Annotated in this window: 113 protein-coding genes and 2 tRNA genes (2 of these 115 cut by a window edge); 55 read left to right on the top strand and 60 right to left on the bottom strand. The window is 52.1% G+C overall.

The features are described from left to right. The 3 genes in view from HRQ87_RS10650 to HRQ87_RS10640 are tightly spaced (at most 5 nt apart) and all read right to left on the bottom strand, a layout consistent with a single transcriptional unit that may run on beyond the window. Positions 1-320, bottom strand: the 5' portion of a protein-coding gene (locus tag HRQ87_RS10650) for a hypothetical protein (protein ID WP_174138113.1). It extends 133 nt beyond the left edge of the window; only the first 320 of its 453 coding nucleotides appear in the window; the start codon lies at positions 318-320; its stop codon lies off the left edge, out of view. A 5-nt stretch (positions 321-325) separates the two neighbouring features. Beyond that, a complete protein-coding gene (locus HRQ87_RS10645) occupies positions 326-2,110 on the bottom strand; it encodes a GH-E family nuclease (RefSeq protein ID WP_174138112.1) in 1,785 nt (594 codons plus the stop codon). Then, complete coding sequence (locus HRQ87_RS10640) at positions 2,110-3,273, bottom strand: DUF4123 domain-containing protein (protein WP_174138111.1); 1,164 nt, start codon at positions 3,271-3,273, stop codon at positions 2,110-2,112. Before HRQ87_RS10640 ends, HRQ87_RS10645 begins: the two co-directional genes overlap by 1 nt. Before the next feature lie 548 nt (positions 3,274-3,821). On the opposite strand from HRQ87_RS10640, the gene HRQ87_RS10635 reads away from it, so the two are divergent. Next, on the top strand, positions 3,822-4,175 hold the full coding sequence (locus HRQ87_RS10635) for a site-specific integrase (protein WP_174138110.1): 354 nt from the start codon (positions 3,822-3,824) through the stop codon (positions 4,173-4,175). A gap of 242 nt (positions 4,176-4,417) precedes the next feature. Here the strand turns inward: HRQ87_RS10635 and HRQ87_RS10630 are convergent. Further along, positions 4,418-4,491: transfer RNA gene (locus HRQ87_RS10630), tRNA-Gly, on the bottom strand. A gap of 108 nt (positions 4,492-4,599) precedes the next feature. On the opposite strand from HRQ87_RS10630, the gene HRQ87_RS10625 reads away from it, so the two are divergent. Continuing rightward, complete coding sequence (locus HRQ87_RS10625; RefSeq protein ID WP_174138109.1) at positions 4,600-5,025, top strand: protein tyrosine phosphatase family protein; 426 nt, start codon at positions 4,600-4,602, stop codon at positions 5,023-5,025. Between the two features lie 37 nt (positions 5,026-5,062). On the opposite strand, the gene HRQ87_RS10620 is transcribed toward HRQ87_RS10625, so the two are convergent. Further along, positions 5,063-6,133, bottom strand: a complete 1,071-nt coding sequence (locus HRQ87_RS10620) for a FliM/FliN family flagellar motor switch protein (RefSeq protein WP_174138108.1) — start codon at positions 6,131-6,133, stop codon at positions 5,063-5,065. 340 nt (positions 6,134-6,473) lie between these two features. Here HRQ87_RS10620 and accB point away from each other — a divergent pair, with 340 nt between their 5' ends. Genes accB through aat form a run of 3 tightly spaced genes read left to right on the top strand, consistent with a single transcriptional unit; the run spans position 6,474 to position 8,979 of the window. Then, a complete protein-coding gene (gene accB / locus HRQ87_RS10615; RefSeq protein WP_174138107.1) occupies positions 6,474-6,962 on the top strand; it encodes an acetyl-CoA carboxylase biotin carboxyl carrier protein in 489 nt (162 codons plus the stop codon). Between the two features lie 9 nt (positions 6,963-6,971). Then, complete coding sequence (gene accC, locus HRQ87_RS10610) at positions 6,972-8,318, top strand: acetyl-CoA carboxylase biotin carboxylase subunit (RefSeq protein ID WP_174138106.1); 1,347 nt, start codon at positions 6,972-6,974, stop codon at positions 8,316-8,318. 49 nt (positions 8,319-8,367) lie between these two features. Next, on the top strand, positions 8,368-8,979 hold the full coding sequence (aat, locus tag HRQ87_RS10605) for a leucyl/phenylalanyl-tRNA--protein transferase (protein ID WP_281356631.1): 612 nt from the start codon (positions 8,368-8,370) through the stop codon (positions 8,977-8,979). Here aat and HRQ87_RS10600 read toward each other — a convergent pair. The 6 genes from HRQ87_RS10600 to HRQ87_RS10575 form a co-directional block, all read right to left on the bottom strand. Then, a complete protein-coding gene (locus HRQ87_RS10600; RefSeq protein ID WP_343035233.1) occupies positions 8,943-9,296 on the bottom strand; it encodes a DUF2155 domain-containing protein in 354 nt (117 codons plus the stop codon). The two genes, aat and HRQ87_RS10600, sit on opposite strands and share 37 nt — an antisense overlap. Continuing rightward, complete coding sequence (mlaD, locus tag HRQ87_RS10595) at positions 9,293-9,742, bottom strand: outer membrane lipid asymmetry maintenance protein MlaD (protein WP_174138105.1); 450 nt, start codon at positions 9,740-9,742, stop codon at positions 9,293-9,295. The genes HRQ87_RS10600 and mlaD overlap by 4 nt, the downstream gene beginning before the upstream one ends. A 19-nt stretch (positions 9,743-9,761) precedes the next feature. Beyond that, positions 9,762-10,145 (bottom strand): NADH:ubiquinone oxidoreductase subunit NDUFA12, encoded by a 384-nt coding sequence (locus tag HRQ87_RS10590; RefSeq protein WP_174138104.1) that lies wholly within the window; start codon positions 10,143-10,145, stop codon positions 9,762-9,764. Positions 10,146-10,246: 101 nt separating this feature from the next. After that, the gene (gene mfd, locus HRQ87_RS10585; RefSeq protein WP_174138103.1) at positions 10,247-13,714 is read right to left on the bottom strand and encodes a transcription-repair coupling factor; all 3,468 of its coding nucleotides are present in this window, start codon (positions 13,712-13,714) and stop codon (positions 10,247-10,249) included. 49 nt (positions 13,715-13,763) lie between these two features. Next, a complete protein-coding gene (locus HRQ87_RS10580) occupies positions 13,764-14,180 on the bottom strand; it encodes a hypothetical protein (RefSeq protein WP_174138102.1) in 417 nt (138 codons plus the stop codon). 63 nt (positions 14,181-14,243) lie between these two features. Next, positions 14,244-14,693, bottom strand: coding sequence for a component of SufBCD complex (locus tag HRQ87_RS10575; RefSeq protein ID WP_174138101.1), 450 nt, complete (start codon positions 14,691-14,693; stop codon positions 14,244-14,246). A 196-nt stretch (positions 14,694-14,889) separates the two neighbouring features. On the opposite strand from HRQ87_RS10575, the gene hemB reads away from it, so the two are divergent. The 3 genes from hemB (at position 14,890) to HRQ87_RS10560 (ending at position 17,954) form a co-directional block, all read left to right on the top strand. After that, positions 14,890-15,897: a porphobilinogen synthase gene (hemB, locus tag HRQ87_RS10570; RefSeq protein WP_174138100.1), complete on the top strand. Its 1,008-nt coding sequence runs from the start codon at positions 14,890-14,892 to the stop codon at positions 15,895-15,897. A 141-nt stretch (positions 15,898-16,038) separates the two neighbouring features. After that, on the top strand, positions 16,039-16,599 hold the full coding sequence (locus HRQ87_RS10565) for a lipid-binding SYLF domain-containing protein (protein ID WP_174138099.1): 561 nt from the start codon (positions 16,039-16,041) through the stop codon (positions 16,597-16,599). A 98-nt stretch (positions 16,600-16,697) separates the two neighbouring features. Beyond that, positions 16,698-17,954: an Hsp70 family protein gene (locus HRQ87_RS10560; protein ID WP_246252073.1), complete on the top strand. Its 1,257-nt coding sequence runs from the start codon at positions 16,698-16,700 to the stop codon at positions 17,952-17,954. 72 nt (positions 17,955-18,026) lie between these two features. Here HRQ87_RS10560 and HRQ87_RS10555 read toward each other — a convergent pair whose 3' ends face one another. Both HRQ87_RS10555 and HRQ87_RS10550 read right to left on the bottom strand, forming a co-directional pair. Beyond that, a complete protein-coding gene (locus HRQ87_RS10555; protein WP_174138098.1) occupies positions 18,027-18,653 on the bottom strand; it encodes a TetR/AcrR family transcriptional regulator in 627 nt (208 codons plus the stop codon). 102 nt (positions 18,654-18,755) lie between these two features. Then, positions 18,756-19,625, bottom strand: a complete 870-nt coding sequence (locus tag HRQ87_RS10550) for an NAD(P)-dependent oxidoreductase (protein WP_174138096.1) — start codon at positions 19,623-19,625, stop codon at positions 18,756-18,758. Between the two features lie 82 nt (positions 19,626-19,707). On the opposite strand from HRQ87_RS10550, the gene HRQ87_RS10545 reads away from it, so the two are divergent. Next, positions 19,708-22,167: a penicillin acylase family protein gene (locus HRQ87_RS10545; RefSeq protein WP_174138094.1), complete on the top strand. Its 2,460-nt coding sequence runs from the start codon at positions 19,708-19,710 to the stop codon at positions 22,165-22,167. Between the two features lie 37 nt (positions 22,168-22,204). Here HRQ87_RS10545 and hflX read toward each other — a convergent pair whose 3' ends face one another. The 9 genes from hflX to dusB all read right to left on the bottom strand — a co-directional run bounded on the left by hflX (position 22,205) and on the right by dusB (position 33,964). Beyond that, entirely contained in the window at positions 22,205-23,482 is a 1,278-nt protein-coding gene (hflX, locus tag HRQ87_RS10540) for a GTPase HflX (protein ID WP_246252068.1), read from the bottom strand. A gap of 5 nt (positions 23,483-23,487) precedes the next feature. Next, positions 23,488-23,721, bottom strand: a complete 234-nt coding sequence (gene hfq / locus HRQ87_RS10535) for an RNA chaperone Hfq (protein ID WP_039003554.1) — start codon at positions 23,719-23,721, stop codon at positions 23,488-23,490. Positions 23,722-23,857: 136 nt separating this feature from the next. After that, positions 23,858-25,375 carry a TrkH family potassium uptake protein gene (locus HRQ87_RS10530; RefSeq protein WP_174138092.1) on the bottom strand — a complete coding sequence of 506 codons (1,518 nt, stop codon included), beginning with the start codon at positions 25,373-25,375 and terminating at the stop codon, positions 23,858-23,860. Further along, entirely contained in the window at positions 25,375-26,751 is a 1,377-nt protein-coding gene (trkA, locus tag HRQ87_RS10525) for a Trk system potassium transporter TrkA (RefSeq protein ID WP_174138090.1), read from the bottom strand. The genes HRQ87_RS10530 and trkA overlap by 1 nt, the downstream gene beginning before the upstream one ends. 53 nt (positions 26,752-26,804) lie before the next feature. Further along, entirely contained in the window at positions 26,805-28,208 is a 1,404-nt protein-coding gene (ntrX, locus tag HRQ87_RS10520; RefSeq protein WP_174138088.1) for a nitrogen assimilation response regulator NtrX, read from the bottom strand. An 8-nt stretch (positions 28,209-28,216) separates the two neighbouring features. Continuing rightward, complete coding sequence (locus tag HRQ87_RS10515; protein ID WP_343035229.1) at positions 28,217-30,469, bottom strand: sensor histidine kinase NtrY-like; 2,253 nt, start codon at positions 30,467-30,469, stop codon at positions 28,217-28,219. A gap of 97 nt (positions 30,470-30,566) precedes the next feature. Further along, positions 30,567-31,931 carry a response regulator gene (locus HRQ87_RS10510; protein WP_174138086.1) on the bottom strand — a complete coding sequence of 455 codons (1,365 nt, stop codon included), beginning with the start codon at positions 31,929-31,931 and terminating at the stop codon, positions 30,567-30,569. After that, a complete protein-coding gene (locus HRQ87_RS10505) occupies positions 31,932-33,020 on the bottom strand; it encodes a two-component system sensor histidine kinase NtrB (protein WP_174138084.1) in 1,089 nt (362 codons plus the stop codon). It lies immediately after the preceding gene. Continuing rightward, positions 33,017-33,964, bottom strand: a complete 948-nt coding sequence (gene dusB, locus HRQ87_RS10500; RefSeq protein WP_174138230.1) for a tRNA dihydrouridine synthase DusB — start codon at positions 33,962-33,964, stop codon at positions 33,017-33,019. The genes HRQ87_RS10505 and dusB overlap by 4 nt, the downstream gene beginning before the upstream one ends. Before the next feature lie 219 nt (positions 33,965-34,183). Between dusB and HRQ87_RS10495 the strand changes: the two genes are divergently transcribed. Genes HRQ87_RS10495 through HRQ87_RS10485 form a run of 3 tightly spaced genes read left to right on the top strand, consistent with a single transcriptional unit; the run spans position 34,184 to position 36,272 of the window. Beyond that, positions 34,184-35,305: a bifunctional 2-C-methyl-D-erythritol 4-phosphate cytidylyltransferase/2-C-methyl-D-erythritol 2,4-cyclodiphosphate synthase gene (locus HRQ87_RS10495; protein WP_174138082.1), complete on the top strand. Its 1,122-nt coding sequence runs from the start codon at positions 34,184-34,186 to the stop codon at positions 35,303-35,305. Continuing rightward, a complete protein-coding gene (locus HRQ87_RS10490) occupies positions 35,302-35,796 on the top strand; it encodes a phosphatidylglycerophosphatase A family protein (RefSeq protein WP_174138080.1) in 495 nt (164 codons plus the stop codon). The genes HRQ87_RS10495 and HRQ87_RS10490 overlap by 4 nt, the downstream gene beginning before the upstream one ends. Then, positions 35,793-36,272 (top strand): nicotinamide-nucleotide amidohydrolase family protein, encoded by a 480-nt coding sequence (locus HRQ87_RS10485; RefSeq protein WP_174138078.1) that lies wholly within the window; start codon positions 35,793-35,795, stop codon positions 36,270-36,272. The genes HRQ87_RS10490 and HRQ87_RS10485 overlap by 4 nt, the downstream gene beginning before the upstream one ends. On the opposite strand, the gene HRQ87_RS10480 is transcribed toward HRQ87_RS10485, so the two are convergent. Further along, complete coding sequence (locus tag HRQ87_RS10480; RefSeq protein ID WP_174138076.1) at positions 36,260-36,706, bottom strand: type II toxin-antitoxin system RatA family toxin; 447 nt, start codon at positions 36,704-36,706, stop codon at positions 36,260-36,262. The two genes, HRQ87_RS10485 and HRQ87_RS10480, sit on opposite strands and share 13 nt — an antisense overlap. Before the next feature lie 100 nt (positions 36,707-36,806). Between HRQ87_RS10480 and hpt the strand changes: the two genes are divergently transcribed. The 5 genes from hpt to HRQ87_RS10455 all read left to right on the top strand — a co-directional run bounded on the left by hpt (position 36,807) and on the right by HRQ87_RS10455 (position 38,934). Further along, positions 36,807-37,334: a hypoxanthine phosphoribosyltransferase gene (gene hpt / locus HRQ87_RS10475; RefSeq protein WP_246252098.1), complete on the top strand. Its 528-nt coding sequence runs from the start codon at positions 36,807-36,809 to the stop codon at positions 37,332-37,334. 69 nt (positions 37,335-37,403) lie between these two features. Next, entirely contained in the window at positions 37,404-37,643 is a 240-nt protein-coding gene (locus tag HRQ87_RS10470; protein ID WP_174138072.1) for a BolA/IbaG family iron-sulfur metabolism protein, read from the top strand. Next, a complete protein-coding gene (locus HRQ87_RS10465; protein ID WP_174138071.1) occupies positions 37,643-37,873 on the top strand; it encodes a hypothetical protein in 231 nt (76 codons plus the stop codon). The genes HRQ87_RS10470 and HRQ87_RS10465 overlap by 1 nt, the downstream gene beginning before the upstream one ends. Further along, positions 37,874-38,236 (top strand): Grx4 family monothiol glutaredoxin, encoded by a 363-nt coding sequence (grxD, locus tag HRQ87_RS10460; protein ID WP_174138069.1) that lies wholly within the window; start codon positions 37,874-37,876, stop codon positions 38,234-38,236. It abuts the gene before it with no gap. Positions 38,237-38,574: 338 nt separating this feature from the next. Continuing rightward, entirely contained in the window at positions 38,575-38,934 is a 360-nt protein-coding gene (locus HRQ87_RS10455; protein WP_174138067.1) for a DUF7684 family protein, read from the top strand. A 142-nt stretch (positions 38,935-39,076) separates the two neighbouring features. Here HRQ87_RS10455 and HRQ87_RS10450 read toward each other — a convergent pair whose 3' ends face one another. After that, a complete protein-coding gene (locus HRQ87_RS10450; RefSeq protein WP_174138065.1) occupies positions 39,077-42,574 on the bottom strand; it encodes an ExeM/NucH family extracellular endonuclease in 3,498 nt (1,165 codons plus the stop codon). 248 nt (positions 42,575-42,822) lie between these two features. Here HRQ87_RS10450 and HRQ87_RS10445 point away from each other — a divergent pair, with 248 nt between their 5' ends. The 7 genes from HRQ87_RS10445 (at position 42,823) to HRQ87_RS10415 (ending at position 49,306) form a co-directional block, all read left to right on the top strand. Continuing rightward, positions 42,823-43,434: a TetR/AcrR family transcriptional regulator gene (locus HRQ87_RS10445; protein WP_174138063.1), complete on the top strand. Its 612-nt coding sequence runs from the start codon at positions 42,823-42,825 to the stop codon at positions 43,432-43,434. Further along, positions 43,431-43,586 (top strand): hypothetical protein, encoded by a 156-nt coding sequence (locus HRQ87_RS10440; protein ID WP_174138061.1) that lies wholly within the window; start codon positions 43,431-43,433, stop codon positions 43,584-43,586. Before HRQ87_RS10445 ends, HRQ87_RS10440 begins: the two co-directional genes overlap by 4 nt. A gap of 406 nt (positions 43,587-43,992) precedes the next feature. Beyond that, positions 43,993-44,283 (top strand): SCP2 sterol-binding domain-containing protein, encoded by a 291-nt coding sequence (locus HRQ87_RS10435; RefSeq protein WP_174138059.1) that lies wholly within the window; start codon positions 43,993-43,995, stop codon positions 44,281-44,283. A gap of 67 nt (positions 44,284-44,350) precedes the next feature. Then, entirely contained in the window at positions 44,351-44,752 is a 402-nt protein-coding gene (locus HRQ87_RS10430) for a DUF2147 domain-containing protein (RefSeq protein WP_174138057.1), read from the top strand. 67 nt (positions 44,753-44,819) lie between these two features. Further along, positions 44,820-45,833, top strand: coding sequence for a ligase-associated DNA damage response exonuclease (locus HRQ87_RS10425; RefSeq protein WP_174138055.1), 1,014 nt, complete (start codon positions 44,820-44,822; stop codon positions 45,831-45,833). Next, positions 45,830-47,422, top strand: coding sequence for an ATP-dependent DNA ligase (locus HRQ87_RS10420; protein ID WP_174138053.1), 1,593 nt, complete (start codon positions 45,830-45,832; stop codon positions 47,420-47,422). The genes HRQ87_RS10425 and HRQ87_RS10420 overlap by 4 nt, the downstream gene beginning before the upstream one ends. A 66-nt stretch (positions 47,423-47,488) precedes the next feature. Beyond that, the gene (locus tag HRQ87_RS10415) at positions 47,489-49,306 is read left to right on the top strand and encodes a M3 family oligoendopeptidase (RefSeq protein WP_174138228.1); all 1,818 of its coding nucleotides are present in this window, start codon (positions 47,489-47,491) and stop codon (positions 49,304-49,306) included. 56 nt (positions 49,307-49,362) lie between these two features. Here HRQ87_RS10415 and HRQ87_RS10410 read toward each other — a convergent pair whose 3' ends face one another. The 3 genes from HRQ87_RS10410 to HRQ87_RS10400 all read right to left on the bottom strand — a co-directional run bounded on the left by HRQ87_RS10410 (position 49,363) and on the right by HRQ87_RS10400 (position 53,302). After that, entirely contained in the window at positions 49,363-51,039 is a 1,677-nt protein-coding gene (locus HRQ87_RS10410; RefSeq protein ID WP_174138051.1) for a DUF1963 domain-containing protein, read from the bottom strand. Between the two features lie 179 nt (positions 51,040-51,218). After that, positions 51,219-52,115, bottom strand: a complete 897-nt coding sequence (rpoH, locus tag HRQ87_RS10405) for an RNA polymerase sigma factor RpoH (RefSeq protein WP_174138049.1) — start codon at positions 52,113-52,115, stop codon at positions 51,219-51,221. 158 nt (positions 52,116-52,273) lie between these two features. After that, positions 52,274-53,302 (bottom strand): RluA family pseudouridine synthase, encoded by a 1,029-nt coding sequence (locus HRQ87_RS10400; RefSeq protein WP_174138047.1) that lies wholly within the window; start codon positions 53,300-53,302, stop codon positions 52,274-52,276. Between HRQ87_RS10400 and HRQ87_RS10395 the strand changes: the two genes are divergently transcribed. Beyond that, positions 53,301-53,597, top strand: coding sequence for a DUF6476 family protein (locus HRQ87_RS10395; RefSeq protein WP_246252046.1), 297 nt, complete (start codon positions 53,301-53,303; stop codon positions 53,595-53,597). The two genes, HRQ87_RS10400 and HRQ87_RS10395, sit on opposite strands and share 2 nt — an antisense overlap. Here the strand turns inward: HRQ87_RS10395 and HRQ87_RS10390 are convergent. The 3 genes from HRQ87_RS10390 to recA all read right to left on the bottom strand — a co-directional run bounded on the left by HRQ87_RS10390 (position 53,594) and on the right by recA (position 57,753). After that, complete coding sequence (locus HRQ87_RS10390; RefSeq protein WP_174138044.1) at positions 53,594-53,884, bottom strand: DUF1330 domain-containing protein; 291 nt, start codon at positions 53,882-53,884, stop codon at positions 53,594-53,596. The genes HRQ87_RS10395 and HRQ87_RS10390 overlap by 4 nt on opposite strands. After that, positions 53,881-56,553 (bottom strand): alanine--tRNA ligase, encoded by a 2,673-nt coding sequence (gene alaS, locus HRQ87_RS10385; RefSeq protein ID WP_174138042.1) that lies wholly within the window; start codon positions 56,551-56,553, stop codon positions 53,881-53,883. Before alaS ends, HRQ87_RS10390 begins: the two co-directional genes overlap by 4 nt. Positions 56,554-56,673: 120 nt before the next feature. Next, positions 56,674-57,753 (bottom strand): recombinase RecA, encoded by a 1,080-nt coding sequence (gene recA / locus HRQ87_RS10380; protein WP_174138039.1) that lies wholly within the window; start codon positions 57,751-57,753, stop codon positions 56,674-56,676. Positions 57,754-57,933: 180 nt separating this feature from the next. Here recA and HRQ87_RS10375 point away from each other — a divergent pair, with 180 nt between their 5' ends. Then, positions 57,934-58,530, top strand: coding sequence for a gamma-glutamyl kinase (locus HRQ87_RS10375; protein ID WP_174138036.1), 597 nt, complete (start codon positions 57,934-57,936; stop codon positions 58,528-58,530). 3 nt (positions 58,531-58,533) lie between these two features. Here HRQ87_RS10375 and gap (HRQ87_RS10370) read toward each other — a convergent pair whose 3' ends face one another. The 3 genes from gap (HRQ87_RS10370) to tkt form a co-directional block, all read right to left on the bottom strand. Then, positions 58,534-59,535, bottom strand: coding sequence for a type I glyceraldehyde-3-phosphate dehydrogenase (gene gap, locus HRQ87_RS10370; RefSeq protein WP_174138034.1), 1,002 nt, complete (start codon positions 59,533-59,535; stop codon positions 58,534-58,536). Positions 59,536-59,812: 277 nt separating this feature from the next. Continuing rightward, positions 59,813-60,817 carry a type I glyceraldehyde-3-phosphate dehydrogenase gene (gene gap / locus HRQ87_RS10365; RefSeq protein ID WP_174138032.1) on the bottom strand — a complete coding sequence of 335 codons (1,005 nt, stop codon included), beginning with the start codon at positions 60,815-60,817 and terminating at the stop codon, positions 59,813-59,815. A 229-nt stretch (positions 60,818-61,046) separates the two neighbouring features. Then, the gene (gene tkt / locus HRQ87_RS10360; protein ID WP_174138030.1) at positions 61,047-63,062 is read right to left on the bottom strand and encodes a transketolase; all 2,016 of its coding nucleotides are present in this window, start codon (positions 63,060-63,062) and stop codon (positions 61,047-61,049) included. A gap of 238 nt (positions 63,063-63,300) precedes the next feature. On the opposite strand from tkt, the gene HRQ87_RS10355 reads away from it, so the two are divergent. After that, positions 63,301-63,660, top strand: a complete 360-nt coding sequence (locus tag HRQ87_RS10355) for a hypothetical protein (protein ID WP_174138028.1) — start codon at positions 63,301-63,303, stop codon at positions 63,658-63,660. Beyond that, positions 63,660-64,064, top strand: coding sequence for a cell division protein ZapA (locus tag HRQ87_RS10350; RefSeq protein WP_174138026.1), 405 nt, complete (start codon positions 63,660-63,662; stop codon positions 64,062-64,064). The genes HRQ87_RS10355 and HRQ87_RS10350 overlap by 1 nt, the downstream gene beginning before the upstream one ends. On the opposite strand, the gene HRQ87_RS10345 is transcribed toward HRQ87_RS10350, so the two are convergent. Continuing rightward, positions 64,061-66,466: a putative bifunctional diguanylate cyclase/phosphodiesterase gene (locus tag HRQ87_RS10345; RefSeq protein ID WP_174138024.1), complete on the bottom strand. Its 2,406-nt coding sequence runs from the start codon at positions 66,464-66,466 to the stop codon at positions 64,061-64,063. The two genes, HRQ87_RS10350 and HRQ87_RS10345, sit on opposite strands and share 4 nt — an antisense overlap. A gap of 218 nt (positions 66,467-66,684) precedes the next feature. On the opposite strand from HRQ87_RS10345, the gene HRQ87_RS10340 reads away from it, so the two are divergent. From HRQ87_RS10340 to HRQ87_RS10320, 5 genes are all read left to right on the top strand, one after another. Further along, the gene (locus HRQ87_RS10340; RefSeq protein ID WP_174138022.1) at positions 66,685-67,545 is read left to right on the top strand and encodes an ABC transporter permease; all 861 of its coding nucleotides are present in this window, start codon (positions 66,685-66,687) and stop codon (positions 67,543-67,545) included. Beyond that, on the top strand, positions 67,542-68,342 hold the full coding sequence (locus tag HRQ87_RS10335) for an ABC transporter permease (protein ID WP_174138020.1): 801 nt from the start codon (positions 67,542-67,544) through the stop codon (positions 68,340-68,342). The genes HRQ87_RS10340 and HRQ87_RS10335 overlap by 4 nt, the downstream gene beginning before the upstream one ends. Before the next feature lie 2 nt (positions 68,343-68,344). After that, on the top strand, positions 68,345-69,427 hold the full coding sequence (locus HRQ87_RS10330) for an ABC transporter ATP-binding protein (protein WP_425501548.1): 1,083 nt from the start codon (positions 68,345-68,347) through the stop codon (positions 69,425-69,427). A 59-nt stretch (positions 69,428-69,486) separates the two neighbouring features. Next, on the top strand, positions 69,487-70,647 hold the full coding sequence (locus HRQ87_RS10325; RefSeq protein ID WP_174138016.1) for an RsmB/NOP family class I SAM-dependent RNA methyltransferase: 1,161 nt from the start codon (positions 69,487-69,489) through the stop codon (positions 70,645-70,647). Between the two features lie 97 nt (positions 70,648-70,744). Continuing rightward, the gene (locus HRQ87_RS10320) at positions 70,745-73,054 is read left to right on the top strand and encodes an ATP-binding protein (RefSeq protein WP_174138014.1); all 2,310 of its coding nucleotides are present in this window, start codon (positions 70,745-70,747) and stop codon (positions 73,052-73,054) included. Here HRQ87_RS10320 and HRQ87_RS10315 read toward each other — a convergent pair. From HRQ87_RS10315 to yajC, 10 genes are all read right to left on the bottom strand, one after another. Further along, positions 73,051-73,593 (bottom strand): DsbE family thiol:disulfide interchange protein, encoded by a 543-nt coding sequence (locus HRQ87_RS10315; RefSeq protein WP_174138226.1) that lies wholly within the window; start codon positions 73,591-73,593, stop codon positions 73,051-73,053. The two genes, HRQ87_RS10320 and HRQ87_RS10315, sit on opposite strands and share 4 nt — an antisense overlap. Continuing rightward, positions 73,583-73,738 (bottom strand): heme exporter protein CcmD, encoded by a 156-nt coding sequence (gene ccmD, locus HRQ87_RS10310; protein WP_343035226.1) that lies wholly within the window; start codon positions 73,736-73,738, stop codon positions 73,583-73,585. Before ccmD ends, HRQ87_RS10315 begins: the two co-directional genes overlap by 11 nt. Beyond that, positions 73,738-74,466 (bottom strand): heme ABC transporter permease CcmC, encoded by a 729-nt coding sequence (ccmC, locus tag HRQ87_RS10305; RefSeq protein WP_174138010.1) that lies wholly within the window; start codon positions 74,464-74,466, stop codon positions 73,738-73,740. The genes ccmD and ccmC overlap by 1 nt, the downstream gene beginning before the upstream one ends. Positions 74,467-74,510: 44 nt before the next feature. Then, positions 74,511-75,167: a heme exporter protein CcmB gene (gene ccmB, locus HRQ87_RS10300; RefSeq protein ID WP_174138000.1), complete on the bottom strand. Its 657-nt coding sequence runs from the start codon at positions 75,165-75,167 to the stop codon at positions 74,511-74,513. Then, positions 75,164-75,778 (bottom strand): heme ABC exporter ATP-binding protein CcmA, encoded by a 615-nt coding sequence (gene ccmA, locus HRQ87_RS10295; protein ID WP_174137998.1) that lies wholly within the window; start codon positions 75,776-75,778, stop codon positions 75,164-75,166. Before ccmA ends, ccmB begins: the two co-directional genes overlap by 4 nt. A gap of 90 nt (positions 75,779-75,868) precedes the next feature. Next, positions 75,869-76,222, bottom strand: a complete 354-nt coding sequence (locus tag HRQ87_RS10290; RefSeq protein WP_174137996.1) for an Mth938-like domain-containing protein — start codon at positions 76,220-76,222, stop codon at positions 75,869-75,871. Between the two features lie 9 nt (positions 76,223-76,231). After that, a complete protein-coding gene (locus tag HRQ87_RS10285) occupies positions 76,232-76,987 on the bottom strand; it encodes a sulfite exporter TauE/SafE family protein (protein ID WP_174137994.1) in 756 nt (251 codons plus the stop codon). After that, entirely contained in the window at positions 76,980-77,948 is a 969-nt protein-coding gene (gene secF, locus HRQ87_RS10280) for a protein translocase subunit SecF (RefSeq protein WP_174137992.1), read from the bottom strand. The genes HRQ87_RS10285 and secF overlap by 8 nt, the downstream gene beginning before the upstream one ends. Before the next feature lie 3 nt (positions 77,949-77,951). Beyond that, a complete protein-coding gene (gene secD, locus HRQ87_RS10275) occupies positions 77,952-79,616 on the bottom strand; it encodes a protein translocase subunit SecD (protein ID WP_174137990.1) in 1,665 nt (554 codons plus the stop codon). Between the two features lie 24 nt (positions 79,617-79,640). After that, positions 79,641-79,925 (bottom strand): preprotein translocase subunit YajC, encoded by a 285-nt coding sequence (yajC, locus tag HRQ87_RS10270; RefSeq protein ID WP_174137974.1) that lies wholly within the window; start codon positions 79,923-79,925, stop codon positions 79,641-79,643. A gap of 172 nt (positions 79,926-80,097) precedes the next feature. Between yajC and serS the strand changes: the two genes are divergently transcribed. Beyond that, positions 80,098-81,390, top strand: a complete 1,293-nt coding sequence (gene serS / locus HRQ87_RS10265) for a serine--tRNA ligase (RefSeq protein ID WP_174137971.1) — start codon at positions 80,098-80,100, stop codon at positions 81,388-81,390. Positions 81,391-81,493: 103 nt separating this feature from the next. Here serS and HRQ87_RS10260 read toward each other — a convergent pair whose 3' ends face one another. Together HRQ87_RS10260 and HRQ87_RS10255 are read right to left on the bottom strand one after the other, a co-directional pair. Further along, the gene (locus HRQ87_RS10260) at positions 81,494-82,186 is read right to left on the bottom strand and encodes a DUF4336 domain-containing protein (RefSeq protein WP_343035225.1); all 693 of its coding nucleotides are present in this window, start codon (positions 82,184-82,186) and stop codon (positions 81,494-81,496) included. Positions 82,187-82,314: 128 nt separating this feature from the next. After that, positions 82,315-83,235, bottom strand: coding sequence for a LysR family transcriptional regulator (locus HRQ87_RS10255; RefSeq protein ID WP_174137967.1), 921 nt, complete (start codon positions 83,233-83,235; stop codon positions 82,315-82,317). Between the two features lie 219 nt (positions 83,236-83,454). Between HRQ87_RS10255 and HRQ87_RS10250 the strand changes: the two genes are divergently transcribed. The 5 genes from HRQ87_RS10250 (at position 83,455) to HRQ87_RS10230 (ending at position 88,134) form a co-directional block, all read left to right on the top strand. Continuing rightward, entirely contained in the window at positions 83,455-83,733 is a 279-nt protein-coding gene (locus HRQ87_RS10250) for a PALP domain-containing protein (RefSeq protein WP_174137965.1), read from the top strand. Then, positions 83,730-84,518, top strand: a complete 789-nt coding sequence (locus HRQ87_RS10245) for an alpha/beta fold hydrolase (RefSeq protein ID WP_174137963.1) — start codon at positions 83,730-83,732, stop codon at positions 84,516-84,518. Before HRQ87_RS10250 ends, HRQ87_RS10245 begins: the two co-directional genes overlap by 4 nt. Positions 84,519-84,568: 50 nt before the next feature. Continuing rightward, a complete protein-coding gene (locus tag HRQ87_RS10240; RefSeq protein WP_217430432.1) occupies positions 84,569-85,519 on the top strand; it encodes an ABC transporter substrate-binding protein in 951 nt (316 codons plus the stop codon). Between the two features lie 65 nt (positions 85,520-85,584). Continuing rightward, positions 85,585-86,643 (top strand): betaine/proline/choline family ABC transporter ATP-binding protein, encoded by a 1,059-nt coding sequence (locus HRQ87_RS10235; protein ID WP_174137961.1) that lies wholly within the window; start codon positions 85,585-85,587, stop codon positions 86,641-86,643. A 3-nt stretch (positions 86,644-86,646) separates the two neighbouring features. Next, positions 86,647-88,134 carry an ABC transporter permease gene (locus HRQ87_RS10230; RefSeq protein ID WP_174137959.1) on the top strand — a complete coding sequence of 496 codons (1,488 nt, stop codon included), beginning with the start codon at positions 86,647-86,649 and terminating at the stop codon, positions 88,132-88,134. A gap of 125 nt (positions 88,135-88,259) precedes the next feature. On the opposite strand, the gene HRQ87_RS10225 is transcribed toward HRQ87_RS10230, so the two are convergent. Next, positions 88,260-89,159 (bottom strand): LysR family transcriptional regulator, encoded by a 900-nt coding sequence (locus HRQ87_RS10225; protein ID WP_174137956.1) that lies wholly within the window; start codon positions 89,157-89,159, stop codon positions 88,260-88,262. 131 nt (positions 89,160-89,290) lie between these two features. Between HRQ87_RS10225 and HRQ87_RS10220 the strand changes: the two genes are divergently transcribed. Both HRQ87_RS10220 and HRQ87_RS10215 read left to right on the top strand, forming a co-directional pair. Next, the gene (locus tag HRQ87_RS10220) at positions 89,291-89,905 is read left to right on the top strand and encodes an FMN-dependent NADH-azoreductase (RefSeq protein ID WP_174137954.1); all 615 of its coding nucleotides are present in this window, start codon (positions 89,291-89,293) and stop codon (positions 89,903-89,905) included. 34 nt (positions 89,906-89,939) lie between these two features. Further along, positions 89,940-90,596, top strand: a complete 657-nt coding sequence (locus HRQ87_RS10215) for a protein-methionine-sulfoxide reductase heme-binding subunit MsrQ (protein WP_246252042.1) — start codon at positions 89,940-89,942, stop codon at positions 90,594-90,596. A gap of 75 nt (positions 90,597-90,671) precedes the next feature. Here HRQ87_RS10215 and bamE read toward each other — a convergent pair whose 3' ends face one another. Beyond that, positions 90,672-91,139: an outer membrane protein assembly factor BamE domain-containing protein gene (bamE, locus tag HRQ87_RS10210; protein ID WP_174137950.1), complete on the bottom strand. Its 468-nt coding sequence runs from the start codon at positions 91,137-91,139 to the stop codon at positions 90,672-90,674. Between the two features lie 78 nt (positions 91,140-91,217). Here bamE and HRQ87_RS10205 point away from each other — a divergent pair, with 78 nt between their 5' ends. From HRQ87_RS10205 to HRQ87_RS10170, 8 genes are all read left to right on the top strand, one after another. After that, on the top strand, positions 91,218-91,772 hold the full coding sequence (locus HRQ87_RS10205) for a YceD family protein (protein ID WP_174137948.1): 555 nt from the start codon (positions 91,218-91,220) through the stop codon (positions 91,770-91,772). 147 nt (positions 91,773-91,919) lie between these two features. Continuing rightward, complete coding sequence (rpmF, locus tag HRQ87_RS10200; protein ID WP_174137946.1) at positions 91,920-92,129, top strand: 50S ribosomal protein L32; 210 nt, start codon at positions 91,920-91,922, stop codon at positions 92,127-92,129. Positions 92,130-92,144: 15 nt separating this feature from the next. Beyond that, positions 92,145-93,248: a phosphate acyltransferase PlsX gene (gene plsX / locus HRQ87_RS10195; protein WP_174137944.1), complete on the top strand. Its 1,104-nt coding sequence runs from the start codon at positions 92,145-92,147 to the stop codon at positions 93,246-93,248. Further along, positions 93,245-94,213 (top strand): beta-ketoacyl-ACP synthase III, encoded by a 969-nt coding sequence (locus HRQ87_RS10190; RefSeq protein WP_174137942.1) that lies wholly within the window; start codon positions 93,245-93,247, stop codon positions 94,211-94,213. Before plsX ends, HRQ87_RS10190 begins: the two co-directional genes overlap by 4 nt. An 83-nt stretch (positions 94,214-94,296) precedes the next feature. Continuing rightward, the gene (gene ihfA, locus HRQ87_RS10185) at positions 94,297-94,599 is read left to right on the top strand and encodes an integration host factor subunit alpha (RefSeq protein ID WP_174137940.1); all 303 of its coding nucleotides are present in this window, start codon (positions 94,297-94,299) and stop codon (positions 94,597-94,599) included. Positions 94,600-94,603: 4 nt separating this feature from the next. Beyond that, a complete protein-coding gene (locus HRQ87_RS10180) occupies positions 94,604-95,176 on the top strand; it encodes a MerR family transcriptional regulator (RefSeq protein ID WP_174137938.1) in 573 nt (190 codons plus the stop codon). Between the two features lie 64 nt (positions 95,177-95,240). Then, a tRNA-Pro gene (locus HRQ87_RS10175) sits at positions 95,241-95,317 on the top strand. A gap of 36 nt (positions 95,318-95,353) precedes the next feature. Next, positions 95,354-96,448 (top strand): 2'-deoxycytidine 5'-triphosphate deaminase, encoded by a 1,095-nt coding sequence (locus HRQ87_RS10170; protein ID WP_281356629.1) that lies wholly within the window; start codon positions 95,354-95,356, stop codon positions 96,446-96,448. 45 nt (positions 96,449-96,493) lie between these two features. Here the strand turns inward: HRQ87_RS10170 and HRQ87_RS10165 are convergent, their stop codons facing one another. Next, positions 96,494-97,018 (bottom strand): Lrp/AsnC family transcriptional regulator, encoded by a 525-nt coding sequence (locus HRQ87_RS10165; protein ID WP_174137935.1) that lies wholly within the window; start codon positions 97,016-97,018, stop codon positions 96,494-96,496. A 78-nt stretch (positions 97,019-97,096) separates the two neighbouring features. Between HRQ87_RS10165 and HRQ87_RS10160 the strand changes: the two genes are divergently transcribed. Then, positions 97,097-98,236 (top strand): MFS transporter, encoded by a 1,140-nt coding sequence (locus HRQ87_RS10160; protein ID WP_174137933.1) that lies wholly within the window; start codon positions 97,097-97,099, stop codon positions 98,234-98,236. Here the strand turns inward: HRQ87_RS10160 and scpB are convergent. The 5 genes from scpB to argS form a co-directional block, all read right to left on the bottom strand. Continuing rightward, a complete protein-coding gene (gene scpB / locus HRQ87_RS10155; protein ID WP_174137931.1) occupies positions 98,233-98,877 on the bottom strand; it encodes an SMC-Scp complex subunit ScpB in 645 nt (214 codons plus the stop codon). The two genes, HRQ87_RS10160 and scpB, sit on opposite strands and share 4 nt — an antisense overlap. Continuing rightward, entirely contained in the window at positions 98,864-99,649 is a 786-nt protein-coding gene (locus HRQ87_RS10150; protein ID WP_174137929.1) for a segregation and condensation protein A, read from the bottom strand. The genes scpB and HRQ87_RS10150 overlap by 14 nt, the downstream gene beginning before the upstream one ends. Then, positions 99,642-100,652 (bottom strand): beta-N-acetylhexosaminidase, encoded by a 1,011-nt coding sequence (gene nagZ, locus HRQ87_RS10145; protein WP_174137926.1) that lies wholly within the window; start codon positions 100,650-100,652, stop codon positions 99,642-99,644. The genes HRQ87_RS10150 and nagZ overlap by 8 nt, the downstream gene beginning before the upstream one ends. Further along, positions 100,653-101,498 carry an SPOR domain-containing protein gene (locus HRQ87_RS10140; protein ID WP_174137924.1) on the bottom strand — a complete coding sequence of 282 codons (846 nt, stop codon included), beginning with the start codon at positions 101,496-101,498 and terminating at the stop codon, positions 100,653-100,655. Positions 101,499-101,579: 81 nt separating this feature from the next. Beyond that, positions 101,580-103,322, bottom strand: a complete 1,743-nt coding sequence (gene argS / locus HRQ87_RS10135; protein ID WP_174137922.1) for an arginine--tRNA ligase — start codon at positions 103,320-103,322, stop codon at positions 101,580-101,582. Positions 103,323-103,454: 132 nt separating this feature from the next. On the opposite strand from argS, the gene HRQ87_RS10130 reads away from it, so the two are divergent. From HRQ87_RS10130 to HRQ87_RS10120, 3 genes are all read left to right on the top strand, one after another. Continuing rightward, a complete protein-coding gene (locus HRQ87_RS10130) occupies positions 103,455-104,477 on the top strand; it encodes a hypothetical protein (RefSeq protein WP_174137920.1) in 1,023 nt (340 codons plus the stop codon). A gap of 69 nt (positions 104,478-104,546) precedes the next feature. Then, positions 104,547-105,752, top strand: a complete 1,206-nt coding sequence (locus HRQ87_RS10125) for a hypothetical protein (RefSeq protein WP_174137918.1) — start codon at positions 104,547-104,549, stop codon at positions 105,750-105,752. Positions 105,753-105,863: 111 nt separating this feature from the next. Continuing rightward, positions 105,864-107,066: a hypothetical protein gene (locus tag HRQ87_RS10120; protein WP_174137916.1), complete on the top strand. Its 1,203-nt coding sequence runs from the start codon at positions 105,864-105,866 to the stop codon at positions 107,064-107,066. Here the strand turns inward: HRQ87_RS10120 and HRQ87_RS10115 are convergent. After that, positions 107,041-108,192, bottom strand: a complete 1,152-nt coding sequence (locus tag HRQ87_RS10115; protein ID WP_174137914.1) for a deoxyguanosinetriphosphate triphosphohydrolase — start codon at positions 108,190-108,192, stop codon at positions 107,041-107,043. The genes HRQ87_RS10120 and HRQ87_RS10115 overlap by 26 nt on opposite strands. Positions 108,193-108,267: 75 nt before the next feature. On the opposite strand from HRQ87_RS10115, the gene HRQ87_RS10110 reads away from it, so the two are divergent. Next, complete coding sequence (locus HRQ87_RS10110) at positions 108,268-108,594, top strand: HesB/IscA family protein (RefSeq protein ID WP_174137912.1); 327 nt, start codon at positions 108,268-108,270, stop codon at positions 108,592-108,594. A 48-nt stretch (positions 108,595-108,642) separates the two neighbouring features. Here HRQ87_RS10110 and glpK read toward each other — a convergent pair whose 3' ends face one another. Then, positions 108,643-110,124 (bottom strand): glycerol kinase GlpK, encoded by a 1,482-nt coding sequence (glpK, locus tag HRQ87_RS10105; protein WP_174137910.1) that lies wholly within the window; start codon positions 110,122-110,124, stop codon positions 108,643-108,645. A 57-nt stretch (positions 110,125-110,181) separates the two neighbouring features. Further along, positions 110,182-111,738: a glycerol-3-phosphate dehydrogenase gene (gene glpD, locus HRQ87_RS10100; RefSeq protein ID WP_174137908.1), complete on the bottom strand. Its 1,557-nt coding sequence runs from the start codon at positions 111,736-111,738 to the stop codon at positions 110,182-110,184. A gap of 168 nt (positions 111,739-111,906) precedes the next feature. Between glpD and HRQ87_RS10095 the strand changes: the two genes are divergently transcribed. Further along, the gene (locus tag HRQ87_RS10095) at positions 111,907-112,665 is read left to right on the top strand and encodes a DeoR/GlpR family DNA-binding transcription regulator (protein WP_174137906.1); all 759 of its coding nucleotides are present in this window, start codon (positions 111,907-111,909) and stop codon (positions 112,663-112,665) included. An 18-nt stretch (positions 112,666-112,683) separates the two neighbouring features. Here the strand turns inward: HRQ87_RS10095 and HRQ87_RS10090 are convergent, their stop codons facing one another. The 3 genes from HRQ87_RS10090 to HRQ87_RS10080 all read right to left on the bottom strand — a co-directional run. Beyond that, a complete protein-coding gene (locus HRQ87_RS10090) occupies positions 112,684-113,118 on the bottom strand; it encodes a GNAT family N-acetyltransferase (protein WP_174137904.1) in 435 nt (144 codons plus the stop codon). A gap of 116 nt (positions 113,119-113,234) precedes the next feature. Further along, entirely contained in the window at positions 113,235-113,945 is a 711-nt protein-coding gene (locus HRQ87_RS10085) for an RlmE family RNA methyltransferase (RefSeq protein ID WP_174137902.1), read from the bottom strand. Positions 113,946-113,948: 3 nt separating this feature from the next. Then, positions 113,949-114,701: the 3' portion of a Ppx/GppA phosphatase family protein gene (locus HRQ87_RS10080; protein ID WP_174137900.1), read on the bottom strand. It continues 360 nt past the right edge of the window; only the last 753 of its 1,113 coding nucleotides appear in the window; its start codon lies off the right edge, out of view — the gene reads right to left on this strand; it ends in the stop codon at positions 113,949-113,951.

The raw sequence follows: 114,701 nt of genomic DNA, 5'->3' as shown, positions 1-114,701 counted from the left end.
TTGTAAAGTGCGCTGCCTTCAATCATAAGCGTATAATGATCTTGACGATCTGGGTCACCATACATTTCGTAAACAGTATTTATCCATTTTTTTGTCTCGGAAACCTTGCCCAAACGAGAAAAGTCCTCAACGAAGCTAGTTGATAGGCTTTGAGGATAATAGTCCCAGTGCGATTTTGGATCAGGAATGATATTCCAAGCCTCAATACCAAGCTTCAGAGATAACTCAAGATTGTTTTCTTGATAAGCTTTGCCTGAACGTTGAAGAATAGAATCGATTTCTATTCTAAGCGGTCCTTCAATTTCTGGTTTACGTACCATAATTCTTACTCCGTAGCTGGTGGCAAGTATCTTGATGGTGTTGCACCACCACGAGATGTGTTGAGTGGCCCATACTCAAAGCGGTAGTTGCTTGAATCCAGCATCCAATCCCGGACCTGCGATGATTTTGCCCCATGATATCGTCCTGTATTATTCCAATAATCGACAGCATCAACTGGATGGTGTCCCATATGAGTATTTGGACTATCAACTAGCCGCCAAGTTCCATTTTCATCAAGAAATTCATCTTTCCCAGTACGAGGGTTTGTTCTAAGAGTTCCTTCTCGCCGCATTCGCTCACGAACTTCTCGTCCCGTTTTTGAGTACTTACTTGGCGTAGCTCCAAGATACTGTCGTCGCAAACTCTTCCGCACGATTCTAACGACAGCGAGCGGATTAGAATATAGTGTGCCTGGCTGATATCCGATATATTCAAGCTTATACTGGTTCAGCGGTCTCACAATCCGGGCAGTACCGTTCGCTGCGATCTCGACCATGTCGCCCATGGTTTTGTGCAACCCGCGTCCGATTTTGCCCAGGGCAGCGATCGACGCTCGGAAGGCATTGATGATGTCAACGATAACGCCCAAGCAGCGGGCCACCTGTATGCTGGCAAGGTCGACAGCCTCAGTCGCCAGTTTGCCCGCCTTAGCGGTCAGACGGGTTGTAAAGGCCGCGATCCGTGCCACAAGACCTGGCGCAAGAGTGCCGCCTGACAGCGCCGCGATGACCGCCAGAATTACGGTGATGATGATCTCGGGCAGGATGAACCCTTCTACCACACCGATCATCTCGGCCCAGAAGTTGGGCGTCATGTTCATGAAGACCGCGCCAAGCACATGGAAGACAGCTTCGAACGCATTGGTTTCGCTGGCGATCAGCACCATGCGTTCTTTCCATTCCTGCCCGGTTTCCCATGCATGTTTCAGCCCGGCGGCCAGATCACCGGGCAGGTCCATCAGCGCCTCGATCGCCTTTTGCATCACATCAACCGTGCCAGACGCCAGATCGCGCAAGGCGGTCATTATGGTATCGATATAATCTGCCAGGCTTTCATCATCCGAAAAGAAACTTGAAACACCATCGGCAATCGTGCCGTAGAACCACTTTGTGTAATCCGCGTACAAAACACCCACAGCCAACGGGCTATCAAGCATGGCTTGTTCCATTGGGCTTTTATTTTCGTAATACTCATTATACCAGTTTTGTGCGCGTTCTGCCTGTTGTATGGCAAATGTGCTGACGCCGCCCCAAAACTCAGTCTCGCCCTTCCACCAGGCGTTCAGTCCATTCATAACACCGCGTTTCTTGGCGTCATAGATCGACATGATACCGCGTTCTTCCCAGGCCGTGACCCATTCAGAGAGGTTTTCGATGGACCGGTCGCGAAAGGTTGTCAGGGCCGCCCCCAACTCATCCATGCCGGCGTCCGCTTCGGCATCCCCTGACGGATCGCCCACAAGACCGGCAAAGACCCGGCCATACATAACTTCTTCGTAGTCGAATGTGCCAAGGGTATTGATGGGTTCGACTTCACCATCACCGTCCGTCATGCCATGGGCATTCAGCCCTTCGGTCATATAATCTCCGTTGCAGACCACACGTTCACTATCTTCAATATAAATTGGTGCATTGGTGATCGAGGTCCGCCAATGATCCGCAAACGCAGCTTCTAGATCAACTGTACCGCGGCAGGGCTGGATGATCCGATCAATAGGTCCTGGGTTGATCCCGCCTTGCGTGGCGCGGGCCGCGGCATCGGCCGGGGAAGGCGTATCTGTACCACCCATCAGAGCAATTCCTTTTTGTGTAATTCGGTCAGGCGTAACTCAACTTGTTTTAATTTTCTACTTTCAGGGATATTAGACTGAAAGAGATTTTGCAACGTTCCCTCGGGGTCCTTATCCTCGAACAGGGGACCATAGAGCAGCTCCCATGTGGCCAGAATATTGAGATTTTGACGTTTTTTGAAACCATGTTCCTGCATTCGATTTACCAGGGCGGCAACTTGTCTTTGTAGGTCTTTGTCGCCGTAGTCTTTTGTCAAATCAGGAAAATTCTGGCGTTGCTCTGTAGCAATCACTCTGATTTGGCGCGCACGGGTGGCGCGGGCAAAGGCGTCAAGATCGGGTTGCGTCAGCGCGAAACCATCGCGCTTCTCGGGGTCCGGTTTGAAAGGCTTGGCGGTATAGATCATCGCGCGGCCCCAGGCTTCGCAGCACAGAATGCTGTGGGTTGTCTGGCCCGTGCTGGTTTCATAAAACACCCGAAAACGATCGGCCTCACGCGCGACGGTATCCAGATAGGCATTGGCCATCATCGGTTCCCAGAACCGAAAGAAGAACGCCTTGCCCGTATGGTCAGTAAACTTTGTAAACTTCCTGAAGTGCCTCCATAAATCATCTAGGCTGGCGGTGCTGCGAATATAGATTCCCGGTTCCTTGCTCCATAGATACCAGGGCACGCTGTCTTCGGGGTCTTGGGTGAACAGGTACCGGGTGAACGTGTTGCCGTCTTCCAACTTGACGATCCAAGGGGCGACGTCACCCAGATCGTCCTCAGCCTGTCCGTTGAACAAGCAGCGATGTTCCAACTCAGAGGTGGACAGTAGCTCGGGCAGGTTCGGAACCTTGGCAGCGTCCAGAATGGCATAGGTGTGGCATCGCGTGTCCGGATCGGTCTGACCGAACAAAGGCTCGTGAAGTGCATCCGGCACCGTCTTGGGCGGATAAAGCCCAAACTGGTCGTCCAGCGGCTCTAAGCCCTCGATCATTTGAATTATCAGCGGAGCGGCGGTACTCTCAGTCGTTTTGGCCGGGATAGACTGCTCGCCTTCGTTCCAGGGGTCTTGGTAGGTTCCGTCTTTCAAAGGGGTATTAGCGGTCATGCAAAACTCATGGGCAGCAAATATCGTTTCATTCTTAAAACAAACCTTCATCGTAATACGCGTCACGCTACAACACCCCGCACGGAATGCAACAAAAAGCTGAGGCGGATGCATCTCTCCGGTTGTTCAGTCCCAAAGCCCCTACGTCGCATAGCGCTTTGCCAACAGCTGCAGACGTTTTAAATAATACGTTGTGTTACATAGGCGGCCTTAGTCCGCCCCAAGACACAGCCCCACCATTCTTAAGTAACGTAACATTAAGGCCGCAATCGATACAGGCATAAAGGCACCGCCAGATGCATTTCGATATAGGGCATCGGATCTGTCTTGATCTCTTCAAGTTGACTAAGAAGAAAATCTGGCTCCAACGCGGCAGCCGCGCATATGTCTTTAGTTTAGGGCGTCTTCTGATGGGAAGATCCTTGGCTCTTCGACGTAGCAGAAGAGGGGCCCGGTTTCAGGCGGGTCAGTCAGAGGGGCGCAGCCAAAGGGCTGGAAGAACAGTACGGCGAGTATGCAATGAACATGCCCCAGACCGAAATTATACGCATTCGGGATACATATGCATCGCCCCCACCCCGCAGGGGCAGACAGCATGGTCGAGGCTGGGGACCGTGGACGATCTGAAAGTTTATTGTGAAGGAACGACCGAGCATCTTTGTTTGACTTTATTCATGTTCACCGCATGCCGGATCAGCGATACGGTTGTACTGGGTCGGGGCAACGAATTTGAACGAAGTGGCATTCGAGATACAGGCTGGCAACCAAAGAAAAAGGGCTCTGCAAAGGTGGAAATTCCGATTCTGCCACCGCTTTACAAAGCCACGCTGGCTGTGACTGTGCATGGATCAACCTATCTTTTAACGAAGCAAGGAAAGCCGTTTAACTCGCCGGACGCACTTGGGCAAATGTTTCGCCGATGGTCCAAAGAGGCTGGGCTGGAAGCACGTTCAAGTCATGGGATTTAGAAAGGTCGCCGGACATCTCTTGGCTCAGGCTGGATGTTCTCAATATCAAATCATGTCAATCCACCGGCACACCCAACCAAGGATCTCTGAGGTCTATATTAAGGGAGTCGAAAGGTGGAAAATGGCCGCTGATGCCATGCACACATTGGAAGCTATGGAGTGGTAAGTGTCCCACGGGCGAATCGGGCGTGGAACACAATCGACCTTAAGGCATTGAATTTAATCGAATATATTATTGAAAATGGAGCGGGCGGCGGGAATCGAACCCGCATCATCAGCTTGGAAGGCTGAGGTCTTACCATTACACAACGCCCGCTTCTGGGCTGTGATTAGTATACTGTCCGCACCGCGTCAAGAAAGCGTCACACATAAAACGCGCTTCTTTGGCTGGACGTCTTTTTAAACCCGCAGTATGACAAAACATATGGATATAAGAACGCTGACCGATACCTATTCGGTAACACCGCAAATTTCGCCAGACGACATGACGACCATCGCGCAGGCTGGTTTCAAGTCTGTCATTTGCAACCGCCCAGATGCAGAAAACCCGCCTGCCTATCAAATTTCTGAAATGGAAAAAGCGGCGTCTGATGCGGGCTTGGCTCTTTATCTAAATCCCTTCCCAAGCCCAATGATGTCAATGGAGCATGTCACCGAACAAGCGCGCCTTTTGACCAATGCAGATGGGCCTGTGTTGGCCTATTGCGCGTCAGGCACTCGGTCTTGTCGTGTGTGGGCGCTTTCGCAAGCGGGTCAGATGCCAGTGGATGATATCATAAACGCAGGTGCACGTGCAGGATACCAGTTAAACGATCTGCGCTCCCATATCATGGCGCTTGCCAACAGCTGATATCAGGCGAAAAGATGCGTAAGCAGTATCAGCTTATTCAGTCTGGTAATGGTGGAAAATCAGCCAGTTCTGGTAAATCATCTAGTGATGGAAAATCCGCTTCGGCCATTTGTGGCAGCTCATCCTTAAGTTCAATCGACATCGGCGGCAAATCAACGGCGGGCATCGAAGGCGATTCACTGATGGATATATCCGGACTTTGCGCTATTGCATTCGGAAGATGATCCATATCCATTGGGGGCGGTGTTTTATCTTGCAATCGTACCGCTCGCGCGCCGTTCAATTGCCCAAGACGCGCGTTTGACAACAACTGTCCTTGCATCGTTTCCAAACGGACACCGGCCACGGCAGATAGCGGAATGGATACTTCGTCGCCGGTTTTAAGTCCGACAACGGCAGACAAGGGTAATGAAACACGGCCAAGAACGGCGTTGACCTGTGCCTCGCCTTGTTCGACGCGCGCTTTCAGAGTTTCACCCCAGCTTTGCTTCATCACATCAGCTGGAACAGATTGCGTCGCCGACTGAGACGGCAGCGCGATCACGATCTGCCCCTCTTTCGCACCGTTTCCGAAATTGACAGTTAATCGAAACACACGGAAGGGCACGTCTTCTAGGACCAAACCTGCAATCCGCAGATTTTCCAGGACAAAGCCACAACGATATCCATTAACCCATGCTGCAGTCGGTTGATCAGCAAGTTCTTGCGAAAAACGATCCAGCGACGCGTTTAAGAACGGTTCAACCATGGCCGCATCGGTTCGGGTGGGTGTACGGGTGTCCGCCACAGTCGGTGTCACGCGCCCCATGGTTTGTATTTCAGTCACAGCAGCAATCGATTGAATATCCCAAGTGATAATGCCAAGCGCATCATCCGGACCGGACAGGGCCATCAACAAGTGATCTTCAGACAGGCTTTCACACAGCGGGGTCAGCGCCAAGCGTTGTTCTTTGATATCCAAAACCGTAAGCGGCAGATCATGTGTCACATCTGCTGCTTTCGACATCGCAAACCGCAACGCACGCGCAGGCGACATCATGCCTGCGTCAGCGGCGGCACGCCCTGCACTTGCCATGCGTCGAAGTATCGAGTCGGTTTGCGCGTCCATGTTAATTCTGCTGCTTTGCCCCACGCCCAACCCTAGCGACCAATTCCTTACCAATAGGTTGATACAGCCTTAAAAATCCAATGAATGTCACGCAATCACGTGATTTCCTGCATGGATACAGCCCCGTAATAGTAAACAAAACAATAATCATCCCCCCAACTCACGACCTTAGGGGCTGCCGTTAAAACACACCGGTAGCCCCATTTTCATAATTCAGCCGAAAAGTCGTGAAACCGCCCCCCCTATTGAAGTAGATTGCTTTTCAGCGCACAAGACACCGATTATATTGCGAACACAGCAGGGAACCTGCACCAGACAGGAAACGGGACACGAGGACGGTATGGCAAAAACGAACAATGATGGCGACGTGGCTTTCATCAAGGCACTGGCCAAGCTGCTGGATGAAAATGATCTGACCGAGTTGGAAGTGAAACGCGACTATGCCGAAGATGACAGTCTGCGTGTGCGCATCAGCAAAGGCGGGCCTGTAACAATGCAAATGGCGGCGGCTCCCGCCCCAATGTCAGCACCTGTGGCTCCAGCTGCCCCCGCTGCAGCATCGGCAGAGACTGCGTCAGAAGATCCGGCATCTTTGCCAGGGGCGGTGACATCCCCCATGGTTGGCACGGTTTACTTGCAAGCGGAACCTGACGCGCCGCCCTTTGTATCCATTGGGCAAACCGTCAACGAAGGTGATACGCTGCTGATCGTTGAAGCGATGAAAACCATGAACCACATTCCCGCGCCAAAGTCCGGAACAGTCAAACGCATTCTGGTCGAAGATAGCGCGCCTGTGGAATTCGGTGCCCCCCTGATGATTATCGAGTAAGGGGTAAAAATGTTTGATAAAATCCTGATTGCGAACCGTGGTGAAATCTCGCTTCGGGTGATCCGTGCTTGCCGCGAAATGGGCATCCATTCGGTCGCAGTGCATTCAACCGCTGATTCTGACGCAATGCACGTACGCATGGCAGACGAAGCGATCTGTATCGGCCCACCGTCCAGCACCGACAGTTACCTGTCGATCCCGGCGATTATTTCGGCCTGCGAGATCACTGGCGCGCAGGCCATTCACCCCGGTTATGGATTTCTGTCCGAGAATGCGAATTTCGTGCAGATTGTTGAAGATCACGATCTGACCTTCATTGGCCCCACTGCCGAACATATTCGCGTGATGGGCGATAAAATCACCGCCAAAGAAACCATGAAACAGTTGGGCGTGCCATGTGTGCCCGGTTCAGATGGCGGTGTTCCTGATCTTGAAACCGCCAAAACTGTTGCTGCCGAAGTTGGTTTTCCGGTCATTATCAAAGCAACAGCCGGCGGTGGGGGGCGCGGTATGAAGCTGGCTGAAACTGCCGAGGATCTGGAAAGCGCGTTCTTTACCGCGCGGGCCGAGGGCAAGGCCGCATTTGGCAACGACGAAGTTTATATCGAAAAATATCTAGGCCGTCCGCGCCATATCGAAATTCAGGTCTTTGGCGATGGTAAGGGCAACGCGATCCACCTGGGTGAACGCGACTGTTCGCTGCAACGTCGCCACCAGAAAGTCTTTGAAGAGGCCCCCGGCCCCGCCATCGACGCTGAAACGCGCGCCAAAATCGGCAAAGTCTGTGCCGATGCCGTGGCGCAGATCAATTATATCGGTGCGGGCACGATTGAGTTTCTGTATGAAGATGGCGAGTTCTATTTCATCGAAATGAACACCCGCCTGCAGGTCGAACACCCGGTGACTGAGGCGATCTTTGGCGTCGATCTGGTCCGCGAACAAATTCGCGTTGCTGCAGGTCTGCCGATGTCGTTCACACAGGATGAACTTCAGATCAACGGCCACTCGATAGAGGTGCGGATCAACGCGGAAAAACTGCCTAATTTTTCACCCTGCCCCGGTCGGATCACGCAATATCACGCGCCCGGTGGTTTGGGTGTGCGGATGGACTCAGCACTTTATGACGGCTATTCGATCCCGCCTTATTACGACAGTCTGATCGGTAAGCTGATCGTCCATGGACGCGACCGGCCCGAGGCATTGGCCCGTCTTAACCGCGCCCTTGGCGAGTTGATCGTCGATGGCGTCGACACGACAATTCCGCTGTTCAATGCATTGCTGCAGGAAGATGATATTCTGAAAGGCGATTATAACATCCACTGGCTGGAAAAATGGTTGGCCAGCCATTTGACCTAGACCTGTGTTAGGGGGAATAAGTCAACTCGCTCTGACGCCAGACGTCATATTGCGCGCTTATGCAGCGGGTATCTTTCCGATGTCCGAGGCGCGCGATGATGATGACATCTTTTGGGTCGATCCACGCCGTCGGGGCATTTTGCCGCTGGATGCTTTTCACATCTCGCGCTCGTTAAAACGTCGTATCCTGCGTGCGGATTATGGAATTAGCGTCAATGCAATGTTCAGCGATGTTGTGGCAGCCTGTGCAGATCGCAAGGACACATGGATCAGTGCCCGAATTTTCAATCTTTACGAGGAACTGCACGACGCAGGCTTTGCCCATTCACTTGAAGTGAAACGTGATAATCAACTGATCGGCGGCGTTTATGGTGTGACAATCGGAGGGGCATTTTTCGGCGAAAGCATGTTTTCGCGCCAGACCGATGGGTCAAAAATTGCACTGACCTATCTGGTGCATCGCCTACGCGTTGGCCGTTTTACATTGTTTGACACCCAATTCATCACACCCCATCTGGAAAGTCTGGGCGCAATTGAAATTGACCGAACCGTTTATCACGACATGTTGGACAAAGCTTTGGATGTTGATGCTGATTTCTTTGCCCAAGGGGCCGCACCTGCGCCTCAGGATGTGATACAGCGCAACGGCCAAACGTCATAGCGGGCATGATCCAAAGCATTGAGTGCCGGCGATGATGCCACCATCCAGCCCTGAAAAACCGGTGCTTCGGCATTCACCTCGCGAATTGTCATCAAGACATAGGCATTGCCGGATGGATCATCTGTCGGAAAGCGGCATTCCTGCATGGTGATTTCCAGCAATCCATAACGCCGCGTCTGGCCTTGTGACATTTCGATATCAATGACTGTACCGTTGACTTTATCCAATGCCCGTAACATCGCAGAAGACGCATTTGTCGTATCCTGCGCCCACAAAACCGCAGGTAGAAACGCCAAAAGAATGGCAAGCCTTTTCACTCTTCTTCTCCGCCTGACACGAATTTAAGCATCAATGAAATTAGGCTGACAGCTCCTTGGGTATCCAGAATTTCTGATCCCGGTTCATAATTGAAGGGCGACCCACCTGGTACGATTTCAACAAAATTACCACCCAAAAGACCTTCGGAAGATATCAGGATTGAACTGTCATCGGGCAGTTCAATGCCTTGAATAAGCGACACGGTTGCATCGGCCCGAAACGTTTGTGGATTCAGATCAAGATCGGACACAGTTCCAATTTTAACACCAGCCAAACGAACGTCTGTTCCAACGCTAATGCCTTCGGCAGACCGGAAACTGGCCGTCAAATCATAGTTGCCGGTATCACGGGAAAATCCAGTGGCTTGGGCTGCGTAAACAAGAAAGGCAATGGCTGCGACCAGCACAACGCCACCTGTGACGACTTCGGTTGTATTATGCGACATGCTCTGCCTCTTGCTTTTGTTATTCCGGTGTCCATGCTTCGTAATCGCTGCGATCTTTGGGGCGGTTCTGGCGAATAGATCCCGCAGGCGCATACGCCAAGGCTGTTCCGGTCAGGTTTTCCTGATGCGGCTTTTCCCAAGCCTTGTGCGGGATCGGGTTTTTCGTAGGTGGCTCGTCCCATGTGTAATGCAACCAACCGTGCCAATCAGGGCTGACACGACTTGCTTCGGGCTCACCAGAATAGATCACCCAACGGCGTTTGGCATCGCGGGTTTCATAGAAGATATTGCCATGATCATCTTCGCCAACTTTCACACCCTTGCGCCATGTAAACAGCTGGGTACCAAAAGTCTGGCCATGCCACCACGTAATTGCACGCAGAACTGATTTAAAAATGCCCATCAAAGCTCTCCTGTCTTACAGGCGATATGAACCATTCGCCGGGCAAGGTCCAGTGACAAGGCTGCAGGCTTGCGTAAAGTGAAGTGCGTTCGCAACGTTCATTATACCTGAGGTGCCGCGGCTTTCTTGCGTTTTTTCTCGGCCACTACCTTTTCGGCCAGATCGCGCGCGATTGCAAAAGCGCCCTTTATCTTGTCGCTGTCTTTCACCCAATCACGCCGCACAACGATCTTGTTGTCACGTACCTTGGCCAAGCCATTTTGCGCCTCGATGAATTCCACCAGTCCAAGGGGGGACGCAAATTTGTCGCGGTGAAACTGGATCGTCGCGCCCTTGGGACCGCCGTCCAGCTTGGCGATCCCTGCCTTTTTACACATCGCCTTGATGCGCACGATCAGCATCAATGTGTTGACCTCTTTCGGTAACGGACCAAAGCGATCGATCAGTTCGGCGGCAAAGCCTTCCAGTTCAACTTTGCTGGTTAACCCACTGAGACGGCGATATAATCCCAGACGCACATCCAGATCCGGCACGTAATCTTCGGGGATCAGAACCGGCACACCCAGATTGATCTGCGGGGCCCAGGTGCCGTCATCGTCGCTTAGCCCCTCCATCTGGCCGGATTTGATCTTGGCAATCGCCTCCTCCAGCATGGTCTGATACAGCTCATAGCCCACTTCGCGCATCTGGCCCGACTGTTCCTCGCCAATCAAGTTGCCCGCACCGCGAATGTCCAGATCCTGACTGGCCAGCGTGAACCCCGCGCCAAGCGTATCCAGACTGCCCAGAACCCGCAGCCGCTTTTCCGCCTGGGTTGTCAGTTTCACACGAGGCTTTGTTGTCAGATAGGCATAGGCCCGCGTTTTTGATCGCCCCACACGCCCACGGATCTGGTAAAGCTGCGCCAGGCCGAACATATCCGCGCGATGTATGATCATTGTATTAGCCGTGGGGATATCCAGGCCGGATTCCACAATCGTTGTGGCCAGCAGCACATCATACTTGCCGTCGTAAAAGGCATTCATGCGGTCGTCCAACTCGCCTGCCGCCATCTGGCCATGGGCGGTGATAAATGTGACCTCGGGCACCTGTTCGCGCAGGAATTCTTCAATTTCAGGTAGATCGCTGATGCGCGGGACCACATAGAACGACTGCCCACCGCGATAATGTTCGCGCAACAAGGCTTCGCGCACGGTAACGGTATCAAATTCACTGACATAGGTACGAATGGCCAGCCGGTCGACGGGCGGCGTGCCGATGATCGACAGATCGCGCACGCCCGACAGCGACAATTGCAGCGTGCGCGGAATGGGCGTGGCGGTCAGGGTCAGAACGTGGATATCTGTGCGCATCTGCTTCAGCCGTTCTTTATGCTGAACACCAAAATGCTGTTCTTCGTCAATCACCAGCAACCCAAGATTTTTGAACCGTATGGATTTCGCCAAAAGCGCATGAGTTCCGATTACAATATCCACTGTGCCCCGCGAAATGCCTTCGCGTGTTGCTGCAGCATCTTTTGCATTCACAAAACGTGATAACTGCCTGACTTCCAAGGGAAACCCACGAAACCGTTCGGCAAAACCGGCATAATGCTGGCGGGCCAGTAACGTAGTGGGTGCGATAATTGCGACCTGTACGCCAGACATTGCGGCCACAAAAGCTGCGCGCAACGCGACCTCGGTCTTGCCAAAGCCGACATCACCGCAAATCAACCGATCCATCGGTTGACCGCTGTTCATATCGCTTAGCACATCCTGAATAGCGTTCAGCTGATCGTCGGTTTCCTGATAGGGAAAGCGCGCCTGAAAGGCGTCCCACATGCCAGGCGGCGGATCCATCATCGGTGCCGTGCGCAACGCGCGTTCGGCAGCCACACGGATCAGACGATCTGCAATTTCGCGAATACGCTCTTTCAGCCGTGCCTTTTTGGCCTGCCATGCGCCGCCGCCAAGACGGTCCAGCAAACCTTCTTCGTGGCCAAACTTTGACAACAGCTCAATATTTTCAACAGGCAGATACAGTTTGGCGTTTTCGGCGTATTCCAGAAAAATACATTCGTGTGCGGCGCCGGCCGCTGTAATAACCTCCAAGCCTTTATAACGGCCCACACCATGATCGACATGCACAACCAGATCGCCTGGTGACAAACTTTGTGTTTCGCTAAGAAAATTTTCAGCACGTCGCTTTTTGCGCGGCGCACGGATCAGACGATCACCCAAGACATCCTGTTCGGAAATGACCGTTGCGTCTGGGGCTTCAAATCCGTGTTCCAGCGCCCAAACGGCCAAATGAATGCCAGATTTACCCACTTGCCCCATATGTGAGACAGGCGCGATATGACCCAAGCCTTCGTCTTCCATCAGCCCTGACAAGCGTTCGCGCGCGCCTTCCGAATAGCTGGCAACAATAACGGCCATGTCTTGTGTTTTATTGCGAATATGATCAGCCAAAGCGCTGAAAAGGCTTATATTTTTCTGCTGACGTTCGGGTGAAAAGTTGCGTCCGATCCGCCCGCCTGCATCAATAACGCCTGGACCTGTGGCTTGTGGCAATTGCACAAATTGCAGCACGCGGCGATCCGCCATTTGTGCCCCCCATGCCGCATCATCCAGATATAGCAGCTCTGGCGCACAGGGTTTGTATACGGTCCCTGCCCGCTTTTTCTGCTTTAGCGCTTCCTGACGGGCGTCATATTGATCGGCGATACTGTCCCATCGCGACAGTCGCGCAGGTGTCATCTGATCGTCCAGCGTGATGACTGCTCCCGGTAAATAATCAAAAATTGTCTCCAGCTTTTTGTGGAAAAATGGCAGCCAGTGTTCCACGCCAGAGGCTTTGCGCCCTGCGCTGACGGCTTCATAAAGCGGATCATCCGTGCCTGCTGCACCGAATTCTATGCGATAGTTCTGACGAAACCGTGTGATAGAGGGTTCATCCAGAATAATTTCGCTGACCGGGGCCAGTTCGACCATTGTCAGCTTTTCAGTCGTCCGTTGCGTCGCCGGATCAAACCGCCGCGCACCGTCCAGAACATCACCAAATAAATCCAACCGGACAGGACCGGATTCGCCTGGTGGGTAAACATCGATGATGCCACCACGAACCGCGTAATCCCCGGGTTCCATCACCGTTGGTGACTGAGTAAAACCCATCCGAACCAGAAATTCCTTTAGCGCCCTTTCATCGATCCGTTGACCCACCTGGGCTTTAAAACTGGCCTGTTTCAACACGTCGCGTGCGGGAACCCTTTGCGTTGCGGCATTAAGTGTCGTTAGCAAAATGAACCGATCCGGCATGCCATGAACAAGCCCCGCCAGCACGGCCATACGGGCGGCTGAAATATCTGCATTAGGCGACACACGATCATAGGGCAGACAATCCCATCCCGGCAGCGTGATAACCGGGACAGACGGATCAAAAAACCGCAAAGCGACACGCGTTTCTTCCATCCGCTTATCATCGCGGGCAACATGACAGACGGGTGCGCCGGATTTTTCCAGCTCTTTCAGGATGAGTTTGGCATCGAACCCTTCGGGCGCGCCACTGACGGTGATGTGCGACTTTGACATGGCCGTCACCTACCGCGATAAGGATTGAAGTCAACCGCATGTGTTAAAATTACCGTGACACATCCGACGCTTGGGGCAAATGTAGCAATTTTTGGATAATCCAAAGCTGGGTTGCCCAGCCCAAGATTAATAATAAAGGTGTCCATATGGGGTGAAAGAACAACTCTGTAAATGCCTCTGTCCCACGCCACGTATTCCCAAAATATATCTGGTAACTTTCCACAATCAAGGATGCTTCAACAAAGGAAAGACCCACATGCAGCAGCGTCACGAAAAGAAAAACCCACTTTGTTTTTCTTAAAACATAGACAGATGCCCCCAACAAAACGGCATAGTATACAGCACAGAAAAAGCTTTCAAAGAACATACTGTAGATATCAAAGTAATGTCCCGGCACTGCTGCTTGGACCGGATCCATCAGAAACCCATGGATTATTCCAAAAACAATCACGACATGAACAAACATGGCGACACCATGGATCAGCAAACCCGATAAACAGCTTATGAAAAAAAGGCGCATTCTATTCGTTTAATACCAAGCCGTGTTATGGTTCATATTGTACCACATACCCCAGGTTGAGGTGATAAAAAGTGCAATCACCCCAATCACTTGTATCCAAAAGCGCAGACCGACAATCTGTTTGCGCAGATCGTCACCTGTAAATGATCCAGCATGTAGTTTTTTGGCTTTTTTCACGGTCATAAGTAAAACAATTGACGTTGGCAGCGCCAACATGAAAACGGCTTGCGCAAACTCAAACCCATAAAAGAACCCAAGCAAGCCAAGACCGGTCAGAACAAAGCAGAAGAATCCGGTCGCAAGATAAGCAGACCAGCCGATCAAATGAAAGATGCGGTTTACGTTGACGCGCACCATATCTTCGAAGTCCTGCTGCGGTTGCCCCCCCTGGCGCCTGGCACGTGTGATCATATCATAAGGAACACCCATGACCCAATTGGTCAGCACAGACCATATCATCAGCACCCAAATCCAATACCAAAGGCTTGAAAATGATCTGAAATTCATAAGGCGAATGGTTATTTCGTATAGGTCGCTAAAATAGGGATCACTCGTCATTCTGAACGTCTCATATACACATTTGCCATTTCCCGGGCTTGAGTGACTTGCAAAACCATGCGAACCACTATGCTATATTTAGGTCTGGCAGGTAAACATGAAACCCACCCTTGCATCATTTCCACGTTCCAGGCCGCGCAGACTGCGCAGAACGCCTGCTTTGCGCAAATTAACTGCAGAATGCAAATTATCTGTTGATGATTTAATCTGGCCGGTTTTTGTTCAAGACAGCGATATCGCCGAAACACCCGTACCGTCATTGCCCGATGTGAACCGATTGTCCATCAAACAGCTGATCCGAACAGCCGAAGAGGCGCGCGCACTCGGAATTCCAGCGATTTGCCTGTTTCCCTATATAGATCCTGCTTTGAAAACAGCGGGATGTGAAAATGCCTGGGACCCGGATAATCTGGTTAATCGCGCCATTCGCGCGCTGAAATCAGCGGTTCCGGATATCGCTGTTATGACAGATGTGGCCTTGGACCCCTATAACACATACGGGCATGACGGTATCGTAAAGGGCGATGAAATCGTCAATGATGAAACGATTTCAGCGCTTGCCAAAATGGCTGTTGCACAGGCCGATGCGGGTGCCGATATTCTGGGGCCGTCGGATATGATGGATGGCCGGATCGGCGCCATGCGCGATGCGCTAGAAAGTGCAGGGCATCACAACACCCTTATTCTAAGCTATGCTGCGAAATATGCATCTGCTTTTTATGGTCCGTTTCGTGATGCTGTCGGGGCATCAGGCGCACTTGTCGGTGACAAGAAAACCTATCAGATGGATCCAGCAAACAGTGATGAGGCACTGCGACTGGTGGAACGTGATCTGATCGAAGGCGCTGATATGGTCATGGTGAAACCCGGACAGCCTTATCTGGATATCTGTCGACGGGTTAAAGATACCTTTGGCGTGCCGACGTACGCCTATCAGGTGTCGGGCGAATACGCGATGATCCGTGCTGCAGGCGAAAAAGGTTGGATTGACGAAGATAAAGTTATGATCGAAAGCCTGATTGCGTTCAAACGCGCTGGCTGCGACGGCATTTTGACGTATTTCGCACCGCGCATGGCCAAATATCTTCATAATATTGATCAATAACCCCAACATATCGGCAGTAAAGAGCTGTATTCCACAAGATCAAGACATGACAACGCTTGAAAACCAGCGTATAAGGCCCTTAATCGCATCGCACAAAAGCATGCGAACATATAAACAACGAGCAATAATCAGGCAGCTAAAATGACACATTTCACAAGACGCAGTTTCACTTTTGCGACACTCTCTGCCCTGCCCGTCCTTGCGGCATGTGGCAATGGCATCGGCAGCAATGGCGGTAATGTAATTGACGCACGGGTCGATCAGACACTTAGCAATATGTACAATCGTTTTCCCGGAACGCGCGATCTGGCAGGGAAATCCTCGGGCATGTTGGTGATGCCACTGGTGACAGAAGCTGGATTTGGTATTGGCGGATCATATGGTCGTGGCGCGTTGCGCGTAAACGAAGCAACCGTCGATTACTATTCCGCAGCAGCCGCTAATATTGGTCTGCAAATCGGCGCACAACAATATGCACATGTTTTGTTTTTCATGACCCAGGACGCCCTGACCGAATTCCGCCGCGCCAGTGGCTGGGCGGCAGGCGCAGATCTTGAATATGCGATTAATGATCAGGGCGAAACGCTTAAAGCCGGCACCACCACATCGCTGGCCCCAGTAATTGCAGTGGTATTCGGTCAAGCCGGCTTCCGGGTCGGGGCTACGTTGGAAGGCACAAAATACACGCGCATCATCCCGTAACGATCGCGCTTGATAAAAAGGGGCAACTCATAAAGTGGGTTGCCCCATCTTTAAAACGGCATTAATCACGGCCTCTTTTCCGCAATCAGAAGCCCGTCATGCCACATACCATGCACTCATCAAATATCCTGGGCATTGATTTTGGCACCTCAAATTCGGCTGCTGGATTTATGTGCGATGGTCAGCCCAAATTGATCCCGATTGAGGGCGACGCAAACACACTGCCCACATCTTTGTTTTTTGATTTCGATGCACGCCAAACTATGATTGGATCGGCAGCAAATACTGCTTTGGTAGATGGGCTTCATGGACGTTATATGCGCGCCTTAAAACGTGTGCTTGGTACATCGTTAATGCATGAAAAGCGCCAAATCATGAACGAACGTATTAGTTTCGTTGATATAATAGGCCGCTTTATCGCCGCACTGAAACATAGGGCCGAGGCACAGACAGGCCAGCGATTTGATCATGTTTTATCCGGGCGCCCTGTTCATTTTCATACCGCCGATCTGTCTAGGGATAAGCAGGCCGAACAGGATTTGATCGAATGCTATAGGCGCGCCGGTTTTGACGAGGTTCAGTTTATGTATGAACCCGAAGCGGCCGCATTCGCCAGCGGTGATCGAATCCCTGGTCTTGGGTTGATTGTGGATATTGGCGGTGGGACGTCGGATTTTTCACTTTTCGAAACCACAACGAAGCACCCGCAGATCATTGCCAGCCATGGTATCCGGACAGGCGGCACAGATTTTGACAAAAGCATCAGTCTGACACACGTGATGCCGTTGCTGGGCAAAGACAGCCAGCTGCGTCGTGAGATGGGCGATGGCCATACGGCAATGCCCAAAGCAATTTATAATGATCTAGCCACATGGGAGATGATCCCATTTTTGTATAATGGGAAAACGCAACGCGATGTCGCACAAATGCGCCGTCTTGCGATAGAGCCGGAAAAACTGAAACGCCTTGAAACCGTTCTGGAAATGGAACTGGGTCACGAAATGGCCTTTGCTGTGGAAAGCGGTAAAATTGAAGCCAACACTGCGGCAGAGGGTTTAAATCACATTGTATTGAACCTGATCCAAGATGACCTGACCGCACCCATCACTAAGGCCAGTCTGGATGGTGCGATCCGGCAACACGCTGCAGACATAAGTGAGGCCGCAAAAGAAACATTGCATATGGCACAATGCAGTCAAACGGATGTGAAGCAGATCATCTATGTCGGCGGATCCAGCCTGATGAGTTGCGTTCATAACAGTATGACAGATATTTTCCCAACAGCAGAACACCGTTATTCTGATGTTTTCACTGCAGTTGCTGATGGCCTTACCTTGGCCACTGAAATTTTTTGAACGACCGTTCCATAAAATCCAGATCAAATCTGACTGATCACTATTCTGTAAAAACTGGCTTATTTACAGCTTTTACGCCTGTTTCACCTGAACCAGAGCGTCATCCACAATAGTTTGCAAAGTGCTTTCATCCGCGCCCGATCTGGCCAGTACCACCATACCATTGACCAAAGCAGTCAAATAAACAGATAGACGATCTGCATCCTGAACAGATATTTCACCCCGTTCAGCTGCTCTGACAAGGGGCCGGCGAATAGTATCAACAAAATCCTGATTGGCCGTTTTAAGTGCCTTATCAATAAGCGGATCTGCCCCCGCCATTTCCAATGTGGAATTACACCTTAAACACCCATCTGGCATATCACCACCGGTCAGACGCGCGACAGATGCCCCAAGAATACGTTCAAGCACTAGCACTGTATCGGGCTCGTCCTGCATCGCTTGGGTAACCCAGTCCGCAAATTTCTGACTATAGTTTTCGATGGCCGCAATGAATAATCCGCGCTTATCACCGTAACTTTGATAAAGACTGGCGCGTGCGGCACCACTGGCTTTGACCAGATCATCCAGCGATGTCGCGCGATAACCGTTTTGCCAGAACGTCATCATGATCGCATCTTTGGCAGCCGCATCATCAAACCCTTTAGGGCGACCCCGGGGTCGTTTTTTATCTTGATCAATTACCTTTGGGCTGCTCATGTCGAAAGGCCTTTTATACTTTATAGACCACACAGTCTAGATGAAACCATCAACATACAAAGTAGGGCGCTGGAATTCAGCACATAGGGTTTAGTCAGATCCCTACATTGCGCGCAGACGTTTGATCAGGCTTGAGGTATCCCAACGACCCCCGCCCATATTCTGAATGTCCTTATAATATTGGTCAATCATGGCCGTTCCCGGCAGGCTGGCACCATTTTCGTCAGCTGTTGACAGACAAATACCCAAATCCTTGCGCATCCAGTCGACGGCAAATCCGTGGTTAAATTCATCATCCATCATGGTCGCGTGACGATTAACCATTTGCCAACTGCCAGCGGCACCGCCTTGAATCACATCAACAACGGCCTTGGCATCCAGCCCTGCTTTTTCGGCGAAATGCAGACCCTCGGACAGTCCTTGCAGCAGCCCTGCAATGCAAATCTGATTAACCATCTTGGTCAACTGCCCTGCCCCCGACGGCCCCATCAATTTGCAGATCTTGCCATAGGCTTCAATGACGGGTTCGATGCGGGCATAGGCACCGTCATCACCGCCGCACATGATCGATAACGCACCATTTTCGGCCCCCGCCTGCCCACCAGAAACTGGCGCGTCGACAAAACTGATCTGACGAGCGTCTGCGTGATCATACATCTCGCGCGTCACTTTGGCAGAAACGGTCGTGTGATCCACGAAAACCGTTCCGTCTGACATTGCGGCCAAGGCCCCGTTTTCGCCCAAACAGACCTGACGCAAGTCATCGTCATTGCCGACACATGACATCACGAAATCAGCGCCCTTAACTGCATCCGCCGGTATTTTTCCGAAATGACCGCCGAATTCCTCGACCCATTTTTCAGCCTTTGCCGTCGTCCGATTATAGACCGTCACGCTGTGACCTGCTTTCGCTAGATGGCCTGCCATCGGGTATCCCATCACGCCCAAACCTAGAAATGCGACATTCGCCATTTTTACTGCCCCTTGCATTGCATTCTGAATATATGTCAGTCCCTATCCAACAGCAGTGCGCACATCACCACAAGGGGCATCAATGGCATTTGTTTTTCGCTGGCTTCTCAGACTAACGACCGGGCTTTTGGTACTTGCGTTTTTGGCGTTTCTTTTGATCTATTATTTCGCCTCACGATCCTTGCCAGATTATAATGCCGATCATCAGGTCGCAGGGCTGTCCGCCCCACTTGAGATTGTGCGCGATAACGCAAATGTGCCACATATCTTTGGCGAAACAGATAGCGATGTGTTTTTCGGGCTTGGGTATGCACATGCGCAGGATCGGCTGTGGCAGATGATGATGTTGCGTCGCACAGCCCAGGGACGACTGTCAGAGCTGTTCGGCGAACGCACCTTAAATATCGATAAGCTGATCCGACGGCTGGATTTATACGGTGTCGCGCGCCAATCGGTTGAGGTTCAGGACGAACGCACAATGGCCGCCCTGAAAGCATATGCGGCCGGTGTGAATGCGCGGATGACGCAAGTGAATGAACAGGCCCTTGGTCGTGGCGCCCCGGAATTTTTTCTGTTTTCCAATCAGATTGCCCCGTGGCAACCCGCAGATTCTATTGCGATCATCAAACTGATGTCACTTCAACTGTCCGCGCACCTAGAAGAAGAGGTGCTGCGCGCCCGCACGTCCCTTATCTTGCCTCAGGAACGCCTGTTGGATATTTTGCCCGACGCACCCGGTGATGGGATTGCAGCAATGCCATCCTATTCCAGCATCATGCCGGGGCTGCCGCAGTACAGCGAAGCTGCCGACCAGCCCTTTGATCCTTTATCGCCATTTCTGGCGCGTCCCTTTGCGGGTGCGTCAAACGTATGGGCCGCTGATCCGTCGCGGGCAGCTGCCGGTGGTACGCTTTTGGCCAACGATCCGCATCTGGGCTTCACGGCCCCTGCGATCTGGTATCTGGCACGGGTTGAGCTGGAAGCAGGTGGCGTAATCGGTGGAACCATTCCTGGTGTGCCGGTCATTTTGGTGGGTCGAACGAAAAATCTGGGCTGGGGTCTGACCACCGCATATGCCGATGATCAGGATGTATATCTAGAAGAACTGAACCCGACCAGCCCGAATGAATATCGCACGCCTGATGGGTTCAAGCCCTTTCGCACGCGTCCGTCCATCATCAACGTCAAGGACGCAGACCAAGTCACAATCGATCTGCGCTGGACAGAAAACGGACCTGTTCTGCCGGGATCACATTACGGATTAGGCACTATCATTCGCCAAGGCTATGTGACCAGTCTGGCCTGGACAGCGCTTAGTCCCGCCGACACATCGCTAAGTGCGGGTATGGCCCTGATGCGGTCAAATTCGATCATAGAGGGGATGGAAGCCACCAAAGATTATATCGCCCCAGTCCAAAACCTTGTGCTGGCCGATCAAAATTCAATCGCGTTAAAAACCATCGGCGCCATCCCAAAACGCAATCCGCTGCACCAAACCCAAGGGCGTCTGCCCAGTCCCGGTTGGGTTGTGACAAACCGCTGGCAGGGGCGTCTGGATTACAGTCTAAATCCTGAAGTGATCGCCCCCGATGGTGGTATTTTAGGCAATACAAATAACAAGGTCACAGACCGCCCTTTTCCCGAACATGTCAGCTTTTTTTATCCCGACAGTCAACGCATTCTGCGCTGGCGCAAGCTGATGCAGGATCGCAAAGTTCACACGCGCGAAAGCTTTATCGAGGCGCAGTTGGATACGGTATCAAATACCGCCGTGACGCTTCTGTCACTTGTGGGCGCGGATCTGTGGTTCACCGGCGAAGCTGCCCCCGACGGCACCCCCGAACGTCGCCGTCAAGACGCATTGGCATTGCTTGGCAACTGGAATGGCGAGATGAATGAACACATGCCAGAACCGCTTTTATACGCTGCATGGTTGCGTGCGCTGCAAGATCGATTGATCCAGGATGAACTGGGGCCACTGACCCGTGAGTTTACGCATGTGGAACCCCTGTTCATCGAACGCGTCTATCGCGATGTCGATGGCGCAGCAGTATGGTGCGATGTGGTGCAATCCAGCCCAATCGAGACATGTGCAGAAATGGCGCAACTGGCGTTGGACGATGCGCTGGTCTGGATCGATGAAACTTATGGCACCACGCTGGAAAGCCTGAGATGGGGCAACGCGCATGAGGCAACGCATGATCACCCAGTTCTGGGCGACACACCAGGCCTGAGTTGGTTCGTGAATATTCGCCAATCGACCAGCGGTGGGGATAACACTTTGCTGCGCGGTCGCACCATTGGCACAGGGCCTGACCCGTTTCTAAACGTCCATGGTGCTGCGTTTCGCGGAGTTTATGACTTTGCCGATCCTGACAGTTCGGTCTTTATCATCTCAACAGGACAATCGGGCCATCCCTTAAGCCGTTATTATGATGATCTGGGGCAACTGTGGCGGCGGGGTGAATATATACCGATGTCCCTTGATCCGGACCTTGCGCGCGCTGCCGCCGTTGGCGTCACAGTTCTGACACCGCGATAAAAGAAATCCCGCAAGCACTGAAAAAACAGTAAAACTCTTACACAATCGCCTGATAAGCCTGACGATGGCGCTTTGACCATCGCACATCCAACTGCCACCCGTCATCAGTCTGCAGTTCATCTTCAACCAGGTTCTTTTCGTAAAGCCAGGCCCGCGCCCTACCCCGATCAAAAGGCACCAAGATCTGGTCATCATATTTTGGATCCTGCAGCGCACCGCTAACCGCTGACAAAAGTTGGTCCAGCCCATCCCCCGTCAAAGCAGAGACGGCAAATATCTCGTCGCTTCGATCTGCCTGGGTTTGCAATGCATCCCGGCGGTCTGCATCAAGCCTGTCGATCTTATTCCAAATCTCTAACCTTGGGGCAGTTTCATCAACACCAAGCTCGGCCAGAATATCGTCTACATCGGCTGCCTGTTCCTGCGATTCAGGATGCGAGATATCGCGCACATGCAAAATCAGATCGGCGTCCAGAACCTCTTCCAGTGTTGCGCGGAATGCAGCGACAAGTTGCGTCGGCAGGTCCGAGATAAATCCAACTGTGTCGGACAAGATAATCTCGTCCGCAGATGGCAGTGTCAGACTGCGCATCGTGGGGTCAAGTGTAGCGAACAGCATGTCTTTTACCATCACATCTGAGCCCGTCAACCTGTTGAAAAGCGTTGATTTTCCTGCATTGGTATAGCCCACGAGTGCCACCACAGGAAATGGAACCTTGGCCCGTGCCGCACGGTGAAGCGCACGAGTTTTAACCACTTTAGAAAGTTGTCGTTTGATCCGGTTGATCGCATCGTCAATCGCACGCCGGTCGGCCTCAATCTGGGTTTCACCAGGACCGCCCACAAAACCAAGTCCACCGCGCTGACGTTCAAGGTGCGTCCATGCACGGACAAGCCGTGTGCGTTGATAGCTAAGGGCAGCCATTTCGACCTGCAGTACCCCTTCACGTGTGCGCGCACGGTCCGAAAAAATCTCAAGGATCAACCCGGTGCGGTCCAACAGTTTGACACGCCATTCCCGTTCCAGGTTACGTTGTTGAACGGGGGTGACAGGACCATCGACCAAGACCAGCCCAATATCTTCATCTTTGAATATCTGGCCCAATTCTTCGATCTTACCCGACCCGAAAAGCAAACCCGGGTGCGCTTTGGGCAGTCGCACAACGTCTGATCCGGCAATATATAAATCGGGCAAGGCATGTGCCAAGGAAACGGCTTCGTCCAAAGCAAATTCAGGACTGCGGCGCCCGGGATCATTTTTTATGTCAGGATGCAGCACCCAAGCGCGCATCGCGCCGGGGTCATCAGAAGCCATAACGATTATTCTTCACCGTCATACAGGCTGATGGGCTGTGATGGCATAATTGTTGAAATGGCATGTTTATACACCAGCTGCGACTGGCCATCGCGACGCAAAAGCACGCAAAAGTTGTCAAACCAGGTAATGACACCCTGTAATTTCACCCCATTGATCAGAAAAATCGTAACCGGAACTTTTGTTTTACGTACGTGATTTAGAAATGCATCCTGCAAATTCTGCTTATCGGCAGCCATCGCCCTTACCCTTTTTTCTTATACGGTCGTTTGCCGACCTGCGTTCCCCTCGTTCTGTCCTAAAGTATGTAGCGGCAGGTGAAAAGATTCCACCCCTAAAAACAGTCCGTTATGGCGCTATTTCGCACATGCCGCATTAGCTGCGCCAGAACTCAGGGTTTAGCAGGGCCACAATGGCCAAGGTTTCCAACCGACCCAAGACCATCGCACCGATCAAAATGATCTTGGCCGGATCCGTTAAACCCGCATATGAGATTGGAGTTTCCGCAGCAATAGATGCTAACGGTCCGGTTGTAGATAATGCAGCCACAGTGAGCACCATCGAAGTTTCAAACTGCAAACCGGTCAGCGACAATAACGTCATAATGGCCGCCACAGATAACGCAAAAAGCATGAAAAATATCCATGCGATATATGCCCCCTGCCGCCTAATTTTACGTCCGTGCCTGCCCGACCGCGCCACGGATGACGGGTGGATCAAACGTTCAATCTCGCGTTGACCATGCTTGTAAAGCGCGTAGACCCGCAGCAGTTTCACGCCCCCTGCTGTCGTCGCGACCCCACCGCCAAGCAGCGCAAGCCCCATCAAGATCAAACCCGGCGTACCCAGACCAGACCAATCCCGTGCCGTGGCCCAATCGGCCGAAGCAAACCCGGTTGTCGTCAGGAACGACAATACCGTGAACATACCGCCCCACAAGGCGCGAAGTGCTGCCAGACTGTCCTGTTGGCCCTGCACGTCATAGGCTCCGATCCAATGACGCAAGAATAAAAACAGCGGGATTGTTATCATCAAAACAACTGCAATTCTAATTTCGGGATCACTTTGCAGCTGAGAAAATCGTCGCGCGTTCTGGTCCCTGCTGAACGTCATACGCGACACAGCAAGCATCAAAAACAAAAATACCAAAATTTCACCGAACCGACCTGATGCGCTTTGTTCAAGCCCTCCGACGGGAGATATACCACTGGTCGAAATCACGGACATTGCATGACAAATCGCTGTCAGCGCATCATCACCCAATAGTGCCAGAACCACCCATAAAAACGCAGTTGTTCCAACGTAAACAGGCAGCAGGTCCAGCGTAAATCGCAACAGGCGTTCAGATGGATCTGCGATGCGGATGAATTGCGTATAAGTCTCGCCGCTTTGATTCGCGTTGTCTTCCGCTGTTACCTCAAATCCGCCGAGGTTCATTGGCGCCAGAATAGCCAGCGCTGTAACCCACATCAAAAATCCACCCATCCATGCGACCATGGCGCGCCAAAGATGCAAACTAGGCGGCAAGCGTGCGGGATTATCAAAAATCGTGGCCCCTGTTGTGGTTAGGCTGGATACCATTTCAAAATAGGAATTCAGGAAGGTTGTTGTGCGCAACGCTTCGTTGAATGGAATGGCAAGCATGACAGGCAACAGCACGAAAGCGGCCATCAACGACAATAATTGACTGCGGGCCGCATGGTTGGGTTGATAATTCGATGTGGCGATGCCCAGCATCCCGGTCAGCATCAAAAACAGCGTTGCCCCATAAAAAAATGTGCGGGCTTCGTGCATATCTCGCAACGCAAAAGCATGGATCGCAGGCAGATACATAGCCACTGCACCGATGCCCATCAGCAAGACAAACAGCGGCAGTTTCATCAACCATTGCATCAGAAAAAATCGATAGAGACTTGAAGTAAACGTTCCACCTCGGGCACGTCCGCGGCCATACAAAACAGCGCGATCACATCGCTTTCATTAATCCGCGTGCTGCCTGTCGGCTTGATAACCTCATCGCCCTTCATCACGCCGCCAACCAACACGCCTTCGGGAAAATCAATTTCCTTGATCCGCTTTCCTGCAATGGACGATGTGGACAAAACCTGTGCTTCGATCATCTCGGCTTCGGCATCGCCGATGGAATAGACCGCCCGCACACGCCCTTGCCTGATATGACGCAGAATCGAACTGACCGTGGTCGAGCGCGGATTGATATAAGCATCAATATCAAGGGGCCCCAGAATAGACACAAGCGTGGGGTCATTTACGAGACAGATTGCCATAGGGCATCCATTTGCTTTGGCCCGTACCGCACTGAGAATATTGGTTTTATCGTCATCCGTCACACATAAAACCGCATCTGCACGATCAATGTTCGCCTCAAGCAAAAGGTTGCGATCCAGACCATCGCCATTCAACACGATTGTCCGTTCCAAAATGTCAGCCGCCCGTTCTGCACAGTTGCGGTTCTTTTCGATCACCTTGGCGCGGATCCGTTTGGTGCGGCTTTCCAATTCGCGGGCGACCGCCAAACCAACGTTGCCCCCGCCGATGATCACCACACGTTCCTGTTTTTTGACACTTTTGCCAAAAATTTCCAACGTACGGCCAACATCTTCTTTATTCGTGAAAATATAGCAGTCATCGCCAGGAAATAGTTGATCACCTGCTTCAGGTGCGAACAGTTTTCCGCCCCGTCGAACACCCACAACAATTGCACGTAATGTTGAAAACAGATCCGTCAACTGACGCAATGGGGTGTTGACCACAGGGCAATCCTGCCCGATTTTGATACCTAAAAGTTTGGCGCGCCCATCCAGAAAATTTTCAGTGTCAAAAGCGGCAGGTGCTGCAAGGCGTTGCAATGCCGCCTCGGCCACTTCCTTTTCAGGGCTGATCACAACATCGATAGGCATGTGATCACGGCGATAAAGATCGGAATAAATCGCATCCAGATAGGATTGCGACCGCAAACGCGCGATCTTGCGTGGAACGGAAAAAACCGAATGCGCGACCTGACAGGTGACCATGTTCACCTCGTCTGAGTGCGTGGCGGCAATCACCATATCGGCGTCTTTGGCCCCTGCCCGTTCCAGAATATTGGGATAGCTGGCGAACCCGGCGATGCCTTGCACGTCAAGCACATCTGTCGCTCGGCGCACCAGTTCGGCGTTATTGTCAACGACTGTTACATCGTTTCTTTCGCCAGACAAATGGCGCGCAATTTGCCAGCCCACTTGCCCTGCACCGCATATGATAACCTTCATCCGTGCGTCCCTTGTCGCCAAGCCTTAAGCGTTTGCACGTTGATCGCCGCGCGTCAATCGACCGTATCTTCGATATAGGCCACACGGGCACCTGCTTTGTTAGACGTGACAACCCCAAGGGATTTCAACTTGCGATGCAAAGCCGAACGTTCCATCCCGACAAAAGTTGCGGTGCGACTGATATTGCCGCCAAAACGGTTTATCTGGGTCAGTAGATATTCCCGTTCAAACAACTCGCGCGCCTCGCGCAGGGGCAATGTAGCCAACCCGCCAGACAGCACGATCCTGCCTTCGTCTTGCGCCGGGGCGTCCTGTTGTGGCAGTTCCTTGGCTTCGATCGGACCAGAGTTGTCGCCCATGATCAACACCCGTTCGACCACATTTTTCAACTGCCGCACATTGCCAGGCCAGTCCATCGTCTGCATCAATGCTTCTGCCTCGTCCGAGATATCGCGCAATGGCAAACCTTGCGATGCATTAAACGCCTTGATGAAATAATCCGCCAAAACCGGAATGTCTTCACGGCGTTCATCCAAACCGGGCACATGAACCGGCACAACGTTCAAGCGGTGATACAGCTCTTCGCGGAACCGGCCACCCAGAATTTCAGTTTCAAGATTTCGATTGGTCGATGAAATAACCCGCAGATCAACACTGACCTTATCGGCACCGCCCACGCGCTGAAATTCCTGATCCACAAGAACGCGCAGAATTTTCGATTGCGTACCAAGGGGCATGTCGGCAATTTCGTCAAAATACAGAATGCCACCATTGGCTTCTTCAAGCAGTCCAGGTTCGATACCGCGGTCAGAGCTTTCGCGACCGAACAGAACATCCTCCATCCGGTCTGGCGCGATAGAGGCAGAATTGACACTGATAAAAGGCCCATTTGCACGTGACGAATTGGCATGGATATAGCGCGCGGCGACTTCTTTGCCAGCACCGGCGGGCCCGGACAACATTACGCGGCTATTTGATTTTGTTACTTTTTCAAGCTGTGATTTCAATGCCTTGAACGTAGCACTTGAACCAATCATCTCACTGGAGGATACATCCTTGCGCCGCAGTTCACTGTTTTCACGCCGCAAACGCGATGTTTCCATCGCACGGGATATCACAACCATCAACTGATCAATATTGAATGGCTTCTCGATGAAATCATATGCACCCTGTTTGATCGCCGCGACTGCAATTTCGATATTCCCGTGACCCGATATAATGACCACCGGCACCTCGGGCATATCACGTTTGACCTTTTTCAGAATATCGATCCCGTCCATGTTGCTGTCTTTCAGCCATATGTCCAAAATCATCAGCGCAGGGCGACTTTCGGTCAGCGATTTGATGCAATCTTCTGAATTTGCGGCCAGCTTCACCTCATAGCCTTCGTCTTTCAGAATATCGCCGATCAGTTCGCGGATGTCTCGTTCGTCGTCAGTAATTAAGATATGGCTCATAGGTCACCTCAAGCGGTTTCTTCTATTTTTAGGGTTTCGGTTTGCGCCACACGCGGCAGACGTATTTCTGCCAGTGCGCCAGCGTGGTCATTTCCTTCAAAAACGGGGGCATCCACCAATTGCAGACTGCCACCGTGTTCTTCGATAATTTTCTTGACGATCGGCAGGCCAAGCCCCGTGCCCTTGTCGCGGGTCGTAACATAGGGTTCAAACAGACGCGCGCGATCTTTGGGTAGGCCGATACCGTTATCCGCGATTTGGATAACAACCTCATCTTCGGTCAGTGACATGGAAACGTGAACTTCAGGGCTGAAGCTATTTGGGTTTCGCTTTTCTATATAAGTTTCAATGGCTTCCCCCGCGTTTTTAATTAGGTTTGTCAAAGCTTGCCTAATCATTGTCGCGTCAACATTTGCAAAAACAGTCTGTGTTGGCAGATCAGATTTCAGCGTTATATCCTGTGCACTGCCTTGCAAAAGTACGGCTGCCTGCACCAATGCGGTGACATCTTCGTCTTTCTTGGCAGGTTCCGGCATGCGGGCAAATTTGGAAAATTCATCCACAATGCGCCGTAAATCATTGGTTTGACGTACGATCACATCGGTCATTTGATCCAGGTCTTCAGGCACTTCGACCTGAGGGCGAAATTTTCGTTTGATACGCTCTGCGGACAGCTGGATCGGTGTCAGCGGGTTCTTGATTTCGTGCGCGATACGACGCGCCACATCACCCCAAGCCGCCATGCGTTGCGCGCTGACCAGATCAGTCACATCCTCAAATGCCACAACATAACCGTCCAAGGCCCCGTCTTCGTGACGCCGCAAGGATAATCGCACCAATAGCGTTTCTGTTTTACCGTAACGTGTAATCTGGATTTCTTCCTGCACCACTTCGCTTTTGCTGCCAGGCAACCGATCAAACAATGCACCAAATTCCGGTACGGCCAAGCCAATTACGCGCGCTTCAGATGCATCAATATTCAAAAGACGCTCAGCCGATTTATTCACAAAAGTCACGGCCCCGCCGGCATCCAACCCGATCACCCCTGATGTGACCGAACTTAGCACGGAGTCAAACAGCCGCCTGCGTCGTTCGATCTGCTGAGTGTTGTCCAACAGTGTCTCGCGTTGCGCTTTCAGTTGGCGTGTCATCTGATTGAAATAGCGCCCCAACATGGCGATTTCATCATCGCCGCGTTCTTCGCGCACCTGAACACTTAGATCACCCATACCGACCTGTTGTGCCGCCCCCGCCAAACGCCCCACCGGGCGTGACAGCCGTTCTGCAAACCATAGCCCCAGCCAGATCGACGCCAGGATCAAAGTGACGGCAAAACCCAGATAAAACAGACCGAAATCGAATACCATCCGGCCGCGCTGCGTTTCCAGTTGCTGATAAAGCGTCGCTGTTTGCTGTGTGTCATCCAGCAGTTTCAGCAGATTTCCATCCACTTCCCGCGTGACATAAATATAATGGTCTAGATACCCGCGAAGAGGCATCAGACCGCGGTATTCATCGCGATCAGGATCTTCGATCAGTACCAATTCGTACTGTCGGGCCTGCGCGATTACAGCAGACTCTGGTTTTTCGAAATTGAACAAGTAACTGCCGTCGCCACGGGCGCGAATATTGCCTTGGCCGTCGATGATATAAATTTCGGTCAGATTGTTCAGCAAAAATGTCTGAATACTGTTTTCGTCATTCAGAAATTTGCGCAATTCACCGTCATCAACGATGCCCCTGTCGTTACGAAGGCTGTTCAGATCGGCAGCCAGCAACAGGGTATCGCGTGCAATAGCCTCGCGTTGTTCAGACTCGTAAGCTTGCGCTGCTGCCAGGGATGTTCCCACCACATTGCTGACGCGGTCCGAAAACCATCCTTCAAGTCCGATGTTGATGGTCAATCCAGCAAAAATCGCAACCAGAACCGTTGGCACCAACGCCACAATCGCGAAAACACCCGTCAAACGAAGGTGCAGGCGCGACCCTGCAGATCTGGCCCGCCGTGCCGCCACAATCCGTGCCACGCGTTGCATCACCAGCGTTGCAATAATTAGCACATAGACCAGATCGGCCATCAGCACCAACCGCAGACCAACGACAGATCCGCCAACGGCAAAAGGCCCAAAAACAACAAAGGTGGCCACAGCCAATACCGGACCCATGGCAATAACGCCAAACGTCAGCCAGAACTTCAGCCGTTTGTATTCATTCAAACGACTGAGCGTATTCCAGAAAGACCCGCGCACAGATGCTGACAAGCCTGCTCTCTCCTGATGTGTTGCGCCCGCAACGTACCGCTATATTTTGTGGCTTCGTCATCGACTGACGCCGATCGGCCACGGTTCTGTTGCGGTTTTACATCAATTTACGGCGGCGTGTCACGCGGATATCGAGATCAGTGATCTTCTTTCGCAAAGTATTCCGGTTAATTCCAAGTAAATCAGCACATTTTGCCTGATTTCCACCCGTCGCATCCAAAGCGATTTCGATCAGCGGTAGCTCTACCTCTTTCAAGATTCGCTGATACAGTCCCGATGGCGGCAATACCCCGCCATGCAGATCGAAATAGCGGCGCAGATGTTTATAGACGGAACTAGATAGTTTTTCGCCCTCGCCCCCGCCGACCAGTGGTTCCATAGCTGGCTGGTTGCCCAACATCATTTCGACCTGGGACCTCGATATATCATCTTCGGCTGATGTCACGACAAGACGCCGGATCGCGTTTTCAAGCTGCCGCACATTACCCGGCCAGCTGTAGGCACGGATCAGATCTGTGGCGCCCTCGGTCAATCGTTTAGTCGCATTGCCATCGCGTTCCGCACGGGCCAGAAAATGATCCGCCAGCAGCGGAATATCATCAACCCGTTCGCGCAAAGCCGGTACATTTACGGTCACACCGCCAAGGCGATAGAATAAATCTTGACGGAAGGCCCCCTGCTCCATCCGGTGCATCAAATCGGCCTGACTGGTGGCCATGATCCGCGGGGCGTTCTCACCCAGGCTGTCCAGCATGCGTACGATGCGCGCCTGTGCCTCAAGGCTAAGATCGCCAACTTCATCAAAAACCAGTGATCCGCCTTTGGCACGGCTTAGCACAGTGGCCGGACCTTCCATTCCTTCCAGATCGGCAGCGCTGACCACAACATAAGGCAGCGGGCGACGGTCGGAAAAATCGTGAATGGCCTTTGCGATCAAGGATTTGCCCGTACCGCTTTCGCCCGTAACCAGAACGGTCAACTCTGTGTTCATGACCCGCGCCACAAGCCGGTAAAGCGCCTGCATCAACGGCGTACGACCAACCAGCGGCAGATCATCCGACGGCTTTGCCCCATCCACTTTGGGCGCAGGCGCACGACGCTTTACTTCAAGCGCCTTGGCGGCACGTTTCATCAGATCAGGCAGATCAAAGGGCTTGGGCAGATAATCATAGGCCTCGGCCTCGGCCGCCTGAATGGCTGTCATGATCGTGTTTTGCGCCGAAATTACGATGACCGGCAGCCCTGGGCGTTCCTGTCCGATCTTCGGCAACGCCTCAAGACCGTTTCCATCAGGCATGACCACATCTGAAATCACCAAATCGCCTTTGCCTTCTTCGACCCACCGCAGCAGTGTCATCAGGCTTGAGGTGGCGTGTACCTTGCACCCCGCACGGGTCAATGCTTGCGTCAGCACCGTTCTGATCGTGCGGTCATCATCAGCGACAAGTACGGTTCCGTCCATTTAGTGTGTCTCCACGTTTAATCTGCGGGTTTCATCAGTGGTGATCGGCAGGGAAATACGAAACACCGTGTGGCCGGGCACTGAATCAACTGCGACCCAACCATCGTGTTCCGTAATAATCTTCGACACCAGTGCCAGCCCAAGCCCGGTGCCATTTTCGCGGCCCGATACAAACGGCTCGAACAGGGTATTTTCAACGGCAGGTGGCAAGCCTGGGCCGTCATCTATGATCTCGACCAGCAGAGGGGCCGAAACTGTCGTGCCATCCTTACGGCGCAGCCTTAGGGACAAATCATATGAGGTTTTCAACCTGATCGTGCCCCCATTATTACCCGCCGCTTCACTAGCATTTTTCAAAAGGTTCAGAAAGACTTGCAACAGCTGATCGGCGTCTCCTAGCGTAGGGGGAAGCGACGGATCGTATTCTTCAACAAATGCCATGGATGCACCAAACCCGACCATTGCGGATTTCCGCGCACGGTCCAGCACATCATGGATATTCACGCGGTTCTTATCCGGCGGACGCAGGTTTCCGAACTGTTCAACCTGTTCCAGCAACTTTACGATTCGTCTACTTTCGGCGACGATCAGATCAGTCATCTCAAGATCGCCATTAGACAGGTTCATCGACAAAAGCTGTGCGGCCCCAGTGATGCCCGCAAGTGGATTTTTGATTTCATGAGCAAGCATTTCAGCCATGCCGATTGCGGATTGCGCTGCAGACTGGGCGCCTTTTGGCCGACTAAGGCGGGCCACAAGTTCGCGCGGCGAGATCAGAAAAATCATTTGACCATCGCTGCCCGTTAGGGGTGCGATCTGAATGTTGCACATCACACCAGCCCGGCCCGGTGCGCCGACATCTATATCATTGACATACAGAACCGAATGGTCGCGACGGGCGCGGGCAAAAGCATCTTCAAGCGGTGCATCAACCCGTATCTTTTCCCAAAATGAAGCATTCCTCAAAGACTTGCGCGATGTGTTCAAGAACCCTTCTGCAGCAGGATTTGCATCGACGATATGATCATCTGACGCCACAAGAAGCGCAGGTGTGGGAAGCGATGTCCAAAGATCGTCATCCATACTCATGCAGCTAACCCGGTTTGCATTGCAAGCGCGTCAGGCAACAGGCGGATCACCTCAGTCGATGTAGCGGTCAGGACAGATTTTCGCAGACCAGCCCCCGTGCCCGCATAATCCATGTACCAACCCAGATGCTTACGGGCGACGCGGCCCCCCAGATCGACGCCGTAAAATGACAACATGTTATCGTAATGGGTGCTGACCATATCGACAAAACTGCGCCCTGTCGGGATATCGGGCGCCTTTGTTCCGAATAGCTGCGCAGAAACCTGTGCCAACAGCCACGGACGGCCCTGTGCACCCCGGCCAATCATCACACCATCCGCACCAGAGGCGTGCAGCGCCTGACGGGCGGTTGCTGCATCTATGATGTCGCCGTTGGCAATAACCGGGATGCTGACGGCCTGTTTAACCGCTGCAATGGCTTTCCAGTCTGCGTGACCTTTATAAAATTGGCATCGCGTCCGACCATGGATTGTGATCATCGCGATCCCCGCCGCTTCGGCACGCTGTGCCAGATCAGGCGCATTCATCAGATCATCGTCCCATCCCAGACGGGTTTTCAGTGTCACGGGTATTTTCACCGCCGTCACCACGGCGTCGATCAATCCAAGCGCATGATCCAGATCTTTCAACAGCGCCGATCCAGAATAACCGTTCACGACCTTTTTAGCTGGACATCCCATGTTGATATCAATGATCTGCGCGCCGTTTGCTTCGACCATCCTTGCCGCTTCAGCCATCCATTTTGCATCGCGCCCGGCAAGTTGAACGGCAGTGTTGGCGATGTCAAATCCCAGCTCGGCGCGTTCGCGCACGCCCGGCTTGGCCTGAACCATTTCCTGACTTGCGACCATTTCGCTGACCACGCGCCCAGCACCAAACCGCGACACAAGTGTCCGGAACGGCAAATCTGTTATTCCAGCCAAAGGGGCCAGGAAAACGGGCATCTGAAGTGGGCTTTGCGCCACCGGAATGGACAAATGATTAATCCTTAAGCGTTTCACATCAGTTATCGTGCCAATAAGACAATCGCAAACGATCCACTGCACCTAAATGCTACAAATTTGCGCATTGCATAAAAAATAGGCATTATTTAGGTCGATTTCTTGCCGATTGCCCCCGCTGCAATCAAAGCCTAAACAATTCTGAAAAAGCGGAGACTATCCATGACCACAGCCGCCGTCATCGTTGCGGCCGGACGCGGGACACGTGCCGGGGGTGAAATTGCCAAGCAATGGCAGACGGTTGCCGGTCGCCGGGTGGCAGACTGGACGCTGGATGCCTTTCGTCAGATTACTGAAATTGAACACATCGTTGTGGTCTTGCATCCAGATGATCTGGGGCGCATGCCCGATGTGCCTTGTGTCATTGGCGGGGCGACCCGTTGCAGCAGCGTTTTGGCGGGATTGCAGGCCTTAAGTGGGTTGGGCGTCACCAAAGTGCTGATTCACGATGTGGCGCGGCCCTGTATATCGGCTAAGCTAATCCAGCAAACCATTGACACACTTGACCACGCCCAAGCCGCAGCGCCCGCGCTGGTCGTGACAGATGCGCTATGGCGGGGCGAAAATGACTATGTAACCGGCACCCAGGACAGGGCCCATCTTTACCGCGCGCAAACCCCACAAGGTTTTGATTACAAAGCTATTTTAAAGGCGCATCAGGCGCATGACGGCACGGCTGCAGATGATGTTGAAGTGGCCCGCGCCGCTGGTATCAAGGTTGCAATTCTGCCGGGAAGCGACGACAACCTGAAAATTACGCAGGCCAGCGATTTTGCCCGCGCAGAAAAAATATTGGGATCAAAGATGGATATTCGCCTTGGCAACGGGTTCGATGTGCACCGCTTTGGCGCAGGCGATCACGTGACATTATGCGGGATATCCGTGCCGTTTGATCGGGGCCTGCAAGGGCATTCCGATGCTGATGTCGGCATGCACGCTGTCACCGACGCGATTTATGGCGCATTGGCACAAGGCGATATCGGACAGCATTTTCCGCCCTCTGATCCACAGTGGAAGGGTGCAGCCAGCGATATCTTTTTGCGCCATGCCGTTGATTTGGCCGCCGAACACGGTTTTCAGATCGCCAATGTTGATTGCACATTGATCTGCGAACAGCCCAAGATCGGACCCCATACGGCACAAATGAAAGATGCCATGGCCCATATCATCGGCATCACGGCTAACCGGGTCAGTATCAAGGCCACAACATCGGAACGGCTTGGTTTCACAGGGCGCGAAGAAGGCATCGCAGCCCTTGCCACCGCCACGCTGATCAAACCATGAGCCGCCTGATCGCCACATTTTTCTTTATCGGCTATTTGCGGCCCGCACCCGGCACTTGGGGGTCGGCGGCAGCTATCCCTGTGGCATACCTGCTGCATGTCTTGGGCGGCTTTCCGGCACTTGCGCTGGCCACAGTTGTTGTTTTTGCAGCCGGTTGGTGGGCCACACTTCAGGAAACCCACGAAAGTGATGACCATGACCCTTCGCAGATCGTCATAGACGAGGTCGCGGGCCAATGGATCGCTCTTTGGCCCTTGTCAGCCGGGCTTTGGCACGCAGGCGCGGACCCTTGGGTCTTCCCTTATCCCGGCTGGATCGCGGCTTTTGTGCTGTTTCGCTTGTTTGATATCTGGAAGCCCGGCCCAGTGGGTTGGGCAGATCGTCAACACGGACCACTTGGTGTCATGCTGGATGACGTGATTGCTGGAATGCTGGCCGCGATCTGCGTTGGGCTGGCCGCAGCAGTGGCACACATGGGTCTTGGATTGTGAGTGCACCTGCCTTGTTGAATACAGCCCGTGCGGCACATCTGCGGATTGCCACAGCCGAAAGTTGTACTGGTGGTATGATTGCGGCGGCGCTGACCGATATTCCTGGATCATCTGATGTATTTGACCGCGGATTTGTGACATATTCCAACGCCGCCAAGCGAGATATGTTGAGTGTACTCGCAGAAACATTGGATGCGCATGGCGCAGTGTCAGAACAGGTCGCACGCGAAATGGCCAAAGGCGCATTAGCGCGGTCTGACGCACAGTTGGCAATATCCGTCACAGGTATCGCAGGGCCCGGCGGATCAGATCACAAACCCGAAGGCCGCGTTTGTTTTGGTCTGGCATATCTAAATAATAAAATCGTGACACAGACCATTGATTTTGGTGCGATTGGTCGGGCACTTGTACGTGAAAAATCAACGCATTACGCAATAAACCTAATGTTAAATGTAATCCGGGATCACGAAGAATAAAGCTGTGCTGCGCGTCGTTCAAAAGCCCGTACAATCCGCTGCATCGCTTCATTGAAAAACATACCGGCAGCGCCTTGCAAAATGCGGTTTTTAAATTCAAAATCAACAAAAAATGTCACTTCACATCCACCATCCGCATCCCGAAAATCCCAACGAGACTCCAGATAGCGGAAAGGGCCGTCGATATATGCGGTGTCAATCCGGCTGAAGTCTTTCCAAAGGGTGACTTTGCTGCCGAACCGTTCACGAAACACCTTGAAAGAAATCACAAGGTCGGCCAGCATCAGGGTCGTATCCCCTTGATCATCGGTCGATCTGATCCGAGCCGCAGCCGTCCAGGGCAGAAATTCAGGATATGACCCGACATCAGCTACCAAATCATACATTTGGCGGGCGGTGTAAGGCAGGTGCTTGGTTTCTGTGTGCGTCGCCATGGGGGACCTTTTGTGCGTGACAGTGGGCGTGCATGTCGTAGACTTACGCCGAAAAATCAAGAGGAGTCTCTGCGTGACGCGTCCTTATGTCATCGATAAAATGATCTCGGCCAAGGCGATCGCGGCCAAAATAGAAGAGCTTTCGCGGACAATCGAACATGAATTCGCAGACGCTGAAAAATTAATTGTAGTGGGGCTTTTGCGCGGCAGTTTTGTTTTCATAGCGGATTTAGTTCGCGAATTGAACATGGATGTTGAGGTCGATTTTCTTGAAGCGTCGTCGTACGGTGATGCCATGGAAAGTAGTCGGGAAGTACGCATTCTCAAAGACTTACGCGGCGCCATTGAAAGTAAGAATGTTCTTCTGGTCGAAGATCTTGTCGACACAGGCCACACGCTGAACCATGTCACGAAACTATTGCAGGCCCGTAAACCACAAAAGCTGCGCACGATTGCATTACTGAACAAACCCACCCGCCGCGAGGTGGATATCAAGGCGGATTGGACGGGTTTTGAAATACCTGATGAATTTGTCGTGGGCTATGGCATTGATTATGCGCAGCGCAACCGGAACTTGCCCTATATTGGCAAGGTGCGCTTTACGAACGAAGGCTCTGCCGCTTCGTAAGACCCCAGGTCCCTTGCATGCGCGCATCACGCGCTCTACATCTAGGGCAAAAGACAAGGACCTGATTTTATGCCTATGCAAGCACAGGAAATCGAAGAACTGCTGCGCGCCAGTTTTCCCGATGCAAAGATCACCATCACAGACATGTCCGGAACAGGCAGCAAATACGCCGCCGAAGTGATTGACGAAAGCTTTCGCGGACAAAATCGTGTTCAGCAACAACGTGCCGTTTACGCCGCTTTAAAGGGCAAAATGGACGGCAATCACGGTGATCTTCATGCCTTAGCTTTGACCACTAAAGCCCCGTAATGGAATATTTTTTCTGGATTATTGCTATAATTTCGGCACTGACCATTGCTTTGGCTATTGTACGGGTGAAACAAACCCGTGGGACGGAACGTGGTAGCTTGCCGGGCAAGGGTGATCATATCATTGAAGCAGACTATTCATCGGGCATGGGGGGTGGGCATCACACCCAGTACCGCGTGCCGAAAGACCCACAGGAATACGCGAAAATGTTCGTGCCGAAGGAGAAATAAATGACCGACGCAACCTCACAAATCAAAGATACGATCACCACAAATGACGTGGTGTTGTTCATGAAAGGCACCAAGGAAATGCCCCAGTGCGGCTTTTCATCCCGCGTGGCTGGTGTGCTGAATTACATGGGTGTAGAGTTCAAAGATATCAACGTGTTAGCGGACGACGGCATCCGTCAGGGCATCAAGGATTTTTCCGACTGGCCGACCATTCCGCAGTTGTATGTCAAAGGTGAATTCGTCGGTGGATGTGACATCATCACTGAAATGACACTGTCGGGCGAACTGGACACTTTGTTTGAAGAAAACAGCGTGACCTACGACAAAGACGCCGCCGACAAAATCCGCGAAAGCAACGCCTGAGTTGCTGTCTTTCATAACAAAAACATAACGTGGCGAACGCAGTTTTGTATATTTTGTACATGGGTTTTGTACCAAATATTTTGTACAAAACTGCGTTCGCTGCGATTTTAGGTTTTGTTGGAGTTTAATCTCATTCTGAGCGCATCTGCGGATTGCATAACGGCTGCAAAGCGGGACTTTGCTGCCGTTCTTGCAATACCTATCAAGGTCTGCTTCGGCTTAGATGTCACATCCTATCATCGCCCATCTTGACTAATAGGCGGCCTGATTGTCATCTCCTGCAGATGTTCAATTACATCTTCTTACCGACTGATGTCTCTGTTTCCTTTCCAAAGGAAATGACCAAATTCAAGTGCCTGATACTCATCGAGCGCGAAGTTGATTGGGAATATCGTAACGAGGTCAGCAAAGCGCTCGTGAAAGCTGGGTGCGTCTATTCGTTGGCTTGGGGCATTGATTGTTCTGCATGGGACGATAGCGTCGATTGGGCATTTCTGGAGGCTCATAACTTCGGCGACTACCCGAAGGTTAAATTCGTTATGACAACTTGGCATGAAGACGAAACGCTTCAAGAAGTTGTGGAGTTTGCAAAACACTGCACCGATTATTCTGAAGCGAAGCTTGAAGATATCTTAGTTCTCGATTTTGCGCATCACGAACGCAGTGAGTTGATCAAGAAGCTTTACCTTGCCGCTTGAAAGCTGCCATTCGCGCACATCGCAGCATCTGACAGATTGGGCTCTTTTTACACCTTCGCTGCACCCACACACAAACGACTAATAGGGTCAACTGTAGGTTTACAACACCAACCCAATGATCCGGGTTGGTGTTATTTTTCGTTTAGACGATGGGCGTGTCGCTTAGGTCCAGACCGATGATCAGCGGGTCGTGGTCGGCGGCGCGGTAGAGGTCGTCGTTATAGAAATCCGGATTTGTAAAGCGACCGGAATATCCCAGAAGGCCGGGTTCAGACGCGTTGACGTTCCATTCAGTAGCGCCGGTGATGTTATCGACCAGACCGTCTGATGCGAACGCCTGATCCAATGTGCCTTGCTGGCCGTCAAAGACAAAGCTAAACGCATCGTCCTGACCGCCGGGGATGAAATCGTCGATGATATCGACATAGCCAGGATCATCGCGCAGTAATTGGGTCGGGTCTTCCTGGGCATAGGCGTTGAAATCACCCAAGATCAGCAGGTTGTCCGCGATCAGATCATTCGGCGTCGCGGCGTCGGCTTCGGCCAGATAGGTGTTTTCCAGCCACTCCACGACCTCGGCTGACGCATCGGCGCGCACGGCGTTCCAGAACCCCTGCCCGTCGTCCTGATTAAAGTTCGGGTCTGCGATCAGGGCGTCGATATCGGCTTGCGTGATGTTGGTGTTACCGCCATCCAGCGCGTCCTGGGCCGCATCGACAAGATCCTGCAGATTGCTGTCGCCCTTGGATTTAAAGTGGTTGGACACGACGGTAAAGTTTTCGCCGGTATCGTTATCCTCAAACGTGGCGGCGACGGCGGGGCGGTTGCGCTGCAGATCGTTAACCTGTTCGCTGGTGGGCACTTCGGCGTTCAGAACTTCGGCCAGATCAAAGGTGTCTTGCGCCGATTGTTCGTCGAAAACATGCACATCTGAATGCAGCAGCATGACCTGATTGGCGTCATAGATGATGGCATTGGTAATCGCGTCTGTGCCGACAAAATCGCCCGTGCCTGTGGGATCGACGAACTGGTAATTCGCGTCCAGCCCACGCGCCACCGCTTCAGCGTTCAAAGCATCAACAAGGGTTGCGATGGCAGATGCATCGTCAAAGCCGTTATTTTCGATTTCCTGCAGGGCCAGAACCTCGGCCCCTGTACCAAGCAGTTGATCGACCAGTTTGTCGGTCTGGCGCACCAGATCTTCGGCGGTGGTCGCCCCGCGCGGATCAAGATCGTTGTTCGGGCCCGTCGTGCCGCCATCATCCAGCGTGGTAAAGAAGTTCTGTACATTCACGCTGGCCACTTGCAGGTCACCGCCCACATCATCGGGTGTGTCCTGACGCGCGCCGGTGTTGGTATCGGGGTCGATGGTGATCTGATCATCGACAATCACCTTGAATTCCGCACTGGTGCCGCGGCCATTGTCGGTGAAGGTCATGACGCCTTCGACCGGTTCGGTGACCTCAGTGCCCAGGCGCAAGGTCGGACCATCTTCGCTGAAGTCATCCCCCGCATCCAGAAAGCCGTTGCCGTTGTCGCCTTCGTCTGCCGTGACGGGGATGTATTCGAACTCATCGGGGTTTTGCGCACGCACGCCGTCTTCAAGCACCAGACGGTTGTTGGCGTTATCTTCGGCCAGCTCAGCGATCTGATCGGCTTCGGTTTGGGCATCGAACAATTGCGTGGGCTGGGTTTGTCCGCCCGAGCTGATCGTGATCTGGCCATAGCGGCCCAGTTCGAAATTCTCGATCACGGTTATCGCATCGCTGGTGCCGCTGGTGACCGATACGCGCATCCCCTCAACCGCTTCGTAATCGGCCTGGGTCGTATCGGGTGACAGCAAAACGCTGGCGGCGGTCGGCATGTCTTGATCGGTGGCCAGGGTCGCTGTGGATGTCACATTGCTGATCTGCGTTTCGCCGTTGAATTCGGCCACGGTGCCCACAACAGTCAGCTGATCGCCCACGGTGATTGTGCCCAGATTGTCACGCCCGGTGAAGACAAAGATGCCTTCGGATGTGGCGGCGTTTCCGTCGGCATCGGCGTCTTCTTCCTGCAGGAAATATCCGTCTTCGTCGACATAAGTGACAATCGCGGTGACTGACACCTGCTGGCCGACAAAGGCGCTATCGCCACCTTCACCTTGAATGTCCGACAATAGCAATTCAGTTGGATCGCCCCCGCCCGTGTCGTCGTTGGCTGCACCGCGCGTGTCTTCGCGCGGGGCGTCCCAGGTGCCGTCATCATTGCGCTGAAGGGAAAATCCGATGGGTGTGCTGCTGCCTTCTTGTTGGCCGATATCGGTTGAGGTCACACCCGCTGCTGTGCCGTCTGCCGCTGTTAGCGTCCCTTCATAGCTAAGAAATTCGACAACTTCGCCTGCGTTGATCAATGCGATACCATCAGCATTTCCGTTCTGAATACCCGCAATTTCAAGAACGTAATAGTCATAGGTGCCATCGGACGTCGGCGTGCCGGATACAATGGCGGTCTCATAGACCTGATTACTGCCGCCATTATACAGTTCAACCGACAGACCCGACACGTCCGTCCCGGCATCCACGCGGATTTCAATAAATTCACCCTGATCGCTGCCTGCATTGTCATAGTGAAATTCGTTGATGCGCGGCGCACTGCCGCCTTCGTCAACGTCTGTCACTGTGATGTTAATATTGTCCTGATCGGTTGCGCCGTTTGCATCGGTAGCAGCCACGGTCACCTCATAAACATTGTCACCATCTGTGTCGCCGGGGGCTTCGAAATCAGGGGCATTGATAAAGGTCAACGTGCCGCTGGCCGCATCAATCTGGAAAAGCGCTGCGTCTGCGCCACCGCTTATTGAAAAGCTGATCGCGTCGCCTTCGGCGTCTGTGGCCGCGATCTGAGCATCAATCACGGTGCCGTTTTCAGCCACACTGACAGCGGTCACAGCCGTCAATTCCGGCGCATCATTGGTGCCGTTTATGGTCACGGTGACTGTAGCTGTATCTGTGCCGCCACGTCCGTCATCAACGGTATAGGTAAAGGTGTCGGTCGCGGTTTCACCTTCGGCCAGACCCGCAAAAATATCGCCGGGATCATAGCTGACCACACCGTTTTGTACCGTGACCATCGCGCCCGCGTCGCTTTGGGCGGACACGTCGGTGATGGTCAGCGCGTCGCCGTCAAATTCCTGATCATTGGCCAAAAGATCATCTGTGTTGATCTGCGTGATGCCATCTTCACCCGCATCAACCGTGTCATCATCGGCCAAAACCGCGTTATTCGTGCCGTCCAGAAATAGGGTAAAGTCATCGGCTTCGAAATAAAGGGCCTCGACCCCTATCAATGTGTCTGTGCTGCCGTCATCCGCCATAACGGTGATCAAGGGAAAGAAATAGCCATGCTTGGCGATGGAATAATCGCGGATCGATCCTTTGTAGGTGACCGTGTCAAAGCCCCTGCCCCCAAAAATCTGATCGCTGCCAGCGCCCCCCAGGATAGTGTCATCGCCAGCCCCTGCAAAGATCACGTCATCACCTGCACCTGCGTCAATGATGTCATCCCCGCCAAAGCCAAAGATATAATCATCCCGCCCCGTGCCTGTCAGAACATCATCGCTGTGCGTGCCGAAAACAAATGCGTTGTGAAACCAAGTCATTATCGAATCCCCCAAGTGAATGTGACCTTTGTCGAGGCTAGGGCTGACGCATGTCTGTTTCAATTTTGTGTCGCAATACGAGATGAATTGGCGGAAAAACTCCTATTGGTTGTGCATCACGAACGCTGGTGGCATTGGATCGCAGGTCCAGTTGGGCCATTTTGATTTTGCCGTATTTAAATGTAGACCTGCCAGCCAACGTCTGATGTGCTAGACAAACAAGTCTGTCATTTTCAGTGAGATCCAGTTTGAACAAAAGCCCTGCCCTTTCCAATGATGCCGACGACCATGCTAAGCGTGACGGTCGTAGATTGCGCAGCGTGCGCAGCCGTGAACAGATCGCCAAGGCGTTGATCAATCTGGTGCAGGCGGGTAATTTTATGCCACGATCCCATGAGCTTGCCACGGCATCCGGCCTGAGTTTACGCACTGTTTTCCGCCACATAGAAGATATGGAAAGCCTGTATCGCGATCTGGCCGAACAGATCGAGGCCGATGTTATGCCGATCTTGCTGCGGCCCTATGAAAGCCATGACTGGAAAGATCAGCTGAATGAGGCCATTACGAAACGGGCCGAAGTCTATGAAAGGATCCTGCCAATCAAAGTGTCAGCGGATGTGCGGCGCTTTCGGTCAGAGTTTCTGATGGAAAACTATCGTCGTGGCGTCAATTTTGAACGCGCGCAGATCAAAGCGGTTCTGCCGGCACAGTTCGAAGCCGATCCGGACCTGCTTGAGGCGCTGGATCTTGCAACATCCTTTGAAAATTGGCGCAGAATGCGTTACGATCAAAATCTGACGCCGGATATGGCCGAACGGGTTATGCGGCGTATGGTGCAAAAACTGGTTGAGCTGCTATGAAACTGTCTATTCTGAAATACGCTTTGCTGGCCCTTGGCCTTTTGGCTGCCGCCGCTGCAAGTTTTGCAATTTTCCATTATCGCCAAACGGTCGGTCTGTCTGTTGAACCGGATACGACCGTGGTTGGCAGTATGTATCAGCTGATCGGTTGAAATCAGCTGTAAAAACACTCTGTATAATTTCTGTCATATCACACGCCATTACTTGCGCGATTCTGATTCAAACTCTGATTAAGTCTATAAATTTAAACTTTTACGTAAGGTCATTAAGAAAAAGTTTGTATCGTTACGTCAATGTTGCGCGAAAAAAAGAATTGGATCAGGGTGTGACACAATAATTGCGGACAAGACGAAGGGAGGCGCGTCATGACCCAATCGAAGATGGGCAACTATCAGGTGATCGGACGCGCTTTGAACAGGCGTTATGGCGATCCTCAAATTGAACTTATCGCAAAAATATGAAACATCGGGTTATACAACCTAAGACTGTGCCCAAGCGGTACTGTTATAATTTAACCGCCCCAAATTAGGGCTGAACACAACCAAAAGGAAAAATCACGTGAGCCAAGTTGTTGAACAAGCCGTTGCGGCAATGAATGAAAAACTGTCCCAGGGTGAGTTGGACAAATCCGTAAAATTCGTCATCGAAGACGAAGGAGCATTTGTCATGGATGGCGACGGGGCACGTGCGGGTGATGAAGAAACCGACCTGACTGTGATTGCCGACGCTGAGACTTTCAAAGGCCTGCAAGACGGCAGTGTCAACCCAACGACGGCCTATATGACTGGTCGGATCCAAATTCAGGGCGATATGGGTCTTGCCATGAAATTGGGTTCACTTCTAGGATGATTAAATATTGGGCGCTTTATGAAAGGTGCCCGTTATTTATGTAGGTCAGTAATCTGGAGAAGATACTATGAAAAAGTACCTCGCAATCGCGGTTTTGCTTATTGCAACTGCGGGGACAGCAATGGCCAACAGCCCAACGGGTATATGGCAACTGCACCGATCTAAAACCAATGGTATCGATCATCTGAATGTTCAATTTGGTGCCTGTGGAAATGCCGTCTGTGCACGGATTATCGAAGCGATTGGCGTGAATGGAAGGCCGGTTGCAAGTTATCCGCACGTCGGCAAAACGATTATCCGCAATATGGTTCACCAAGGCGGCGGTAAGTATGCTGGGGGTACAATCTGGGACCCGCGTCGCGATAAGACATTTGCGCTTGAAATGCAGGTGCGGGGCGGACGTATCCGTGCGGAAGCCTGTGCAAATGCAGTGCTGTGCAGATCGTTTCGCTGGTCGCGCATTCGCTGACAGATTATCATTTACAGAAAGTTAAACAGGAATTTGATCCTGTGTGACATGGCGCTAGTATTGCGTCATGGGTGATCTCTTAACTTTTACTGACAGCGGCATTTATTGTGAAAAGGGCGGTTTTTATGTTGACCCGTGGCGCCCGGTTGATCGGGCCCTGATTACGCACGGCCATGCCGATCACGCCCGATCCGGACACGCGCATTATATGGCAACGCACGCCGCAGCGCCGGTGATGCGGCATCGCTTGGGTGACATTGATCTGCAATCGATCGACTATGGTACGGTGCAGCGCATTGGCGATGTTGACGTATCCTTTCATCCTGCAGGTCACGTACCTGGATCAGCCCAGATCCGGATCGAACACAAAGGCGAGGTGTGGGTGGTTTCAGGCGACTACAAGATAGAACCAGACGGGTTTTCTGAACCCTTTGAACCTGTTACATGCCACGCTTTTATTACCGAATGCACCTTTGGGCTACCTGTTTTCAAATGGCAGCCACAGAATAATGTCATGGACCAGATCAATGATTGGTGGCGCAAGAACGCAGCCGCAGGGCGGACTTCGGTTTTGGGGGCCTATGCCCTGGGCAAGGCGCAGCGGATCTTAAGTGCCGTGAATGCCGATATTGGTCCGATCCTGACCCACGGCGCGGTTGAAAATACAAATGATGTGTTGCGTGCCCAGGGTTTGATCCTGCCTGACACGATCCGTGTGACACCTGACCTGGACCTCAAATCCTATTCAGGTGCTTTGGTTGTGTGCCCCCCATCAGGTTTTGGCAGTTGGACGCAGCGCTTTGGAGCGCAATCGACGGCGTTTGCGTCGGGCTGGATGGCAGTGCGCGGGGTACGGCGCAGACGAGCCGCTGACCGCGGATTTGTGATGTCGGACCATGCGGACTGGGATGGATTGAACACCGCAATTGCCGAAACCGGGGCAGAACGTATTTTTGTAACCCATGGATATACCAGCATTTTTCGCCGCTGGCTGGAAGATCAAGGATATGATGCGCAGATTGTTGAAACAGAATACGAAGGGGACGCGTTGGACCAAACAGACCCAGAGATTGCTGCATGAAACGCTTTGCGCAGCTTTTCACAGTGCTGGATCAGACGACAAAAACGACCCTTAAAACTGCTGCAATGGCCGATTATTTTCGTGATGCACCCGATGATGACAAATTATGGTGCATTGCGTTGTTTTCATCCCGTCGTCCCAAGCGCGCAATCAACACAACGCGGTTGCGCGAATGGGCGGCTGAACGCGCGGGCATTCCACTTTGGTTGTTCGAAGAAGCCTATCCCATTGTCGGGGATTTGGCGGAAACGATCTCTTTAGTGCTGCCCCTGCCATCAAATCCGCAGGACCACAGCCTGACCCACTGGGTGAATTATGTCATTGATTTAGGTATGTTAGAAGAAACCGATCGGAAATCAGGTATTCTGAAAGCATGGGATCAGTTGGATGGGGTCGAGCGGTTTTTATTCAATAAACTGATCACAGGCGGATTTCGAGTGGGGGTCAGTCAAAAACTGATGACGCGCGCGTTGGCCAAAGCAACCGATCAACCAGAGGCACAGTTGACGCACAAGCTGATGGGCAACTGGACGCCTGCGACAACCAGCTATCACGCGCTGATCTTGACCGATGATCCGGCGGCGGATTTGTCCAAACCCTATCCCTTTTATCTGGCCTATCAACTGGACGGTGAGGCGCAGGACCTGGGCGATGTGACCGAGTGGAGCGCTGAGTATAAATGGGACGGTATTCGCGGCCAGCTAATCTTGCGCGACGGGCAGCATTTTTTGTGGTCACGGGGCGAAGATCTGATGACAGATCGTTTTCCAGAGCTGGCGCAACTGGTCGATTTTGTCCCCCCAGGCACCGTTATTGATGGCGAAGTTTTGGCGTGGCAGGGTGATGCCCCCCTGCCCTTTAGCGCGCTGCAAAAACGGATTGGGCGCAAAACGGTGCCGAAAAAGCTGCTGAGTGAGGCACCTGTGGTTCTGAAAGCCTATGACCTGCTGGAATGGCAGGGGCAAGATATTCGCGACTGGTCATTCAAGAAACGACGCGCGCAACTGGCTGATATGATTGTAGATTTACCAGATGATCTGCCTTTGCGGTTGTCTGACAGCCTGACGGCTGACAGTTGGCAAGATTTGGCGGATCAACGCGCAATTTCGCGTGATTTGGGGGCCGAAGGGCTGATGCTCAAACGGTTGGACAGCCCCTATCTTTCGGGGCGCAAAAAAGGGGATTGGTGGAAGTGGAAGGTCGATCCGCTAACGATTGATGCGGTTATGATCTATGCGCAATCGGGTCACGGACGGCGGGCCAATCTGTTCACCGATTTCACCTTTGCGGTGTGGAATGGCAACGATCTGGTGCCCTTTACCAAAGCCTATTCCGGTCTGACCGATGCAGAATTTCGCCAGATTACACAATGGGTTAAGAAAAATACACTGCAACGCTTCGGACCTGTGCGGCAGGTCAAACCTGAACATGTATTTGAAATTGCATTTGAAGGCATCCAGGAAAGCACACGTCATAAATCAGGCGTTGCACTTCGATTTCCGCGGATGTCGCGGTGGCGTCACGATAAACCGCTGCAAGAGGCAAATACCTTAGGCGATCTAAAGGAAATGCTGCAGCAATATGGATAAACAGGTTGCGGTAGCCGCGTCAGGGCATATCTTATGCGTAACGATAATCAGAGGTATCATATGAGCATGTTTTCCAGCCCCGTTTTTGACGTACGCCCTGCCATTGGCGGTGATAATCTTGGTGATTTGCCAGAATGGGACCTGACCGATCTTTATCCGGCGACCGACAGCGCCGAAATCAAGCGCGATCTGGACTGGCTGGAAAAAGCCTGTGCTGATTTTGCCCGCGATTATCAGGGTAAGCTGGCCGATCTGGACGCGGCCGGTTTGTTGGATGCGGTACAAAGGTATGAAAAGATCGACGTTATTGCCGGGCGAATTATGTCATTCGCGGGCCTGCGGTATTATCAGCAAACCACCGATGCGGATCGTGCAAAATTTATGGCCGATATGCAGGACAAATTGACCAGTTTCACGACACCGCTGGTTTTTTACAGCCTTGAATTCAACAGATTAGATGACGATCATCTGAACGGGTTACTGTCTACAAACACTGATCTTGCGCGCTATAAACCGGTTTTTGATCGTATTCGCGCCATGAAACCATATCAGCTGTCGGATGAGCTTGAGAAATTTCTGCATGATCAGTCGACAGTTGGATCTGCTGCTTGGAACAGGCTGTTTGATGAAACCATCGCAGGTCTGACGTTTAACGTTAATGGCGACGAATTGGGTATCGAAGGTACATTGAACCTTTTGACGGATCAGGATCGGTCAAAGCGTGAAGCCGCAAGTCGTGAGTTGGCGCGCGTTTTTGGCAATGATATCAAGTTGTTTGCCCGCGTTCATAATACGTTGGCCAAAGAAAAAGAGATCGAAGATCGCTGGCGCGGGATGCCGACACCGCAGACCGGGCGGCATTTATCAAATCATGTCGAACCTGAGGTGGTTGAAGCACTGCGCAATGCTGTGGTCGCAGCGTATCCGAAATTGTCGCATCGGTATTACAAGCTAAAGGCCAAATGGCTGGGGTTAGAGACGATGCAGGTTTGGGATCGCAACGCGCCCTTACCGATGGATGATCCTAAGATCATTGGCTGGGACGATGCGGAAAAAACGGTGATGGAGGCGTATGGTGCCTTTGATACGCGCATGGCTGATCTGGCCAAACCGTTTTTCACCAAGGGCTGGATTGATGCGGGCGTAAAACCTGGCAAAGCACCGGGCGCGTTTGCCCACCCAACGGTAACCGAAGTGCATCCTTATGTAATGTTGAACTATCTGGGTAAGCCCCGCGATGTCATGACATTGGCCCATGAGTTAGGTCATGGCGTTCATCAAGTTCTGGCGGCAGGGCAAGGTGAATTGCTCAGCTCGACCCCGCTGACTTTGGCGGAAACGGCCAGTGTGTTTGGCGAAATGCTGACCTTTCGTAAGCTGCTGGATGCAGCAACCACGCAAGAGGAACGCAAAACGCTGTTGGCCGGCAAGGTTGAGGATATGATCAATACGGTCGTTCGCCAAATCGCGTTTTATGATTTTGAATGCAAATTGCACGACGCCCGTGGACAGGGTGAGTTGACGCCAGATGATATCAACGCGCTATGGATGAGCGTTCAGGCCGAAAGCCTGGGACCCGTTTTCGAATTTATGGATGGGTATGAGACATTCTGGGCTTATATTCCGCACTTCGTGCATTCGCCGTTTTATGTCTATGCCTATGCATTTGGCGATGGCTTAGTGAACGCGCTTTATGCCGTTTATGAAGAAGGCGACGCTGATTTTCAGGAAAAATATTTTGATATGCTGAAAGCAGGCGGATCAAAGCATCACAAAGAACTGCTTGCACCGTTTGGTCTGGATGCGAGTGATCCAAAGTTCTGGGACAAAGGGCTTAGTATGATCAGCGCGATGATAGATGAATTGGAAGCGATGGACAGCTAGAAAACGTAATTTCGGGCGCTCTTTTGCAGAAGCGCCCGTTTACGTTTGTGACAGGATCACGCGCTGGCTGTAGCACCATAGGCGTTTTCAAAACGCAGTGCTTCCAGATCTTCTTCTTCAATCCAGAAATCAGCAATGCCATAATCTGAGAACATGAAGTCCACGGCATAGTCGCTATCAAGCTGCAGTAATTTCACACCTTCGCCACTTGTCGGGGCTGTCTTAAAGGATTTTGGCCCGCCAATCATATGCTCGCCATCGTTGATGGACGGCTGAAGATCGCGGCGGAAGTGGTCCATGAACCCATCTGGCAAACTGGCGCGCAGCTTTTCGTCACTAACGGCCAAACGCGCGGCATGCCGCAGAGCAATGTGCAAACGTTCGGTCATTGTCCAACCGTCGATAAAGCCACTTTTGACTTCGACCTGTAACCACAGCTCAAACGCTTCCATCAGTTTTGGCGGCAAAGCGTCATATACATCAATGGCTTTCAAACCATTCAGCAGCCCGCGTGTCGTTGGCATATAGCCTTCGAGATAAGCTAATTCGGGTGTTTTCTTGCCACGTTTCCCTTTGGAATAGCTGTCACGACGCAGCATCAAGCTTTCATATTTTGATTCAGCTTCGGTCAGGAACGTCCGAAGAACGATTTTCGCAACCTTGCCATTATACGGGAATTGGCCGCCAAGGCCCTCTGGTACGAATTCGATTTCTTCGTCTGTTTCTTCGCCTAACAGAGGCCTGCGCGCATTCGCACTGGCCTTGGTGATTTTGATCAAGGATTTGGCACCAGGACTTTCGGGGGCATCTACAATCAAAGCTGTAATCTGGCGGGCCGCAAGATCCTGTGCGCCACTGATCAGCTTGGGTGAAACCTGTTCGCGTGATCGGGACCAATCGGATGGAATGGTATCCACAACGTGACCTTTGACCGGCCATTTCACAAAGGATTTCTTATCCTTTTCCGCAAACCCACCACTGGCTTTATCATCTTCGTGACCAATATCCGGCAGATCAGACGGTGGCATGGTTTCTTTCAGGTCGCGAATATCTTCGTCCGTGTATAAAACACGCGTATCTTCCTGCATCGCACAGGTGTCTTTCCAATGCATTTGTTCGGAAATATCGCCGAAAAAGAATAGCGTACCTTCTTCGGGAAATTCGGGGCCATCAAACAATTCCGGCATTTCATCGAAATTAATCTGTGCCAAGAAGTGCAAAGGCAGACCTGTACGGCGATTGCGCGGCCAGGAAATACTTTCAGGAAGGGTTGGGAAACCACCCAGATAGCTTGTCGGCGCTTCATCCTCATTTGGCCATTGGCGGACAAGATAAATGCTGGAAACGGCATGTTCTTCAAAAAAAGCGTCGATCTCTTCCTGCGTCGGATCAGGCCATTGATCATCTTGTTTGACAATCCGGATCGGTTGCGGTGGCTGGGCCGCTGCATTTCTGACGTCTTTCAGCGATACACTCGCACCGCTTGCGTCATAGGCAAGGACATCTGGCATGGCGCGTGTGCCTTTCATCTGTTTTGCAGATTTCTGATCCTGATTTTCAGGAAAACCGCTTGCGACTTGGGGGGGTTTGGGGCGCTTTAAAAACGTTCCCATCAGAATGAAAAAAATTGCAGCACCGATTCCAATAGCAATCGCTGCATTTGGGCTGTCGACCCAAAATGGAATATCGCCAAAAAAAGCTTTCAGCAAAACGAAATCAGTGCTCTCAATCAAACCACACCTCTACAACTTTTCACAATCAACCTTTAATAGCGTCATTGTGGAAGTTTTAAGGCTAAAAATAGCCAATGAAACAAGAGTGTGCAGTTTTATTAAGTATTTTTCAACACCCAGATTGTGTCAAAGGGTGTTGAAAATGTCATAATTAACGGAAAAGGCACAACTTTTAGCCGTTATGTACGGGTCAGGACACCCTTTTCGATTGCAAGGTCCCGCATACGCTTTTGTAATTTTTCAAACGCGCGCACCTCAATTTGGCGGATCCGTTCGCGGCTGACATCATATTGTCCAGACAAATCTTCCAATGTCACGACCTGATCCTGAAGCCGTCTTTGGGTCAAAATATCGCGCTCGCGGTCATTCAGAACCTTCATCGCTTCGGCCAAAAGTTCACGGCGCGTGTCCAGTTCATCGCGTTCGGCATAGTCGCCAGCCTGATCAGCATCTTCGTCTTCCAGCCAATCCTGCCACTGCGTCGCACCTTCGCCATCTGAACCGACAATCGCATTTAACGAGGCATCGCCACCAGACAAGCGGCGGTTCATTGAGATAACCTCTTTTTCAGTCACATTCAGATCATGGGCAATTTTGGCCACATTTTCCGGGCGCAGATCGCCATCTTCCAAAGCTCCGATTTTTGATTTTGCCTTGCGCAGGTTGAAAAACAGCTTTTTCTGAGCCGAGGTTGTGCCAAGTTTCACCAATGACCATGAGCGCAAAATATATTCCTGGATCGAGGCACGGATCCACCACATCGCATAGGTCGCAAGGCGGAAGCCCTTTTCTGGGTCAAACCGTTTGACAGCCTGCATCAGGCCCACGTTGGCCTCGGATATTACTTCGGCCTGGGGTAAACCATATCCACGATATCCCATAGCGATTTTGGCGGCCAAACGCAGGTGCGACGTAACCATTTTGTGCGCTGCGCTTGAATCTTCTTCTTCGACCCATCGCTTGGCCAGCATGTATTCTTCTTCCGGCTCAAGCATCGGAAACTTGCGAATTTCCTGCAAATAGCGGTTCAAGCCCTGTTCAGGCGACGGCGCTGGAAGGTTTGTATATGTGCTCATCTTCTTTGTCCCTTTCCCAATGTTTACGGGATTAACATGTACATATGTAGCGCTAACAAAGGTTTCAAGATGTTCATGCGCGCTTTGGTTAAGAATAAATTAAGATCAATCATAGCAGTGGTCTAGATGTGTTTCAGTGCTTTCACGCACAAGTAATATCAGATTACAGCAGATATTGTGCGCAAAAGCTGTTGCATATCATCGGGAAGATCGGCCTGAAATTGCATATCATCCCCCGTGACAGGATGTCTGAACCCAAGGGTTTTCGCGTGAAGTGCCTGCCGGGGAAAGGCTTGCACGTCGGAAATAGCCTGCGAAGACAAGGCCTTGGCGTTCAATTTGCGTTTTCCGCCATAGGTTGGATCCCCGATCAAACCATGACCTGCATGGGCCATATGAACCCTGATCTGATGGGTGCGGCCGGTTTCCAGCCAGCAATCAATTAATGCCAAAACGGGCGGCGTTCCATATGACTGCACAATCCGCGCGCGGGTTATGGCATGCCGACCGCCATGGAATAAAACGGCCTGACGCTGACGGTCTGTTTTGTGGCGCGCAAGCTGCGTTGTTAGTTTTAAAATATTCCCGGGTTCAAAACTTGTGCCTTTAATGCCCCGTAGGCGCGGATCATTGGCATCAGGCACACCGTACACAATCGCGCTATAAACACGTTCGACCGTGTGCGCTTCGAATTGCGCGGCCAATCCGTGATGCGCGCGATCCGTCTTGGCGACAACCAAAAGCCCCGACGTATCCTTGTCGATGCGGTGCACCACGCCTGGGCGTTTTGCGCCGCCAACCCCAGACAGACTGTCACCGCAATGATGCAGCAATGCATTGACTAACGTTCCACTGGGCGAACCCGGTGCGGGATGTACGACCATACCTGCGGGTTTATTGATCACGATCAGATTATCATCTTCATAGATCACATTCAGCGGAATATCTTCCGGCAGTATATGGCTTTCTTCCGCATCGGGCAGTGCGACGATGATCTGTGCACCTTCGGCGATGCGCGCTTTGGGGTCTGTCGCAAGTACGCCGTTTACAGTTATATGTCCGTCTGCCAGCAATCGCGCCAGACGTGACCGGCTTAACGATGCGGCCTCTGGCGCATCGCGGGCAAGCGCTTTATCAAGGCGCAACGGCGGATCGGCGGCAATGGTGAACTCAAGGGATGACGACATGGAACAGGCCCCATTTCCGGAAGAACCGGCAAATCTGAAATTTCTGCGCAGGATGGTTAATTTGCTGACCATCGTGATGATTGCAGGCGTTGTAATCATCACGACGGTGTTTGTCATCCGCTTCTCATCCAGCGTGCCCGCCCTGCCCGATCAGATCACTTTACCAGGCGGTGAAACGGCCAGTGCCTTTACACAAGGGCTCGATTGGTATGCCGTGGTGACCGAAAGCGACAAAATCATAATTTTTGATCGACGCACAGGCGCATTAAAGCAAACGATTGAGATCGCGAACTAGGTTTTGACCTCTTCTACGATCATCAAGTCCCGTTCGGATGCACCTTTGGCAAAACTTAACGCTTCTTGATATTTCGCTGATCGATAGCAGGCTTCAGCGGCCTCAAGCGATGAGAAACGCGCCACAACGTTTCGTGGCCTGTCCTTACCTTCCAACGATACATAGCGTCCGCCACGCGCCAGAAAAACGCCACCATGTTCTGCGATGGCTTCTGTCGCAATGGCAGCATATTTACCATAAGCGTCATCGTCAGACACTGTTACATGTGCAATCCATAGGGCTGTCATTTGTTTTCCAGTACCTGTTCTGCGGCTTTGATCGCGGCGTCGGCGTTCGCGGCATCGCGCCCGCCACCTTGCGCCATATCAGGTCGCCCGCCGCCACCCTTGCCGCCCAATTCAATGACCGCAACCTTGACCAAATCAACGGCAGACAGACGATCTGTCAGATCCGATGTGACGCCAGCTGCCACGGCAGCCTTACCGTCGGCATCCGCAATCAACAGCACTGCACCTGACCCAATGCGTACCTTGTGGTCATCCACCAACGCAGGCAGATCCTTACCAGTGACACCATTTAGCACTTGGGCCACAAAATCTATTCCATTGATTGTTTTGATCTCAGGTGCCGCGGCTTGCCCGCCACCTGACATCGCCAATTCACGGCGCAATTGTGCGACTTCGTTTTGCAGCGCCTTGCGTTCATCCATCAATGCCTTGACACGGTCGCCCACTTCACCCGGCTGCGCCTTAAGTTGTGATGCCACATTGCCAAGACGTTGATCTTGAAGGCTTAAATATTGAAATGCTTCGGCCCCGGTCAGCGCTTCGATACGACGTACACCCGAAGATGACGCACTGTCGCCAAGCGTAACAAATACCCCAATATCCCCAGTTTGGCGCACATGGGTACCACCGCACAGTTCAATCGAATAGGTCTGGCCATCAGTACCTTTGCCCGTAGCAGCCCGGCCCATCGACACCACGCGTACCTCATCCCCGTATTTTTCACCAAACAACGCTTGTGCACCGATGTCACGCGCATCGTCCGGTGTCATGATCCGTGTCTCAACAGGGCTGTTTTGACGGATGAAGTCATTTACTTCAGTTTCGACCTGTTTGAGTTCATCATGGCTAAGCGCCTTGCCGTGACTGAAGTCAAATCGCAAACGATCCGACGCATTCAGCGACCCACGCTGCACAACATGGTCGCCGAGCGCCTTGCGCAACGCTTCATGCAATAGATGTGTGGCCGAATGATTGGCGCGAATGGACGTTCTTCGCGCATGATCAACGTCAAGCCCAACGGTATCATTAACATTAAAATCACCACTTAGAACTTTGATGTAATGTGCAAAAACACCTTCACTGCGCTTTTGAACATCGCTGCATTCAGCGATCATGTCTTCATTGTCCAACCGGCGAATAAATCCGTGATCGGCCACCTGACCACCAGACTCTGCATAGAATGGTGTTTGATTTAGAACTACCCAACAACTATCACCATGCCCGATAGAGTTGATCGATTTACCATCTTTGACCATCGCCAAAATCTGGCCTTCGGCCGTTTCTGTGTCATAGCCAAGAAAATCAGTGGGGCCATGCTGATCAGCAATATCAAACCAGATCGCTGCGTCAGCTGTTTCGCCTGATCCAGACCACCCTGCCCGCGCCAGTTCTTTTTGCGCAGCCATTGCCGCATCAAAACCGTCGGTATCGACCGAACGGCCCTTTTCACGCAGCGCATCCTGCGTCAGATCCAGTGGAAAGCCATAGGTGTCATACAGCTTGAATGCCGCATCGCCCGGTAATTCAGCGCCTTCTGGCAAGCCGGTCAGTTCATCGTCCAACAAACGAAGCCCACGTTCCAGTGTTTGCTTAAAGCGTGTTTCTTCCAGTTTCAGTGTCTCGGTGATCAAGGCCTGCGCGCGCGTCAATTCGGGATAGGCTGCACCCATCTGACTGACCAAAGCCGGCACCAGCTGGTGCATCAACGGGTCTTTTGCCCCCAGTAAATGTGCGTGCCGCATAGCTCGGCGCATGATCCGGCGCAGCACATAACCGCGACCATCATTAGACGGCATCACGCCATCAGCCAGTAAGAACGACGTCGACCGTAGATGATCCGCAATAACGCGATGATGCGTTTTGCCAGGGCCATCAGGATCAGTCGAAGTCGCATTGGCCGAAGCCTCGATCAAGCTGCGGATCAGGTCGGTGGCATAGTTGTCATTCGTGCCCTGCAACAGGGCAGCAACGCGTTCCAATCCCATCCCCGTATCGATCGATTTGTTTGGCAAAGGCGCGCGACTTCCGTCTTCGAACTGCTCGTATTGCATGAAGACCAAATTCCAGATCTCGACAAACCTGTCGCCGTCTTCGTTAGGGCTGCCGGGTGGGCCGCCCCAGATATGGTCACCGTGATCAAAGAAAATCTCGGACGATGGTCCACACGGGCCGGTCGGGCCCATCATCCAGAAATTATCATCTGTCGCGATACGGATGATCCTGTCGTCGGAAAATCCCGCGACTTTTTTCCAAATCTCGGCGGCCTCATCATCATCATGGTAAACAGTCACCACCAGCTTATCGGCAGGAATATCCAGTTCCTTGGTGATCAGGTTCCAAGCAAAGGGGATCGCGTCAGATTTAAAATAATCGCCAAAGCTGAAATTTCCCAACATTTCAAAGAACGTATGGTGACGCGCGGTATAGCCAACGTTGTCCAGATCATTGTGTTTACCCCCTGCCCGCACACACTTTTGCGCAGACGTGGCACGTGTGTAATCGCGTGTTTCAACACCGGTGAACAGGTTCTTGAACTGGACCATGCCAGAATTCGCAAACATCAACGTCGGATCATTGCGCGGCACAAGCGGGGACGAAGGCACTTTTGCATGCCCATTTTTTTCAAAATAGGTCAGAAAGGTCGAACGAATATCATTCAGCGTGGGCATAGGACTCTTCCGGGGCAACTGTCATGTCGGGTTGGTTTATCTTTGCGCGAAACAGGTGTCCACCACAAGAAAAAGGCCAGACGCAGTGTCTGGCCCATTCAATTCGAAATTTAGTGAAATTTACGCTTCAACGACGTCGTTGTCACCATCTTTCGCCTCATCCGAGGGCATGTCGAATTCCAACCCGTGTGCGGCCCTGATCTTGTCTTCGATTTCAAGCGCGATGCGGGTGTTTTCCTTCAGGAAGGTTTTTGCATTTTCACGCCCCTGCCCGATACGTTCGTCGCCATAACTAAACCACGCACCAGCTTTATCAACAACGCCCGCTTTGACACCAAGATCCAGCAATTCACCCATTTTACTGATGCCTTCGCCATACATGATGTCGAATTCGACCTGCTTGAAGGGCGGTGCCACTTTGTTTTTCACAACTTTAACACGTGTCTGATTGCCCACAACTTCGTCGCGATCTTTCAGCGCGCCGATACGGCGGATATCCAGACGAACCGAAGAATAGAATTTGAGCGCGTTACCACCTGTCGTCGTCTCAGGGCTGCCAAACATGACGCCGATCTTCATCCGAATCTGGTTAATAAAGATCACCATGCAATTTGATCGTGCAATCGAACCGGTCAATTTGCGCATGGCCTGACTCATCAAACGGGCGTGAACGCCAACACTGCTATCGCCCATATCACCTTCAAGTTCGGACTTTGGGGTCAGGGCCGCGACCGAATCGACCACAACCATGCTGACAGCACCAGAACGCACCAGCGTGTCGGTGATTTCAAGCGCCTGTTCGCCGTTATCGGGTTGTGAAATCAACAGCTCATCAAGGTTAACGCCAAGCTTTTTGGCATATTGCGGATCCAGCGCGTGTTCGGCATCGACAAACGCACAAACGCCACCTTTTTTCTGTTCTTCCGCCACACAATGCAGCGTCAGCGTCGTTTTCCCGGAACTTTCAGGGCCATAAATTTCAACGATGCGGCCTTTGGGCAAACCACCGATTCCCAAGGCAATATCCAGGCCAAGTGATCCGGTTGATGTGGACTCAATTTCCTGAATCGCCCCATCACCCATTTTCATAACCGACCCCTTGCCAAACTGCCGTTCGATCTGGGCCAAAGCGCTATCCAGCGCTTTTTGTTTATCTGCGTTTTTTTTGTTATCCATGCTAAGAAGATCTGCCATTGCCATTTCTTTCGTTCCTTATTTCACACCCGTGCCGGTGCGGCAATCACTGCTGATGTTCGCCTGTTGTTCTCAACTATATGAGATCAAAACGTGAACATATCAACAGTTTTTTCCACAAACGACTTTTGCTGAACAAGGTTAATGGCTAGTTTACAACTGTCAGAAATAAGGAGTGCCGCGTAAATGCTTGTTTTTTGGAAAGAAAAGCTGGCTATACTTTCTCAGGCCAAAACAGGCAGCACAGCATTGCAACATGCAATTGGAAGCAAAGCGGACATTGTTATTACCGATCCCGCGCAACTGAAACACGCAACGATTCAGCGTTATAACCGCTTTTTTCGACCCATGTTTCGGGTCGCAGGGGCAAATGATATCGAAACTGTCGCCCTGGTGCGTGAACCATTTGATTGGCTGGGCAGCTGGTATCGATATCGGTCGCGACCCCTTTTGGATGGAACGCCCAACAGCACCGCAAAGATGAGTTTTGATGACTTTGCGTTGGCTTACATTCAGCCAAAGCGCCCCGATTTTGCCGATGTTGGATCACAAGCCAGATTTTTGCGCGGGGCCAAGGGCGATCTGCGTACAGATCATGTATTTCGATACGAGGATATGGCTCAGTTTATTGCGTTTCTTGAAGATCGCATTGGTGAAAAAATAAATTTGCCCCGCGTAAATGCGTCACCCAAAATGAAATTAACTTTAACCGCTGATACGAAGAAAGCGCTGAAAACAGCGCTTTCGGTCGAATATGAAATCTGGAAAACGGCTAAACGCTAAGGTTTACAGATACTTGGCCATCGCAACTGCAGTGTCAGACATACGGCAGGAAAAGCCCCATTCATTGTCATACCAGCTTAGCACGCGGCACAACGATCCCTTCATGACTTTTGTCTGATCAGTGGCGAAAATTGACGAATGTGGATCATGGTTAAAATCGACCGAGACCAGTTTTTCATCCGTCACGCCCAGTACATTTTTCAACGACCCATTCGCGGCGTCACGCATAGCTGTGTTAATTTCTTCGGCGGTTGTGTCGCGGGCGGCTTCGAAGGTCAGATCCACAACGGACACATTTGGTGTCGGCACACGAATGGCCACGCCATCCAGTTTGCCTTCCAGTTCAGGCAGAACCAACGTCACGGCCTTGGCCGCGCCTGTGGATGTTGGGATCATCGAAAGGGCTGCAGCACGGGCGCGATACAAATCCTTGTGCATCGTGTCCAGCGTGGGCTGGTCGCCGGTATAGCTGTGAACTGTGGTCATAAAGCCCCGCGTGATACCCACGGTGTCGTTCAGAACTTTGGCGACAGGGGCCAGGCAGTTGGTCGTGCAGGATGCGTTTGAGACGATCACATCATCGCCTGTCAGCGTATCGTGGTTAACACCATAGACAATCGTCTTGTCCGCGCCCTTTCCAGGGGCTGAAATCAGCACGCGTGATGCACCATTTTCAAGGTGAATAGCTGCTTTTTCGCGATCTGTGAAAATGCCGGTACATTCCATCACGATATCAACATCTGACCATGGCAACTCAGCCGGGTTGCGAATGCCAGTCACCTGAATTGGGCCACGCCCCACATCAATAGTTGTGTCGGTTGTTGTTACTGTTGCCGGAAACCGGCCATGCACACTGTCATAGCGCAACAAATGTGCGTTCGTTTCAACCGGGCCAAGATCGTTGATGGCGATCACTTCAATATCAGTCCGATTATTTTCGATAATCGACCGCAGAACATTTCGGCCGATACGACCAAAACCGTTGATTGCCACTTTAACTGCCATTTTCCAGCCCTCCTAAGGATATGCGTCCTATATCAATGCACGTTACCGCTAACAAGAATGGAATGGTCCGGATCGTCAACCCCAATTTCCAATTTGCAGACAGGCGGCACGTGTCAGCGCCAAAAGGCAACGTAATCGACCAATTCCACAAATTTACGCCCCAAAAAGACGGAATTTGTCAAATCATACACAAAATAATCTACTATGAAAAAACAAAGGATCAACAATGCCAGTGCAATGGCAAGCCGGTTCGTCATATGGCCAGGCCTTTATTCTATCAGTGCAACAGCCGCCCCATTGCCGTGGCAACATCCGCCATACGACAGGAAAAGCCCCATTCATTGTCATACCATGCCAGAACACGCACCGTTCTGCCACCGACAACTTTGGTCTGATCAGGTGCAAAGATAGATGACTGTGGCGTATGATTGAAATCAATCGACACCTTGGGTTCAGGATCATAGGCCAAAACCGCACCCATGTGACCTGCTGCGGCCTCAGCGACCACTGCGTTCACATCATCCACTGTCACATCACGGCCAGCCTCGAACGTCAGGTCCACTGCACTAACATTCGGCGTCGGTACGCGCATCGCAGTTCCATCCAGCTTGCCATCCAATTCTGGCAGCACCTCGCCCAATGCCTTGGCCACACCGGTTGAGGTGGGGATCATTGCCATTGCAGCAGCTCGTGCACGGTAAAGATCATCGTGACGACGGTCCAGTGTCGGTTGATCACCGGTATAGCTGTGAATGGTGGTCATAATCCCGCGTTCAATCCCGATGGCATCATTCAGCACCTTAGCCAACGGGGCCAGACAGTTTGTGGTGCAAGATCCGTTCGAAATTATTTGATCTTCGGGCTGCATATCGCGGTGATTCACGCCGTAAACAACGGTTCGTTGCACGTTCTTCGCCGGCGCCGAGATCAGCACTTTCTTCGCACCACGGTCCAAATGAATGGTAGATTTTTTACCATCATTGAATTTGCCTGTGCATTCCATCACCACATCAACCCCGGACCAGTCCAATTCACCTGGGTCATAGGTTGAATACATCTGGATTGGACCGCGCCCCAAATCCAGTGTGTCGCCTTTGACCTTAACATCGGATCCAAACCGGCCATGGATGCTGTCGTATCTTAACAGATGCGCGTTCGTCTCAATCGGCCCGGTCGCATTGATCTTGACCACTTCGATATCATTGCGCGCACTTTCTGCGATGTGGGCCAATGTACATCGTCCAATTCGCCCAAATCCATTGATGCCGACCTTGATCGTCATTGCGCTGCTCCTGTTATTATAGCTTTCGGGCTGTCCTTACCTTGGACCAAGGCAACGCGTAAATCGGAAAATGCTTTAATGACAACGTGTTAGCGGTAACCGGAGCAGATCTGCCTATGATATCGCTAACTGTGGGCGCTAACACAATCGAAGGTGTTGCAGATTAGCTCAATTGTAACAGGCTTGCCCAAAAAAGAGGCCCCGGATCATGTCCGGGACCGTCATAACGCTAAAGTAAACCTTTGGCTTTTTTGACGACAGCTTCGGCTGTAATCCCAAATTTCTGATAAAGTTCACCCGCCGGCGCCGACGCGCCAAAGCTGTCCATTCCGACAAAAGCCGCCTTGGCCTCGCGTCCGCGTTCACCAAGCAGCCACTGATCCCATCCCTGGCGCACGGCCGCTTCGATACCGACACGAACCGGACCACCAGGTAGCACTTTCTTGCGATAGCTATCGGGTTGCTCTGCAAACAGCTCAAAACACGGCATCGATACAACGCGCGTACCAATCCCCTGGTCCTGCAGCATATCACGCGCAGCCAAAGCGATTTCAACTTCGGACCCGGTGGCCATCAGGATCACCTGACGTTTTCCATCTGCATCCGCCAGAACATATGCCCCTTGCGCCGTCAGGTTCGACGTTTTGTGCTGCAAGCGGACTGTCGGCAATCCCTGACGCGTGAGTGACAGAACCGAAGGCGTGGTTTTCGACGACAGCGCGATTTCCCAGGCTTCGGCCGTTTCAATCGTATCAGCAGGGCGAAACACATATGTGTTTGGCGTGGCGCGCGATATCGCTAGATGTTCAACCGGCTGATGCGTCGGGCCATCTTCGCCCAAACCGATGCTGTCGTGCGTCATCACATAAACCGTCGGCACTTTCATCAACGCTGACAAGCGCATCGCGGGGCGGGCATAATCAGTGAAACACATGAATGTTCCGCCATATGGACGCACGCCACCATGCAAAACCATACCATTCATCGCAGCTGCCATCCCATGTTCGCGGATGCCATAATAGACATAGCGGCCCTTGCGATCTTCGGAGGAAAATACGCCCAAATCAGCCGTCTTGGTGTTGTTTGAACCAGTCAAATCCGCAGACCCACCGATGGTTTCGGACAGAACGGGATTGACCACCTCAAGCACCATTTCGGACGATTTCCGTGTTGCAACTTTGGGGGCGGTTTCGGATGTCTGCTTTTTCAAAGCGCGCACAGTTGCAGCCAGTTTTTTCGGGACCTCAAGGGCGAAAATGCGGTTGAATTCCTTTTGCTTGCCGTTTGACAGCGTTGCAAACCGATCTTCCCAGGCCTTGAACTCAGACGCACCGCGGCTGCCGATCTTTTCCCAAGCAGATTTGATAGCTGCAGGCACTTCAAAAGGGCCCGTTGTCCAGCCATAGGCGGCTTTTGTATCCGCGATCAACTGATCATCGGTCAAGGCGCCATGACCCTTGGATGTATCCTGCGCGGATGATCCCAATGCGATGTGCGTCTTGCAGGCGATCATCGACGGTTTCTGGGATTTCTTTGCAGCCGCAATTGCTTGGTCAATCTGTTCTGGGTCGTGGCCATCAATATCCTGCACATGCCAACCGCTGGCCTTGAAACGCATGATCTGATCAGTGCGATCAGACAGGTCAACTGTGCCGTCAATGGTGATATTGTTGTTGTCCCAGAAAACGATCAGTTTTGACAGTTTTTGATGCCCAGCCAAGGTTATGGCTTCTTGACTGACCCCTTCCATCAGACATCCGTCGCCTGCGATCACATAGGTATAGTGATCCACAACTTTCTTGCCATACTGCGCACGCAGACTTTCTTCGGCCATGGCAAACCCGACAGAATTGGCAAGTCCTTGCCCAAGGGGGCCGGTTGTTGTCTCAATTCCCTTGGCGTGACCGTATTCAGGATGCCCCGCCGTGATCGCGCCCCATTGACGGAAATCCTTGATCTGCTGCAATGTCATGTCGGAATAACCAGTCAAATGAAGAAGGCTGTACAACAGCATTGATCCATGACCTGCCGACAGAATAAAGCGATCACGATCAGCCCAATCAGGCTGGCTTGCATCAAATTTCAGATGTTTTTCAAAGAGAACCGTCGCGACATCGGCCATTCCCATAGGCATGCCAGAATGTCCTGAGTTCGCTGCATGGACAGCATCCAGGGTCAACGCGCGAATGGCGCAGGCTTTGTTCCAGTGATCGGGGTGCGCTTGGCGCAGCTTGGCTATATCCACGGGGCTGATGTCCTTTGTTTAATATAAGCAAGGTTTCGCGCGGGTGTATCAGTGTTGCCGCCAAGATCAAGTCACTGTGGGCATTTGCCTGAAGAAGTCGCGCTAAGCCTTTGGAACCTATGCCGGACATTTGACTGTGGCTTTGATAAAAGAAAAATAAGACAACAGGTGCGATTCGCATTGCAACAGATACAAAGCGCCCAAATCAAAGGCGCAAGAACAATAAGGGGGCCGCAGCATGAAGGACATCGATGCACTTCAAAGCCGCATTATTTCCGCAATGGACAGGATCAGCAAAGGGTTGGATAAAATTGGATCTGAAGCCAATAATACAGCCGTTGAAGAAGAACTGGATGCGCAAAAAGCATCAAATATCAAACTGTCCCAAGAACTGACTGCGCTGCGTAAGGCGTTGAAAAAAAGCGAAGATGCCAATCCGACCGGTTCTGAGGATCAGCAAAAAGTCCTCGATCTTGAGACTGAAGTTAAAGAATTGCGCCAAGCCAATCAAAAGCTGAAAGACCTGCAATCTGCTGACCGGGCAGAATTGGATGCAATTCTGGCTGAGTTGAAAACAGTCGTTAAGGAGAAAATATAATGGCACAGTTGGAAGTCAGCATCGGAGGTCGCAGCTTTGAAGTGGCCTGTCAGGACGGCGAAGAACATTTTCTGACGTCGGCTGCAAAATTACTGGACGCCGAAGCATCTGTGCTGATCGGTCAGATCGGACGTTTGACCGAAGCACGCATGCTGTTGATGGCGGGACTGATGTTGGCCGATAAAACTGCGGGCCTGGAAGATAAAGTGAACGCTGCAAATGAACGCGTCGCAGGTCTTGAAACGCAAGTGGCCGAGTTATTGAACCGCCCGGCCCCCGAACCCAAACGCACAGAGGTCGCCGTCGTGCCCCCTGTCATCACCGAAACACTGGCGGAATTGGCCGCACGGGCGGAAGCGATTGCTGAGAAAGTTGAAGAAAAAATCAGCACTTCAGACGGCTAGGCACAATTGTCCGTCCTAGTTTGGTGCATCTGATTGAAAAGCTTTGAAATATCCTTTGCCACCATCGGCTTGTAAAAGATATATCCCTGTACCGTAGTGAAACCTGCGGCGGTGATAACTTGCAATTCATCATTCGTTTCAACGCCTTCGACAATGATCCGCGATCCGGTCGCTTTTATCATCTTATTAACCGCACTTAGAATTGTCTGGCCGTTGGGGCGAAGATGGCAATCGGTGACAAGAGATCGATCGACCTTCACGCAATCGGATGGATATTTATGCAAATAGCTTAGTGATGAATAGCCCGCGCCAAAATCATCAACGGCTATGGAAATACCGGCTTGCCGCAAGCGCCGCAGGTTTTCTGTGGCCGAGCTGGTGTTTTCAAGCACTTCAGACTCGGTAATTTCGATGCAAAGACGCTCAAAAGGGAAACCTGTCTGTTGAAGCAGGCTAAGGACATGACCCGCAAACCGGCTATCCTGCATTTCGCTGGCGGTCACATTTACCGATACAAAGGCATGGTCAGGCCAATCCATTGCAGCGGTAATCGCTTTTTGCATGACATAAAGCGCCAATTCAAAATTACATGCTTCTTGGGCAGCAATACGAACAATGATATCAGGACGAATATAGCCGAACACAGGATGGTTCCAGCGCAACAAAGCCTCGGCCCCGGCAATTTGATTGGTCTGCACCTTGACGGCAGGTTGGAACACCAAAGATAACTCATCACCAGCAAGGGCACTTTTGATATCATGGGCAAGCTGACGTTCTTTGCTTAATTCTGCACCCATATCCGCATCATAAAATTCCAGCCCGGCTTTGCCACCGGCCTTGGCCTGATACAACGCGCGATCTGCTTCTAGTTCAAGCGTTGAGATGTCTATTCTATCACCTTGCCATATACTAACCCCCAAGCTGCATGTCAGCGGCACGATACGACCCTCAAACTCAAGACTTTCGCACAAAAGCGCATGGGTTTTCTTGGCAAAATTCTGCGCCTGTTCAATCGTATCAAAGCCTTTGCAAACCAGAAATTCATCGCCCCCTTTGCGGCCAATCAAACCGTCTTCACCGACAATATCAAACAGCCTTTCCCCGACTGTTTCGATCATTTTATCGCCTACAGCATGACCAAAATTATCATTTATCGACTTCAGGTTATCGGAATCCACAAAGATAAAGAGGATTGTATCTTGCTGGTATTTTTCACCAAACAGATTTTCGCATTTACGATAAAATTCTGTATAATTCAAAAGACCGGTCATGGCGTCATGCGTGGCAAGATATTGCACTCTTGCATTGGCTTTAACCTCATCCGTGATGTCCTTGACGTAGCCGTGATAGCCAAGTGTCATGCCTTGTTCAGACTTAGACCTGCTGCCAGCGATGATCAGAATGCGTTCCCGCCCCAACAGGTCAATCGCCGTCAACTTCAACTCAAAGTAATTGGCTTTGAATTCATCAGGGTTATCTTTTAAGGCATTAAAAACATCGGTATATTTTGCGCTGCTGGCCGCGGCCGAGATCATGTTGAACAGCGCAGCCATGTCCGGCAAGTTAGACATGTTTTGCGAAAACCCAAGTGCTCGTAAAAGCGGTTGAGACGCCGCAGAAAGTTTTAGGTTTTTATCACTTTGCCACAGCCAAGATCCACTGTTCTCGTGAAATTTCCCTAACAGAAGTGAGATCATATCGCGCTGACGCACAGCCTCAACCTTGCCTTTGAACTCAGATAAAAACAGTCCTGTGTGCCGTGTACTAGACCACAAAATAACAAGAAAAAATGCGGTCATCATTGCAACAAACGGCAGCACAGGATCCACGATGCTTAGTGACAACCCAACGACTGCAGCGACGAAAATAATTGCAAAATAAGACAAAGTAGCCAAGGCAATAGGGTATAGTGCAAATGCTCCGCCTGTGATCATACCTGCGGTCATGGCTGCGATAAAAGCAACCTCGGTCACGCCACCGCCCGGCAAAATAAACAAAACAGGATACGTCCAGATCGTGGCCAAAATTGTCGAAGATAAAACAATGGCACCGGGCCCGCGCGGACTGGCATAGCTGCGCACCTTATGACGCGATAGTTGTTTAGTCTTGGACAGGGTCAGTAACGCAAAGGCTAAAACAACCAGTCCCCAACAGACCGTCCCAAATGTCAGGCGATTAACAATGAATTGTAAACTGATAAGCGTTGCAGCGTTGAAGATATTGATTGCCATCATCATCGGAGCCAATGAAAATATCGCCTGATATTGTGCACTGCGAATAGATCCAAGAACATCGTCCCCGATGTCACCATCTTTGGACACGCCGCGCCCGGCATCCAGAAATGCAACCGTCACCCGGTCTGAAAGCTGCCCTAGAAATACTGACAAACCGGTAAGTTGCATGCGCGCTCCGTTAAATAGTCTTAACATCTCTAGATTGCATTCCTTAAGCGAACCTTAATAAAACGCGACGCACCAACCAGAGAAACGCACACGAAAAGATCCAAAACGCCTTGATACCATTAAAAAATATCGCAAAAGCAAGTTTCCTGTTTGCAAGCCAGCACTTTTTGGCTTTTTACTTTTACCTTAACGAATTGTGAAAAGCGGAAAATCAGCGGATGCTTCGAAACAGTGACAGCGCCAGAGGACTAACGCTGATCAGTCCCCCGTTGCTTTATGCTGTATTGATGCTTGCAGGGCCGTTGGGCATGATCCTGATGTTTAGTTTTGTACCCCAAAGTGATGGACCAAACACGTTGATCACTCTTCAAAACTATACCGAGGCATTGGGCGACCCTCTGTATCGGCAACTGATCATACGGTCGCTTCTTATCTCGGCCGCGGCGACAGCAATCACAGTTCTGCTGGCTTTCCCCATCGCGTATTTCATCAGCTTTTACGTCCCCCCAAAGCGCAAATCTCTGTGGCTTTTTCTAATCACAATCCCCTTTTGGACCAGCTATCTGATCCGGATCTTTCTGTGGAAAGTGATCTTGGGTCTGAACGGTCTTTTGAACACCGGCTTATTGAAGCTTGGCTTGATCAATGAACCGCTTGAATTCATCCTGTATAATCCTGCCGCGGTTGTGATCACGCTGGCACACGCCTTTGCACCCTTTGCGATTTTACCGATTTTTGTCGCACTGGAAAAAATTGATCGCAGTCTGCTTGAGGCATCGCAAGATCTAGGTGAAAGCAAAGTCAGAACTTTTTTCCGCGTAACATTGCCCCTGGCCGTGCCGGGTGTTGTGGCCAGCGTTCTGATTGTGTTCATTCCCACCGTTGGTGATTACGTCACGCCGCGTCTTGTCGGCGGATCCGAAGGCACGATGATCGCCAATATGATCCAAGTGCAGTTTTTACGGCTGGATAACCGCCCCATGGGGGCCACTCTGTCGGTCATCACAATGATCTGTGTCACGATCATTTCGCTGCTGTTTGTGCTGGCAAACCGCCGTAATATGAAAGCCAGAACATGAACGGCCTGCGGATTTACGCCCTGATCTATCTGGTTTTTCTATATGCGCCGATCATCTTGCTACCGATCTTTGCGTTTAATGACGGCACAGTGATCGCCTTTCCGCTTCAAGGCGTCACGACCAAATGGTTTTCAGAACTGATGACCGTGAATGCCTTGCATGACAGCGTGAAAAACAGTCTTTATGTTGCTGTGATCACCGCGATTTTTTCGACACTTTTGGGCATTTGCGCAGCACGGGCACAAGCGCGTTACAGATTTCCCGCCAAGAAGGGTATCGTTGGACTGATCATGCTACCGTTAGTTCTTCCTGAAATTATCGTGGCGGTATCGCTGTTGATCGTTTTTCTAAGCCTGGGTTTTAATATCGGTCTGTGGACCATCATTTTGGGACATGTTCTGATCTGCACACCTTTTTCCATAGCCATCCTGAATTCCAGTTTTCAAAATCTGGATCCTTCGATCGAAGAAGCCGCACAGGATCTAGGCGAAACTCGGTTTGGCACGTTCCTAAAAATCACGTTACCGCTGGTCATGCCAGGCATTGTATCATCCTTGCTGATCGCCTTTACCATCAGCATGGATGAATTCATCATCGCCTTTTTCCTAAGCGGAACAGAACCCACCCTGCCCGTTTATCTATGGAGCCAGCTGCGTTTTCCCCAACGTCTGCCTGTTGTTATGGCACTTGGTACTATTCTGGTTGTCCTGTCCATTCTGATCCTGATCCTGGCCGAAGCCATGCGCCGCTATGGGCTACGGCGCAGCGGCATGCAGGACAAAGGGGGTTTTCTATGACAATGATCACGCTGGATGGCGTCGAAAAATACTATGGTGACTATCGCGCATTACGCGGGATCAATCTGACAATCGGCGAAGGCGAATTCTTTTCCCTGCTTGGGCCCTCAGGCTGCGGAAAAACCACATTGCTACGCACCATCGCAGGGTTTGAGGACGTAACAACCGGCGCCGTCACAATCGATGGCAAGACCATGACAAACGTGCCTGCCAACAAGCGGCCGACAAACATGGTCTTCCAAAGCTATGCTATTTTCCCGCATTTGAATGTCGCTGAGAACGTGGCTTTTGGACTGCGACGGCGGCGGGATTTAAACAAAAAGGCCAAAAATACTCTGGTCGAGGACGCGCTGGATATGGTCGGCCTTGATGGATTTGGCGACCGTGCAGCGCATGCACTGTCGGGCGGTCAACGCCAACGCGTCGCGCTGGCCCGCGCACTGATCCTGAAGCCCAAGGTTTTGCTGTTGGATGAACCTTTGTCGGCACTGGATAAAAAGTTACGCGAACAGATGCAAAGCGAACTGCGGCGCTTGCAACGGCAGGTTGGTATCACCTTTATTCTGGTCACCCATGATCAGGAAGAAGCATTGATTATGTCCGACCGCATTGCCGTGATGTTCGAAGGCCAGATCGCGCAACTGGCTAATCCGCAAACCCTGTATCGTCGCCCTATCAATCGTAAAGTTGGTGAATTCATCGGTGTGATGAACACATTGCCCGCACAGGTCAAAATCGCCGTCGGCGCGCGCGTATCAGTGGATGTCGCCGGACTTGGCCCGGTGATGCTGACACCCGATCAGTGCCCAAGTGGCGCAAAAACGGGTGAAACACACGTGGGCATCCGGCCTGAGACTATGGCAATTCTTTTCGACGGTGAAACCAGCGACGGAAATATCGCAAACGGCATGATCCACGAATTGGCCTATTACGGCGATATGACCTATTACGATGTCAAGTTAGATGGGATTGAGCGGCCTGTCACGATTTCAATGAAAAACCTTGTCGGACGTCCGGTTCTGGAACGTGGTCAAAGAACACGTGTGCGGTGGGATGAACGATCTTTGGTGCTGTTCAAGGAATAGACGCTTTCCTATTCCGCGTTAATCGCTAAACAGGGCGAACCCAATTCAGGATCGCCACCATGACCCCCGCTGCCCGTGTCGCTGCCGCAATTGATATTCTTGACCAGGTTTTGGACGGCATGCCTGCCGAACAGGTCCTGACCCGATGGGCGCGGGGCAGCCGGTTTGCAGGATCAAAAGACCGCGCCGCCGTGCGGGATCACGTGTTTGACGCCCTACGTCAGCGCAACACATTCGCGCATTTGGGGGGTGGATTGAAGGGGCGCGGTCTGATGATTGGTCAGACACGTGCGGCAGACATTCCCTTGGATCAGATATTTAATAGCCAAGGTTATGGCGCCGATGCTTTGACCCAAGCCGAACTGGATCATCTGCCCACGGGTCCATTGCCCCCCACTGCCGATATGCCAGAATGGCTTCACCCTGCCCTGCGCGATAGTTTGGGCAATGATTTCGAAGCCGTTTGCGCCCAGATGCAAACCCGCGCACCCGTTTTCTTGCGGGTTAATCTGCATAAAACGACATTGGAACAGGCCCAAAAAGCGTTGCAGGAAGAAGATATTCTAACCAAACCCAATTTGCTTGCTTCCACCGCGCTGCAAGTGACCAAAAATGCCCGCCGTGTGCAAAACAGCAAAGCGTATGCCGCAGGCCTGGTCGAACTTCAGGATGCCGCCAGTCAAGCTGTGACAGCGGGCTTACCGCTGAAATCAAGCCGCGTGCTGGATTACTGCGCAGGTGGTGGTGGCAAAAGTCTGGCGATGGCAGCCCTTGGCGCAACTGTGTTTGCGCATGATATCAATACTGACCGCCTGAAAAATATTGCGCCAAGGGCTGACCGCGCCGATACGCCGATCACATTGCTTGATTCTGATGAAATCGCAGACCACGCCCCCTTTGATCTGGTCTTGATCGACGCGCCTTGTTCGGGCAGCGGATCGTGGCGCCGTAGCCCTGATGCAAAGTGGCGCTTGACGTCCGACGCACTGTCCGACTTGCATGATATACAAAGCAAGTTGCTGGAAATAGCGCACCCGCTGGTATCATCGGATGGCATTTTGATCTATGTCACCTGTTCAATCCTGATGTCTGAAAACCAGACGAAAATCACTGATTTCACCTCGAAAAACCTTGATTGGCATGTGAAAAGTGAACAGATTTTGACGCCCTTAGATGGCGCAGATGGATTTTATTGCGCCCGCTTAAAGCGAGTTAAATAAAATAAATCAATCTTTAATAGAATTACATACCAAGTTAAGGTATCTTTAATACCTTAACAGCGATAGATCGCATGACCCGAATTGAAAGGAAGACCAATTGGCCGATCAGTCAATTTCTCTTCAACCGATAATACATGCGGCCCTGCGACTTTCACCCCAGGCAAGGTTTATCCTGCTTGCCGGATCCGTTTTCGTTATCATCGCGGTTTTCCTGCAAGACCCGATCCTGTCTTTGATTGCGACAATGTTATCAGGAGTTTTCTTATGTCTGACCACTCTGATCTGGACAGTAACGCTTCTTGCATACCGATCTGAACGACAGTTCACCCATTCCGTGTCATCAATGGTGCAGGACGATCATGCGTTTTGCTATCTAACAGACAGCGAAGGCATGGTCGAATATCAGAATAAAGTTGCCATTCAAGAAGGTGAAGATTGGCTAAAACAACCACTATCTGGATATCTGAAACGGTATTTCGCAAATGCATCCGCTGTGCTGCACCGCTTACAGAATAAAGCACAAACTGCAGGTGCGGCACAGGAAAATGTGATCACGCGCCAAGGACACATGCGCTTGTCTGTACACAGATTAGCTGACAGTCATTTTCTGTGGCGGGTCGAAGAAATTGCAGAGTCGCCATCCTTTGTGCGCAATATGTCTGCGATCAATCTACCCATGCTAACAGCGACCAAACACGGTACAATTCTATCAATGAATGATGCCATGCAGGACATCATCGGACATCGCACCAAATCCCTGAACAAGATTATTGCCGACTTGCCTATCAGATCCGGGGGCCTGCATTCAATCGAAGGCGCAAATGGCCTTATATCCGCCCGCATTATCGAAACCCAAGGCGCCGCTGGACGTCGTGAAGTCTTTATACTGCCAAATGCCAAAGCAGACAGTCAAAGCCATGTGAACTGGGCCTTGTTCCAGACATTGCCCGTACCACTTTTGAAGATCAGCTCGAACGGCAGCATCATGGCCAGCAACCAATCGGCACAACAGCTGTTCGATACACCAATCAAGGCCGATATGCGGTTAAGCGACCTGGTCGAAGGGTTGGGCAGATCCGTCACAGACTGGATCGCCGACACATTGGAAGGGCGCAGCTTACCCCATGCCGAGGTGCTGAAAGTCAAAAGTGCGGAACAGGAAAAATTTCTGCAAATCACGCTAAGCCGCATCATGGATAATGATCAACCTGTCCTGATTGCCGTTCTGAATGATGCGACCGAATTCAAAACCCTGCAGGCGCAGTTCGTGCAAAGCCAGAAAATGCAGGCCATTGGTCAATTGGCGGGCGGTGTGGCCCATGACTTCAACAACCTTTTGACAGCAATTTCAGGGCATTGTGACCTGTTATTATTGCGCCATGATCAGGGCGATCATGATTATGGCGATCTGATCCAGATCAACCAAAATGCCAATCGAGCGGCCAGTCTTGTCGGTCAACTTCTGGCTTTTTCACGTAAACAAAATCTGCAGCCTGAAACCATAGACCTGCGTGATACATTGGCAGATCTGACCCATTTATTGAACCGCCTTGTCGGTGAAAAAATCACACTTTCACTGCTGCACGATATGGGCCTGTCACCCATTCGTGCTGATAAGCGTCAACTGGAACAGGTGTTAATGAACCTGGTTGTAAATGCCCGTGATGCTATGCCGGAAGGCGGCGAGATTATCATCGAAACCAAATCACGCGTTTTATCTGAGCCGCTTGAACGTGACCGCGCTATTGTGCCACCCGGCAGCTATGTCACCGTGAAAGTAACGGACCATGGCAGCGGTATTCCACCCGAAAAATTAACTAAGATTTTTGAACCGTTTTACACCACAAAACGCACGGGTGAAGGCACGGGTCTGGGTCTTTCGACCGCCTATGGCATTATAAAACAATCTGGCGGTTTTATCTTTGTCGACAGCGTTCGCGGATCAGGCACAACGTTTACACTTTATTTTCCAGCACATGAAAAGCCCACCGTTGTGGACATGCCGAAAGCCAAAAGCGTCGAGAAAGCCCCGGAACGGCAAGGCGAAGGTATTATCCTTCTGGTCGAAGACGAAGCCCCGGTTCGTGCCTTTGCATCACGCGCCTTGCAATTGCATGGTTATTCCGTAATCGAAGCCGAAAGTGCCGAAGATGCACTTAACACTCTGGAAGATGACAGCCTTCAGATTGATCTTTTTGTCACCGATGTGATCATGCCTGGTCTTGATGGGCCAACTTGGGTCAAGCAAGCATTAAAGAAACGGCCCGATGTTAAAGTGGTCTTTGTTTCAGGATATGCCGAGGATTCGTTTGCAGACGATCAGGCGCAGATCGCAAATTCAGTTTTCCTGCCAAAACCATTTTCACTGACAGAACTGACTGCAACGGTGCAAAAACAATTGGCCTAGGGCTGCGTCGCCGCTGTGATTACCGGACGAATTTGTTCGGCCAGTGCACGCTGTGTCACTGGACCTGCAAAGCGTAACAAAATCGTGCCGTCTACATCAATAACATAGGTTTCGGGTATGCCATAAACCCCCCAGTCCAAGGCCGTATCCCGCCCGGTGATATCAGTCCCAATTCCGGTATAGGGGTCACCCAGTTGCGTTAGAAATCTCAAAGCAGCCGCACTGTCCGGCTCTTTATAATTGATCCCGTATATCGGAATACCTTCTTCGGCCAGTTGCATTAGGTTGGGATGCTCAACACGGCAAGGCGTACACCAACTAGCCCAGAAGTTAACCAGCTTTACACCATCACCGCGCAAATCTTCATCCGAAAACAATGGTTTGTTCGCAAGTTTTGCGATCTCAAGTGGCGGTGCACTCTGCCCCACCCGCGCAGAAGGCAGCGCATCTGGATCATCGCGCATCGTACCGAACAAAACCAATCCCGCAAACCCTGCAAAAACCAATGGCGGCAGCAAAACCAAGGGCTTAACCACGATGTTCTCTCCGATCTTCCATATCTTTCAACCGCTTCACAGCCATGCGTGATTGCAGCCAGCAAAACACAACAAAGCCAAGGATCAGAATGATCGACACGGCATAGGCTAGCAGCACATCAGCTGCGTATTTTCCAAGATCGGGCATCATGCCATCCGTTCTCGTGCCATAAGCGCCCGGATACGGCGTGATCTGATTTCCGTTCGCGTGCGCACCAGAACAAGCGTGATAAACAGCAACACAAACCCTGCCATGCAAATCAGTAACGGATAATAAAACTCGTTCGCAATATTGGTTTCCTTATCCAACGAAAGCGACGCTTCCTGGTGCAGTCCGCGATCCCAAAAAATGAACGCGTATCGCGACAACAGCGCAAAGACCGACCCGACAAGGCAAAGAATAGATGTCATATCAGCCGCCGCGTCCACATCATCCACAGCTTCCCACAACGCGATATAGCCAACATAACAGAAAAGCAGGAACATAAAGGACATCAGCCGCGGATCCGGTGCCCAATACGTGTTCCAGATCGGTTTACCCCAGATCGCGCCAGTGAACAGCGCAATTAATGTCATGACAAGCCCAATCGGGGCTGCAGCCTTGGCTGCAAGCGCACTGACATGGTGTCTGCGGATCAACCAGATTAGGGACGCCACCAGCATCATCAACCACGCATTGATTGCCATTAACGCCGATGGCACATGCAGATAGATAATCTTGACGGTTGATCCTTGTCGAAAATCATCTTGTGTGAAGAAAAAACCCCACACAAGGCCGACCACCAGACAAGCGGCTGTTATGCAAATCAACCATGGCAGAATGACCTGCGAGGTCGACATGAATTTGCGCGGATTTGCGTATTCCCAGAATGACATACTGCCTAATTAGCCCCCCATGCCGCGCACCACAAGATGCATCACTACCTTAGTCCCACACGAATTGCCGCAGCCGCCGCAAACGGTATCAGCGCCATGCAGCCCGCCGTAATGCCACCAAGCATCATCAGCGCCGTTTGCGTACTGGCCCCCTCTGCTCCGCGACGCACAACTTCGCCACCATAGATCAGTGTCGGTACATAAAGCGGCAAAACCAGCAATGATAACAACAACCCACCCCGCTTTAGTCCAACGGTCAGCGATGCGCCAAATGTTCCGATTATGCTTAGCGCAGGCGTTCCGATTAACAATGATATCGCTAACCAACCATAGGCCGACCCAGGCAAGTTCAACAACACCCCAAGCGTCGGTGCGGCTAGGGTTAATGGTAAACCTGTTGTGATCCAATGCGCCAAAGCTTTCATCGTCACCACGCCTTCCAGCGGGATTGGCGCGGTCGCCAGCAGATCAAGCGACCCATCTTCATAATCAAGTGCCAGAATTCGGTCCAAAGACAGAAGGCAGGCCAACAAAGCCCCCAGCCATAAAATTCCTGGCGCAATTCTGGACAGTAGTTCATTGTTTGGACCCACTCCGAATGGGACCAAATTTACCAAGATCAGAAAAAACATCAGGCTTAGCCCAAAACCACCCCCAGCGCGAATGGCCAGGCGAACGTCCCTTAGCAAAAGCGCAATCACAAAAAAGCCTCGTCAAAATCGGTCTCAACTGCGGCTGCGGCCTTGTAGGGTGTCAAATCAAGCGTATCAGCCTGCAGCCCCAGATCGATATGCGTGGCCATCAACACCATGCCCCCGCCAGCACAATGCGCGCGAACCGCATCTGCGAAAAGGCCTACGCTGATCGCATCCAGTGATACCGTCGGTTCATCCAACGCCCAAATTCGTCGCCCGGTGACCAGTAAACGCGCCAGACCCAGACGCCGCTTTTGGCCTGCCGACAAATCATGCGCGCGCCGATCAATCAACATTGTCAGATCAAACGCTGCAATCGCGTCGTCAATGCCCGATGTTCCATAAATCTTTGCCCAGAATTGCAGGTTCTCCGAAACAGTTAGCGTGGCCTTCAATCCGTCGGCATGACCAGCATAGGCGATCTGTTCATCAGCACCGTCTATCTGTCCGCTGACCGCAGGTTGCAATCCTGCGATCACGCGCAATAACGTCGTCTTACCGATCCCATTGGGCCCGCGCAGCATCAACGCCTGTCCCGATGCCAGCGCAAATGTGACACCATCCAGCACAATCATGCCCCCGCGTGCGCAGGCAATATCAGTCAAACGCAACTCCATTCCCCAGCCCTATCCTACTCTGGCCTCAAGAAAAAGTGCGGCCTTGTGCCTGGGGTTTTCTGAAATATTTTCGGCGGCAGGATCACAGACTTAAACCGGCAATAGCGCCGCGCCGATGCGCCGCCCTTCCGACAAAAGCACATTATAAGTCCGGCATGCAGACGGCGAATTCATCGTCTCAATGCCGATGCCAGCTGCCTCTATCGCCTCACGCATCGGCGCGGGAATATGTGCAATTTCACCCCCTGTACCGACGAAAAGCACATCCAGCTGATCGGCGACGGCCAACACTGCATCAAGATCATCGTAACCACCCCAGGGTTGTGCACCCGATGGCAAAACCAAAGCGGGTCCTTCGATCACCTGCCCGCCAATACGGAAAAACCCAGGGCCATATCCTTCAACCGGAACGGCATCTGTATAAGTGACTTCATTCAAACGCATGCATTCCCCCTAGCGGTTATAAATCGGCAATCCAAGCAGCACAGCCACCGCAATAATGCCATAGGCGCACAGACGATAAAGCCGTTCATACTGCGGATTGAACAAAGCCTGTCCGACCACCGCGCCCACACCATAAGGCACCAAAAGCAAAAGCCCAAGCAGAACAGAGGCCAAGCCAAGCACACCCTGCAACGCCATAAGCGGTAACAATGCCAGACTGCTAAGTGTCAGAAATACCAGCGAATTAGCACGACTTACAGATACTGGATCCGTTCCACTTAGATTAAACAGCACAACAATTGGGCCCATCAACCCGGTGGCCCCGCCCACAAATCCCGTGGCGGCACCAACACCGAAACGGGCGGCATGGGACGGCACGCCCTTGTATCGCCATCCAGTGATCAGTGCCAGAAGTGTGATAAAAACAACGACTGACACAGCCCAACGCAACAGCGTGTCATCTGTCGTGCGTAAAATCCAGATCCCAAGCGGGGCGGTTACGACGGCGGCCCCAATCATGCGCAGCGTGGCACCTTTGTTTGCCACAGCCCAAGCCTTGGGCACAACAGTGAACAGGGACGCCAATGCAGAAATGGAAAAAGCTGCGACCGCGACTTCAGGGGCGATAAAAATCGTGGCAATCGGCATAAAGATCAATGCCGCACCAAAACCTGCGAACCCATAGACGACGCCTGCAGCCAGTGCCGTTGCAACCAGCCACACCAAACCGGGTGTGGCCAGCGCAGTGGCAATACTGTCAGGCATCCACATTCGCAAATTGGTTACCGGAAGTGTTATCCGGCTTGGACCAATCGCGTTTGACGCCAAGAAACAGCAATACGGTCGAGGCCACAAAGACCGAAGAATAGGTCCCTATAATCACGCCCCAGATCATCGCGAAGACGAACCCACGGATCACGTCACCGCCCAGCACATAAAGTGAAATCAGTGCAAGCAGTGTCGTCACCGATGTCATCACCGTCCGGCTTAGCGTTTCGTTGATGGACAGGTTCAAAACCTCTTTCAGGTCTTTCTTTTTATATTTCCGCAGATTTTCCCGAACGCGGTCAAAGACCACCACCGTATCGTTCAGTGAATAACCGACAATCGTCAGCAATGCAGCGATAATAGCCAGATCAAAGCGGATCTGCAGTTCTGAAAAGATACCGATGGTCAGTATCACGTCATGCACCAATGCGGCTACCGCCCCCAGGGCAAACTGCCATTCAAACCGTAACCAGATATAGATCAAAACAGCCCCAATCGCCAAAACGATGGCCAAAGCCGCTGTCCAGATTAATTCGCCGGACACAGATGGCCCCACGGATTCAACTGCCTGTACGCGAAGCGTCGGATCAATCGCCACCAACGCTTCAGTCACAGCAATGACCATATCACCCGTTGCGGCCTCTTGCCCCTCTTGCGCTTGAATGTTGACCATGGCGACGTTTTCATTTGCCGCGAACTGCGGGTCAAACACTTCGGTAATCGACACATCACCCAACCCAAGCGGCGTGACTGCATCGCGGTACACACCGATATCAATAGGGTCTTCCGCCACCGTGCGGATGGTCGTGCCACCACGAAAATCAATGCCGAAATTCAAGCCCTGCAGCAGAAACGACCCGAAAGCCACCACTACCAGCACCGCAGATATCCCCAACCACAGCTTCCAGCGGCCAAAGAAATCCAGATTTGTTTCCTGTGGAACCAGTCTTAAGCGCATGCGCTATACCTCAATCGTTTTGGGACGGCGGAATTCGAACCACATCACAACGAACAACCGCGTGACATAAATCGCCGTAAAGACCGAGGTGATGATCCCCAGACCAAGTGTAATCGCAAATCCCCGCACCGGGCCGGACCCCATGACAAACAGGATCAGCGCCGTAATGAAGGTGGTGACATTGGCGTCAAGAATGGCGCTTAGCGCTTTTTCATAACCCAGCTCAATCGCACGGGCCGGACCTTTGGCTGATTTCAGTTCTTCTTTGATCCGCTCAAATATAAGCACGTTGGCATCCACCGCCATCCCGATAGTCAGCACGATCCCCGCGATCCCAGGCAAGGTCAGCGTCGCCCCGATCAGAGACAATAGACCAAAGATCAGCCCCACATTGATGATTAGCGCGATATTGGCAAACATCCCAAAGGTGCCGTAGCTTAGGAACATAAAGACCAGCACTGCGATAAACGCCACAATACAAGCAATGCGGCCCGCATCGATACTATCCTGGCCCAAATCGGGACCAACTGTGCGTTCTTCAAGCCAGGTCAGCTCAGCAGGCAAAGCACCCGCGCGCAGCAAAACCGCAAGCTGTACGCTTTCCTCGACGGTAAAATTACCGGTAATAATTCCCGATCCACCCAAGATCGCATCATTGATCCGTGGCGCGCTGATTACCTCGCCATCCAAGACAATCGCAAACGGCAGTCCGACGTTTTCAGCTGTATACTGCCCAAACTTCGCACCGCCCGATGCGTTGAAGCGAAAGCTGACCGCAGCTTGACCGTTTTGATCAAAAGATGGTTGAGAATCGACCAGATCTTCGCCAGTGACAACGGGACTTTCGCGCAAAATATAAAATGTGCCTGGCTGATCCAAAGACGGCAGCACGATCTGCCCGATCCGGGCCCGCGCGTTCGGATCGCTGGTAGAGCTTACGACGTGATTGAACGTCAGTTTTGCGGTTGTGCCGATAAGATCTTTCAGCTCTTGAGCCGACCCGATCCCTGGTACCTGTATCAAAATGCGATCATCGCCCTGTCGTTGGATGTTCGGCTCACGCGTACCAACCTCGTTGATACGTCGCTCGATGATCTCACGGCTTTGTGCCATGGTGCGTTCGCTGGATGCTGTCCTCTCGGCCTCACTGACCGAGATAATCAAGATTGCCCCTTCGCTGCGTACATCAATGTCACTGACTGGTACACCCGTTAGCGATATAGTTTGCCGCGACAAACCACGCACAACCCCGATCGCTTCTTCCATGCGATCGGGGTTGTCATTCAAACGAATGCGCATTTCACCGTTCTCAACACCCAACCGCTCAATACTGCCAATCGTCCCTGTTGCCCGCAAAGCATCGCGCACCTCGGGCCAGAACGACACCATTCGTGCATCCAGCACCTGATTCACCTGAACTTCGGCTAGCAGATGCGCACCACCGCGCAGATCAAGCCCCAGATTGACCAAGGACGACGGCAGATAAGACGGCCACAGTGCCGCCTGTTGTTCTAATTCCGGCGTCGAGACACCTGTTCGTTCCATCGCAATCTGCGCGTCATTGTGCATCTCAACACGCGTATAAAACGCATTCGGCATCGCCAGCAAAAGACCCACCGCCACGGTCATCAGGATCATGACCCGTTTCCAGGCATCAATTTGTAACATACGCGCTTTCCTTGATGGACCGGATCAAGCTGCAGGTTCAGTCTTGTTCAAGACCTGCGCAATTGTCGATTGAACCACACGAACACGGACACCATCGGCCAGTTCAACTTCAACCTCATTTTCATCTTTGACCTTGGTCACCTTACCGATCAGACCACCTTGGGTGACCACCTGATCACCGCGCCGCAAAGCCGCGACCATCGCCTGATGTTCTTTCACTTTCTTTTGCTGTGGGCGGATCAGCAGAAAATACATGATCGCAAAAATCAGAATTAACGGGGCGAATTGGGCGATAGCACTGCCTTCCATGGGCATCCTCTTTATGTTGGCGGGGCCTGTCCCCCGCGAAAATTCGGCGCAAGATACGTCTGCGCGACGCAAAGCACAATGGGCAGCAAAGGTCAATTTCAAGGTTTTCAACCCCGCGGCTCTGCGGCATATGGGGGTTTCGGGCTGACAATCAAACAAAGGAGCCAGATAAATGCACGACATACGCGCAATCCGCGAAAATCCAGTCGCTTTTGATGCGGCAATGACACGCCGTGGGTTGGAACCGCAGTCATCATCCATTCTGGCCCTTGACGAAGCACGCCGCATCAAAATTCAAGCCGCCGAAGAAGCCAAGGCCGCCCAGAACGCCGCATCCAAAGACGTGGGCGCTGCCAAAGCACGTGGCGATAACGCCGAATTCGAACGTCTGCGTACGCTTGTGGCCGAAAAGAAAGATACCGTGGCTCGCCTGAATGACGAAGCCAAGGCTGAAGACGCCCGCCTGAGCGATCTGCTGATGGGCCTGCCCAACGTAATTTACGATGATGTGCCCGATGGCGCAGATGAAAGCGACAATGTTGAAATCAATCGTCATGGCGACCCGCGCGTCTTGGATTTCCCCGCGAAAGAGCATTATGAGCTGCCTGGCGTGATCCCAGGCATGGATTTCGAAACCGCCGCAAAACTATCAGGCAGCCGGTTTGTGGTGTTGTCCGGCGCCGTGGCCCGTATCCACCGGGCGCTGGCGCAATTCATGCTGGACACGCATGTTGATGAAAACGGTTTGACCGAAACATGGACACCCATCTTGGTACGCGAAGATATGATGTTGGGCACAGGACAACTGCCGAAATTTGGTGAAGACAGCTATCAGACGACAAACGGCTGGTGGCTGGTCCCCACGGCCGAGGTCACCCTGACCAATATCGTCAACGGTCTTACGGTCGACGAAGACTATCTGCCCCGCCGCTATGTCGCCCACACACAATGCTTCCGCTCTGAGGCCGGAAGTGCCGGTCGCGATACTGCCGGTATGTTACGCCAGCATCAATTTGAAAAGGTTGAAATGGTCAGCATTGTGCACCCTGATCAGTCTGAAAACGAACAAAAACGCATGACACGTTGCGCCGAAGGTATTCTGGAAAAGCTCGGGCTGGCCTATCGCACGGTGAACTTATGCACTGGTGATATCGGTTTTGGTGCCAAGCGGACGTATGACATCGAAGTCTGGCTGCCCGGTCAGGGGCAATACCGCGAAATCAGTTCTGTTTCGACCTGCGGCGATTTTCAGGCCCGCCGCATGAATGCGCGATATAAGCCCTCAGATGGTGGCAAGCCACAGTTCGTTCATACACTGAACGGGTCAGGCTTGGCCGTGGGCCGCGCGCTGATTGCAGTGCTGGAAAATGGCCAACAGACCGATGGATCCGTGGTACTGCCAGATGTGCTGCACAGTTATCTGAGTGGGAAGTTGGTTTTGACGACTGACGGTCAGCTTAGCTAAAAATCCCCAAAGGCCCTGGATCAGGTCCGGGGCTGCTGTTCGTCATGCTCTGTGGCGGAATGCCAGCTTTGCTAATGTGCTGCGCGTTAGTTAGGGCATAGCCTTAGCGCATTAGCCAGTTGAACGCTTGCTGCAACGCCTCTTTTGCACCTGACTGCATAGGGGTGCCATGCGCCATAACGAGGCGGCGAGCAGGCCATTCCAAGATGCGCTTGACGTCATCTCGCGCGCTGGCTTTGTCTATCGTTGCAATACGAAACTTGCGAGGCACGGACGGTACGGGGGCCGTCATCAGGTCAAGTCGGGCGACCACAGCGCGCCACCCACGATACCAGCCTTGTGGGATCTGCTGCACCAGGTCCGTCACAAGCACAGTGGCAGATTCCTGGTGGAAGAACACCACCTCGGTCGTGATCCGATTTCCCCGTACCGCCACCTGATCCACCGCCCCGGCCCAAGCGGGGTCAGAGTCGTCACCCATCGTCGAATGAATTGCGGTTCCTGTGATTTGTTGTGTCAGACCGGGCGCGGCGTGAACTCGTGCATCTGGATAGGCAGCGGCCCATTGTGCAAGAAACATATGGTGCAAATTATTGGGGGCAACCAGATGATGAACAGGACCAAGGGCATCAATGGCGACGCGAACATCTTGAGTCAAAGCGACAGGGGACCAAATCCATAACCCGCCGTCACCGGGCAGGCGAATTACGGCCATGCGGGTGGGAAATTGAAAGCCCGCTGCACCTGTGACCGCAGGACCATCAAAAAGCCAAAGCGCAGGGCCAAAGGGTGTCACGGCTGAGCTGTTCCTTTTTTTGGCGTGTGTCTGGCAACAATATATTGCAGTGTCCGATCTGTCCAAGGTCATAGGACTGTGTTCATTGAAATACGTCACTGAAACCGTCATTCGGACGTAATTATGAATTAACAACCTTGCTCAGTTTTTTCCGCCTCCGACGTTACGAATTGTTCCCAAACCTCTTTGCCATTGTCATCTAGTCGTGAGGGCGAGCAGAAAACCGAAAGCGTCATTTGCGCCTTTAGTGCTGCGGCGCCGATTTCTTGGACTTGACCGGCTGCCAACTCTTCCTTGATGGCAGAAAAGGGCAGCCAGCCAACGCCACTGCCGTTCAAAACCCTGCGTTTGATCGCCTCGACCAGCCCATCCACATAACGGACGTTTAGATGCAGATTTTGCCTGCTGATCGTTTGATCGACAACTGCGCCCAGAAACGAAGATCGTTCGTATGCCAGATAAGGCACGGGTTCACTCGCGCGGCCAGGCAATCGCCATCCATGGGTTGTCATCGCCTGTGTCTGGCCAACCGGTATCATCCATTCAGTCCCTAGATCACAGCAGGAAAACTGACTTTCATCCAAGACAAGTGGCACATCAGGGTGACGATAACACAACAGAAAGTCACAGCCCCCTTCTGCCAAAAGTTGACAACATGTACTTAGGCTATCGGAAATAACACGCGCCCTGAGGGTATCGATCTTTGCTTCCAGCTCTTCCAGTCGCGCCGTTAGATAGTTAACAGAAATCGTATGAAGTACTGCGAAGCGCTGGAATGATTTATCGCCTTGGTCTTGTTCGCGGATCGCTTGGCGTGCGTCCAGCAACTCTGCAATGATGGCCTTGGCAACCGGCAAGAACTGTCGTCCTGCGGGTGAGAGTTGAACTGGAAATGTTGCGCGATCTATCAACGCGACGCCGATCCAGTTTTCAAGCGATTTGACACGGCGACTGAACGCCGATTGCGTTATATTCCGCTCTTCTGCGGCACGAGTGAAGCTAAGCGTACGTCCAAGACAAACAAAATCCTGCAGCCAATTCAGATCCATCGCATTCTGCCTTTTTCATGCGAACCTACGCGCAGCACAAAGGTTATGCAAATTCAGAATAACCCGATGAATAGTTTGAATTGGCCACGTTGCACCTTTCGTGACTACGCTGATGATGCAGGTCAAGCCGCTAGATTATTACTATTGGAGACACCTCATATGCATCAAGCCCGATACCCGTGCATCCAGTTTGCAAAATGTACGTAACAGATCGCCAATATGCATAAACTTGCAGCAATTACCGCCCAAATGATCGGCGAACGGGATGAAACATCCAAAAGCATAACCTTGGCATATGCCGATGACTTAGTTTCTGACTATGGGCAAACCACGAACAGCAAAGTCGACGCGATTCCACTGCTTGGGCTTGAAAAGTCGATTTTCCCTGATCCCGTCTATTCCGACAAAGATATGTCGGGCACGATAAAGTTGATTAAGAAAAGCATTCTGAACTGCGAAATAAACATCGTCTTTATTCACTCAGGCGGTGCTGTATGAACATCAGCACACCCCTTTCGGCCGAGAACGGCCTCACTTACTTGCGCAAAGGGCACGGATTTCCGTTGGTGTTCGTGCATGGGTTCTTGGGTGGGGCGGCCCTTTGGGAACAACAGTTAGTGTCGTTTAGCGATACGTTCGACGTCATCGTACCAGAATTGTCTGGCTATGGCGGCAATACGGATCAGCTTTCTTTGGATACGATTGAAGGCTATGCCGATCAGATTTTAACCTTTCTTGATCGTCTTGGGATCGGCCGTTTTCATCTGGTCGGGCATTCCATGGGCGGCATGATCGCCCAGCAAATGGCCGCAATGGCGCCTGTGCGGATTGACCGGCTGGTGTGCTATGGCACTGGCCCGCAGGGCGTAATGCCCAACCGATTTGAAACCATTGATACCTCAAAGGATCGCGTGCGCAATGATGGGGCCGCGGCAACTGCGCACCGGATCGCGGCGACGTGGTTCACCGAAGGAAAAGCCGCCCAAGGTTTTCCCATATGTGCCATGATGGGCGAAAACGTCAGTGTGGATACCGCATTGGCGGGTCTAACAGCCATGGAAGGGTGGGATGGGCGTGCCGCCCTTGACCAGATCACCCAACCGACACTGATACTCTGGGGTGACCGTGACCGGTCTTATGGCTGGTCCCAACCCGAAGCTTTGTGGCGTGGTATCAAAGGCAGCAGTTTGGGCGTTTTGCCTGGCTGCGGCCACAATGCCCACATGGAAAAACCCGAAATCTTCAACGCAATGATCAAGGAATTTCTGCCGGAAAATGTCTGAAAACAGATTGCGCCAACCGGCGGCGCGTTCATCAACAGTGGAGAGAAAAAATGAAAAAATTACTATTCTCAACAGTCTTCGCCATGTCATTGACTGGTGCAGCTTCTGCCGAAGAGGTTAAGATTGGCGCGCCCGCATGGACTGGTGCACAGGCCATCGCGCATCTGATCGCTGAAATCGTCGAAACCCGTATGGGCGGTCAGGCAGAACTGGTCCCCGGCAATAACGCCAGCATCTTTCAGGCGATGGGCCAAGGCAATGGCGATATTGACGTGCATCCGGACGTTTGGTTGCCCAACCAACAAAGCTTTACCGATAAATATGTCGAAGAAGAAGGAACCGTTATCCTGTCTGACAACTCCTATGAAGGAAAGCAGAGCTTTTGTGTCAGTCGTGCGTTTTCTGAAGCAAATAATGTGACCTCGATCTTTGATTTGGCCCGTCCAGAGATTGCCGCGCTGATGGACAGCGACGGCAATGGCAAAGGCGAAATCTGGATCGGCGCACCTGGCTGGGCCTCTGCAAATGTGAACGAAGTTAAGGTCCGTGATTATGGCTTGATGCCATTCATGGAACCGATCCGCGCAGATCAGGCTGTCATGACGGCAACCGTAGGTGACAGTATCCGCAAAGAGATGGGTTATGCATTTTATTGTTATTCTCCGCATGCGATTTGGTTCCAGCACGATATTGTCCGCTTGTCCGAGCCCCCTTTCGATCCTGAACAATACATTGCGATCCAACCCTCTGATGATCCTGACTGGTTTGAAAATTCAAAGGTCATGACCGAAGATGCACTTAAGAATGTCCAGATTGCTTACTCAAGCACCTTGTCAGAGCGATCACCGGCGATTGCCGACTTGCTGGCAAATATCCAACTTGATGGCGAAACAGTGTCGGACTTTGCATTTCAAATTGAGGGCGGCAAAGACCCTGCGGATGTGGCCCGCGACTGGGTTGCTGCCAACTCTGACCGTGTCGACAGCTGGCTTGGTCTTTAATCCGATTTGAACAACTGGTACCGCACCTTTGGGGCGGTACCCTGTCTGCCAAGGGGATCTGATCCGTGTCGCAAGAATTCGCAATCGAAATATCAAACGTCTGGAAAATCTTTGGCGCCCGCGCCACAGAGGCGATTGCAGATGTTCGCGCCACCGCAATCACCAAAAAGCAGGTGTTGGAAAAATATAACTGCGTCGTGGGTGTTGCCGATGCCACGATGCATATCAAACCTGGCGAGATTTTTTGTGTCATGGGACTGTCTGGGTCCGGCAAATCGACGCTGGTACGCCATATAAACCGTTTGTTGGAACCGACCTCTGGGACCATCACCGTCAACGGACAGAATATCATGGCGATGGCTCCGGATGAATTGCGCCGATACCGCAACGAACATATCGCGATGGTCTTCCAAAATTTTGCGCTTATGCCGCATCGGTCTGTATTGGACAATGTGGCCCTGCCGTTGGAAATTCGCGGCGTCGCGAAAAACCAACGCATGGAAGTGGCTGAGCGGACCATTGAAATGGTCGATCTGACAGGCTGGGGTAATAAATTTGCGCACGAGCTTTCAGGCGGTATGCAGCAACGTGTGGGCCTTGCCCGTGCTTTGGCCGCTGATCCAGAAGTCTTGTTGATGGATGAACCGTTTTCAGCACTTGATCCCCTGATCCGTCGTCAATTGCAGGGCGAATTTATGGGGCTCGCCGCCAATATGAACAAAACAACGGTGTTTATTACCCACGATCTGGACGAAGCTGTCCGCATCGGCGACCGCATCGCAATTATGCGCGATGGTATGGTGATCCAGACCGGCACACCCGAAGATATCGTGATGAACCCTGTTGATGACTATGTTTCGGACTTTGTTGCAGGTATTTCGCGACTAAAGGTCGTGCGTGCCCACGCCGTAATGCAGGATCTGGCCGCGTTTGAAAGCGTCCATGGCACACTGTCCGCAGATGCACAGACATTCACTCAGGATGCCCACTTGGGTGAATTGATTGATGCCGCCATCACCTCTGACCAACCTGCAGCAATCGTCGATGCAAACGGCGCGCCTGTTGGTGTCATTACCCGATCTGACCTGCTGCGCACGGTCATCGAAGGAACGGAGACGTCTTGAGCTATGACCGATAAAACCAAAGATGAGCTGTTGTCTGATTTCGTCACAACAAGCCACAATTATTACCGCAACCAGTTCCAGAAAATCGGCGCAAGCGCAACATTCACGTGGACCTTTAATTGGGTTGCTGCCCTGCTTGGTCCCATTTGGTTCGGCATGCGCGGGCTTTGGAACTGGGCGCTGACCTTCGTTATTCTTGAGGCATTCGCCTATATCCAACTGGGCCGCGGACTGTTCGGGGATCTTGGCGCCAGTGCGCGCGACAGGATCGCACAGATCGAAGGCACGCTGGCCTTTCGCCGTGAACAACTTGCCGCCGCGATAGAGAATAACGCCGACAACGTGGCCGTATTCGAGCGTACGATTACATCGCTTGAAGGTGCGTTGACAGACATCGAAGCTGAGATCGTGCAGCTGGAAGCAGGTGCCATTTGGGTCACCCTGACTGGTCTTATATCGCTTATCATTATCAAAATTTGCGCAGGTGCAATCGCCAATAGCGCCCTGGAAAAACGGTATTCGGAATGGCTTTCAGACCGCTCTGTCAGCGCGGGGCTTAATCCTTTCAGAACTGCAATCGCCGCGACGTTCAGTGTTCTGGTGATCGGAGCCACCGTTATTCATTACGCCTTCCCGGGCGTGATCACATGGCTGACCGACTTTCCGACCAGCCCTGATATTCGTCTTGATGCGATTGATCGTGTCGAAGCATTTTTCGCAGTGGTAATCGAGTCTGGTGAATGGTTTTTCCAGGTGATCACATTCGGCATCCGCTCTGTTCTGGATGCGTTAGAGGTTTTGTTTGTTGATACACCATGGCCCGTGATCGGTAGTTTCATTATTCTTCTGACCTGGCTGTCTGCAGGGAAACGTGCGGCGATCTTTTCCGGCGCATTTTTGGCCTATATGGGCTTTCTGGGATTTTGGGAAAAAGCAATGACAACGTTGGCCTTGCTGGGGACAGCGGCTTGTATTTCCATCGCGATTGGTATCCCGGTGGGTCTGTTCTGCGCGCGACGCCCACGCTTTTACGCCGTCGTGCGCCCAATCATGGACTTCATGCAAACGATGCCAGCCTTTGTGTTCATGATCCCTGTGATCGCATTCTTCGGGACCGGTAAACCTGCTGCGGTCGTCACCACGATGATCTTTGGTGGCACCCCAGTCGTCCGCCTGACGGTGCTGGGCCTGCGCGGTGTTCCGGACACTATCCGCGAGGCGGCCATTGCTTATGGGGCGTCCAAATGGTTCTTGTTGACCAAAGTTGACTTGCCCCTGGCTGCTCCCTCTATCTTGGCGGGTATAAACCAGACGATCATGCTAAGCCTTGCGATGGTCGTTGTTGCATCATTGATTGGGGCAAAGGGCCTGGGCGAGGATGTGCTTGAGGCACTTCAATATGCATCCGTAGGTCAAGGTATACTTGCCGGCTTTGCCATTCTTTTCTGTGCCATGATTTTGGATCGAATTGTCCAAGGCAAACGCGAATAGTCTTTTACACTGGACGCGGTCCGATACAGGAATGGCGCCAAACAATATGGATGCTAACTTGGATTTTGCCGTTGGGGCACGATCAGCGCAGTTCCGTTTAACAGCTCGTGAAAGTCCGGCACATGTTAGTCGATCATCATAAATTCCCGCATCGCATCTAGAAACCAGCGTGCAGCAGGGCCAATCGTTTTGTCACGCATATGTGCTGCATAGATCGGTGGTCCTTGTTGTGGAGCATTGTCGTCTTCAATGTCGAGCAAAACGAGCCGCCCTTCTGAAAGGGCTTTGGCGATAAGGTGGTCGGGCATACGGCACCAACCGAACCCGCCAAGAAGAAAATCAAGCCTGCGGTTCAAATCGGAAAATCGCCAGATGCGTGTGCTGGTCAAACCATAATTTGGTCCACCAGGGTCGACAGGATCGGACAGAACCAACTGAATGTGGGGTTCAAGATCGCTGCGCTGTAGGGATCTCTTGTGTTGTGCAAGTGGATGATTGACCGAGACGACCGGCTTCATTGCAACCTGCATCAACGGATAAGCAACAACATCGTCCGGAACAGTCGGCAAGAGTATGCATATTCCAAGCGCCGCCGTTCTATCCCGCAAGCGCCGCAGTGATCCGCCTAAACCTTCGGTAGAAAAAGAGATTGAAAGGTCAGGATATCTTTCATTCAGATCGCGAAGACCGCGCATGAAAGGATCGCTTGGAACGAGCGGATCGATTGCAAGGGTCAACTCTGCCTCGACACCGCTGCGCATATGTTCGGCCATGGCTTCAAAGCGTTTGGCATTGGAAAGAGTCGTACGCGCTTGCGAAACAAGAACTCGTCCGGCCTCTGTCAGCACGGGCCGGTAGCCAGTCCTGTCAAAAAGCTGCACGCCTTGCGAATTTTCCAACGCTGCTATCATCTGACTGATTGCAGATTGTGCCCGGCCCACTGCGCGGCTGGCGGCGGTAAAGCTGCCGGTGTCTGCGACCGCGACCAAGACGCGCAGTTGATCAAGTGTGAGTTTGCCGATCATAGATCATCATCCTGCATGATGCTCTTTATCACTATTTCATCGGTTTTATAAAAGGTTTTTTTCGCAATGGTGGCGATAAATGCGGCGCCTCACATGCGCGGCTTTGTTTTAAAGCATCTAGGAGCCAACATATGTCTAAACTACTCGTCGTAGAAACCAGTCCCCGCGGAAACGGGTCCATCTCGCGCAATATGACAGAAAAATTTATCTCTGAATGGAAGACCGCCCATGCTGGTGGCGAAGTCTTGCAACGTGATCTGGCAGAAACGGCTTTAGAGTTCGTATCTGCGCCTTGGTTGCACGCCTATTTTACACCACCCGATCAGCATACACCTGAGATGAAGCAAGCGCTTGCGCTGTCTGATGCATTGGTGGCCGAGCTTTTGGACGCAGATGAGATCGTCATCGCTACGCCGGTCTACAATTACAATGTCCCTGCATCCTTGAAAGCCTGGGTGGATCATATTGTACGCAAGGGCAAGACGCTTGGCATGGATGGCTCTGGTCTGGTGACGGATAAAAAAGCAACGGTACTGATTGCCTCAGGCGGCGTTTATACAAAGGGCTCTCCCATAGCACACCGTAACATCGCACAGAAATACTTGGAACTGGTCCTGAACACCATCGGCATCGAAGATGTCACGGTGGTCGCCGGTGGCGGTGCGAAAGCCGTCGACATGGGCGAAACCACGATGGAAGAATTCATCGGCACACTCGCAGGTGCGCTGTCAACAGCCGCAAAATGAAAGCAGCAACTGCAAGCGTGCCGGAAAATACCAATTGGCTCGTTATAGCACAGTGACCATATCTAATACGCCTCAAAGACAGAAAGGTATCGCCCGTGTCTCGGTTTTCTCCCTATTGGCTGTGGGTCTGCTATCCCTCCCTGCCCTTGGATTTACTATCGTCCTTGCGACCGCTGATGGCCCTAAAATCGTGCATCAATTATTGCATCCAACCGGAGAGTTTTCTGCCCGTTTCATGATTATCGCGATTTTGGCATCCCCACTGGTTTTGCTGTTGCGTGGGTGGCGTGGGCCACAATGGCTTAAGAAAAACCGTCGCTATTTTGGGGTCGCGGCATTTGGCTATGCCGCTATGCACACCGTTTTTTACCTTATTGATGAAGAAACTGCGGCGCGCATGGTTGCCGATTTGCCAAAGCTATATATCTGGACTGGTTGGCTTGCCGTTGTGATATTTATTCCACTTGCTGTGACCTCGATGGATTATTTCTTGCGCCGCATGGGGCGGTTTTGGAAAATGTTGCAACGCAGCACATATGCGGCCGCTCTTTTAACGTTGATACACGGGGCTGCATTGCATAATTGGAACAGGCTCGGCCCGGTGCTTGTTCACTTTGCGCCGTTGGTTCTGCTCGAACTTTACCGGATTTGCTATTTGTATCTGCGACCCAGGAACACTGCTGCACCTTAAGCAAAAACTAAGCATTCTGACGTTTAGTTCGCTATGTGCGGCCCAAACATTCTTCAAATTGGACCGCCATAAATCCTAGGGTTCTGGTGTGTCGCTTCCGCCGAAAAAATCGCCAGGATTGAAATTTCCAAAATTTCCAAGCAGCTGACGCAGGAATGTGATGCCTTCGATATTACTGTCTGTCACACGGCGGGACAGTGGAACAACTTGGCCATCCTGCAAGGTGAACCGTTCAACATTGCTGACCACGTCATCCTGGTCAAAGCGCACGACAACTAGCTGACGATCCACTGCACGCGGCGCCTGATAGGCATAATGGCGCCAGCGACTTTGCAGGTAAAAGACGCCGCTGTCGTTTAAAACACCTTCGGCTGACGGCATTCCAACCGATTCAATCACACTGTCACGGGTATCAAGACCGACAATGATATCGTCTAATTCATCATCTGACGGCGCATATCCATGATTGCGATAGGTGGCAACACAGGCCGAAAGACTGGCAACAAGGGCAAGACTGATAAATAATTTAATGAATGCCTGCATCTAATCCTCGTGCCTTGGCGTTTGTATGCCAGAGGCTTATAGAAGCTCAGAGGTCTGTTCAAGAATGGAAACGCATCAATGGCTATTCAAAAAAACGTGCTTCGGGTGGCGGACCTGCCCCAAAAGAAGCCAACACAATTTGATATTCAACCTGAAGCAGCACAGCTGGATCAGATTACGGATCAGCTTGAACTGTCGGCCTTACGTAAGGTTCGGTTCAAAGGCGTCGTGGCGCCCATAGGCCAGCGCGATTGGGAACTGACCGCACACCTTGGCGCAACAGTGGTGCAGCCTTGTGTTGTAACCTTGGCTCCGGTGACCACACGCATTGAAGAAGACATATCGCGGCTATATCTGCGCGAATTGCCAGAAATATCGGAAGGGTCTGAAATAGAAATGAATACTGATGATACGGTCGAAGCATTACCAGCAACGCTAAACCTTGACGACATCCTGATTGAAGCGCTGGCATTGGCTTTACCGCTTTATCCAAAGGCCGATGACGCAGCCCTGACACAGGCTGCATTTACCAAGCCTGGTGAAAAAGCGATGACCGATGATGACGCCCGCCCCTTTGCCGGATTGGCGTCCTTACGTGACAAACTTAACAAAGATAGCGATGGTTCGGCATAAAACACTTGCGCCGCGCCTGAATCACAGTATTTAGACGCTTCTTGGATTCACCGGGGTAGACAGGCAGAGCGATATCATTTATCGCCCGCATCAATCCCGAAACGACACTGATGGGCACATGCCCTGATATAACCCCGAGGTTGAGACATGGCTGTCCCTCAGAATAAGATTTCGAAATCGCGTCGTAACAACCGTCGCTCACACGACTCACTTGTTGCCGCAAACCCGAATGAATGCGCAAACTGTGGCGAACTGAAACGCCCCCATCATATCTGCGCCGCATGCGGCCATTATGATGATCGTGAAGTTATCGCAATGGTCGATGAAATCGATCTTGACGAAGACGACGCGGCCTAGATCATAAAGGGCGCCATGCCAAACGAGGATATCTCAGAGGCTAAGCGCGCATCCGGGCGCGTCACGATTTCGGTTGACGCTATGGGCGGCGATATGGGGCCTGCGACGGTTGTTGCGGGTCTTGCCATTTCTGCAAGCAAAAACCCCGATATCGGTTACATTCTGCATGGCCCCGAGGATGAGTTGCGCCCCTTGGTCAAGAAAAAGCAGTTGGAAAACCGATGCGAGATTCGGGACGCCAAAGGTGTCGTGACGATGCAGGATAAGCCGTCGCAGGTGATGCGGCACGGCAAAGACACATCCATGTGGTCCGCCGTTGAAGCTGTTCGAAATGGCGATGCCCAGGCCTGTGTGTCTTGCGGCAACACCGGCGCGCTGATGGCCATTTCTATGATTCGGTTGCGTAAGATCGAAGGCATCAATCGCCCTGCAATTGCTTGCTTGTGGCCCTCAATCAATCCCGGCGGTTTCAATATCATGCTGGATGTTGGTGCAGATGTACGCGCTGACGAAGATGATTTGATGCAGTATGCTCTTATGGGTGCTTCATATGCCAGAAACGGCCTAGATTTGCAGCGCCCCCGCATTGGCCTGTTGAATGTTGGCACCGAAGAAAACAAAGGCCGTGCCGAATTAAAAGTCGCGCATGAAATGATTGCGCGGGCTGCCCCACGGGCAGATTTCGACTTTGTTGGTTTTGTCGAAGGTGGTGATATTCCATCTGACCGCGTTGACGTGATTGTGACTGATGGCTTTACCGGCAATATCGCGCTGAAAACGGGTGAAGGCACTGCAAGTACCATTCGAATGTTGCTGAAAGAGGCGTTTCAATATTCACCGCTATCGCGCATTGCAGCCCTTTTGGCGCTGACATCCTTGCAAAGACTGAAGAAACGCATTGATCCACGCCGAGTGAATGGTGGGGTGTTTTTGGGTCTGAACGGCACAGTCGTGAAATCACACGGATCATCAGATTCACTTGGCGTAGCATCGGCTGTTCACCTTGCGTTCCGCCTTGCGCAGTCTGGGTTTACCGAACGTCTGGCGGCACGGGTTGCATCGGCAACCGAGCTGGCCCAAGATGACACCGAGAGCGGTCAAAAAGGCAAAAATGAATGATACGTGCCGTTGTGAAGGGTGTAGGTCACTACCTGCCCGAACGCGTGGTTCCCAATTCCGAGTTCGAAGAAAAGCTTGATACGACTGATGAATGGATCAAGTCGCGATCCGGTATTGAGCGACGTCATTTTGCATCAGACGATGAAACAACGTCAAAGATGGCAACGTTAGCTGCACAAGCTGCGTTGAATGATGCAGGACTGACAGCCGATACGGTGGATGCCATTGTTCTGGCCACGTCGACCCCTGATCTGACATTTCCGTCTGCTGCCACCATGGTTCAAAATGCCCTTGGTATGCGCCATGGCTTTGCTTTTGACATTCAGGCAGTCTGTGCTGGCTTTGCCTATGCCCTGGCCAACGCCAATGCGTTGATCGTTTCGGGTCAAGCCAAGCAGGTCTTGGTGATCGGATCCGAAACATTCAGCAAAATCATGGATTGGTCCGATCGTGGCACTTGCGTTTTGTTTGGCGACGGGGCCGGTGCCGTTCTGCTTAGCGCCGAAGACAGTGACGGCACCCCCGCTGATCGCGGCATTCTGGCCAGTGATCTGAACTCTGACGGGCAATATCGCGATCTTCTTTATGTCGATGGCGGAATATCGTTGCAATCAACGGGCTATCTGCGGATGCAGGGCAAGGAAGTCTTTCGCCACGCCGTTGAAAAACTTGCCGAAACGGCCGAGACCGCAATGGCAAGTGCTGGGGTCGAAGCCAAGGATATCGACTGGATTGTGCCCCATCAGGCCAACTTGCGAATCATCAAAGCTACAGCACAAAAGATGAACCTATCCTTGGATAAGGTTATTTTAACCGTTCAGGATCATGGCAATACATCTGCAGCATCCATCCCGCTTGCGCTGTCTGTCGGAAAGCAGCGCGGCCAGATTAAACAGGGTGATTTGATCGTAACAGAAGCAATTGGCGGTGGTCTGGCTTGGGGCGCAGTCGTCTTGCGCTGGTAAGCATAACTCTGCCAGCCAAGTCCTTGATATTGACTCGGAAATTGCGGATCGCCTAAAGTCCCTTCAAATCAAGGAGCGTCACAATGGCCGACAAGACACTGACCCGTATGGATTTAAGCGAAGCTGTGTTCCGCGAGGTAGGCCTGTCGCGCAATGAAAGTGCCCAGTTGGTCGAAAGCGTTCTGGCGCATATGTCAGACGCTTTGGTCAAAGGCGAAAGCGTCAAAATATCATCTTTTGGAACATTTTCTGTTCGCGAAAAAGCAGCCCGCGTTGGCCGCAATCCAAAAACCGGCGAAGAGGTTCCGATCCATCCCCGCCGCGTTCTGACATTTCGACCTTCGCATCTGATGAAAGATCGTGTGGCCGCTGGCAACAAAGGCTAATCCGATGGAAAAGGCGCGTGATGCCTTTCGTACGATTTCCGAAGTGTCGGACTGGCTTGAGACACCGCCCCATGTTTTGCGCTTTTGGGAAAGCAAATTCACACAGGTAAAGCCGGTCAAGCGTGCCGGCGGGCGCAGGTATTATCGCCCGTCAGATATGATGTTGCTGGGTGGTATCAAAAAGCTGCTGCACCAGGACGGGCTGACGATCAACAGCGTCAAGAAATTGTTGCAAACCAAAGGGATCAAGCATGTTGCATCCTTTGCACCGCCTTTGGACATGCCCTTTGATGCATTCATAGATGATAACGTCAGCGACAAGACTGAAGCTGATAATGTTGTTCCGATCAAACCTACGGATCTGACCCCGTCAGATACCAGTGAACCTGTTCAGAACACATTCTTTTTTGATGATATCGAAGATCCGGCACCACAAGAACCAGCAGATACACATGTTCTGGCTGCATTAAACGCCACGGATCCCGCCATTCTTTCAGCCAAACACGAAAAATTGGAAACCTTGATGTCCAGACTTGTGGCTTTGCGCGATAAAATGGCCGCGAACGCAGCGCAATAAGACGGTATTTCGTGCAAATACGCCCTTGCCCCTGCCTATCAAATCAGTATGACTACGCCAACGTCGGGCTATGGCGCAGCCTGGTAGCGCGTCCGTCTGGGGGACGGAAGGTCGCAGGTTCGAGTCCTGCTAGCCCGACCATTTCAAACCGCCCGCTGGCCCGTGCCTGCGGGCGTTTTGCGTAAAAGGAAGTCGAAGATGGGCGTTTTGCCAAGTCAGATGATTGAAGGGATGATCCGTGATGGTGCCCTGAAGGCGACGCCCGCTATTCTGCCCGAACAAGTGCAGCCCGCTAGCCTTGATCTGCGTCTGGGGACTGTTGCGTACCGTGTCCGCGCTTCCTTCTTGTCCGGGCAAAACGCGACTGTCGCCAGACGTTTGGAAGAATTCGAAATGCACCGCATTGATCTTTCGGACGGTGCTGTTCTGGAAAAAGGGGCCGTTTACGTAGTACCTTTGATGGAAAGTCTGGCCCTGCCTAATGGTGTACAGGCCGTAGCAAATGCCAAAAGTTCAACCGGCAGGCTTGATCTTTTGACCCGTACGATCACCGATGGTGGGGTTGAATTTGATCGTATTGCCCCAGGTTATTCTGGCCCGCTTTATGCCGAAATCTGCCCCCGATCATTCAGCGTTCTGGTCCGCCCCGGCATGCGCCTGAACCAGATCCGCTTTCGCAAAGGCCAGGCCGTCCTAAGCGATATCGAACTGCGCAAGCTGCATGCCGAAGAAACACTGGTTTCTGGCGAGGCGCATATTGACGATGGCTTGGGGTTTTCGGTTGATCTGAAACCGAAAAATGGCAATCTGGTAGGCTTTCGTGCCAAACCACATACGGGCGTGATTGATCTGGATAAACTGTCCTTTTACGAACCCGAAGAATACTGGGAACCAATCCGCACCAACGAGGGACGCATCATTCTGGATCCCGGCGCATTCTATATTCTTGTCAGCCGCGAGGCCGTGACAATCCCCCCTGATTGCGCAGCAGAAATGGCCCCATATTTGGCCATGGTCGGTGAATTTCGCGTACATTATGCGGGGTTTTTCGACCCCGGCTTTGGTCATGCCCGTGCAGGTGGTACAGGATCGCGCGGCGTTTTAGAAGTGCGCTGCCACGAAGCCCCCTTTGTGCTGGAACACGGCCAGATCGTTGGCCGTCTGGTCTATGAGCGCATGGCAGAAGTCCCAACACAGCTTTATGGGACTGGTATTGCTTCAAACTATCAGGGGCAAGGTCTGAAACTTTCAAAGCATTTCAAAGCCATATAGCTTTACTTTCAGCTACCGGCTTCGCAACGCGTCCCAAAACATCCGCTATTTGATATGTGGGCCCAAGGCCAATTCGTCAGAAATATCAGCTTGAACGGTCCGCTCAAGGTGCGTGGACAGGGCAACATAGGTTCGCGTGCTGCGGACGCCATCAACGTCGTAAAGTTGTGACAAAAGCCCCTCTAACGCTTCTGATGACGCAACGCGCACTTTCATGATCAAACACGTATCGCCCGTGGCAGAATGAATTTCCTCGACCTCGGGCAACTTTGCCAAGGCCATCAACGCGGCTGTCTTTCCCCAGCCTGTGGTATCGACATGCACAAAAGCCAGTAAGGTCTTGCCAAGGGCGGGACCATCCAGAATTGCGACCGTTCTTTTGATAACTCCAGCCGCCTTAAGCCGCTTGACACGTTCATGCACAGCCGGGGCCGAAAGACCCACACGTTGGCTTAAATCGGAAAAGCTAAGCGTCGCATCGCGGCCCAGCTCACCTAATATTTTTCTGTCAATTGCATCCAGGGCCCGTACAGATGCTGCATTCTGCGGAATATGATCTGTATTTTTCATCACAGCCTCACTTCTCTGTTGTGCTGAATTTCATAATTATAAATGCATATATCACCTTATAAATTTCGGTGAAAGCATATGCCATCTTATCAAGTTATTCTTTTGACAGCCTCAGTTGGTGTGATTGGCGCGAATTCACTGGTCTTATCACCAGTATCAGCGGCAGTGGCGCAAAGCTTTGCTGGCAACTCTGCAGCCGATATCATGATCGCAGCTGCCGCCTTTGGTCTTGGCACTGCAGGATCAGCATTGTTGCTGGCCCCGTTGGCTGATCGGTTTGGCGCGGATAGGTCTTTGATTGCAGCGATGATCCTGTTTGCCTTGGCGTCGATGTTCAGCACAATTGCCCCTGCCTTCTGGGTATTGATCGCGGCACAAACTATGGCCGGGGTTGCATCTGGCATTGCGTTGCCAGCCACCTATAGTCTGGCAGCCGACATCGCATCTCCCGGGCAAGAAGGTCGCACCATGGGTACCGTTCTAACAGGCTGGACGCTGTCGATGGTCTTTGGGGTCACGCTTAGCAGCATTCTGGCCGACCTTCTGCATTGGCGCAGTGTGTTTGCATTCGTGGCAGGGCTGGCCGCCCTTTTAAGTATCCTGTTGCTGACGGTTTCCTTCCCGCGCAGAATCGCAAACCATGTGACATCGCCCTTAACCAGCCTGAAAGTGCCCGGTATTTTTACAGCACTAATGGTTCAGATTTTACTGATGCTGTCATTTTACGGCACGTACAGCTTTCTGGGCACACATCTGGGCGCCATGGGCATGACCACAGCTGCGGGCGCAGCCCCTGTGTTGGCGTATGGCATTGGTTTTGGCATCGCGGCACGCTTTGATGGGCTGATTGATCGGATGGGCTATAAAGGGTTGGCCCCTTACAGCTTTGCTTGCGTGACAGCCGCATTGGTATTGATCGCAGTTCTGTCATACAGTCTGATTGGGCTAACGATCGCTTTTTTATGTTGGGGTTTGGCGAACCATATCGCGCTGAACCTGACCGTAGGTCGATTGATCGGACTTGATCCAGATCAGCGCGGCGCAATCATGGGGCTGAATTCAGCGGTCACTTATCTTTGCGTATTTGCAGGAGCTATCGGGTTTCGCCCAATCTTTGAAATTGGCGGTCTTGCGGCCTGTGCCGGGTTAGCCGCGATTGCTGTCAGTTTTATCGTAATTGAGGCTTGGCACCTGAAACGTTCGCGACCCGCCAACTAATCTTCGAACAATTCGCTTTGACCTTCGGTCGCCTCGTCTTCTTCGTCGCCTTCACCAAGGCCTGGCATTTCACCGGGTGGTGGACGGTTTTCCAGCAAGCCTGCGGCGCGCAGTTCTTTCAGCCCCGGCAGATCGCGGGCCGTTTCAAGGCCAAAGTGATCCAGAAACATCTGCGTGACAACGAATGTCACAGGCCGGCCGGGCGTCATCCGACGACGACCAAATCGGATCCATTCCAGTTCAATCAGCAGATCAACCGTACCCCGGCTAACGGCAACGCCCCGAATTTCTTCGATCTCGGCCCGTGTAACCGGCTGATGATAGGCAATAATCGCCAACGTTTCGACGGCAGCGCGACTTAACTTGCGCGTCTCAACTGTTTCTTTTTGCATCAAAAAGCCCAGATCACCAGCGGTACGCATAGCCCAGGCATCGCCCACACGCACTACATTCACACCGCGCCCTTCATATCGCTTGCGCAAATGCACCAGCGCTTCAGCCGCGTCACACCCATGGGGCATGCGGCCTTGCAATTCTTTCACAGTGACAGGTTCGGCCGTGGCAAATAAAATCGCCTCGACCATGCGTTCCTGTTCGCCCATTGGCGGCGCTTCAAAGAGGCTTTCTTCAACCTCGGTCATTTGTTTTTTTCCGTATATGAATGGGCGAGAACGTGTCGCCCTGTCTGATATCGATCAACCCGACTTTGGCCAGTTCTAAAGTTGCCGCAAATGTGGCGGCCGTGGCGGATCTGCGTTTTTGCGGATCGGTTTCCCAGCCTTCGGGCAGATAGCTGGACAAATCGGTCCAGTCGCCCGCAAATCCGATCAGACCGCGCATCCGCTCCAGCGCCTGTTCCATTGTCAAAACCGCGTCTCGGTCCATGACAAAGGGGCGGAATTCATCCTTGGTACGAATGCGGGCATACCCCTGCATCAGATCCAACAACGTCGCCGAATAGGTGACCTTGCGCACCCGTTCGACCCCTTCGGGAATACCGCGGGCAAAGAAATCACGCCCCAACTGATTGCGACCCATCAGCTGGGCAGACGCTTCGCGCATCGCTTGCAGACGTTCCAGCTGAAACGCCAGATGTGCGGCAAGTTCTTCGCCGGATGGGCCGTCTTCGGTGGGATCTGGGGGCAACAGCAGGCGCGACTTCAGAAACGCAAGCCATGCGGCCATCACCAGATAATCCGCCGCCAGCTCTATGCGCAGACTTTTCGCCTGTTCGATAAAGGATAGATATTGTTCGGCCAATTGCAGAACGCTGATCTTGCGCAGATCAACCTTTTGCGTGCGTGACAGGGTCAGCAAGAGGTCCAGCGGCCCCTCGTACCCGTCGACATCAACGATCAGCGCTTCGGCTGCCAGCCGTTCCGCAACTGAATTTTCACTTTCAACTTCAACCATAAACACGCCCGTTCAGCAGCGCCTTAAGGTCTGCCTCTACGGTCGCAATGTCAATCGTGTCTGGGGTTTTCTTGCAAGAAAGCGCGTTTTCAGCACGTCTTTCTGCCGGTTTTGTCATCACACCACTGGCTGAAACCACGGCCTGCATTTCGTCCATGACGCCGTTGCAATGCAAAACTACATCACACCCTGCCGCCAAAGACGCGGCTGACCGTTCGCCAATCGTTCCAGACAGTGCCTCCATTGAGACATCATCGCTCATGATCAGGCCATCAAAACCGATCTCATCCCGGATCAGTTGCATCATTTGCGGGGATGTCGTGGCAGGCAAATTTGGGTCAATCGCAGAATAAACAATATGTGCTGTCATTGCCATTGGCAGATCAGACAGCCCTTTGAATGCCGCGAAATCCGTATCGCGCAATGTGCCGATATCTGTATCCACTCTGGGCAGGTCTTTGTGGCTGTCCAATGTCGCGCGACCGTGGCCCGGAATATGCTTGACGATGGGCAGAACGCCCCCGTCCATCAGGCCATTCGCCACAGCGCGGGCGGCATCCACCACATCCGATACGTCTGTACCATAACAACGATTTTTCAAAAAATCATGGGTCTGCGCATTGGCGACATCAGCCATTGGTGCGCAATTCACATCAATCCCAACTGTGCGTAACTCATGGGCAATCAAACGATATCGCAAATACATGGATTGTATCGCCTGCCCAACACCGGCCTGTTGCATATGATCCAAAGGCGGCAACCAGTTCCGCCAGCGGGGGGCCGTCAGTCGCTGAACGCGACCCCCTTCCTGATCGATCAGAATCGGGGCATCGCGCCCTACAGTTTCGCGCAGATCCAAGGTCAACCCACGGATCTGATCCGGCGCATTTATGTTGCGCGCAAACAGGATAAAGCCCCAAGGGTCGGCATCACGGAAAAAGGCGCGTTCATCTGGTGTCAGATTTTGGCCTGAACAGCCGAATATATAAGCACCAGAAGCCATTTAGCGGGTGACAACAGGGATGCAGTCTGCGCCCTCTGCAATCAGGGCCGTGCAGAACCGACGGGCATCTGAGAGATCATCAAAGCCAATGGCGCGCAGACGATAAAAGGTGCGCCCTGCCCGTTCGGCCTGTTCTATGACGCGCGATTTGTCATCCAGAAATCCGTTAAACCGCTGCCCGATACGCTGCCATTCAGTGCGTGCGATCTGCGGGCTGTCGAATGCGCCAAGCTGGACCACGGCAGTATCTGCAGGCACATCAGATGCGTTAAGTTCCCTGACATTAGACGCAGCCATTGGTCTGATGGCCGTAACTGGCCCCGTTTGCAGGGATGCAGGGCGCAGTTGTGGGCGCAAGGACCGCCCCAAACCACCTTCGACGCCCAAGGGCTCTGATTGATTTGCGATTTGCTGCACCAGCGCGCGCAATTCGTCTTCTGTCGGGGATGTACCTGCCAGTGTCTGCGGTTGCGCTTGTGGCGGTTCGGGTGTTGTTTCAATCGTCTCGGTTTGACCAAAACCGGCTGGATCATCGGCACCGATACCAACTGGATTTGGCGCCAAGACCACTTGATCCACCAGCGTATTTTCACCGTTTTCTTCAGCAATAGAGTTGACAGAAAGACCCTGATGTTGCGCTGGCAATCCACCGGGATTATCCGGTTGAACCCGCATCGGTCCTTCCAGCGCCCGCACGATGGGAACACCCGACATATCCCTTGAAATCAGCTGATAGCCCCAAACGCCTACGCCTGCGATCAAAGCAAGCGACATTAGTGCCCCGGCCCAATTCACAATTGCACCAAAACCAACATTACCCCGGCCTGGGGGTGCCATTTCCGCCATTTTGCCTCACTGCCCGCGGACACTTAACGTGTCTCATCGGTTTCTTATTACTGCCTCAAACCGGCCAAAGCTGCGATTTTATTATCGCATTTCCTGAACTGGTTCGACACCCAAGATACCAAGACCTGCGGAAATAACAATGGCTGTAGCACGGGCAAGCGCCATTTTTGCTTGACTTGTGGCCGCGTCGCCCTCTTGCACAAAGCGCAAACTAGGCACATCGTTACCACGGTTCCACAAAGCATGAAATTCTGACGCCAATTCATAAAGATAAAAGGCAATACGATGGGGTTCGTTATTACGCGCTGCAATTTCGACCAAACGCGGCCACTCGGCAATCTTCCGCGCGACGGCCAGTTCGGCTTCGTGATCCAGCTTCGAAAAATCGACCTCCGATAATGTGGCGTCATCTGATGCAATGTCCGCTTCAACCGCTTTGCGCAATACCGAACAGACCCGCGCATGTGCATATTGCACATAAAACACCGGGTTATCCTTGGATTGCTCCAGCACCTTGCTAAAGTCGAAATCCAGCGGCGCGTCATTTTTGCGCGTCAACATCACAAACCGTGTGACATCGGGACCGACCAGATCGACCACATCACTCAAGGTTACAAAGGTCCCTGCCCGCTTGGACATCTTGAAGGGCTGGCCGTCTTTATATAACTTCACCAGCTGGCACAGCTTGATATCAACCGACACTTTACCATCGGACAGCGCCGAAACGGCGGCCTTCATCCGTTTGACGTAACCGCCATGATCGGCGCCAAAAACATCGATCAACTGATCAAACCCACGATCAATCTTATCGTAATGATAGGCAATATCGGGCGCGAAATAGGTCCAGTTACCATCGGATTTCTTGACAGGTCGATCCACATCATCACCATGTTCTGTGGATTTGAACAATGTTTGTTCGCGCGGTTCCCAGTCTTCGGGCGTTTTGCCTTTGGGCGGCTCAAGAACACCTTGATAAATCAGGCCCTTATCGTCCAGCGCCTGCAACGCCTCTTCAATGCGGCCGGTACCATACAGGGCCTTTTCGCTGAAAAAAACATCCATCTCGACCCCAAGCGATTTAAGATCGCTTCGGATCAGGTCCATCATTTTTTCGGTTGCGAATTCGCGGATCTCGGCCAGCCAGTATTGTTCGCCTTTATCCACGAACTGATCGCCAACCTTGTCTTTCAGCGCTTGACCCACATCAATCAGATAATCACCGGGATATGTTCCGTCTTCAAAGGCGACCTGTTGGCCGTGTGCCTCAAGATACCGAAGATAGACTGACCGGGCCAGTACATCGACCTGCGCACCACCGTCGTTGATGTAATATTCCCGCGTGACGCCATAGCCTGCGTAGCTCAGCAAGCTGGCCAATGCATCACCAAAGACCGCACCGCGGGTGTGGCCCACATGCAAGGGACCCGTAGGATTGGCGCTGACATATTCGACATTTACACGTTTGCCCTGCCCCAGTTGCGATTGCCCGAAAGTGGGATCGGTCAGGGCCGTTTTAACCACATTCTGCCAAACACCATTTGCCAGCCGCAAATTAAGAAACCCCGGGCCTGCGACCTCAACCAGATCAATCCGTGGATCATCGGTCAGTTTTGCGGCCAAGGCATCAGCAATATCGCGCGGCTTCATTTGCGCGGGTTTCGCCAGCACCATCGCGGCATTCGTCGCCATGTCCCCATGCGTCGCATCACGCGGGGGCTCGACCGTGACATTGGCAAAATCAAGCCCCGCAGGCAAAACGCCCTGGGATTGCAACACCGTCAGGCTGTCTGTCACAAGATCACGTATGCTGGCAAAAAGGTTCATCTGACTTATCCTAGGTTTCGGGGCCGGGTTTACCACGGGGCCATGCCGCGTCAATGCCTGCCCGCGCGCAGTACACGGCCAGCAGGCATATTTTTACGGTGCAATTTGAAAATGTGATTGTTAAAGTTCAGCATGAAACGTTCGATAATGCCGACTGTATGCCTTGTTTTTTTATGTCTAATCGTGATCGGAATGGGAACGATTGCGCTGACAGTCCAGTCCATTCAGCCTACTCAACCGCTTTTGGCGGCCCTGATGCGGATCGCCCCTTTTGCAGGCCCTGCCGTTATCAGCGCCTTTGTGGCGTTTGTTGCGGCAAATCACGATAACGGTAAGATGGAGTGGCTCGGATGGCTCGCGTTGGCGTTCATTCCATTCGTGATGATTGCGAATATGTTGCCTGTTGTTTTGTCAGACACGATGTCCCCGATTATAAGTGCGCTATGGCAGCAAAATAATCTGCGGCCCGGTCTTTTATCAGAGCCTTGGCAAAATTGGTCACTGCTTTGGATATCCTGCGTTTCAGTCATGTGGCTTTTTTCCAGCGCCAAGGTACGGCTGACAGGGGTAATATCGGCCAGTCTGCTGCTGATAATAACTCTGATATTCGGCGTTTCGGCGATCGCTCTGCATACAACTGCACTTTTGATCGTAACGACCATTGCCCTTTTGATTTCGATCTCACGCCAGAAGCATGCGGCTATCTGGTACGCCGTTATGGCGTCTGTAACAGGGCTGATTGGATTGGCTTTTGCGCCTTGGGGGCCATTTCCCATAACAAACACACCACAGTTTCTGGACAGCACATATAACATGATCGCACAGGACAGCTGGCTTGTTTTCACAGTTCTTCTGATGATATTTTTTTCGGCGTTGGTCTTTTGGGTCAACCCAAGATTACCGCGTATCATGCTGATATTACACGCCGGATGTCTTGGCGTTTCTATGGCAATCAGTCACATTAGCCAGTTTATAATGATCCAAAGCTATGGGGATATTATAGGTGGACCGGCACCAGAATTCAGCCGTTGGTTTTTGATCAACGATTTTGCCACAATGACATTTTTCTTTTTGGCTCTGATCGGTGTTATTCTTATAATATTAAGACACAAAAGGGGTTTACCAGTATCGCAAAAAGTGCATATGACCTCATAGTCTTATATTGTTTTATGACGCTTCGGCGTATTTTTCCCTGAATACCTTTGAATTGAGTACAACTTCACAATGCTAAATCCCAAAAAACCCAGGCGCAAACCTGCTCTGGCAACATTTGAAACAGGCCTGGCCGCCCTTATGCTGGTCCCGACAATTTGGCTGATATGGAATGGTTTCCAACTGCAGCTGGCAATCCCCGACCCCACAAGATCTGCATCTTTTGTTGATATCCGCGCATCCCATGCCCAGCTTGGCATGTGGCAGATTATATTGGGGGCTTTCCTGCCCATCATGGTGGGTGTCTTTGCTTTTGTTGCCGCAGCGCGCATTGGCAGGACGATCTGGCTGTTTGGCGCGGCCTTGTCGCCTTTGGTCTTCCTGACTGGCATGCCACAGACGCTGAATTTACAGATGATTGCGGCCTTTTTTGAATTTGCCGATGCAAGTGGACGGCTCGCCATACCATCTGATGGTCAGATTATTGCAACCGTGGCACTGTTTTACATGCTTGTCGGGCTAAGCGTTCTTGTCGGCGTCTATGCCCGACGTAAAACCGTCTGGATCTGCATTCTGGTGCTTTTGGTACTGTCGCCGTTAGTCGCAATGATTATGGTATCTGACGTGCGCAATATCAGTCAGGCCGCGATATTTGCAGGCACGATCATCTTGGCAACCTATCTGATCACACTTTTCATATCGGTGTTGGACAAAGGCATACGTGCTGCCTATTTTCCGCTAAGCCTAATCATGTTCGTTACCATCGTGATTGGCACAGGCGTTATATTTCCGTGGGTCAGCGGCTTAACTGCCTTTTATATCCAACCCGAGACATTCGCACTGCTGCAAAACCCCATGCAACAAGAGCAAGTACACCTGTCCGATACGATTGATCGAATGCTTCAATCTAACATGGCACAACCCGTGGTGATGGCCGCAACATATCAGCTGAACGGCCTAATCGCGACATTGGGACTATGTCTTGTTTTCATGCTGGCCGCACGGCAACCCGTGACCGTATGGCTAAGCTGGCCATTGACCATAATCGCATTTGCAGGCGTCATTGCCGCCATTCTTGCAACGACGACGCGGCTTGATTTACTGACATTGCAAAGCATGCTTCAAGATCGGGGCATTATATTGCCCGATTGGTTGCTTTATCTGAATCAGGGTATTGGTCCCACATCAGGGCTATATATCATTTCGATGGTAACATCGATTTCGACATTGTTGTATCTGATGCCCAAAAAACGGATGCCAGACGATATCCGTAAGTGACCAGTATCGTTAATATGTCACAGCCTGTTTTGATCGCAGCCCCGCGTTCTTGAGTGTCCTGTCGACCCGTGCACAGTGCATCAAAGTAAATTTTCGAAAAGCGGTTTCAAAATGCTGAACGAACCATATCAGACACAATTCCAGATCAATCCTCTTTTTAGCATGTTGGAAAAAGGGCTGGCCGTTCTTTTGACTATTGGTGTGGTGATATTTATGATCGACACTGCAATGCTGTATCTGGCCGTACCAGACCCGATCAGTGATGAACAATTCGTCGATATCACACAAAGCCATCTTGGCATGGCAACACGGCATCTGATCTTTTCGATCCTTTTGCCGCTTGCTGTTGGTCTTTTCGGGTTTGTCGCTGCCTCAAAACACGGGCTGGCCGCTTGGGCATTGGCCGGGGTTGTTCTGATGGCTGCCGGTTTTATCTATGCGCCAAGTATGCTTGGGCTGATGTTCAACGCCCAATTCTATGACATTCCGGTTCCATCGCCACAATTCGGAGCAAATCCGTCAAGCGCACAGATTTTGTCGATGGCAAGTCTGGGGTACATGTTTGTGGGCCTTTTCACATTGATCAGCGCCCGCGCCACATCGCGCCTGCTGGTCGGTATCAATCTTGCCATACTTATTCTTGCACCCCTTGCCGCGATCGCAGTGTCATTGGACAGCAATGACACATCCGAGGTCTATATTCTGTCAGCTTTATTCAGTGCAGGTGCGCTTATCATAACCGGCATAATATCCCTTTTTGATAAGGGTATGCGCATGCACTATTACGCACTGGCGCTGGTTGGCCTGACGATTTTACCAGCGCTTTTTTTGTTGGTTTACGCGCTACCCGCTTGGACGACGGCAACGCTGATCAATCCCGGCGCATTTGCACTGTTACAGAATGCCGATCAACTTCGCGGACAAAATATCGAAGTCCTTTTCGACCCGACCCGGGGATATTCTACGCCATCCCCCATCGCATGGGCCTTTGGGTATCAGTTGGCAGGATTAATCGCCGTTGCTGGCTTTGCGTTGGCAGTGATTGCCACACGACGCATCGGAAACTGGGGTCTGGTTCTTTTGCCGCTGGCCCTGGTCGGCTTGCCCAGTATCTTCAGCATTGCTTTTTCGAACTTGATGCGTATCGTATTTTTTGCATTTCAAGATGAACTGTACCAGGATATCAATTCACCCACTTTTGCACTGACGCAGTATCAACAAATGCCGGGACCGATAAATTCAGTCGCGATTTTTGCAATATTGATCTGCGCTTGTATCGTGATTTATTTCATACCCAAGAGGGTCTTTGACTAAGCTGGCCGTATTTTTCCAACGCAAATCGGTCAGTCATTCCTGCGATATAATCTGCCACGATACGCGCAAGGTCCGTTTCATCGGCCGCGTCTTTAACATCGCGCACCCATGCCTTGGGCAACAGATCAGGTTGCGACATGAATAAAGGGAACAGATGATTGACCACATCTGTCACCTCGGCCCGGGTCTGCATCACGCTTGGCGCGCGATACATCCGCTTGAACAAAAATGCCCGAATATCCTGAAGCTGTACCCAGATATCGCTGGAAAACCGGATCATAGAGCGCCCAAGATGCCGAATATCTTCCACACTGCCCGGACCCGCCTGCGTGATCAGATCATGCGATGTCGCGATCACGTCTGATACCATCACGCCAAAGACGCGACGCAACGCCTCGTGCCGCCTGCGGTTTGCCTCAAGCCCCGGATACGCCTTGTCCACCTGCGCATAAGCCGGGCCAACAATCGGCAAATCGCAGATATCATCATCGGTAAACAACCCCGCACGCAGCCCGTCGTGCAGATCATGGTTATTATAAGCGATATCGTCGGACAAGGCAGCCACCTGTGCCTCGGCGCTGGCGTGGGTGTGCAATTCCAGATCGTGCCGCGCGGTATAATCGGCCAGCGCAAACGGCAGATCACCTGTCACAGGGCCATTGTGCTTGGCTAGCCCTTCCAACGTTTCCCACGTCAGGTTCAATCCATCGAAATCCGCATAATGGCGTTCCAACGATGTGACGATCTTAACAGCCTGCGCGTTGTGATCGAACCCGCCATAGGGCTGCATCAATGCGTCCAGCGCATCTTCGCCCGTATGACCAAACGGCGTGTGCCCAAGATCATGGGCCAGCGCGATTGCCTCGGTCAACTCGCCATTCAGCCCCAAAGCCCCGGCGATTGTGCGCGCCACCTGCGCCACTTCAATCGAATGGGTCAGACGCGTGCGAAAATAATCGCCCTCATGTTCCACGAAAACCTGCGTTTTGTGCTTTAACCGCCGAAACGCACTGGAATGAATAATTCTGTCCCGATCACGCTGAAAACATGACCTGAAACTGCTTTCCTCTTCCCAAATCAGCCGTCCCCTGGCTTTTTCCGGATCCGAGGCATAGGGCGCTGCCATCACACCTCACCTTGTCGCATGTCCTTTGACTTTCTATATGTACCTAAGATCAATCAGAAACAACCGAGTCGCCCCATGCTTAGCATACCACCCAAAGTGACCCCCCGCGCATTCGAGCGTTTGTCCGAAATCGGTGCCGCAGATCAGGGCAAAGCCTTGCGCATCGCGGTCGAAGGCGGGGGATGTTCCGGATTTCAATATGAAATCGATCTGGATGAAGTGAAAGAGGACGATCTGATCCTGGAAGGGTCTGGCGAAAAGGTTGTGATCGACAGCGTTTCGTTGCCGTTTTTAACTGACGCAGTGATTGATTTCAGCGAAGAACTGATCGGGGCGCGTTTCGTGATCGAAAACCCGAACGCCAGCAGCAGCTGTGGGTGCGGCACCAGCTTTTCGATGTAATTCTAGCTTCTTATTTATGGAAAACGCGTAACCCGCGTTATAATTCCCTCACGACGATAATGTGCGACGCACTGCATCTTTCCAACCGGCATATTTCGCGTAACGCGTATCTTCGTCCATAGCGGCCTCAAACCGTCGGTCCAGGGCCCATGTGTCCGAAAACCCCTTCTGATCGGGATATAAGCCCGCTTTCATCCCTGCCAGCCAGGCCGCACCTAATGCCGTGGTTTCCAACACTTTGGGTCTATCGACAGGCGCGCCGATGATGTCGGCCAGAAATTGCATCGTCCAATCACTGGCACTCATCCCGCCATCCACGCGCAAGGTCGCAGCAGTGCCAGACCAATCCGCCGTCATTGCCTCAAGCAGATCACGTGTCTGATAGCCGACGCTTTCCAATGCGGCCCGCGCAAATTCCGCAGGGCCAGACCCCCGTGTCAAACCAAAGATCGCACCGCGACAGTCGGCATCCCAATAGGGCGCGCCAAGCCCGGTAAACGCCGGGACCAGATATAGCGGCTGCCCTGTATCGGCTGCTTCGGCCAAGGGTTGGGTTTCACTGGCCTCGCGGATCATCTTCAGCCCATCGCGTAACCACTGCACCACAGCGCCGGCAATAAAGATCGACCCTTCCAGCGCATAGGTGGGTTTACCATTCAACTGATAAGCAATCGTTGTCAGCAGCCGATTTTCCGATGTCACTGCCGTATCGCCAGTGTTCAAAAGCGCAAAACACCCCGTGCCATAGGTTGATTTCATCATGCCTGGTTCAAAACAAGCCTGCCCGATGGTTGCTGCCTGTTGATCACCCGCGACCCCCAGAATAGGGATTTCCTTGCCAAACAAATCCGCGCGCGCCATGCCGAATTCGGCTGCGCAATCTTGCACTTCGGGCAGCATTGACATCGGAATATCAAAGCGATCACAGATCGTCTGATCCCACTGACCGTCATGGATATTATACAGCATCGTACGCGCCGCATTTGTCGCATCGGTCACATGACGTGAGCCCCCCGTCAATTTCCAGATCAGAAAGCTGTCCACAGTGCCAAACGCCAGCTTACCAGCCTTGGCCTTGTCCAAAGCGCCATCCACAGTTTGCAGAATATAACGCACCTTGGTGCCGGAAAAATAAGGATCGGCCAGCAGGCCTGTGCGTTTTGTGATTTCGGCCTCGAACCCTTCGGCGCGCAGATCTTCGCAAAACCGCGCCGTCCGACGATCTTGCCAGACGATCGCATTATGAATGGGTTGGCCGGTTTCACGGTCCCAGATCACCGTCGTTTCACGCTGGTTTGTAATACCAATCGCCGCAATGTCCGCCGCCCGAATGCCTGCCTTTTCAATCGCCGCACGACACGTACCCGCAGTTGTGGACCAGATATCTGACGGATCATGTTCAACCCAGCCAGAAGCCGGGAAATGTTGGGGGAATTCTTCCTGTGCAGTCGCTTTGATCTGCATTTTATCATCGAATACAATGGCACGGCTGGACGTTGTGCCCTGATCTATAGCCAGAATATGGGTCATGCGCCCTCCCCCTTGTTTGCTGACAGTTAATCCTGCCTTTTGCTGCGTGAAAAGTCCCTAGGTACGGTTTTCAGCAATGAATTTCTTTAGTTCAGTCACTTGATCCTTGGAAACCCGCAGACCCAGCTTTGAGCGTCGCCACAACACATCTTCAGCCGTTTGTACATATTCCCGGGCGATCAGCCAACGCACTTCGGCACCGGTCAAGGTCCCACCGAAATCGGGGGCAAGATTGTCAGCGGCCCTGGCATCACCCAAGACATCCCATGCATCAGTCCCATAAGCCCGGATCAGCCGCAACGCCCACCGGTCGCTTAAAAATGGATAATCCGTATTCAGCTTTTTGATCTGTTCAGCGACACCTTCAACTGGAAAATCGCCCCCTGGCAGGGCCACGCCCGCCGTCCAATCCCCTGTACTATCAGGGAAAAATGGCTGCAGTTTTTGCACTGCATGTTCGGCCAGTTTGCGATATGTCGTGATCTTGCCACCAAATACATTCAACAGCGGCACGCCTGTATCATCCAGCGACAGCACATAATCCCGCGTCGCTGCCGTAGCCGACTTTGCGCCATCATCATAAAGCGGTCGCACCCCGGAATAGGTCCAGACGATATCATCCTGGGTCACCGGTTTTTTGAAATACCCCGATGCGAACTTTAGCAAATAATCCCGTTCAATATCGCTGATCTGGGGTTTTATATTCGCATCCGTATGTTCAGCATCGGTTGTGCCGATCAGAGTAAAATCCGTTTCATAGGGAATGGCGAAAATGATCCGCCCGTCTTCGCCCTGAAAGAAATAGCAGCGATCATGATCAAACAAGCGCTTTGTTACGATATGACTGCCCCGCACCAAGCGCACGCCTTCAGTTGAATTGATGCGCACTGTATTGCGGATCACATCTTCGACCCAGGGACCGCCTGCGTTTACCAATGCCTTGGCTTTGAATACCGCTTCAACACCATCATTTTCGACGGTTATCTGCCAATAATCATCCAGACGGTCTGCTGATATAACCTTGGTGCGCGTCATGATTTTAGCGCCACGCACTTCGGCATCGCGTGCATTCAGCACGACAAGGCGTGAATCCTCAATCCAGCAATCTGAATATTCAAAAGCATTCTGAAACCGGTCCTGCAAAGGTGCCCCTGCGGGATCTGTCGTCAGATCAACCCGGCGCGTCGCGGGCAGAATTTTTCGCCCACCCATATTGTCATACATCAACAGACCCAACCGGATCAGCCACTTGGGTCGTCGCCCTTTCATCCAAGGCATGACAAGCGACAGCAGTTTTGACGTAGGCGTGTCGCCTTCGAATCGCATGTCCTTGTGATAAGGCAATACAAACCGCATCGGCCAGCTGATATGCGGCATTGCGCGCAGCAACGTTTCGCGTTCGATCAACGCCTCGCGCACCAGACGGAATTCGAAATATTCCAGATATCGCAGTCCGCCGTGAAACAGCTTTGTAGACGAAGACGATGTCGCCCAGCCCAGATCGTTCATCTCGGCCAGTGCAACTTTCAGGCCACGCCCTGTGGCATCGCGCGCGATACCGCAGCCATTGACACCGCCCCCGATGATAAAAAGATCAAATATGTCGTCTGCCATGATATCCCCCAACTTGGGATTGGCTGTGTCTGAATTGGATGTGATTGGCAATTGAAAACTGCCGTGGCTTTCGTTTTTATGAAAACGAATATATACGCGCTGCTTGTAAATATCAGTAAATCATATGTTCTTATTGGAACGATGTTCGTTTAAAAAGGAAAACCGAACATGCGATTGACGGACCGTCAGGGCGATATTCTTGCGACCGCTAAACGTTTCGGCAAAGTCACTGTCGATGATCTGGCGCGCAGTCTGTCCGTCACGGTGCAGACCGTGCGGCGCGATCTGGGGCTGCTGGCTGATGCAGGTTTATTAGAACGAATACATGGTGGTGCGGTTCTTCCGTCGGGCGTGCGCAATATCGGATATGGCGACAGGCGCGGCCTGAACCGCAGTGCCAAAGCGGCAATCGCGCGGGCCTGTGCCACCGCGATCCCGGATGGATCATCGCTGTTTTTGAATATCGGCACCACGACCGAGGCGGTTGCGAAAGAACTGTTGCGCCACAAGGGTTTAATGGTTGTCACGAATAATCTGAACATCGCCAATATTCTGGCTGAAAATCCGCATTGTGATGTGATCGTTGCCGGTGGCCGCCTGCGCCGCACCGATGGCGGGTTGGTGGGCGATCTGACGACCGAAATGATCGGTCATTTCAAAGTTGATATCGCCATTATCGGCGCGTCTGGCTTGGATCAACACGGCGATCTACTGGATTTTGATCCACAAGAGGTCCGCGTCAGCCGCGAGATTTTGGCACAGGCCCGGCAAAGCTATCTGGTGGCCGACGCCAGCAAATTCACCCGCGCCGCGCCCGTCAAAATCGGCTCACTTGCGCAGATCGATAGATTTTTCACCGATGCATCACTGGGTGAGACGCTTATAAACCGATGTCAGGATTGGGGGACGCAAATCGTCAGGGTGTGACCAGTCAAAAGGCTCATATCAGACAATGTCTAATTCCATGTCTTTATGCCAGATACCAGCGTCCAGATATTGATCACCGAATTCAACAAACCCGAGCCTGCGATAGAACTCAAGCGCATGCATTTGTGCGCCTAATCGGATAAATTGGGCATCGCCCCTTTGGGAAACATAATTGATCATAAACCGGATGATTTCAGCGCCAATGCCCAGCCCCCTGTGGTCTTTTGGAACGCAGACCCTTTGAATTTTCGCATATGTTTCATTGTGTTGAAGTCGCGCAGCACCAACGGGAATGCCATCTGACGTGGCAAGAATATGAATGCTGTGGTCGTCTTGCCCATCAACATCTTCATGCTCAGCCACGTTCTGTTCTTGGACAAATACTGTCCAGCGTAGCTGCATGCATGCGCTGATATCACTATCGCTTTCAGCTATTTTTATGTCTAGTTTCATACCAAACGGCCTTGCTGCCCAATCAGGATTGATGGTTTGAATTAAACCCTGGATATGTATCTTGGAAAGACGATATCAGAACCCGCGAAGAAAGCCCGCAAGGGCTTGATAAGCGATCAACCCCGAAACCCCGTTGCGATCACGAATTTCTCTGAACTGTCCGTACGGGACGCGGCTGGTTTTACATTCGCCACTTTGGTGAATTTTTGCTTCAGCAACTTTTGCAATTCACCTTCCGCACCGCCTGCCAGCACTTTGGCCACGAACGTGCCGCCCTGTTCCAGCACGTCAAATGCCAGATAGGCCGCCGCTTCACACAGCGCGATAATCCGCAGGTGGTCTGTTTGTTTGTGACCCGATGCGGACGCGGCCATATCCGACATCACCACATCTGCCTTGCCGCCCAGCCAATCCTTGACCTTGGCATCGGCATCATCTTCCATGAAATCCAGTACGTGGATTTCCGTTCCCGCAATCGGCTCAACCTCTTGCAGATCAATGCCCAAAATACGGCCAATCGGCTTGTCGGCTTGTTCGCCAAGCGCATTCACACGCTTGACCGCAACCTGGCACCACCCCCCTGGCGCACAGCCCAAATCGACCACACGGGCGCCCGGCACCAGAAAGCCATATCTGTCGTCCAATTCTGATATCTTGAACGCTGCACGACCCCGGTATCCTTCGGCCTGCGCGCGTTTGACGTATGGATCATTCAGTTGCCGTTGCAGCCACAGAGTCGAACTTAGCTTGCGCCCCCGTGCCGTTTTAACTTTGACCTTCAGATCGCGTTGACCGCGCCCACTGGTGCCGCCGGGTTTCTGTGCCATCTTTTAAAACCCGCCCTCTTCCAACACACCGTCTTTTGTCATCTGCGCATAAAGCAATCCTTCGCGCAGACCACGATCTGCCACCGACAGACGATCTGTCGGCCAGACGCGCAATAACGCCTGCAAGATGGCAGCACCAGACATAATCAGCGCCTGCCGGTCCCGACCAATGCGCGGATCTGCACGGCGACCTTCGGGACCAAGCGACAGATAATCGCGGATCACCCGGTCAATCTGATCAGACGTCATGCGCAACCCGTCGACCTTATTGCGGTCATAGCGTTTCAGACCCAGATGGCTGGCCGCAACGGTCGTCACAGTGCCGCTTGTCCCGATGATCTGGAACCCTTCGCGCGCCTGTTCTGAAAGATAGGGGGAAAAGCTGGCCATGTTTTCCTCGAAAAACCAGCTCATCAATGCGAAACGGGCCGCATCGTCATCTACATCATTGAACTGATCGCGCAATGTCGCCACACCAAGCGGGATTGAAATCCAGTCAACCACCTTGGCCGCGGGAAACGGCCCATCCGCCGCCGCAAAGCCCGAATGCAGACGCATAATCGCGCGGGGGCGGTCGTGGCGCGGGACTTTGGACAGGTCGATCCAGACCAATTCAGTCGATCCGCCACCGATATCAACGACCAGCAATTGTTCGGTTTTTACGCTGACCAAAGGCGCACAGGAAATAACCGCCAGACGGGCCTCTTCTTCGGGCTCGATAATCTCAAGCGGCAGGCCGGTTTCACCGCGCACATA

It is taken from the genome of Parasulfitobacter algicola (assembly GCF_013315265.1).
Taxonomy (GTDB): Bacteria; Pseudomonadota; Alphaproteobacteria; order Rhodobacterales; family Rhodobacteraceae; genus Parasulfitobacter; species Parasulfitobacter algicola.
The sequence above is the reverse complement of the archived record's forward strand: the minus strand, read 5'-3'. Positions and strand labels throughout refer to the sequence as shown.

What these genes read in the sequence shown, in the direction of transcription:
- HRQ87_RS10495 (WP_174138082.1), top strand. Translation starts at nt 34,184, where the DNA reads ATGACCACAGCCGCCGTCATCGTTGCGGCCGGACGCGGGACACGTGCC.
- HRQ87_RS10510 (WP_174138086.1), bottom strand. Translation starts at nt 31,931, where the DNA reads ATGGACGGAACCGTACTTGTCGCTGATGATGACCGCACGATCAGAACG.
- ccmD (WP_343035226.1), bottom strand. Translation starts at nt 73,738, where the DNA reads ATGCCCGATCTTGGAAAATACGCAGCTGATGTGCTGCTAGCCTATGCC.
- ccmA (WP_174137998.1), bottom strand. Translation starts at nt 75,778, where the DNA reads ATGGAGTTGCGTTTGACTGATATTGCCTGCGCACGCGGGGGCATGATT.
- recA (WP_174138039.1), bottom strand. Translation starts at nt 57,753, where the DNA reads ATGGCAATGGCAGATCTTCTTAGCATGGATAACAAAAAAAACGCAGAT.
- ntrX (WP_174138088.1), bottom strand. Translation starts at nt 28,208, where the DNA reads ATGAGCCATATCTTAATTACTGACGACGAACGAGACATCCGCGAACTG.
- HRQ87_RS10330 (WP_425501548.1), top strand. Translation starts at nt 68,345, where the DNA reads ATGATCACGCTGGATGGCGTCGAAAAATACTATGGTGACTATCGCGCA.
- HRQ87_RS10095 (WP_174137906.1), top strand. Translation starts at nt 111,907, where the DNA reads ATGCGATTGACGGACCGTCAGGGCGATATTCTTGCGACCGCTAAACGT.
- HRQ87_RS10470 (WP_174138072.1), top strand. Translation starts at nt 37,404, where the DNA reads ATGCCTATGCAAGCACAGGAAATCGAAGAACTGCTGCGCGCCAGTTTT.
- mlaD (WP_174138105.1), bottom strand. Translation starts at nt 9,742, where the DNA reads ATGTCGCATAATACAACCGAAGTCGTCACAGGTGGCGTTGTGCTGGTC.
- secF (WP_174137992.1), bottom strand. Translation starts at nt 77,948, where the DNA reads ATGCGCTTAAGACTGGTTCCACAGGAAACAAATCTGGATTTCTTTGGC.
- yajC (WP_174137974.1), bottom strand. Translation starts at nt 79,925, where the DNA reads ATGGAAGGCAGTGCTATCGCCCAATTCGCCCCGTTAATTCTGATTTTT.
- HRQ87_RS10465 (WP_174138071.1), top strand. Translation starts at nt 37,643, where the DNA reads ATGGAATATTTTTTCTGGATTATTGCTATAATTTCGGCACTGACCATT.
- HRQ87_RS10480 (WP_174138076.1), bottom strand. Translation starts at nt 36,706, where the DNA reads ATGGCGACGCACACAGAAACCAAGCACCTGCCTTACACCGCCCGCCAA.
- HRQ87_RS10160 (WP_174137933.1), top strand. Translation starts at nt 97,097, where the DNA reads ATGCCATCTTATCAAGTTATTCTTTTGACAGCCTCAGTTGGTGTGATT.
- nagZ (WP_174137926.1), bottom strand. Translation starts at nt 100,652, where the DNA reads ATGGCTTCTGGTGCTTATATATTCGGCTGTTCAGGCCAAAATCTGACA.
- HRQ87_RS10115 (WP_174137914.1), bottom strand. Translation starts at nt 108,192, where the DNA reads ATGGCAGCGCCCTATGCCTCGGATCCGGAAAAAGCCAGGGGACGGCTG.
- trkA (WP_174138090.1), bottom strand. Translation starts at nt 26,751, where the DNA reads ATGAAGGTTATCATATGCGGTGCAGGGCAAGTGGGCTGGCAAATTGCG.
- scpB (WP_174137931.1), bottom strand. Translation starts at nt 98,877, where the DNA reads ATGACCGAGGTTGAAGAAAGCCTCTTTGAAGCGCCGCCAATGGGCGAA.
- HRQ87_RS10230 (WP_174137959.1), top strand. Translation starts at nt 86,647, where the DNA reads ATGACCGATAAAACCAAAGATGAGCTGTTGTCTGATTTCGTCACAACA.
- rpmF (WP_174137946.1), top strand. Translation starts at nt 91,920, where the DNA reads ATGGCTGTCCCTCAGAATAAGATTTCGAAATCGCGTCGTAACAACCGT.
- glpK (WP_174137910.1), bottom strand. Translation starts at nt 110,124, where the DNA reads ATGACCCATATTCTGGCTATAGATCAGGGCACAACGTCCAGCCGTGCC.
- HRQ87_RS10130 (WP_174137920.1), top strand. Translation starts at nt 103,455, where the DNA reads ATGAAACGTTCGATAATGCCGACTGTATGCCTTGTTTTTTTATGTCTA.
- HRQ87_RS10620 (WP_174138108.1), bottom strand. Translation starts at nt 6,133, where the DNA reads ATGGACGCGCAAACCGACTCGATACTTCGACGCATGGCAAGTGCAGGG.
- HRQ87_RS10590 (WP_174138104.1), bottom strand. Translation starts at nt 10,145, where the DNA reads ATGGGCATTTTTAAATCAGTTCTGCGTGCAATTACGTGGTGGCATGGC.
- HRQ87_RS10425 (WP_174138055.1), top strand. Translation starts at nt 44,820, where the DNA reads ATGGGTGATCTCTTAACTTTTACTGACAGCGGCATTTATTGTGAAAAG.
- HRQ87_RS10350 (WP_174138026.1), top strand. Translation starts at nt 63,660, where the DNA reads ATGGCACAGTTGGAAGTCAGCATCGGAGGTCGCAGCTTTGAAGTGGCC.
- HRQ87_RS10190 (WP_174137942.1), top strand. Translation starts at nt 93,245, where the DNA reads ATGATACGTGCCGTTGTGAAGGGTGTAGGTCACTACCTGCCCGAACGC.
- HRQ87_RS10340 (WP_174138022.1), top strand. Translation starts at nt 66,685, where the DNA reads ATGCTTCGAAACAGTGACAGCGCCAGAGGACTAACGCTGATCAGTCCC.
- HRQ87_RS10400 (WP_174138047.1), bottom strand. Translation starts at nt 53,302, where the DNA reads ATGTCGTCATCCCTTGAGTTCACCATTGCCGCCGATCCGCCGTTGCGC.
- gap (WP_174138032.1), bottom strand. Translation starts at nt 60,817, where the DNA reads ATGACGATCAAGGTCGGCATCAATGGATTTGGGCGAATTGGACGATGT.
- HRQ87_RS10285 (WP_174137994.1), bottom strand. Translation starts at nt 76,987, where the DNA reads ATGCCTGACAGTATTGCCACTGCGCTGGCCACACCCGGTTTGGTGTGG.
- HRQ87_RS10625 (WP_174138109.1), top strand. Translation starts at nt 4,600, where the DNA reads ATGGATATAAGAACGCTGACCGATACCTATTCGGTAACACCGCAAATT.
- HRQ87_RS10430 (WP_174138057.1), top strand. Translation starts at nt 44,351, where the DNA reads ATGAAAAAGTACCTCGCAATCGCGGTTTTGCTTATTGCAACTGCGGGG.
- HRQ87_RS10245 (WP_174137963.1), top strand. Translation starts at nt 83,730, where the DNA reads ATGAACATCAGCACACCCCTTTCGGCCGAGAACGGCCTCACTTACTTG.
- accC (WP_174138106.1), top strand. Translation starts at nt 6,972, where the DNA reads ATGTTTGATAAAATCCTGATTGCGAACCGTGGTGAAATCTCGCTTCGG.
- HRQ87_RS10375 (WP_174138036.1), top strand. Translation starts at nt 57,934, where the DNA reads ATGCTTGTTTTTTGGAAAGAAAAGCTGGCTATACTTTCTCAGGCCAAA.
- HRQ87_RS10335 (WP_174138020.1), top strand. Translation starts at nt 67,542, where the DNA reads ATGAACGGCCTGCGGATTTACGCCCTGATCTATCTGGTTTTTCTATAT.
- HRQ87_RS10550 (WP_174138096.1), bottom strand. Translation starts at nt 19,625, where the DNA reads ATGGCGAATGTCGCATTTCTAGGTTTGGGCGTGATGGGATACCCGATG.
- secD (WP_174137990.1), bottom strand. Translation starts at nt 79,616, where the DNA reads ATGTTACAAATTGATGCCTGGAAACGGGTCATGATCCTGATGACCGTG.
- HRQ87_RS10505 (WP_174138084.1), bottom strand. Translation starts at nt 33,020, where the DNA reads ATGAGTATGGATGACGATCTTTGGACATCGCTTCCCACACCTGCGCTT.
- HRQ87_RS10420 (WP_174138053.1), top strand. Translation starts at nt 45,830, where the DNA reads ATGAAACGCTTTGCGCAGCTTTTCACAGTGCTGGATCAGACGACAAAA.
- HRQ87_RS10240 (WP_217430432.1), top strand. Translation starts at nt 84,569, where the DNA reads ATGAAAAAATTACTATTCTCAACAGTCTTCGCCATGTCATTGACTGGT.
- HRQ87_RS10545 (WP_174138094.1), top strand. Translation starts at nt 19,708, where the DNA reads ATGGCATTTGTTTTTCGCTGGCTTCTCAGACTAACGACCGGGCTTTTG.
- HRQ87_RS10205 (WP_174137948.1), top strand. Translation starts at nt 91,218, where the DNA reads ATGGCTATTCAAAAAAACGTGCTTCGGGTGGCGGACCTGCCCCAAAAG.
- bamE (WP_174137950.1), bottom strand. Translation starts at nt 91,139, where the DNA reads ATGCAGGCATTCATTAAATTATTTATCAGTCTTGCCCTTGTTGCCAGT.
- HRQ87_RS10250 (WP_174137965.1), top strand. Translation starts at nt 83,455, where the DNA reads ATGCATAAACTTGCAGCAATTACCGCCCAAATGATCGGCGAACGGGAT.
- HRQ87_RS10290 (WP_174137996.1), bottom strand. Translation starts at nt 76,222, where the DNA reads ATGCGTTTGAATGAAGTCACTTATACAGATGCCGTTCCGGTTGAAGGA.
- ccmC (WP_174138010.1), bottom strand. Translation starts at nt 74,466, where the DNA reads ATGTCATTCTGGGAATACGCAAATCCGCGCAAATTCATGTCGACCTCG.
- HRQ87_RS10455 (WP_174138067.1), top strand. Translation starts at nt 38,575, where the DNA reads ATGACCAAATTCAAGTGCCTGATACTCATCGAGCGCGAAGTTGATTGG.
- HRQ87_RS10090 (WP_174137904.1), bottom strand. Translation starts at nt 113,118, where the DNA reads ATGAAACTAGACATAAAAATAGCTGAAAGCGATAGTGATATCAGCGCA.
- HRQ87_RS10645 (WP_174138112.1), bottom strand. Translation starts at nt 2,110, where the DNA reads ATGGGTGGTACAGATACGCCTTCCCCGGCCGATGCCGCGGCCCGCGCC.
- HRQ87_RS10150 (WP_174137929.1), bottom strand. Translation starts at nt 99,649, where the DNA reads ATGGTTGAAGTTGAAAGTGAAAATTCAGTTGCGGAACGGCTGGCAGCC.
- rpoH (WP_174138049.1), bottom strand. Translation starts at nt 52,115, where the DNA reads ATGAGCACATATACAAACCTTCCAGCGCCGTCGCCTGAACAGGGCTTG.
- plsX (WP_174137944.1), top strand. Translation starts at nt 92,145, where the DNA reads ATGCCAAACGAGGATATCTCAGAGGCTAAGCGCGCATCCGGGCGCGTC.
- grxD (WP_174138069.1), top strand. Translation starts at nt 37,874, where the DNA reads ATGACCGACGCAACCTCACAAATCAAAGATACGATCACCACAAATGAC.
- HRQ87_RS10555 (WP_174138098.1), bottom strand. Translation starts at nt 18,653, where the DNA reads ATGAGCAGCCCAAAGGTAATTGATCAAGATAAAAAACGACCCCGGGGT.
- hpt (WP_246252098.1), top strand. Translation starts at nt 36,807, where the DNA reads ATGATCTCGGCCAAGGCGATCGCGGCCAAAATAGAAGAGCTTTCGCGG.
- HRQ87_RS10565 (WP_174138099.1), top strand. Translation starts at nt 16,039, where the DNA reads ATGACACATTTCACAAGACGCAGTTTCACTTTTGCGACACTCTCTGCC.
- HRQ87_RS10395 (WP_246252046.1), top strand. Translation starts at nt 53,301, where the DNA reads ATGGAACAGGCCCCATTTCCGGAAGAACCGGCAAATCTGAAATTTCTG.
- HRQ87_RS10440 (WP_174138061.1), top strand. Translation starts at nt 43,431, where the DNA reads ATGAAACTGTCTATTCTGAAATACGCTTTGCTGGCCCTTGGCCTTTTG.
- HRQ87_RS10225 (WP_174137956.1), bottom strand. Translation starts at nt 89,159, where the DNA reads ATGATCGGCAAACTCACACTTGATCAACTGCGCGTCTTGGTCGCGGTC.
- HRQ87_RS10580 (WP_174138102.1), bottom strand. Translation starts at nt 14,180, where the DNA reads ATGTTTGTTCATGTCGTGATTGTTTTTGGAATAATCCATGGGTTTCTG.
- HRQ87_RS10325 (WP_174138016.1), top strand. Translation starts at nt 69,487, where the DNA reads ATGACCCCCGCTGCCCGTGTCGCTGCCGCAATTGATATTCTTGACCAG.
- HRQ87_RS10110 (WP_174137912.1), top strand. Translation starts at nt 108,268, where the DNA reads ATGCTTAGCATACCACCCAAAGTGACCCCCCGCGCATTCGAGCGTTTG.
- HRQ87_RS10560 (WP_246252073.1), top strand. Translation starts at nt 16,698, where the DNA reads ATGCCACATACCATGCACTCATCAAATATCCTGGGCATTGATTTTGGC.
- hemB (WP_174138100.1), top strand. Translation starts at nt 14,890, where the DNA reads ATGAAACCCACCCTTGCATCATTTCCACGTTCCAGGCCGCGCAGACTG.
- HRQ87_RS10180 (WP_174137938.1), top strand. Translation starts at nt 94,604, where the DNA reads ATGGAAAAGGCGCGTGATGCCTTTCGTACGATTTCCGAAGTGTCGGAC.
- HRQ87_RS10530 (WP_174138092.1), bottom strand. Translation starts at nt 25,375, where the DNA reads ATGCAATGGTTGATGAAACTGCCGCTGTTTGTCTTGCTGATGGGCATC.
- HRQ87_RS10355 (WP_174138028.1), top strand. Translation starts at nt 63,301, where the DNA reads ATGAAGGACATCGATGCACTTCAAAGCCGCATTATTTCCGCAATGGAC.
- HRQ87_RS10140 (WP_174137924.1), bottom strand. Translation starts at nt 101,498, where the DNA reads ATGGCGGAAATGGCACCCCCAGGCCGGGGTAATGTTGGTTTTGGTGCA.
- HRQ87_RS10345 (WP_174138024.1), bottom strand. Translation starts at nt 66,466, where the DNA reads ATGCAACTTACCGGTTTGTCAGTATTTCTAGGGCAGCTTTCAGACCGG.
- HRQ87_RS10085 (WP_174137902.1), bottom strand. Translation starts at nt 113,945, where the DNA reads ATGGCACAGAAACCCGGCGGCACCAGTGGGCGCGGTCAACGCGATCTG.
- HRQ87_RS10165 (WP_174137935.1), bottom strand. Translation starts at nt 97,018, where the DNA reads ATGAAAAATACAGATCATATTCCGCAGAATGCAGCATCTGTACGGGCC.
- ihfA (WP_174137940.1), top strand. Translation starts at nt 94,297, where the DNA reads ATGGCCGACAAGACACTGACCCGTATGGATTTAAGCGAAGCTGTGTTC.
- HRQ87_RS10490 (WP_174138080.1), top strand. Translation starts at nt 35,302, where the DNA reads ATGAGCCGCCTGATCGCCACATTTTTCTTTATCGGCTATTTGCGGCCC.
- dusB (WP_174138230.1), bottom strand. Translation starts at nt 33,964, where the DNA reads ATGCCCGTTTTCCTGGCCCCTTTGGCTGGAATAACAGATTTGCCGTTC.
- hfq (WP_039003554.1), bottom strand. Translation starts at nt 23,721, where the DNA reads ATGGCTGCCGATAAGCAGAATTTGCAGGATGCATTTCTAAATCACGTA.
- mfd (WP_174138103.1), bottom strand. Translation starts at nt 13,714, where the DNA reads ATGTCAAAGTCGCACATCACCGTCAGTGGCGCGCCCGAAGGGTTCGAT.
- HRQ87_RS10255 (WP_174137967.1), bottom strand. Translation starts at nt 83,235, where the DNA reads ATGGATCTGAATTGGCTGCAGGATTTTGTTTGTCTTGGACGTACGCTT.
- gap (WP_174138034.1), bottom strand. Translation starts at nt 59,535, where the DNA reads ATGGCAGTTAAAGTGGCAATCAACGGTTTTGGTCGTATCGGCCGAAAT.
- glpD (WP_174137908.1), bottom strand. Translation starts at nt 111,738, where the DNA reads ATGGCAGACGACATATTTGATCTTTTTATCATCGGGGGCGGTGTCAAT.
- accB (WP_174138107.1), top strand. Translation starts at nt 6,474, where the DNA reads ATGGCAAAAACGAACAATGATGGCGACGTGGCTTTCATCAAGGCACTG.
- HRQ87_RS10450 (WP_174138065.1), bottom strand. Translation starts at nt 42,574, where the DNA reads ATGACTTGGTTTCACAACGCATTTGTTTTCGGCACGCACAGCGATGAT.
- hflX (WP_246252068.1), bottom strand. Translation starts at nt 23,482, where the DNA reads ATGGCTTCTGATGACCCCGGCGCGATGCGCGCTTGGGTGCTGCATCCT.
- alaS (WP_174138042.1), bottom strand. Translation starts at nt 56,553, where the DNA reads ATGCCCACGCTGAATGATATTCGTTCGACCTTTCTGACCTATTTTGAA.
- argS (WP_174137922.1), bottom strand. Translation starts at nt 103,322, where the DNA reads ATGAACCTTTTTGCCAGCATACGTGATCTTGTGACAGACAGCCTGACG.
- HRQ87_RS10575 (WP_174138101.1), bottom strand. Translation starts at nt 14,693, where the DNA reads ATGATATGGTCTGTGCTGACCAATTGGGTCATGGGTGTTCCTTATGAT.
- HRQ87_RS10390 (WP_174138044.1), bottom strand. Translation starts at nt 53,884, where the DNA reads ATGACAGCCCTATGGATTGCACATGTAACAGTGTCTGACGATGACGCT.
- HRQ87_RS10125 (WP_174137918.1), top strand. Translation starts at nt 104,547, where the DNA reads ATGCTAAATCCCAAAAAACCCAGGCGCAAACCTGCTCTGGCAACATTT.
- HRQ87_RS10415 (WP_174138228.1), top strand. Translation starts at nt 47,489, where the DNA reads ATGTTTTCCAGCCCCGTTTTTGACGTACGCCCTGCCATTGGCGGTGAT.
- HRQ87_RS10120 (WP_174137916.1), top strand. Translation starts at nt 105,864, where the DNA reads ATGCTGAACGAACCATATCAGACACAATTCCAGATCAATCCTCTTTTT.
- HRQ87_RS10220 (WP_174137954.1), top strand. Translation starts at nt 89,291, where the DNA reads ATGTCTAAACTACTCGTCGTAGAAACCAGTCCCCGCGGAAACGGGTCC.
- serS (WP_174137971.1), top strand. Translation starts at nt 80,098, where the DNA reads ATGCACGACATACGCGCAATCCGCGAAAATCCAGTCGCTTTTGATGCG.